This is a genomic window from Streptomyces sp. NPDC021212, from assembly GCF_044332925.1.
Lineage (GTDB): Bacteria > Actinomycetota > Actinomycetes > Streptomycetales > Streptomycetaceae > Streptomyces.
Genome location: NZ_JBIRPZ010000001.1, coordinates 859641 through 974138, shown reverse-complemented (window position 1 = coordinate 974138; position 114498 = coordinate 859641). Strand labels below are relative to the sequence as shown.

At 72.0% G+C, this 114498-nt stretch carries 98 protein-coding genes (2 of these 98 running past the window's edge); 46 read left to right on the top strand and 52 right to left on the bottom strand.

Features of this window, described 5'->3' with window-relative positions; genetic code table 11:
• The 3 genes from ACH4SI_RS03920 to ACH4SI_RS03910 form a co-directional block, all read left to right on the top strand.
• Positions 1 to 1089, top strand: the 3' portion of a protein-coding gene (locus ACH4SI_RS03920) for a hypothetical protein (RefSeq protein WP_398292191.1). It extends 873 nt beyond the left edge of the window; only the last 1089 of its 1962 coding nucleotides appear in the window; its start codon lies off the left edge, out of view; it ends in the stop codon at positions 1087 to 1089.
• The gene (locus tag ACH4SI_RS03915) at positions 1086 to 2174 is read left to right on the top strand and encodes a hypothetical protein (RefSeq protein WP_398292189.1); all 1089 of its coding nucleotides are present in this window, start codon (positions 1086 to 1088) and stop codon (positions 2172 to 2174) included. The genes ACH4SI_RS03920 and ACH4SI_RS03915 overlap by 4 nt, the downstream gene beginning before the upstream one ends.
• Positions 2175 to 2262: 88 nt before the next feature.
• Complete coding sequence (locus ACH4SI_RS03910; protein WP_398292187.1) at positions 2263 to 3753, top strand: AlkA N-terminal domain-containing protein; 1491 nt, start codon at positions 2263 to 2265, stop codon at positions 3751 to 3753.
• A 28-nt stretch (positions 3754 to 3781) separates the two neighbouring features.
• Here the strand turns inward: ACH4SI_RS03910 and ACH4SI_RS03905 are convergent, their stop codons facing one another.
• Positions 3782 to 5716: an FUSC family protein gene (locus tag ACH4SI_RS03905; RefSeq protein ID WP_398292185.1), complete on the bottom strand. Its 1935-nt coding sequence runs from the start codon at positions 5714 to 5716 to the stop codon at positions 3782 to 3784.
• Positions 5717 to 6074: 358 nt separating this feature from the next.
• Here ACH4SI_RS03905 and ACH4SI_RS03900 point away from each other — a divergent pair, with 358 nt between their 5' ends.
• The 5 genes from ACH4SI_RS03900 (at position 6075) to ACH4SI_RS03880 (ending at position 11334) form a co-directional block, all read left to right on the top strand.
• Complete coding sequence (locus ACH4SI_RS03900; RefSeq protein WP_398292183.1) at positions 6075 to 6272, top strand: ferredoxin; 198 nt, start codon at positions 6075 to 6077, stop codon at positions 6270 to 6272.
• Positions 6269 to 7483 carry an NAD(P)/FAD-dependent oxidoreductase gene (locus ACH4SI_RS03895; RefSeq protein ID WP_398292181.1) on the top strand — a complete coding sequence of 405 codons (1215 nt, stop codon included), beginning with the start codon at positions 6269 to 6271 and terminating at the stop codon, positions 7481 to 7483. The genes ACH4SI_RS03900 and ACH4SI_RS03895 overlap by 4 nt, the downstream gene beginning before the upstream one ends.
• 100 nt (positions 7484 to 7583) lie before the next feature.
• Positions 7584 to 9050: a polyprenol phosphomannose-dependent alpha 1,6 mannosyltransferase MptB gene (mptB, locus tag ACH4SI_RS03890; RefSeq protein ID WP_398292179.1), complete on the top strand. Its 1467-nt coding sequence runs from the start codon at positions 7584 to 7586 to the stop codon at positions 9048 to 9050.
• A complete protein-coding gene (locus tag ACH4SI_RS03885) occupies positions 9047 to 10285 on the top strand; it encodes a glycosyltransferase 87 family protein (RefSeq protein ID WP_398292177.1) in 1239 nt (412 codons plus the stop codon). The genes mptB and ACH4SI_RS03885 overlap by 4 nt, the downstream gene beginning before the upstream one ends.
• Positions 10286 to 10368: 83 nt before the next feature.
• Entirely contained in the window at positions 10369 to 11334 is a 966-nt protein-coding gene (locus ACH4SI_RS03880) for a YbhN family protein (protein ID WP_398292175.1), read from the top strand.
• Between the two features lie 21 nt (positions 11335 to 11355).
• Here the strand turns inward: ACH4SI_RS03880 and ACH4SI_RS03875 are convergent, their stop codons facing one another.
• On the bottom strand, positions 11356 to 12474 hold the full coding sequence (locus ACH4SI_RS03875) for a CapA family protein (protein ID WP_398292172.1): 1119 nt from the start codon (positions 12472 to 12474) through the stop codon (positions 11356 to 11358).
• A gap of 157 nt (positions 12475 to 12631) precedes the next feature.
• Between ACH4SI_RS03875 and ACH4SI_RS03870 the strand changes: the two genes are divergently transcribed.
• Positions 12632 to 14683, top strand: coding sequence for a phosphocholine-specific phospholipase C (locus ACH4SI_RS03870; protein WP_398292170.1), 2052 nt, complete (start codon positions 12632 to 12634; stop codon positions 14681 to 14683).
• A 69-nt stretch (positions 14684 to 14752) separates the two neighbouring features.
• Here the strand turns inward: ACH4SI_RS03870 and ACH4SI_RS03865 are convergent, their stop codons facing one another.
• From ACH4SI_RS03865 to ACH4SI_RS03815, 11 genes are all read right to left on the bottom strand, one after another.
• Complete coding sequence (locus ACH4SI_RS03865) at positions 14753 to 15724, bottom strand: antibiotic biosynthesis monooxygenase (protein ID WP_398292168.1); 972 nt, start codon at positions 15722 to 15724, stop codon at positions 14753 to 14755.
• A 4-nt stretch (positions 15725 to 15728) separates the two neighbouring features.
• Positions 15729 to 18443: a molybdopterin-dependent oxidoreductase gene (locus ACH4SI_RS03860; protein ID WP_398292166.1), complete on the bottom strand. Its 2715-nt coding sequence runs from the start codon at positions 18441 to 18443 to the stop codon at positions 15729 to 15731.
• Entirely contained in the window at positions 18440 to 19267 is an 828-nt protein-coding gene (locus ACH4SI_RS03855) for an FAD binding domain-containing protein (protein ID WP_398292164.1), read from the bottom strand. The genes ACH4SI_RS03860 and ACH4SI_RS03855 overlap by 4 nt, the downstream gene beginning before the upstream one ends.
• Positions 19268 to 19388: 121 nt before the next feature.
• Entirely contained in the window at positions 19389 to 20624 is a 1236-nt protein-coding gene (locus tag ACH4SI_RS03850; RefSeq protein ID WP_398292161.1) for a cytochrome P450, read from the bottom strand.
• 52 nt (positions 20625 to 20676) lie between these two features.
• Positions 20677 to 20877, bottom strand: a complete 201-nt coding sequence (locus ACH4SI_RS03845; RefSeq protein ID WP_398292159.1) for a ferredoxin — start codon at positions 20875 to 20877, stop codon at positions 20677 to 20679.
• On the bottom strand, positions 20861 to 21562 hold the full coding sequence (locus ACH4SI_RS03840) for a TetR/AcrR family transcriptional regulator (protein ID WP_398292157.1): 702 nt from the start codon (positions 21560 to 21562) through the stop codon (positions 20861 to 20863). Before ACH4SI_RS03840 ends, ACH4SI_RS03845 begins: the two co-directional genes overlap by 17 nt.
• Positions 21563 to 21721: 159 nt before the next feature.
• The gene (locus tag ACH4SI_RS03835) at positions 21722 to 22735 is read right to left on the bottom strand and encodes a tagatose 1,6-diphosphate aldolase (protein WP_398292155.1); all 1014 of its coding nucleotides are present in this window, start codon (positions 22733 to 22735) and stop codon (positions 21722 to 21724) included.
• On the bottom strand, positions 22732 to 24072 hold the full coding sequence (locus tag ACH4SI_RS03830) for an ADP-dependent glucokinase/phosphofructokinase (protein ID WP_398292153.1): 1341 nt from the start codon (positions 24070 to 24072) through the stop codon (positions 22732 to 22734). The genes ACH4SI_RS03835 and ACH4SI_RS03830 overlap by 4 nt, the downstream gene beginning before the upstream one ends.
• A complete protein-coding gene (locus tag ACH4SI_RS03825) occupies positions 24069 to 24950 on the bottom strand; it encodes a carbohydrate ABC transporter permease (RefSeq protein WP_398292151.1) in 882 nt (293 codons plus the stop codon). The genes ACH4SI_RS03830 and ACH4SI_RS03825 overlap by 4 nt, the downstream gene beginning before the upstream one ends.
• 3 nt (positions 24951 to 24953) lie before the next feature.
• Complete coding sequence (locus ACH4SI_RS03820) at positions 24954 to 25982, bottom strand: carbohydrate ABC transporter permease (protein WP_398292149.1); 1029 nt, start codon at positions 25980 to 25982, stop codon at positions 24954 to 24956.
• Positions 25982 to 27322 (bottom strand): ABC transporter substrate-binding protein, encoded by a 1341-nt coding sequence (locus tag ACH4SI_RS03815; RefSeq protein ID WP_398292147.1) that lies wholly within the window; start codon positions 27320 to 27322, stop codon positions 25982 to 25984. Before ACH4SI_RS03815 ends, ACH4SI_RS03820 begins: the two co-directional genes overlap by 1 nt.
• Before the next feature lie 212 nt (positions 27323 to 27534).
• Between ACH4SI_RS03815 and ACH4SI_RS03810 the strand changes: the two genes are divergently transcribed.
• Both ACH4SI_RS03810 and ACH4SI_RS03805 read left to right on the top strand, forming a co-directional pair.
• Positions 27535 to 28344, top strand: a complete 810-nt coding sequence (locus ACH4SI_RS03810; RefSeq protein ID WP_398292145.1) for a DeoR/GlpR family DNA-binding transcription regulator — start codon at positions 27535 to 27537, stop codon at positions 28342 to 28344.
• A gap of 158 nt (positions 28345 to 28502) precedes the next feature.
• Positions 28503 to 31202 carry a carbohydrate-binding protein gene (locus ACH4SI_RS03805; protein ID WP_398292143.1) on the top strand — a complete coding sequence of 900 codons (2700 nt, stop codon included), beginning with the start codon at positions 28503 to 28505 and terminating at the stop codon, positions 31200 to 31202.
• A 37-nt stretch (positions 31203 to 31239) separates the two neighbouring features.
• Here ACH4SI_RS03805 and ACH4SI_RS03800 read toward each other — a convergent pair whose 3' ends face one another.
• Entirely contained in the window at positions 31240 to 32175 is a 936-nt protein-coding gene (locus ACH4SI_RS03800) for a LysR family transcriptional regulator (protein ID WP_398292141.1), read from the bottom strand.
• Between the two features lie 86 nt (positions 32176 to 32261).
• Here ACH4SI_RS03800 and ACH4SI_RS03795 point away from each other — a divergent pair, with 86 nt between their 5' ends.
• Positions 32262 to 33146: an alpha/beta fold hydrolase gene (locus tag ACH4SI_RS03795; RefSeq protein ID WP_398292139.1), complete on the top strand. Its 885-nt coding sequence runs from the start codon at positions 32262 to 32264 to the stop codon at positions 33144 to 33146.
• A gap of 15 nt (positions 33147 to 33161) precedes the next feature.
• Positions 33162 to 33971 carry a maleylpyruvate isomerase family mycothiol-dependent enzyme gene (locus ACH4SI_RS03790; protein ID WP_398292137.1) on the top strand — a complete coding sequence of 270 codons (810 nt, stop codon included), beginning with the start codon at positions 33162 to 33164 and terminating at the stop codon, positions 33969 to 33971.
• 21 nt (positions 33972 to 33992) lie between these two features.
• Here the strand turns inward: ACH4SI_RS03790 and ACH4SI_RS03785 are convergent, their stop codons facing one another.
• A complete protein-coding gene (locus ACH4SI_RS03785; protein ID WP_398292135.1) occupies positions 33993 to 34760 on the bottom strand; it encodes a hypothetical protein in 768 nt (255 codons plus the stop codon).
• A 137-nt stretch (positions 34761 to 34897) separates the two neighbouring features.
• Here ACH4SI_RS03785 and ACH4SI_RS03780 point away from each other — a divergent pair, with 137 nt between their 5' ends.
• Together ACH4SI_RS03780 and ACH4SI_RS03775 are read left to right on the top strand one after the other, a co-directional pair.
• Complete coding sequence (locus ACH4SI_RS03780) at positions 34898 to 35404, top strand: DUF664 domain-containing protein (RefSeq protein ID WP_398292133.1); 507 nt, start codon at positions 34898 to 34900, stop codon at positions 35402 to 35404.
• Between the two features lie 84 nt (positions 35405 to 35488).
• Positions 35489 to 36250: an ArsR/SmtB family transcription factor gene (locus ACH4SI_RS03775; protein ID WP_398292367.1), complete on the top strand. Its 762-nt coding sequence runs from the start codon at positions 35489 to 35491 to the stop codon at positions 36248 to 36250.
• Between the two features lie 25 nt (positions 36251 to 36275).
• Here the strand turns inward: ACH4SI_RS03775 and ACH4SI_RS03770 are convergent, their stop codons facing one another.
• Positions 36276 to 37529 (bottom strand): MFS transporter, encoded by a 1254-nt coding sequence (locus ACH4SI_RS03770; protein WP_398292365.1) that lies wholly within the window; start codon positions 37527 to 37529, stop codon positions 36276 to 36278.
• Entirely contained in the window at positions 37529 to 38230 is a 702-nt protein-coding gene (locus tag ACH4SI_RS03765; RefSeq protein ID WP_398292131.1) for a pentapeptide repeat-containing protein, read from the bottom strand. Before ACH4SI_RS03765 ends, ACH4SI_RS03770 begins: the two co-directional genes overlap by 1 nt.
• A 202-nt stretch (positions 38231 to 38432) precedes the next feature.
• On the opposite strand from ACH4SI_RS03765, the gene ACH4SI_RS03760 reads away from it, so the two are divergent.
• Genes ACH4SI_RS03760 through ACH4SI_RS03745 form a run of 4 tightly spaced genes read left to right on the top strand, consistent with a single transcriptional unit; the run spans position 38433 to position 42612 of the window.
• Complete coding sequence (locus tag ACH4SI_RS03760) at positions 38433 to 39485, top strand: LacI family DNA-binding transcriptional regulator (protein WP_398292129.1); 1053 nt, start codon at positions 38433 to 38435, stop codon at positions 39483 to 39485.
• 24 nt (positions 39486 to 39509) lie between these two features.
• Entirely contained in the window at positions 39510 to 40790 is a 1281-nt protein-coding gene (locus ACH4SI_RS03755; RefSeq protein ID WP_398292126.1) for an ABC transporter substrate-binding protein, read from the top strand.
• An 11-nt stretch (positions 40791 to 40801) separates the two neighbouring features.
• On the top strand, positions 40802 to 41788 hold the full coding sequence (locus ACH4SI_RS03750; RefSeq protein ID WP_398292124.1) for a carbohydrate ABC transporter permease: 987 nt from the start codon (positions 40802 to 40804) through the stop codon (positions 41786 to 41788).
• A complete protein-coding gene (locus tag ACH4SI_RS03745; RefSeq protein ID WP_398292122.1) occupies positions 41785 to 42612 on the top strand; it encodes a carbohydrate ABC transporter permease in 828 nt (275 codons plus the stop codon). Before ACH4SI_RS03750 ends, ACH4SI_RS03745 begins: the two co-directional genes overlap by 4 nt.
• Before the next feature lie 11 nt (positions 42613 to 42623).
• Here the strand turns inward: ACH4SI_RS03745 and ACH4SI_RS03740 are convergent, their stop codons facing one another.
• Genes ACH4SI_RS03740 through ACH4SI_RS03725 form a run of 4 tightly spaced genes read right to left on the bottom strand, consistent with a single transcriptional unit; the run spans position 42624 to position 48703 of the window.
• Positions 42624 to 45587: a glycoside hydrolase family 2 TIM barrel-domain containing protein gene (locus tag ACH4SI_RS03740; RefSeq protein WP_398292120.1), complete on the bottom strand. Its 2964-nt coding sequence runs from the start codon at positions 45585 to 45587 to the stop codon at positions 42624 to 42626.
• Positions 45587 to 46423 (bottom strand): carbohydrate ABC transporter permease, encoded by an 837-nt coding sequence (locus tag ACH4SI_RS03735; RefSeq protein WP_398292363.1) that lies wholly within the window; start codon positions 46421 to 46423, stop codon positions 45587 to 45589. The genes ACH4SI_RS03740 and ACH4SI_RS03735 overlap by 1 nt, the downstream gene beginning before the upstream one ends.
• 28 nt (positions 46424 to 46451) lie before the next feature.
• The gene (locus ACH4SI_RS03730) at positions 46452 to 47423 is read right to left on the bottom strand and encodes a carbohydrate ABC transporter permease (protein WP_398292118.1); all 972 of its coding nucleotides are present in this window, start codon (positions 47421 to 47423) and stop codon (positions 46452 to 46454) included.
• On the bottom strand, positions 47420 to 48703 hold the full coding sequence (locus ACH4SI_RS03725) for an ABC transporter substrate-binding protein (RefSeq protein WP_398292116.1): 1284 nt from the start codon (positions 48701 to 48703) through the stop codon (positions 47420 to 47422). Before ACH4SI_RS03725 ends, ACH4SI_RS03730 begins: the two co-directional genes overlap by 4 nt.
• Before the next feature lie 127 nt (positions 48704 to 48830).
• Between ACH4SI_RS03725 and ACH4SI_RS03720 the strand changes: the two genes are divergently transcribed.
• Genes ACH4SI_RS03720 through ACH4SI_RS03710 form a run of 3 tightly spaced genes read left to right on the top strand, consistent with a single transcriptional unit; the run spans position 48831 to position 54038 of the window.
• Positions 48831 to 49580, top strand: a complete 750-nt coding sequence (locus ACH4SI_RS03720) for a DeoR/GlpR family DNA-binding transcription regulator (RefSeq protein WP_398292361.1) — start codon at positions 48831 to 48833, stop codon at positions 49578 to 49580.
• Positions 49577 to 50920, top strand: a complete 1344-nt coding sequence (locus ACH4SI_RS03715) for a 6-phospho-beta-glucosidase (RefSeq protein ID WP_398292114.1) — start codon at positions 49577 to 49579, stop codon at positions 50918 to 50920. Before ACH4SI_RS03720 ends, ACH4SI_RS03715 begins: the two co-directional genes overlap by 4 nt.
• A 10-nt stretch (positions 50921 to 50930) precedes the next feature.
• The gene (locus ACH4SI_RS03710) at positions 50931 to 54038 is read left to right on the top strand and encodes an alpha-mannosidase (RefSeq protein ID WP_398292112.1); all 3108 of its coding nucleotides are present in this window, start codon (positions 50931 to 50933) and stop codon (positions 54036 to 54038) included.
• Between the two features lie 43 nt (positions 54039 to 54081).
• Here ACH4SI_RS03710 and ACH4SI_RS03705 read toward each other — a convergent pair whose 3' ends face one another.
• The 6 genes from ACH4SI_RS03705 to ACH4SI_RS03680 form a co-directional block, all read right to left on the bottom strand.
• On the bottom strand, positions 54082 to 55251 hold the full coding sequence (locus tag ACH4SI_RS03705; RefSeq protein WP_398292110.1) for a damage-control phosphatase ARMT1 family protein: 1170 nt from the start codon (positions 55249 to 55251) through the stop codon (positions 54082 to 54084).
• Positions 55252 to 55290: 39 nt separating this feature from the next.
• On the bottom strand, positions 55291 to 56154 hold the full coding sequence (locus tag ACH4SI_RS03700) for a pentapeptide repeat-containing protein (protein WP_398292108.1): 864 nt from the start codon (positions 56152 to 56154) through the stop codon (positions 55291 to 55293).
• Between the two features lie 83 nt (positions 56155 to 56237).
• The gene (locus tag ACH4SI_RS03695) at positions 56238 to 56483 is read right to left on the bottom strand and encodes a hypothetical protein (RefSeq protein WP_398292106.1); all 246 of its coding nucleotides are present in this window, start codon (positions 56481 to 56483) and stop codon (positions 56238 to 56240) included.
• A gap of 34 nt (positions 56484 to 56517) precedes the next feature.
• Complete coding sequence (locus tag ACH4SI_RS03690) at positions 56518 to 57660, bottom strand: anion permease (RefSeq protein WP_398292104.1); 1143 nt, start codon at positions 57658 to 57660, stop codon at positions 56518 to 56520.
• A 142-nt stretch (positions 57661 to 57802) separates the two neighbouring features.
• A complete protein-coding gene (locus ACH4SI_RS03685) occupies positions 57803 to 59002 on the bottom strand; it encodes a flavin-dependent oxidoreductase (protein WP_398292102.1) in 1200 nt (399 codons plus the stop codon).
• A complete protein-coding gene (locus tag ACH4SI_RS03680; protein WP_398292100.1) occupies positions 58999 to 59382 on the bottom strand; it encodes a YybH family protein in 384 nt (127 codons plus the stop codon). The genes ACH4SI_RS03685 and ACH4SI_RS03680 overlap by 4 nt, the downstream gene beginning before the upstream one ends.
• 126 nt (positions 59383 to 59508) lie before the next feature.
• Between ACH4SI_RS03680 and ACH4SI_RS03675 the strand changes: the two genes are divergently transcribed.
• The 3 genes from ACH4SI_RS03675 to ACH4SI_RS03665 all read left to right on the top strand — a co-directional run bounded on the left by ACH4SI_RS03675 (position 59509) and on the right by ACH4SI_RS03665 (position 64744).
• Entirely contained in the window at positions 59509 to 60453 is a 945-nt protein-coding gene (locus ACH4SI_RS03675; protein WP_398292098.1) for a LysR family transcriptional regulator, read from the top strand.
• Positions 60454 to 60827: 374 nt separating this feature from the next.
• Positions 60828 to 61769, top strand: a complete 942-nt coding sequence (locus ACH4SI_RS03670; protein ID WP_398292096.1) for a TauD/TfdA dioxygenase family protein — start codon at positions 60828 to 60830, stop codon at positions 61767 to 61769.
• A 179-nt stretch (positions 61770 to 61948) separates the two neighbouring features.
• A complete protein-coding gene (locus ACH4SI_RS03665; RefSeq protein WP_398292094.1) occupies positions 61949 to 64744 on the top strand; it encodes an AfsR/SARP family transcriptional regulator in 2796 nt (931 codons plus the stop codon).
• 28 nt (positions 64745 to 64772) lie between these two features.
• On the opposite strand, the gene ACH4SI_RS03660 is transcribed toward ACH4SI_RS03665, so the two are convergent.
• The 3 genes from ACH4SI_RS03660 to ACH4SI_RS03650 all read right to left on the bottom strand — a co-directional run bounded on the left by ACH4SI_RS03660 (position 64773) and on the right by ACH4SI_RS03650 (position 67035).
• Positions 64773 to 65609: an SAM-dependent methyltransferase gene (locus ACH4SI_RS03660; RefSeq protein WP_398292092.1), complete on the bottom strand. Its 837-nt coding sequence runs from the start codon at positions 65607 to 65609 to the stop codon at positions 64773 to 64775.
• A gap of 49 nt (positions 65610 to 65658) precedes the next feature.
• On the bottom strand, positions 65659 to 65991 hold the full coding sequence (locus ACH4SI_RS03655) for a hypothetical protein (protein WP_398292089.1): 333 nt from the start codon (positions 65989 to 65991) through the stop codon (positions 65659 to 65661).
• A gap of 162 nt (positions 65992 to 66153) precedes the next feature.
• Complete coding sequence (locus ACH4SI_RS03650; protein ID WP_398292087.1) at positions 66154 to 67035, bottom strand: alpha/beta fold hydrolase; 882 nt, start codon at positions 67033 to 67035, stop codon at positions 66154 to 66156.
• 185 nt (positions 67036 to 67220) lie between these two features.
• On the opposite strand from ACH4SI_RS03650, the gene ACH4SI_RS03645 reads away from it, so the two are divergent.
• On the top strand, positions 67221 to 68171 hold the full coding sequence (locus ACH4SI_RS03645; RefSeq protein ID WP_398292085.1) for an anti-sigma factor RsbA family regulatory protein: 951 nt from the start codon (positions 67221 to 67223) through the stop codon (positions 68169 to 68171).
• A gap of 30 nt (positions 68172 to 68201) precedes the next feature.
• Here ACH4SI_RS03645 and ACH4SI_RS03640 read toward each other — a convergent pair whose 3' ends face one another.
• From ACH4SI_RS03640 to ACH4SI_RS03615, 6 genes are all read right to left on the bottom strand, one after another.
• Entirely contained in the window at positions 68202 to 68588 is a 387-nt protein-coding gene (locus tag ACH4SI_RS03640) for a GtrA family protein (protein WP_398292082.1), read from the bottom strand.
• Positions 68585 to 69535: a glycosyltransferase family 2 protein gene (locus tag ACH4SI_RS03635; RefSeq protein WP_398292079.1), complete on the bottom strand. Its 951-nt coding sequence runs from the start codon at positions 69533 to 69535 to the stop codon at positions 68585 to 68587. Before ACH4SI_RS03635 ends, ACH4SI_RS03640 begins: the two co-directional genes overlap by 4 nt.
• A gap of 63 nt (positions 69536 to 69598) precedes the next feature.
• Entirely contained in the window at positions 69599 to 72205 is a 2607-nt protein-coding gene (locus ACH4SI_RS03630) for a YfhO family protein (protein WP_398292076.1), read from the bottom strand.
• A 158-nt stretch (positions 72206 to 72363) separates the two neighbouring features.
• Positions 72364 to 73113: a polysaccharide deacetylase family protein gene (locus ACH4SI_RS03625; RefSeq protein ID WP_398292074.1), complete on the bottom strand. Its 750-nt coding sequence runs from the start codon at positions 73111 to 73113 to the stop codon at positions 72364 to 72366.
• On the bottom strand, positions 73110 to 74063 hold the full coding sequence (locus ACH4SI_RS03620) for a DMT family transporter (protein ID WP_398292072.1): 954 nt from the start codon (positions 74061 to 74063) through the stop codon (positions 73110 to 73112). Before ACH4SI_RS03620 ends, ACH4SI_RS03625 begins: the two co-directional genes overlap by 4 nt.
• Before the next feature lie 13 nt (positions 74064 to 74076).
• Complete coding sequence (locus ACH4SI_RS03615) at positions 74077 to 74910, bottom strand: SDR family NAD(P)-dependent oxidoreductase (RefSeq protein WP_398292070.1); 834 nt, start codon at positions 74908 to 74910, stop codon at positions 74077 to 74079.
• Positions 74911 to 75045: 135 nt separating this feature from the next.
• Between ACH4SI_RS03615 and ACH4SI_RS03610 the strand changes: the two genes are divergently transcribed.
• The gene (locus ACH4SI_RS03610; RefSeq protein ID WP_398292068.1) at positions 75046 to 76188 is read left to right on the top strand and encodes a galactosyldiacylglycerol synthase; all 1143 of its coding nucleotides are present in this window, start codon (positions 75046 to 75048) and stop codon (positions 76186 to 76188) included.
• A 124-nt stretch (positions 76189 to 76312) separates the two neighbouring features.
• On the opposite strand, the gene ACH4SI_RS03605 is transcribed toward ACH4SI_RS03610, so the two are convergent.
• Complete coding sequence (locus ACH4SI_RS03605) at positions 76313 to 77119, bottom strand: prephenate dehydrogenase (protein ID WP_398292066.1); 807 nt, start codon at positions 77117 to 77119, stop codon at positions 76313 to 76315.
• Positions 77120 to 77391: 272 nt separating this feature from the next.
• Between ACH4SI_RS03605 and ACH4SI_RS03600 the strand changes: the two genes are divergently transcribed.
• On the top strand, positions 77392 to 78237 hold the full coding sequence (locus ACH4SI_RS03600; protein WP_398292064.1) for an alpha/beta fold hydrolase: 846 nt from the start codon (positions 77392 to 77394) through the stop codon (positions 78235 to 78237).
• Here ACH4SI_RS03600 and ACH4SI_RS03595 read toward each other — a convergent pair.
• On the bottom strand, positions 78200 to 79219 hold the full coding sequence (locus tag ACH4SI_RS03595; protein WP_398292062.1) for a ketopantoate reductase family protein: 1020 nt from the start codon (positions 79217 to 79219) through the stop codon (positions 78200 to 78202). The genes ACH4SI_RS03600 and ACH4SI_RS03595 overlap by 38 nt on opposite strands.
• 73 nt (positions 79220 to 79292) lie before the next feature.
• On the opposite strand from ACH4SI_RS03595, the gene ACH4SI_RS03590 reads away from it, so the two are divergent.
• The gene (locus tag ACH4SI_RS03590; RefSeq protein ID WP_398292060.1) at positions 79293 to 80258 is read left to right on the top strand and encodes a D-2-hydroxyacid dehydrogenase family protein; all 966 of its coding nucleotides are present in this window, start codon (positions 79293 to 79295) and stop codon (positions 80256 to 80258) included.
• Here ACH4SI_RS03590 and ACH4SI_RS03585 read toward each other — a convergent pair.
• From ACH4SI_RS03585 to ACH4SI_RS03570, 4 genes are all read right to left on the bottom strand, one after another.
• The gene (locus ACH4SI_RS03585; protein ID WP_398292058.1) at positions 80255 to 81841 is read right to left on the bottom strand and encodes a PucR family transcriptional regulator; all 1587 of its coding nucleotides are present in this window, start codon (positions 81839 to 81841) and stop codon (positions 80255 to 80257) included. The genes ACH4SI_RS03590 and ACH4SI_RS03585 overlap by 4 nt on opposite strands.
• A gap of 132 nt (positions 81842 to 81973) precedes the next feature.
• Complete coding sequence (locus tag ACH4SI_RS03580) at positions 81974 to 83356, bottom strand: NAD(P)/FAD-dependent oxidoreductase (RefSeq protein WP_398292056.1); 1383 nt, start codon at positions 83354 to 83356, stop codon at positions 81974 to 81976.
• Positions 83357 to 83395: 39 nt separating this feature from the next.
• Complete coding sequence (locus ACH4SI_RS03575; RefSeq protein ID WP_398292054.1) at positions 83396 to 84061, bottom strand: HAD-IA family hydrolase; 666 nt, start codon at positions 84059 to 84061, stop codon at positions 83396 to 83398.
• Between the two features lie 44 nt (positions 84062 to 84105).
• Positions 84106 to 85467 carry an MFS transporter gene (locus ACH4SI_RS03570; RefSeq protein ID WP_398292052.1) on the bottom strand — a complete coding sequence of 454 codons (1362 nt, stop codon included), beginning with the start codon at positions 85465 to 85467 and terminating at the stop codon, positions 84106 to 84108.
• Between the two features lie 459 nt (positions 85468 to 85926).
• Here ACH4SI_RS03570 and ACH4SI_RS03565 point away from each other — a divergent pair, with 459 nt between their 5' ends.
• Positions 85927 to 86892, top strand: a complete 966-nt coding sequence (locus ACH4SI_RS03565) for a D-2-hydroxyacid dehydrogenase (RefSeq protein WP_398292050.1) — start codon at positions 85927 to 85929, stop codon at positions 86890 to 86892.
• Between the two features lie 88 nt (positions 86893 to 86980).
• Positions 86981 to 88039 (top strand): hypothetical protein, encoded by a 1059-nt coding sequence (locus ACH4SI_RS03560; protein ID WP_398292048.1) that lies wholly within the window; start codon positions 86981 to 86983, stop codon positions 88037 to 88039.
• A gap of 93 nt (positions 88040 to 88132) precedes the next feature.
• On the opposite strand, the gene ACH4SI_RS03555 is transcribed toward ACH4SI_RS03560, so the two are convergent.
• A complete protein-coding gene (locus ACH4SI_RS03555) occupies positions 88133 to 90148 on the bottom strand; it encodes a spermidine synthase (RefSeq protein WP_398292046.1) in 2016 nt (671 codons plus the stop codon).
• 224 nt (positions 90149 to 90372) lie between these two features.
• On the opposite strand from ACH4SI_RS03555, the gene ACH4SI_RS03550 reads away from it, so the two are divergent.
• The 4 genes from ACH4SI_RS03550 (at position 90373) to ACH4SI_RS03535 (ending at position 93877) form a co-directional block, all read left to right on the top strand.
• Positions 90373 to 90696, top strand: a complete 324-nt coding sequence (locus ACH4SI_RS03550; RefSeq protein ID WP_398292044.1) for a plasmid stabilization protein — start codon at positions 90373 to 90375, stop codon at positions 90694 to 90696.
• 178 nt (positions 90697 to 90874) lie between these two features.
• Positions 90875 to 91873, top strand: a complete 999-nt coding sequence (locus tag ACH4SI_RS03545; protein WP_398292042.1) for a dihydroxyacetone kinase subunit DhaK — start codon at positions 90875 to 90877, stop codon at positions 91871 to 91873.
• Between the two features lie 44 nt (positions 91874 to 91917).
• A complete protein-coding gene (gene dhaL, locus ACH4SI_RS03540; protein WP_398292040.1) occupies positions 91918 to 92628 on the top strand; it encodes a dihydroxyacetone kinase subunit DhaL in 711 nt (236 codons plus the stop codon).
• A 181-nt stretch (positions 92629 to 92809) separates the two neighbouring features.
• Positions 92810 to 93877 (top strand): acyltransferase family protein, encoded by a 1068-nt coding sequence (locus ACH4SI_RS03535; RefSeq protein WP_398292038.1) that lies wholly within the window; start codon positions 92810 to 92812, stop codon positions 93875 to 93877.
• Here the strand turns inward: ACH4SI_RS03535 and ACH4SI_RS03530 are convergent.
• Positions 93874 to 94242 (bottom strand): hypothetical protein, encoded by a 369-nt coding sequence (locus ACH4SI_RS03530; protein ID WP_398292036.1) that lies wholly within the window; start codon positions 94240 to 94242, stop codon positions 93874 to 93876. The genes ACH4SI_RS03535 and ACH4SI_RS03530 overlap by 4 nt on opposite strands.
• Before the next feature lie 17 nt (positions 94243 to 94259).
• Positions 94260 to 94508 carry a hypothetical protein gene (locus ACH4SI_RS03525; protein WP_398292034.1) on the bottom strand — a complete coding sequence of 83 codons (249 nt, stop codon included), beginning with the start codon at positions 94506 to 94508 and terminating at the stop codon, positions 94260 to 94262.
• Between the two features lie 233 nt (positions 94509 to 94741).
• On the opposite strand from ACH4SI_RS03525, the gene ACH4SI_RS03520 reads away from it, so the two are divergent.
• Positions 94742 to 95893: a S1 family peptidase gene (locus ACH4SI_RS03520; RefSeq protein ID WP_398292032.1), complete on the top strand. Its 1152-nt coding sequence runs from the start codon at positions 94742 to 94744 to the stop codon at positions 95891 to 95893.
• Between the two features lie 123 nt (positions 95894 to 96016).
• On the opposite strand, the gene ACH4SI_RS03515 is transcribed toward ACH4SI_RS03520, so the two are convergent.
• Genes ACH4SI_RS03515 through ACH4SI_RS03500 form a run of 4 tightly spaced genes read right to left on the bottom strand, consistent with a single transcriptional unit; the run spans position 96017 to position 100776 of the window.
• A complete protein-coding gene (locus ACH4SI_RS03515; protein ID WP_398292030.1) occupies positions 96017 to 98116 on the bottom strand; it encodes a xanthine dehydrogenase family protein molybdopterin-binding subunit in 2100 nt (699 codons plus the stop codon).
• The gene (locus ACH4SI_RS03510) at positions 98113 to 99108 is read right to left on the bottom strand and encodes an FAD binding domain-containing protein (protein WP_398292028.1); all 996 of its coding nucleotides are present in this window, start codon (positions 99106 to 99108) and stop codon (positions 98113 to 98115) included. The genes ACH4SI_RS03515 and ACH4SI_RS03510 overlap by 4 nt, the downstream gene beginning before the upstream one ends.
• Positions 99105 to 99719, bottom strand: a complete 615-nt coding sequence (locus ACH4SI_RS03505) for a 2Fe-2S iron-sulfur cluster-binding protein (protein ID WP_398292026.1) — start codon at positions 99717 to 99719, stop codon at positions 99105 to 99107. Before ACH4SI_RS03505 ends, ACH4SI_RS03510 begins: the two co-directional genes overlap by 4 nt.
• Positions 99706 to 100776: an NAD(+)/NADH kinase gene (locus tag ACH4SI_RS03500; RefSeq protein ID WP_398292024.1), complete on the bottom strand. Its 1071-nt coding sequence runs from the start codon at positions 100774 to 100776 to the stop codon at positions 99706 to 99708. Before ACH4SI_RS03500 ends, ACH4SI_RS03505 begins: the two co-directional genes overlap by 14 nt.
• Positions 100777 to 100920: 144 nt before the next feature.
• On the opposite strand from ACH4SI_RS03500, the gene ACH4SI_RS03495 reads away from it, so the two are divergent.
• Positions 100921 to 102255, top strand: a complete 1335-nt coding sequence (locus ACH4SI_RS03495; protein ID WP_398292022.1) for a radical SAM protein — start codon at positions 100921 to 100923, stop codon at positions 102253 to 102255.
• Complete coding sequence (locus tag ACH4SI_RS03490) at positions 102252 to 102794, top strand: GNAT family N-acetyltransferase (RefSeq protein WP_398292019.1); 543 nt, start codon at positions 102252 to 102254, stop codon at positions 102792 to 102794. The genes ACH4SI_RS03495 and ACH4SI_RS03490 overlap by 4 nt, the downstream gene beginning before the upstream one ends.
• Positions 102795 to 102810: 16 nt before the next feature.
• Here the strand turns inward: ACH4SI_RS03490 and ACH4SI_RS03485 are convergent, their stop codons facing one another.
• A complete protein-coding gene (locus ACH4SI_RS03485; protein ID WP_398292359.1) occupies positions 102811 to 104703 on the bottom strand; it encodes an amino acid transporter in 1893 nt (630 codons plus the stop codon).
• A gap of 235 nt (positions 104704 to 104938) precedes the next feature.
• Between ACH4SI_RS03485 and ACH4SI_RS03480 the strand changes: the two genes are divergently transcribed.
• The 6 genes from ACH4SI_RS03480 (at position 104939) to ACH4SI_RS03455 (ending at position 111432) form a co-directional block, all read left to right on the top strand.
• Entirely contained in the window at positions 104939 to 105559 is a 621-nt protein-coding gene (locus ACH4SI_RS03480) for a hypothetical protein (protein WP_398292017.1), read from the top strand.
• Positions 105560 to 105710: 151 nt separating this feature from the next.
• Positions 105711 to 106769, top strand: a complete 1059-nt coding sequence (locus tag ACH4SI_RS03475) for a cation diffusion facilitator family transporter (protein WP_398292015.1) — start codon at positions 105711 to 105713, stop codon at positions 106767 to 106769.
• Positions 106770 to 106844: 75 nt separating this feature from the next.
• Entirely contained in the window at positions 106845 to 107090 is a 246-nt protein-coding gene (locus ACH4SI_RS03470) for a hypothetical protein (protein ID WP_398292013.1), read from the top strand.
• Between the two features lie 79 nt (positions 107091 to 107169).
• Positions 107170 to 107835 (top strand): HAD family hydrolase, encoded by a 666-nt coding sequence (locus ACH4SI_RS03465; RefSeq protein ID WP_398292011.1) that lies wholly within the window; start codon positions 107170 to 107172, stop codon positions 107833 to 107835.
• Between the two features lie 24 nt (positions 107836 to 107859).
• On the top strand, positions 107860 to 108204 hold the full coding sequence (locus ACH4SI_RS03460; RefSeq protein ID WP_398292009.1) for an isochorismatase family protein: 345 nt from the start codon (positions 107860 to 107862) through the stop codon (positions 108202 to 108204).
• Positions 108205 to 108303: 99 nt separating this feature from the next.
• Entirely contained in the window at positions 108304 to 111432 is a 3129-nt protein-coding gene (locus ACH4SI_RS03455) for a glycoside hydrolase family 2 TIM barrel-domain containing protein (RefSeq protein ID WP_398292007.1), read from the top strand.
• A gap of 28 nt (positions 111433 to 111460) precedes the next feature.
• Here ACH4SI_RS03455 and ACH4SI_RS03450 read toward each other — a convergent pair whose 3' ends face one another.
• Positions 111461 to 112792, bottom strand: a complete 1332-nt coding sequence (locus ACH4SI_RS03450) for a S1 family peptidase (protein ID WP_398292357.1) — start codon at positions 112790 to 112792, stop codon at positions 111461 to 111463.
• A gap of 158 nt (positions 112793 to 112950) precedes the next feature.
• The gene (locus ACH4SI_RS03445) at positions 112951 to 113517 is read right to left on the bottom strand and encodes a histidine phosphatase family protein (protein ID WP_398292005.1); all 567 of its coding nucleotides are present in this window, start codon (positions 113515 to 113517) and stop codon (positions 112951 to 112953) included.
• Positions 113518 to 113790: 273 nt separating this feature from the next.
• On the opposite strand from ACH4SI_RS03445, the gene ACH4SI_RS03440 reads away from it, so the two are divergent.
• On the top strand, positions 113791 to 114015 hold the full coding sequence (locus ACH4SI_RS03440) for a CbtB-domain containing protein (RefSeq protein ID WP_009720365.1): 225 nt from the start codon (positions 113791 to 113793) through the stop codon (positions 114013 to 114015).
• 51 nt (positions 114016 to 114066) lie between these two features.
• A protein-coding gene (locus ACH4SI_RS03435; protein ID WP_398292002.1) for a CbtA family protein crosses the window boundary here: on the top strand, positions 114067 to 114498 show its 5' portion. 327 nt of this gene lie beyond the right edge of the window; only the first 432 of its 759 coding nucleotides appear in the window; its start codon is at positions 114067 to 114069; its stop codon lies beyond the right edge, outside the window.

The window sequence follows — 114498 nt, the reverse complement described above, 5'->3', positions numbered from 1 at the left end:
ATCCACCAGGCCACCGCGTCCCTGCTGAAGGTCGCGCGATACCCGGAGGACACCCGCCCGCTGCTGGAACGCGCGGACCTCGCGGAGCGGTTCAAGGAGATCGGCGCCGAGACCGACGCCGGGGCCAGGGCCCGTTTCACCGAGCTGGGGTACGACTCGGCGATCCGCGCCCACTTCTGGAACCACATGCCCGAGCTGCGCGGCCCGCTGCGCACCTGGGTGGCGGACACCGTCCTGCTGCCCCAGTTGGGCCGGGACGACCGCGACGGCCTGGTCAGCCGGTTCGCGGAAGAGTGTCTGCGGACGGGGCACACCGATGAACTGCTCTCACTCGTGGCGCAGTGGGCCTCCGCGTCGCGCGGCGATCCACGGCTGCGGTCGGCGGCCCACGCGCTCGAACGCGGCCTGCGCGACCAGGTGCACGGCTGGACCTTCCGGCAGAAGATCTACGGCTGGTCGAGGCAGACCCTGTCCGCGGGTCTCGCCGATGTGCTCGTCGGTGTCTGCGCCGAGGTGATGGCGGTGCGCCACCCGGACGAGGCCATGGTCCGGCTCCACCATCTGGCCAGGCGGGAAGTGCGGAGCACCACGGCCCGTGAGGCGCTGCTGCAGCTCATCCGTGCCGATCACCGGTTGCGGCGCCTGATGCTGTTCCGTCTCGCACGTGATCTGGTGGACCATGACTGGCCGCTGGACGCCGAGCTGTTCCTCAGACTCGCCGAGCCCGGCCCGCTCCTCGATCCCGGTACCCGGTTGCGTCCGCTCCTCGCGGAGACCGGCGTACGGAGCCAGCTCATCACCGGCTGGGGCGCCGTGTTCCGCCGCCGTCCCCATCAGGACTGGGCCGAGCGGGTGCAGGACTGGCTGCTCGCGGCCTGGGAGCACGGGCGGCACCGCGACGCGCTGCTCGATGTCCTGGTCGAGGGCGGCGGTGAGCGCGGGGACGTCCTCGGCCGGCTGTACGTGCTGACCCGGGACTGGGCGCATGCGCCGCCGGAGGGCCCGGATTGCCGGACGCCGCTCGTCGACCTCCTTTTCGACAAGATCAACACTGCTCAAGCCACCCGGAACGGGGAGATCGCACCATGAGTTCTGGCCGCAAGACCGTGACGGCCTTCCTCACCATCATCTGCGGGCTGCTGCTCGTGATCCTGGGCCTGTGCGCCGGCTGGCCACTGTGGGTGTGGCCCGTGGTGCTCGCCGCGCTGGTCGCCGTCCCCCTGCTCCTGGTGAGGCTCGCGGACCGCCGACCGGATCCGCTGCCGCGCGAACTCCTGCTCGAGCCCGATCTGCCCATTCCCCCGCTGGAGCGTCGGGAACACCCCGTCAGCCAGATCGCGCTGCCGAGCGAGGAAGCGGACTACGACTTCCTGTTCTCCGCGACGGTGCGCTGGCATCCCGCCGACACGGCACCGGAGGACGCCCCGGTCATCAACCCCGGCGCCCTGGCCATCGAGGCGGTCCTGGAGCGGGCCCGCCGCATCACCGAGGTCGCCCCGCCCGCCAGAAGCACCCTCGTCCAGCACGAGCTGAACGGCGCCCTGGGCACCATGCGGCCCGACGCGAGCGGTCAGGTGATGGCCATGGCGGAGAACGTCACCCTCACGCTCTCCGACGTCGACCAGGCCCGTCTGGACAAGCTCGCCGCGGTCCGCAAGGACGAGGCGGTGTGGGAGCACGAGCGGAAGTACGAGCAGAACCGGCGCGCGTATCTGGGCACGGACGTGCTGCGGGACACCGGAAGCGCCGTCGTCTGGTGGCTCGCCCGGAACGACGACCAGGTGGAGAGGACGGTGAAGGACCTGGGCCTGCTCGCCCAGCTCACCTCCGCCGCGAACAACAAGGACGTCCCCGACCGGTTCCAGCACCTCGTCCCGTATCCGCTCCCCCAGCCCACGCCCTCCGAGCAGAACGGCCACGCACCCGCGCCCCGGCCGGAGGCCCCCGCATCGGCCGCGGACCACTTCGCGGCTCTGCTGGAAGCCATGGGGCTCGCCGAGGACGACCCCCGACGCGCCCTGTTCGCCCGGCAGATGGCCCACACCGCGGCCTCCTACGCGTCGCCGGAGGCCATGGAGGAGCTGCGCGCCCGCTTCGACGCGCCCGCCCCGACGCCGGACGCCTTCGACGAGGCGCCGGACGAGGCGGCGTGGGAGGCGGAGCGGAGCCCCTGACGCCGCACCACTCGCGCTTACCCGCCGTGAGCGTCATGTCCGTTTTCCGCCAGCACACCGCCCCGGGATGGCGCACAGTAGGGGTGTGATGAGCGAAGACAGCATGTACGAAGCGGTGTGCAGCCGTGATGCGCGCTTCGACGGCGAATTCTTCTTCGCCGTGGCCACCACCGGGATCTACTGCCGGCCGAGCTGCCCGGCGACCACGCCTCACCGCAAGAACGTGCGCTTCTTCCCGACCGCCGCCGCGGCGCAGGGCGGGGGTTTCCGGGCCTGTCGGCGCTGCCGTCCCGACGCGGTGCCCGGCTCCGCCGAGTGGAACGCGCGGGCGGACGCCGTCGGGCGTGCGATGCGGATGATCGGGGACGGGGTGGTCGACCGGGAGGGGGTGGCCGGGCTGGCGGCGCGGCTGGGGTACAGCGCCCGCCAGGTGCAGCGGCAGCTGGGCGCGGAGCTGGGGGCCGGGCCCGTCGCGCTGGCGCGCGCGCAGCGCGCCCACACCGCGCGGATACTGCTTCAGACGACCGCCCTGCAGGCCGCCGAGATCGCGTTCGCGGCGGGGTTCGCCAGTGTGCGGCAGTTCAACGACACCATCCGGGAGATCTACGCCGCCACCCCGACCGAGCTGCGCGCCGCCCGCCCGGGCCGGGACTCACGGTTCGGGCCGGTGGGGCGCCCGGCGGCGGGGGCCGCCTCGGCCGGGGTGCCGCTGCGGCTCGCCTACCGCGGTCCGTACGCCACCGCTGAGGTGTTCGGCTATCTCGCCCGCCGCGCCCTCACCGGCGTGGAGGAGGTGGTGGGCGGCCCGGGCGACCGCACCTATCGCCGTACCCTGCGGCTGCCGCACGGCTGCGGTGTCGTGGAGATCGACGAGCGCCCCGGTGACGGCTGGCTGGAGTGCCGGCTGCACCTGACCGAGCTGCGCGATCTGACCACCGCCACCCAGCGGATCCGCCGTCTGTTCGACCTGGACGCCGATCCGTACGCGGTCGCCGAGCGGCTGGGCACCGACCCCGCGCTGGCCCCCCTCGTGGCGGCGCGGCCCGGGCTGCGTTCGCCGGGCTCGGCCGACGCGCACGAGCTGGCCGTGCGCGCCGTGCTCGGCCAGCAGGTGTCGGTCGCCGCGGGGCAACGGCTGGGCAACGCCCTGGTCGCCGCGTACGGCACGCCCCTCACGGAGCCCAGCGGCGGGCTCACCCATCTCTTCCCGGGCGCCGACGACCTCGCCGACAGCCCGCTCACGGATCTCGGCATGCCGGAGAGCAGGCGCGCGACCCTGCGCACACTGGCCGCCGCGCTCGCCACCGGGGCGGTACGTCTCGACACCGGCGCCGACCGCGACCGGACCGAGAAGGAGCTGCTGGCGCTGCGCGGCATCGGCCCGTGGACGGCCGGTTACATCCGGATGCGGGCGCTGGGCGACCCGGATGTCCTGCTGGAGGGGGACGTCGCGGTGCGGGCCGGGGCGCGCCGTACGGGAGCGTTCCTGGAGGACTCCGAGGGCTGGCGGCCGTGGCGTTCGTACGCCATGCACCACTTCTGGAACGCCCCGAAGGCCGCCCGGCCCGCCCTGGCGTGACCCCTCGGCCGAGGCCGCGTACGGCTGTCTAGTGCGACGCGAGCCGCCGGGCCCTGCGCAGCCCGGCGGTGACGTCCGCGAGGGTCGCGCAGTCCGTGACCGCCGCTCCGGCGGGCAGGACCAGGTCCGTCGGGGGGCGGCGGGTGGCGACGGCGTCGGCCAGGTCGGACAGGCCGGCGCGGAGCCGGGCCGCCTGTTCCGCGTCGGGGTACGGGCGGCCCTGGTCGATGCGGACGCCGCAGGCGGTGGCGGCGTCCACGACTTCCTCCAGCGCCGAGACCACCGGCGCCCAGGCCGCCAGGTCCCGGCCGAACGGCGGGTGTTCGGCGCTCGCCACCTCCACCGCGCGGCGCGCGTCGGCCAGGGTGCGGTAGGCCTCGCGGCGCAGGCGCAGCCGCTCGGCGTAGGGCGCTTCGGCGGTCAGCACCCGGTCCAGGTGGTCGCGGGTGGCGCGGACGCCGAGGGAGAGGCGGACGGACACCTGGGCGCGCGGGCCGCCGAGGCCGGGCAGGGCACCCGCGGCGAGCACGACCGCACAGGCGAGCAGGGTGTCCATGAGCCGGGTGTAGCCGGGGTCGGTGTCGCCGCCGAGGTAGACGAGGGACAGCAGCAGCGGGGTGAGCACCGCCGTCTGGAACGCGAAGTGGCGTACGGAGACGGGGATGAGCGCCGCGCACACCGCCGCCACCGCGACCGGCCACAGCCCGAGCACTCCGGTCGTCGAGCCGAGCAGGGTGGCGAGCACGCCGAAGACGGCCACGCCCAGCGCCGTGCCGAAGGCTCGGGAGAGGGCACGCGAGACCAGCGGGCCCATGTCGGGCTTGACCAGGAAGGTGGCGGTGGCCGGGAGCCAGTACCAGTGGTCGCCGGGCAGCGAACGCGCGAGCACGGTGGACACGCCGACACACAGGGCCACCCGGGCCGCGTACTCCCGTCCTGCCGGGCCGAGCATCCGGCGCAGCCGCTGCCGGGGGCCGGGGCCGACGGCGCCGACCGGGGGCGCGGGTTCGCCGTCGAAGACCCGGGCGGCGAGCAGGACCGCCCGGTGCACGGCGATGCTGCCGGCGGTGCTGGGTACGGGGGCGGGCAGGCGGCCCGGGGGCAGTCCGGTGCGTACCGAGCGGGCGAGTTGGGCTGGGGTACGGGCGACCCGGTCGGGCAGGGGTTCGTTCTCCCACAGCAGGGTCAGCACCGCTTCGCTCAAGCCCCCGGCCACCGCGAGCCGGTCGCGCAGCCGCCGTTCCTCTTCATCGGGGCGCTGCCAGGGGATGCGGTGGGCGTAGAGGGCTTCGTACGCGGTGTCGTACGCGGCGGTCAGCCGGCGTCGCGCGGCCTGGGCGCCCTCGGTGCCGACGACCGTCATCAGGTCGCCGAGCGCGTCGTACACGGCGGCCACCGCGCCGCGCTCGTCGGGCCCGGGGGCGGCCGCCGGGCGGAACCGGTGGACCATGGGCAGCAGGGAGGCCATCACGATGACCCAGATGGCGCCGACGAGCAGCATCGCCGCGCGCATCGGCGGGGGTTCGGGCAGCGGCATTCCGGCCCCAACCACGGCGAGCACCATCAGCTGCACTCCGGCCGACGAGCACACCGGTCCGACGGCGCTGAGGGCGCCGGAGAGGAGCCCGACGGTGGCCAGCGCGAGGGCGATCCACGGGCCGAGCCCGAGCGTGGCGAACGAGGCTCCGGTGAAGAGGCCGACGGCTCCCGCGAGGGCCGGGAGCCCGATGCGTACGGTGCGGGTGCGGCGGGTGGCCGGGCGGTCGTTGATGTGCGCGAACATCGCGCCGAGGCCCGCGGTCACCCCGGCGGGGGTGTTGCCGGTGGCCACTCCGGCCGCCACCACCGGGCCCACGCCGAGCGCTCCGCGCAGCACCGCGGGCCACGGCACGGGGCCACGCAGGGCCCGCACCCCGCGCAGGGGGTGCGTCAGCCAGTCGGGCAGGGCGGGAAGCGCGCGCAAGGATCCTCCGTAGATCCGGGGTGGGGTGGGGTCGGCCTCTTCGACGGTACGTGAGCCGGGCAGAGCTTTCGTAACCTGCGTGTTTCCGCCATGTGAGCGGGGGATGGTTGACAACCGACGAGGCCGGGAGCGCGGCTCCGGCGCTCGCCGATGACCTGCCGATTTTGCATTTTGACCGGGTTTATTCACGACACCGATCTGCCCGTGCACATGCCAGGCTCATATGTGACCCTCATTGGCCATCTTTGAACTCAGCGTGTTGTGCTGTGCACACAAGGCCAACTAGCCTCCGTGTCGCCGCCACCAGAACGGTCGTTTACGCATCGCCCGGCCCGACACCCCAAGCGTGGAGTACTCCGTGCACGTGACGTTAGATCAGGACAGATGCGTGGCCTCCGGCCAATGCGTGCTCGCCGCCCCGGCGGTGTTCGACCAGCGCGACGACGACGGTGTGGCCGTCCTGCTCGACGACCTTCCGTCGAGCGGACTGCACGGCGAGGTGCGCCGGGCCGCCGCCGGCTGCCCCGGCCTGGCGATCGCCCTGGCCGAGTCGTGAGCAGCCCGCGGAACGTGGTCGTCGTGGGTGCCTCGGTGGCGGGGCTCACCACCGCCGTCACCCTGCGCTCGCTGGGCTACGGCGGGCGGCTCACGCTGATCGGCGACGAGCCGCACACCCCCTACAACCGGCCGCCGCTGTCCAAGCAGATCCTGGCGGGCACCTGGGAACACGACCGGATCAAGCTCCGTACGGACGAGGAACTGGACGCGCTCGACGCGGAGCTGCTCTTCGGCAGGTCCGCCACCGGGCTCGACACCCTCGCCGAGCGGGTGCTGCTGGACGGCGGGGACAGCGTCCCGTACGACACCCTGGTCATCGCCACCGGTGTCACCCCGCGCGGCCTGCCCGACGCCCACCACCTGGCCGGGGTGCATCTGCTGCGCACCCTCGACGACGCGCTCGCCCTGCGCGACGATCTCCAGCGCAGGCCGACGGTCGCGGTTGTCGGCGCGGGGTTCCTGGGTGCGGAGGCCGCCGCGGCGGCCCGCCGGATGGGGCTGGACGTCACCATGATCGATCCGCGTCCGGTGCCCATGCGCCGCCAGTTCGGCGACCGGATAGCGGGGCTCGTGGGGCAGCTGCACCGGGACAACGGCGTGTCCATGCGCTGCGGCACCGGGGTGACCCGGTTCCTCTCGGCAGGCGGCCATGTCACCGGGCTCGAACTGACCGACGGGACGGTACTCGACGCCGATCTCGTCGTGGTCGCCATCGGCGCGATCCCGTCGATCGGCTGGCTGACCGGCTCCGGGCTGTGCCTGAGCAACGGCGTGGAGTGCGACGCCGCCTGCCGGGCGGCGCCGGGCATCTACGCGGCCGGTGACGTCGCCTCCTGGTACAACGAACACTTCGGCGCCCGCATGCGGCTGGAGCACCGGCTGAACGCGACCGAGCAGGCCCAGGCCGTCGCCAGTAACCTCCTCGGCGACGACCTGCCGTTCGCCCCCGTACCGTATTTCTGGACCTCCCAGTACGACGCCCACATCCAGGCGTACGGCATCTTTCCGGCCGACGCCGAACTCGCCGTGCTCCACGGCGAGCTGGACAACCGCCACTTCGTTGTCGCCTACGGCCACCGGGGGCGGGTGGTGGGGGTGCTGGGCTGGAACAGCCCGCGTGAAGTGCTCAAACTCCGCCAGCTGGTGGCCGACAAGGCGGCCTGGTCGTCGATCGAGGGCGGCAAGCCCCTGGTGGGAGCGCTCGCCTGAGTCTCCGGCCGGGGCGGGTGACGCGGCCGACACCTCCCGGTCAGCCACCGGTGACCGCGGCGTCACGTTTCGGCCATACGTCGCGGCAAGTGTGGGGCGGGTGCTGGTCCGTCGTGTTCTCGTCCAAGGTGTCGCCATCGCTCCGCACCACTGCCGGCTTCTCGGGTTCGCGGGCTCGGTCGCCCTCGCCGCGGGAGGCGCGACGGCCGGAGCGCTGCCCATGGGGGATGCCCTCACCCCGGACTCCGGAAAAGCCGCCCTCGGCCTGGTCAGCACCTACTTCGGACTGGTGTTGCTGGTGGCGGCCTGGTGGTGGCTGGGGCGCGAGGTGCGCGGCCCACGGCCGCCCGGTGTCCGCAGCCTGCTGGTGACGCTCGCCACCTGGGCCGCCCCGCTGCTGCCCACTCCCCCGCTGTTCAGCCGGGACGTGTACAGCTATCTCGCCCAGGGCGCGATGGTCCACGCGAACATCGACGTCTACACCCACGGCCCGGTACGGCTCGGCGGGCCGATCGCGGCCGAGGTGGCGCCGGTGTGGCAGCACACCCCCACCCCGTACGGCCCGGTCTCGCTGGCCTTCGAGAGCGCGATCGCCCACGCCTCACGCGCCGAACTGCCCCTGGGCGTCTTCGGGTTGCGGCTGATGGCGCTGCTCGGGGTGGCGCTGATGGTGCTCGCCCTGCCCGTACTGGCCCGCCGCTGCGGCACCGACCCGGGCGCCGCGCTGTGGCTGGGCGGGCTCAACCCCCTGTTGCTGCTGCACCTGGTGGGCGGGGCGCACAACGACGCGGTCATGCTGGGGCTGCTCGGCGCCGGGCTGGTGGCCGCGACCGGCCGGTGGCCCGCCTGCGGCGCCGTCCTGGTCACGCTCGCCGCCCTGGTCAAGGCGCCCGCCGCGCTGGGGCTGCTGGCGGTGGCCTCGCTGTGGGCGCGCCGGGCGCCGGACCGGAGACGACAAGTCGGCGCCTTCCTCGCCACGGCCGCGCTGGCGCTCGTCACCACGGGCGTGGCCACGGCCGTCACCGGCACCGGCTACGGCTGGATCGGGGCGCTGTCCACCCCCGCGTCCGCCGGTAACTGGGCGCTGACCAGCTCCCTCGGCCGGGCCACCGGCGCCCTGTTGCAGGCGGTCGGCAGCGGGCTGGCACCGCTGGCCACCCCGGCGTGGCACGCGCTGGGTCTGCTCGCGACCGCGGTCGCGGTGGTGGTCGTCTGGCTGCGGCCACCACGCCGCGGCCCGCTGTACGCCTTGGGGCTGAGCCTCACCGCGGTCGCCGCGCTCGGCCCGGCGATCCGGCCCTGGTACCTGCTGTGGGGGCTGTTCCTGATCGCCGCGGCCGCGCCGAGCGGCGCGGTGCGCCGTGCGGTGGCCGGGGTGAGCGGGGTGCTCGCGCTGGCCGTGCTGCCCAGCGGCTTCGCCCCGGATTCCCGGCAGCTCACCTTCGCGGTGTGCGGTGGCGCGCTGGCGCTGTGCGTGCTGTGGTGCGCCCGGTGGGCACCGGGCTTCGCCGCCGGGCAGGGGCTCTCCACGGCGAAGGGCGCGCACTGGCCGGAGCGTTCGGCATGACGGGGCCCACCACGAACCGCGGGCGGCTGCTGCTGGCGACCGCGATCGCCACGGCCGCCGCGCTCTTCCTGGCCTATGTCCCGCTGCACCGGGACTGGTTCGACCTGGGTGTCTACTACGGGGCCGTCGGCCAGTGGCTGCACGACGGCCACATCTACGACTTCACCACACCGGGCGCGGACGGGGCGGACTACGGCTTCACGTATCCGCCGTTCGCGGCCCTGTGCATGCTGCCGATGACGCTGCTGAGCTGGCCGGCGGCGGTCGGCGTCAGCGTGCTGCTCAACGTGGCCGCCTCGGCGACCGTCCTGGCCTGGCTGATCGGGCCGGTCGTGCGCCGGCAGGGCTGGAACATGTGGTTCGCCCTCACCGTGGCGGGCTGTCTGTTCTCGCTGCTGGAGCCGGTCCGGGACACCTTCAGCTTCGGGCAGGTCAATCTGCTGCTGCTGGTCCTGGTGCTGCTGGACGCCCGGCTGCTGGCCACCGGACACGGCCGCTTCGCCGGGTACGGGACCGGGCTGGCCGCCGCCATCAAGCTCACCCCGGCGATCTTCATCGTGTATCTCGCGGTCACCCGGCGGTGGCGGGCCGCCGCCGTCGCCACGGCCACCGCGGTGGGCGCCACGCTGCTGGCCGTGTGCGCGGCACCCACCGCCTCCCGGGTCTACTGGACCGAGGCGCTGTGGGACACCGACCGCATCGGAGTGCTGTCGTACGTCTCGAACCAGTCGTGGGAGGGCGTACTGGCCCGGCTCGTGGCCCCGGTGGAGCCCAGCGGGGCCGTCTGGGCGGCCGGGGTGCTGGCCCTGCTGGCGGTGTGGGCGTACCGGGTGCGGCAGGCGGCCGCCGCGGGCGACGAACCGGCGGGCTACGCCCTCACCGGGATCGCCGCCTGCCTGGTCAGCCCGATCACCTGGGTGCACCATCTGGTGTGGCTGATCCCGGCGCTCATCGTGCTCGCCGAGTCGGGGCTGCGGCCGGACACGCCACCGCAGCGGCGGCGGACGCTGCTGAGGACCGCCGCGGTGATCTATGTGATCCTGTGCAGCAGTCTGGTGTGGCTGTGGCGGTTCGACGCGACCGGCGTGACCGGCTTCCTCGGCAGCAACGCGTACGTGTGGATCTGCCTCGGGCTGCTGCTGGCGCTGCCCCTGCGGGAGGCGGCACCCGGTGCGGCCCCGGTGCCCGCCCCGGCACCGCGATCGGCCCCGACCGGGCGTCCGGCGACGGGATAGGGATGGCGATGCAGCCGACAGCGCGTATGCGGCCAACAGCACCCCTGGAACAAGGGATGCAAGGGGTGCGGGGGACGCAAGGGATGTCCGTGCGGCAGACGGCGCCCCTCCCCCTGTACCGGCGGCTTCCGCTGCGCCAGGTTCTGTGCCTCCTGCCGCTGGTCGCGGTCGCCGTCTGGGTGGCACGGCACCGGTCGCTGATCGGTTCCGGTGCCCGTCAGATGCTCACCGCCGACCCGTGGTGGCTGCTGACGGCGGTCGCGACGACGGGGCTCGGCTGGGTCGCGGTGTCGTTCGCCCGGCAGGGCACGGTGCTGGAACGGCTTCCGGCCAGGCGGCTGTTCGCCACCCAGTTCGCCGCGGGCGCCGCCAACCATCTGCTGCCGTCGGGGATCGGGGCGAGCGCGGTCAACATCCGCTTCATGACGGGCTGCGGGCTCCCCGCGGCCCGCTCCTCGGCCGCGCTCGCCCTGTACTTCCTGGCGGAGGCCGTCACCCGGATCGTGCTGCTGCTCGTGCTGCTCACCGCCTTTCCGGAGGCGCTGCACGTCGGCCCGCTGCTGCCGGAGCGCACCGCCGGTCTTGTGGTGTGGGGCGCGGTGGCGGGGGCGGTGGCCCTGGTGGCGGGGCTGCTGCTGATCCGCCGGGTGCGCCGGGTGATCCGTGGCTTCCTGCGCACCGCGCTGTCCGACGCCCGCTCCCTGCATCTGCGGCCGTCCCGGGCGCTGGCCCTGTGGGGCGGTTCACTGGCGTTCCCGCTGCTCCAGGCGACCGGTCTGGTGGCGGTGGCCCTCGCGCTGGAGCTGGACGTCTGGCCGCCGCATGTGATGCTCGCCTATCTGGCCGCCTCGGCGGTGGCCGCCGTGATCCCCTCGCCGGGGGGCATCGGCTCGGTCGACGCGGCGCTGGTGATCGCGCTGGTCGCGGCGGGCGCCCCGGTCGAGGCCGCCACCTCCACGGTGCTCGCCTACCGCTTCATCACGCTGTGGCTTCCGCTGGTCCCGGGCGCGCTGGTGCTGGGCGCCCTGGTGCGTTCCAAGATCCTCTGAGCACGTCGGAGGGGCCGCCGCTCAGGGGTGGGCGTGGTGTGCGGTGAGCACGTCGTCGGGGCCGAGGGCGATGCGCGTGCCGAGGGCGGAGCCGGTGCGGCCGAGGGTGCGGGCGAGCCATGCGGCGTCCTCGTGCGGGGCACGGCACAGCCGCATCCGCCGGGCCTGGAAGACCACCATCCGCACGCCCAGGAGCGCACCGGTGTCCGGCCGCAGCGTGGCGAAGTGGAGCAGCCGCAGATCGTCCCGGTACCGCTCGTAGCCACCGATGCCCTCGTAGTCGTCGATGAGGTCGCCGCAGCCGTAGAGGACCAGCTTGTCGCGGTAGATCTCCAGGGGGCGGGGGTGGTGGGAGGAGTGGCCGTGGACGAGGTCCACGCCACCGTCGATCAGTGTGTGGGCGAAGCGGATCTGGTCCTCGGGCACGTCATATCCCCAGTTGCCGCCCCAGTGTATCGAGACCACCGCGATGTCGCCGGGCCGCTTGAGCTGCCGTACGCGGTGGGCGAGCGCGGTGGCGTCACCGTCCGCGTGCTCGGACACCACGTCGACACCGGACCGGTCGCCGCCCGCCGCCCAGCCGGGCGGGATGCCGCTGGAGGCGGTCCCGCAGGCGAAGACCAGGACGCGCCGGTGATCGCCGGCCGGGACGGCCGCGGGACGACGTGCCTCCCTCATGTCCCGGCCCGCGCCCGCCACCTGGATTCCGGCGGCGGCCAGGGAGTCGAGGGTGTCGTCGAGGCCGGGCCGTCCGCGGTCGAGCACATGGTTGTTCGCCAGGACGCAGACATCGGGCCGGGCCACGGCCAGAGCGGGGAGGTTGGCGGGGCTCATCCGGTAGTGGATCTCCTTGCCGGGCGCGAAGGCCCCGCCGCGGGTGATGCTCGTCTCCAGGTTCACCACCCGCACATCCGGAGCCGTCCGGTCCAGCACCGGCAGCGCCTCTCCCCACGGCCAGGAGAAGCCGGCCGGCCGCGGGATCGGGCCGCTCGCCTCCTCCGCCAGCTCGACATAGGCCCGGGAGTCACGGATGTACGGTTCCCGCAGCGCCGGATCGCCGGGGTGGGGCAGGATCTGGTCGACACCGCGGCCGAGCATCACATCGCCGCAGAGGAACAGCGTCACAGCGTCGCCGCGCATACTTCCATAATGCGCTGCCCGTCGTGAATGCCGCGTCCAAGGTTCAACTAGGCTTTTCCGCCGTTTCTTCCACGCGCCCTGGTGTACGTCGGCCGGGCGGAAGACACTTCCCCGGTTCCCCGCTCCACTTCGCCACGCCACAGGAGACCGGATTCTCATGACATCCATGGACCGTCGAAGATTCATGCAACTGGCCGGTGCCACCACCGGCATGTCCCTGCTGTCCTCGAGCATCGCGCGCGCCGCGGAGATACCGGCGAACCGCAGCACCGGCAGCCTGCGGGACGTGGAGCACATCGTCGTCCTGATGCAGGAGAACCGCTCCTTCGACCACTACTTCGGCACGCTGCGCGGGGTGCGGGGATTCGGCGATCCGCGGCCGGTGAGCCTGCCCAGCGGCAAGCCGGTGTGGTATCAGTCCGACGGCACGAAGGACATCCTGCCGTTCCGGCCCGACGCCGACGACCTGGGTCTGCAGTTCCTCCGGGACCTCCCGCACGGCTGGGGCGACACCCACACCGCGGTCAACGGCGGCGCGTACGACAAGTGGGTGCCCGCCAAGTCGGCCACGACGATGGCGTACCTCACCCGTGAGGACATCCCGTTCCACTACGCGCTGGCCGACGCGTTCACCATCTGCGACGCCTACCACTGCTCGTTCATGGGCTCCACCGACCCCAACCGCTACTACATGTGGACCGGGTACACCGGCAACGACGGGGCGGGCGGCGGCCCGGTGCTCGACAACGCGGAGGCCGGGTACGGCTGGACGACGTACCCGGAGCGGCTGGAGAAGGCCGGGGTGTCCTGGAAGATCTACCAGGACATCGGCGACGGCCTGGACGCCAAGGGCGGCTGGGGCTGGATCGATGACGCGTTCCGGGGCAACTACGGCGACAACTCGCTGCTGTACTTCAACCAGTACCGCGACGCGAAGCCCGGCAACCCGCTCTACGACAAGGCCCGCACCGGCACCGACGCCCGGAAGGGCGACGGCTACTTCGACCGCCTGAAGGCGGACGTGAAGGCCGGGACGCTGCCCCAGGTGTCCTGGATCGCGGCGCCCGAGGCGTTCACCGAACACCCCAATTGGCCCGCGAACTACGGCGCCTGGTACCTGGCCCAGGTGCTGGACGCGCTGACCTCGAACCCCGAGGTGTGGAGCAGGACGGCGCTGCTCATCACCTACGACGAGAACGACGGCTTCTTCGACCACCTCGTGCCGCCGTACGCCCCCTCCCCCGGGCGCGGCGCGTCGACGGTGACCACGAACGGCGAGCTGTTCGCGGGCTCCTCCTCGCAGGCGGCCGGGGCGTACGGGCTGGGGCAGCGGGTGCCGATGCTCGTGGTGTCGCCGTGGAGCAAGGGCGGCTACGTGTGCTCGCAGACCCTCGACCACACCTCGATCCTGCGGTTCATCGAGCGGCGGTTCGGCGTCGAGGAGCCCCACATCTCGCCATGGCGGCGCGCGGTGTGCGGCGATCTGACCGCGGCGTTCGACTTCGGGCGCACCGACCCGAGCATGCCGGCCATGCCGGACACCAGCGGCTACCTCCCGAAGGACCACAACCGGCACCCCGACTACGTGCCCACGGTCCCCGCCCAGCCCGCCCTGCCCCGGCAGGAGTCCGGCCGGCGCCCCACCAGGCCGCTGCCGTACGACCTGTCCGCCGATGCCACCGTGGCCGACGGCACGCTGCGTATCGACTTCGCCAGCCACGGCCGGGCGGGCGCCCACTTCCACGTCACCTCCAGGAGCCATCCGGACGGGCCGTGGGGGTATACCGTCGAGGCGGGCAAGCGGCTGTCCGGCGAGTGGAGCGCGGCGCCGGGCAAGGACGGCTACGACGTCGAGGTGCACGGTCCGGACGGCTTCCAGCGGCGGTTCGCCGGTCCGCTCACCGGCGAGAATCCGCAGGTGAGCGCGCGTCACGACGGCAAGACCGGACAGCTGAGGGTGAACTTCAGCAACCCGGGCCGCACCACGGTGCGGCTCACCGTCAAGGACGGCCACCTGGGCGGCCAGTCGGACACCTACCGGCTGCCCCCCGGCGCGCGGGTGACGCACACCGCGGATCTGCGCCGCAGCCACCAGTGGTACGACCTGACGGTGGTGTCCGACCACGACCGCACCTTCGTACGCCGGCTCGCGGGCCATGTCGAGACGGGCCGCGCGGGGCTGAGCGATCCCGCGCTCGCCACCGGCTGAACCCGCCCCGCGCCCCGGGCACCCGGACGTGTGCCCGGGGCGCGGGTGTCCGGGGCGCGGGTCACCGGGTCAGGGCAGCGTCCAGATCCGGACCGTCACGACGTAGAAGACGACCGCCCAGAACACGGTCACCGCGGCGACGATGCCGAGGCCGGCGAGGTTCGTCTTCATCGCCGACACGTCCGGTGCCGGTCGCAGCCACCGCTTGAGCAGGCGGTTCACGTAGTAGGGCATCGTGATGAAGCTCATGATGAAGCTCGACAGCAAGTTGCCCACCAGCAGCCCGAGCCAGAGGGGCAGCTTCAGCGGCGACAGGGCGAGCGTCAGCAGCACGACCGTCGGGTACAGGCCGACCCAGACCGCGATGGCGGTCTTGGTCTCGGAGGGCGGCGGCGCTTCTTTGCCGTTCCCCGCGAAGGCGAACCAACTGCCGAACGAGTTGTCGACCGTGCGCAGCTTGAAGTCATGGAACTTCTGGCCCTCGGCAAGGACTTTCTGCCGCTCGGCCGAGGTCAGCCAGGCATCGAGATGCTCGGCATTGTCGAACCGGTACAGCGTGGTCCACTCCTCCTGAAGTCCCTCGATCGGGCGGAACAGCTCGGTCCCGCGAAAGCCCTCGAATTTGCTCTCCTCCCGATTCAGGCGGCGCTGCCACTCGAGAAAGGCGTCGACGTGGTCCGGGTCGACACGATGGGTGACCACCACGGTCACCAGCGGATCAGCCGGCTGTGTGCCGCCGCTGATGACCTGCTGGGTCGCGGGGCCGTCGAAGTATTTGCTGCCGCTGTCGAGAAAGCGCTGCCGGGTCGCGCCGTTCATCCACGCCTGCAGGTGGGCTATCGAATCGAATCGGTAGACGACGACCCAGTCGGGCTGCACGGCCGTCGGCGGGGAGATCTCGTCACCGAGGTAGCCGGGGTAGCCGGCGGCGGCCGTGTTGAGGTCCCGCTGCCACGTCTCGTACTCCCGCTCCAGCCCCGGCAGAACCTTCTGACCGAGGATGACCGTGGCCGCGGAGTCGTCGGGGTTCTCGGTGTTCATCGTCTCACTCCCTCGGCACCGACTGGTCTTCGCCCGGCCGACGGTAGATCCGTTCCGGAGTCAGGGGCAGGGCGCGGTGGCGCACGCCCGTGGCGTCATGGAGCGCGTTCGCCAGCGCGGGGGCCACCGGGTTGATACAGCATTCCGCCATCCCCTTCGACCGCAGGGGCCCGAAGGAATCGGCTGAGTCCACCAGGAGCACGTCGGTGCGGGGGATGTCGGCGTAGGTGGGGATGCGATAGTTCCGGAGGTTCGGATTGGCCATGACACCGTTCGCGTCGATGTGGTGATGCTCGGTCAACGCGAAACCGATCCCCTGGGCGACTCCGCCCTCCACCTGCCCCCGCACTTGCGCGGGGTTGATGACGACGGCGGCGTCGGTCGCCTGGACGCTGCGCAGGATGCGGATCTCGCCGGTCACCGGATGGACCGCGATCCGGAACCCGTGTGCGTTGGAGGTGACACTGCGCGGTGAGCCGTACGCCTTACGGGCCGCGGTGAACCGGATTCCACGCGCCCGGGCGGACGCGACGAGTTCTTCCAGCGGCACGTACTGGTCGCCGCAGACGACACCCCCGTCGTCCATCGAGCACATCGCGAGGTCGGCGCCCGTGTGCGCGGCGGCGAATCGCAGGATGCGGTCGCGCACGGCATCGGCCGCGCGAAGGACCGCGTTGCCCGACACGAAAAGACCCGCGCTCGCGAAAGCGCCGGTGTCGAATCCTGTGCGGTCGGTGTCGGATTGCACCAGGCGAATACGGGACGGTGTCGTGCCCAGCCGGCCGGCCGCGATCTGGACATGCGCGGTCGACGTACCCTCGCCGAATTCGACGGTTCCGACGGCCAATTCGTACATGAGGTCGTCGCCCAGCGTGACCCAGGCCTCCGAGATGTGCTCGGTCGGGGGCGCGGTCTCGTGCAGGGAACTCGCGATGCCGGTCCCGACGAGCCATCCGGGGCCGGGCGGATCGTCGACGGTACGGGCCATGACGTCATCCACCAGATCGAGGCACTTGACGATTCCGTCCTCGGTGAACAGCACGTCGTCGGGGCCCTCATCCATGGCGACGAGCAGATCGCCCGGCCGCACGACGTTGCGCCGTCGCAGTTCGACCGGATCGATGTCCAGGGCGCGGGCCAGTTCGTCCATCGCCGATTCCACGGCGAACGCCGGTTGCGTCATCCCGTAGCCGCGCAGCGCCCCGCTCGGAATGGTATTCGTATAGACCGAGAACGCGTCGTACTTCTTGTTGGGGCAGCGGTAGATCATGACAGCGGCGCCGCCCGCGAACAGCGTTTCGCCGCCGTGATTGCCATAAGCGCCCGTGTTCGCCACATTGCGGACCTGGAGCGCCGTGAGCGTTCCGTCCGCCTTCGCGCCGAGGGTGACCGTCAACGCCATCGGATGCCGTGTCGAAGCGGTGGTGAACTCTTCTTCCCGGGTGTACTCGAGACAGACCGGCCGTCCGGTGTCCAGGGTGGCGAGTGCGACCAGATCCTCCGAGATCACTTCCTGTTTTCCGCCGAAACCGCCGCCGACACGCTTGCAGAAGACCCGGAGCTGGTCCGGGCGCAGCGCGAAGAGATAGGCGAGCTTGGTTTTGGCGATCGACGGCGACTGCGAACTGGTGCGGACGTTGAGACGGTCGTTCTCCATCCAGGCGATCGAGCCGTGGGTTTCGAGATGGGCGTGCTGCACCCGCGGCGAAAAGTACGTGCCTTCGTGGATCACATCGGCTTCGGCGAGCCCCGCGTCGATGTCGCCGATGTGCGAATGGATCTCGAGCAGGATGTTGCGGACGAGATCGCGGGCAAAGGGATCATCGCTGTCGTGGAGTTGTGGAGCGCCATCGGCCATCGCCCTTTCGGGGTCGAATACCGCGGGCAGCACCTCGTATTCGACGGCGACCTTCCGGCAGCCCTCTTCCGCCGCCCCGACCGTGTCGGCCAGCACCGCGACGACACGCTGGCCGACGAAGCGCACCGTGCTGTCGAGGATGTAGGTGTCGTCCGGATCGACGAGATGGTCGGTGTGGATCGCCGTGGTGAATCGCTTCCGCGGCACGTCCTCCCAGCTGTAGACCCGGTGCACGCCGGGAACCGCGAGCGCGGCGGTCTTGTCGATCGAGACGATCCGGGCGTGCGCGTGCGGTGAGTGCAGCACCTTGAGGTGCAGCATGCCGTCGATGTGGGTGTCCATCGTGAACTCGGCGCGACCGGTCACCACCTCGTCGGCCGCCGGTGCGCCGACGCTTCGGCCGACGGCCTGTCCCGGCGCGGCGCTCTCCACTCCGGCGACGCCCTTCACGGCATCCTCGATTCCCCGATAGCCGGTGCAGCGGCAGAGGTTGCCCTTCAGCGCCCGCGGCAGGTCCTCCTTCTGCGACGCTGTGAGCGCCGCCGACGTCATGATCATGCCTGCGGTGCAGAATCCGCACTGGAAGCCCGGAGCGTCGCGGAACTGCCGCTGCATCGGATGCAGATCGCCGGGTGTCCCGAGCCCCTCGATCGTCGTCACCTCACAGCCGTCCGCGCGGAACGCGGGGGTGATGCAGCTGTGGACCGGCTCACCGTCCAGCCACACCGTGCACGCGCCGCAATCGCCCGCGTCGCAGCCCTTTTTGACGCCATGGTGTCCGAGCGAGCGGAGGAAGGTGCGCAGGCACTGGCCGGGTTCCGGCTCGTCGTCGAATTTCTTGCCGTTCACGATGTACATCACGCCGGGCCCCCAGCCATGAATTCGCGGCGAATTTCTTCGGCGAAGTGCCGTGTCAGATGGTGACGGTGATCGGGGGTCCCGTTGGGGTCGGCGAACCAGAGGCCGGCGGGGATCTCATCGATGCTCCGGCGCAGATTCCGGGCATCGGGCATGGTGTCGAACGCGATGCGCACCGGCCGAGTGGTGCCTGCTGTGACGGTGAGCAACAGGTCGCTCGTTCCCGGCGTTTGCGTACCGATGAGGAATACCGTCGAACGGCCGAGGCGGGTCAGCGTGAAGCGGCGGTGCGCTGCGCGCTTTCTCAGGGCGCGTGCCGGAATGCGGACGCGCCGCAGGATTTCCCCGGGAGCGAGGATGTTCCGATTGTCCCCGGTCACGAAGTCGAGGGCATCGACGGTTCGTGCCGACCCGTCAGGAGCCCACAGCTCGTACTGCGCCTCGAGAGCGACCGTCAGCGTGATCATCGGACCGGCGGGAAGCGACAAGCATATGTTGCCGCCGACGGTCGCCGCATTCCAGACTTTGAACGAGGACAAGAAAGCCTCGCAGCTTTTCGCGAGGAGGCTCCCCGCGATCCAATCGTCCGGCGAGGCAAAGGCATACAGATCGCGGATGGTGCACATGGCACCCATATCGAGCCCCGCGTCACTCGACACAAGGGCATTCCAGCGCAATTCTGTCAAGTCGATCAGGCGACGCAGGCCCGGTTGTTCCACGGAATACAGCCACGTACCGCCCGCGAGCCAAGCGTCGCCTTCTTGCCACTCCACACCTGGCCTGGAGGGCGGTCGCCGTATCACTTCGGTGATGGTGTTCAGGTCCATGGGAAGCGAGCTCCCTTACGGCGGACGCAGAATTACCGTCAAGTATATCGGCGAGGGGTCGACCCGGCAGGGTGAGCGTTTCGGGTGGGCCGCCGCCGCGGACAGCGGCGGCCGGAAGCGGCTACCAGGTGACGGGAAGCTCGTGGACCCCGTAGATCACCGCGTCATACTTGAACGGCACCCGCTCCAGGTCCGTCGCCAGGCGCAGCGTGGGGATGCGGCGCAGCAGGGTCGGGTAGACCACCTGGAGTTCCATGCGGGCCAGCGGCTGGCCGAGGCAGTGGTGGGTGCCCACGCCGAAGGCCTGGTGGCCGCGGGCGTCGCGGGCGATGTCCAGCCGGTCCGGGTCGGGGAAGACGGACGGGTCCCGGTTGGCGAGTTCGCCGAGCAGGATCACCCCCTCACCGGCCCGGATGGTGCGGCCGGCGATCTCGATGTCCTCCAGCGCCGTACGGCGGCGTCCGAGGTGGACGACGCTGAGGTAGCGCAGAAGTTCCTCCACCGCGGAGGCGATCACCTTGGGGTCGTCGGTGTCGCGGACCCGGGCGAGCTGATCGGGGTGTTCGAGCAGCAGCAGAGTCCCCATGGTGATCATGTTGGCGGTGGTCTCGTGTCCGCCGAGGAGCAACAGCACGCCCATCGCGACCGCCTGGCTGCGGGTCAGCTCACCGGCGTTGATCTGCTTGCCGAGGCTGGAGAGCAGATCGTCACCGGGCTCGGTGAGCTTCGCGTCCACGAGCTGCTCCAGGTACGCGCCCAGATTGCCGTGCGCGGCCTGCCGCTCCTGGGGCGTGGCCACGGCGGAGACGAGGACCTTGCTGTTGGTCTGGAAGAACTCGTGCTCCTCGTACGGGACACCGAGCAGCTCGGAGATCACCAGGGACGGGACCGGCAGCGCGAGGGCCTGGACGAGGTCGGCGGGTTTCGGGCCGGCCAGCATGCGCGTGAGGAAGTCGTCCACCATCTCCTGCACGACCGGGCGCATCGCCTCGACCCGCTTGATGGTGAAGGCGCCGCTGACCATGCGGCGCAGCCGGGCGTGCTCCGGATCGTCCATACCGACGAAGCTCAGGTCGGTGGCCCCGTGTTCGCCGCCCGAGTGGTCGACGGGGCTCGGGAATTTGGGGTGGGAGAAGTCCGCGCTCAGCCGGGGGTCGGAGAGCAGCGCCTTCTGCTCGGCGTGGCTGGTCACCACCCACGGGGTGGTGTCGCCCCAGGACCGGACCCGGGTCAGCGGGCCCCACCGGGCCAGGCCGCGCAGCTCCGGGGACGGGTCGAAGGGGCAGACGGAGGCCCGCGGCGGGGGGAACCGGGGGATCTCGGCCGACGCGTCGTCGGCCACTGGTGCGGTGGTCATGGACTTCCTCCGGTGGGCGTTCAGGGGTGGCCGGTCACGCGCCGACGGCGGTTCATGGGGTCTCGCTCAGGTGTATCGCGAGGGTCGGGCAGATGCTCGCGGCCTCACGGACCGCGGCTTGGCTGCCCTCGGCGGGCTCGGCGTCGAGCAGGACCACGATGCCGTCCTCGTCGCGCTGGTCGAACACCTCGGGCGCGAGCAGCACGCACTGGCCCGCGGCGCAGCACTTCGCCTCATCAACGGTGATCTTCATGGGCGGTTCTCCTCGGGGCGGTACGGGGTGGAACGGGGGTGACGGGGGCGAGGAGCAGCCCGGTGATGGCGTCCGTCAACGCGGCGGCGGTGTCCTCCCAGGACGGCTGTCGCGTGCTGGTCCCGTCGGCGAGGGCGCGCTCACGTTCGGCGCAGGTGTGGGTGATCAACTGGCGGGCCATGTCGCCGCGTTGGGCCCGCGTCCCGTCGGAGAGGAAGCCGAGACAGCCGCCCAGCCCCTGGAGGATTTCCCGCAGGGGCTGCCGGGCGAGGGCCTCTTCGGTGACGATCGCACGCAGGACGGGGTCGGTCATCACCTGCACGGCGAACCGGGCGTGCCAGGAGGGGACACCCAGGGTGGCCAGGTGCTCGGTGGCGGGCCGCACCAGGCAGGCGACCCAGTCCCGGACCTCCCGGCTGCCGCGGGTCTCGTCCAGCATCCGCTGCCGGATGGCGTCGATGGCCGCGGAGTGCTTGCCCATGATGGCGCGCACCAGGTCGGCCCGGGTGCCGAAGTGGTAGCCGACGGCGGCGACGTTCCCCTGCCCGGCCGCCTCGCCGATCTGCCGGTTGGACACCGCGACCAGCCCGTGTTCGGCGTAGAGCCGCTCCGCCGCGGCCATGATGGCCTCGCGGGTCCCGGCGGCGCGACCCGTGTGTGCGGTTCTGCCCTGGGCGCCGGCCATGGTGGCCTCCTCACTCGATGGTGCCGAGCCGTGGGGACCACGTTAAATCACATGAATTAATTAAAGCAATTGGTTGAAGGATTTTCCCCAACCCCGCAACCGCGGGGCGGAGAGCGGCGGGCGGGTCAGGGGCGCCCGCCGCTCCCCGGTCAGGAGGTGTCAGACGGCGGGGTGCCAGTCGTGGAACCAGCCCTCGGGCAGGCGGTCCAGCGCCTGGTCGAGGGAGCGGCCCGGCAGGAACGGACGGCCGTGCTCGCGGATGACCGCGTTCAGCTCGTCCAGCCGCCCCCGGGCCTGCTCGATGCCCTTGGCGCGCTCGGCCGGGTCATGGGTGGAGACGGCGTCGCGCCAGATGGACCGGCCCGCCAGATAGCCGCACGCCCCGGCCTGCGCGGAGATCCGCACCTGGGTACGGAAGTCCTCGTAGCCGACGCCCGCGGACAGGATCACCCAGGGGACGCGCACCGAGGAGTCCAGCTCCTTGCAGGCCGCGGCGGCCGCCTCGCGGCCCCGCTCGGTGTCGACGTAGCCGGGGAACTCGACCTTGAGCATGTCGACGCCGAGCCGGTCGGCGTCCACGGCCGACTGGACGATGCCCGCGACCCGGCGCTCCTTCCACTCCTGCGAGGACGGGTCCTCGCCGGGCAGCGGGTACCAGATGGGCTCGACGACCAGCGGCAGGCTCAGCTCCGCGCACTCGTCCACCAGGTCGCGTACCACCTGGCGCTGGTGTTCGGCGGTGGCCGGGTCGCCGTCGGGGCGGTACCACCACAGCAGCTTGGCCACATCGGTGCCGGCCAGCTTGATCTGCCGGGTGGACCAGCCCTCGCGGTGGCGGGTGCGGCGCGGCCCGTCGGGAATGCTGTAGTCCTCGTCCTCGATGCTGGCCATCAGGCCGACGTCGCGCGGCAGTGCGCCGCTCGCGGTGAGGTGGCCGACGCCGTAGTGGGCGTCGAGGAGCACGGCGGTGACGCTGGGCGCGACCGCCCGGATGACGGCGTCCTTCGCCCGGACCACGTCCGCGAAGCCCACCGTGGAGGGATCCGGGGCGAGGAGTTCGGCGAAGTCCGAGAGATGGTCGAGGGCGCAGATCAGGAAGAAGCCGTCCTCGCTGGTCACACGGGTGAGTCCGCGGAGCTTGCCCGGGTCGGTGGTCAGGTCAGGCGTGGTCATCGGGGTCCTTTCGGATACTGGCTGTTGCGGTCGGCGCTGTCGTGGAGCGCGCGGGCGAGCAGCAGCCCGCCCACGAACGTGTCACCGAGGCCGATGGTGGCCACGGGGTGGCTGAGGTGGGGCGCGGGGACACAGTCCGCGCGCAGCCCGTCCCCCAGCGGCCCGTCGGCCGGGCGGTCCTCGGTGTAGTCGGCCGCCGGTGGCGGCTCCGGGTCGGCGGCGGGGGCGCCGCGCGCGGCCCGCGCGGCGGCGAGCAGGCTGCCCGTCATCAGCGCGGTCCGCTGTTCGGTGGGGTCGCCGCGGTGGACGGCGAGCACCCAGCCGTCCGCGTGCACACACACCCGGTCCAGGTCGTACGCGGTGGCGAACCGGGCCGCGGCGGAGACGGGCGAGGTGCGGGCCGAGGGGCCGGCGAGCGCGGCGAGTTCGGACAGGCTCATGCCGACGGAGTCGGCCAGCGGTACGTACGCGTCGCATCCCGCGCGCAGGGCGCGGTCGCCGGCGAACTCGGCGAGTTCGAGGTGGAGCAGCGGCAGCCCGCCGTCCCGCCAGGTGCACACGACGTCGGTGAGCCAGGCCCGGTCGGCGGGCCCGGTGCCGTCCTCGGGCAGCCCGTTCATGCCGGACAGCAGGCCCGCCGCGGCGGTGCGGGCCAGTTCGCCGGAGCGGGCGGCGAACCACTCGTCGCGCTCGATCCCGTCGTCCATGAACCGCAGGATGATCCGGGAGGAGCGGGGCAGGCCGTCCGGCAGGCCGGGCGCGGGGGTGCCCGCCGCGAACTCCAGGATGCTGTGCGGCTGTTTGGGCACCCCCGGGCCGCCGGAGGGCGCGTCGGCGCCGGTCAGCCGTCCGGCGGGGGCGGTGCCCTCGGCCGTGCACAGGATCACATCGGGGTGCAGCACGGCGAGTTGCTCAGGCCTGCGGTCGGCCAGCGGCACGACGCTGGGCGCGCCGAGCACGGCGAGCGCCCAGGCGGCCTGCGGTCCGGTGCCGCCGAGCTGTACCCGGTCGGGCGTGCCGAGCAGCGTCCCCACCCAGTCGGTGCCGCCGGGCCACGGTACGGCGATCTCGCCGCCGTGGCCGTGGCGGATACGGCCGAAGACCTCGGCGGCGACCTCACCGGCGCGTCCGGGCTCGGTGGCCCGGGCGGCCAGGGCGGCGATCCGGTCCGGGTCCATCCGGTGGATGTGGTCGACGCAGGCGCTGAAGCCGGCCAGTACGGGCGCGGCATGACGGGCCCGGGTGCGGACCCGGTCGGCCAGCGCGCGGTACCGCTCGGCCCACAGCTCGTCGCCGGTGACGACGCGCGGGATCGAGAGGCCGGTGCGGGAGGTCACTCCTTCACCGCCCCGGAGGTGATGCCGGCGACGATGCGGCGCTGGAAGAGCATGACGATCAGCACCAGCGGCAGGGTGACCACGACGGACGCGGCGGCCATGTCGCCCCAGGGGACGAAGTACTGGGACTGGAAGCCCGCGATGCCGACCGGCACGGTCTGGTGCTCGGGCGAGGAGGTGAAGGCCAGCGCGAGCATGAACTCGTTCCAGTTGGTGATGAAGCCGAGCATTCCGGCGGCCGCGATCCCGGGCAGCGCGAGCGGCAGGATCACGCTGCGCAGGGTGCGCAGCAGTCCCGCGCCGTCGATGGCCGCGGCCTCGTCCAGCTGGGTGGGCAGGGAGCGGAAGTGCGCGTACAGCACGAAGATCATCAGGGGCAGGGCGAGCCCCACGTACGACCCGGAAAGACCCGTATAGGTGTCGAGCAGCCCGAGGCTGCCCAGCACCAGGTAGAGCGGGACGACGATCGAGATCTGCGGGAACATCGACAGGCCGAGGACGACCGCGAGCACCACGGCCTTGCCGGGCACCGGCAGCCGGGCGAGCGCGTACGTGGCCAGGGCCGCCAGCAGCAGCCCGATCGCGGTCGCGGTGACGGTGACGATGACGCTGTTGACCAGGTACTTGCCGAACTCGTAGTCGGTGAAGACGGCCCGGTAGTGCTCCAGCGTGCCCGGGATGGGCAGCCAGTGCGGGGTCACCGAGGACAGGTCGCGGTCCCGCTGGAACGAGGTGCTCAGCTGCCACAGGAACGGTGCGACGGACCACAGCACGACGGCGGCGACGGCGGCCCGGAACAGCACCCGGTGGGTCAGGGCCCGGCGGCGGGCCCGGATGGCGGCGGGCGCGGCGGGGACGGGCGCGGGGACGGCGGTCATGGCTCAGCCCTCCAGTGCGCGGTAGCGCCGGCTCAGGTAGTAGGCGAAGCCCGCGGCGATGAACACTTCGGTGACGAAGGCGGCGGTGGCGATCATCGAGCCGTAGCCCAGTTCGAGGCCGGAGAAGAGGGTCTTGTAGCCGAAGGTGGACAGCGTCTCGGTGGAGTCCGCCGGTCCGCCCCCGGTGAGGACGTACGGCAGGTCGAAGACCCGAAAGGCGTCGAGGACCCGGATGAGGGCGGCGATCAGCAGGGCGGGCGCGATCACCGGCAGGGTGACGGAGCGGAAGGTGCACCAGGGCGAGGCGCCGTCGATCTTCGCGGACTCACCCAGTTCCTTCGGCACGGTCTGCAGCGCGGCGAGCACCAGCAGCGCCATGAACGGGGTGGTCTTCCAGATGTCGGCGAGCCCGATGGTGGCCAGGGCGGTGTGCGGATCGCCGAGGAAGTTGATGTAGCCGTCGGTCAGATGGAGCCGGGTCAGCAGGTAGTTGGCGACACCCGACTGGCCGTCGAAGATCCAGCCGAACATCCGCGAGGTGACGACGGTGGGGATGGCCCACGGGATGAGGACGGCGGCGCGGGCCCAGCCGCGGCCGCGGAAGGACTGGTGCAGCACGAGGGCGAAGCCGATGCCGAGTGCGGTCTCCACCAGCGTGGTGCCGAAGGCGAAGGCCACCGTGCGCCACCAGGCGTTCCAGAACAGGTCGTCGCCGAGCAGCCGGGACAGGTTGGCGGTGCCGGTGAAGTGCGACCCGGTCGAGAAGCCCGCGTCGTGCAGGGACAGCCACAGGGTGCGCAGCACCGGGTAGAGGGAGACGGCGAGGACGGCGGCGAGTGCGGGCGCCAGCAGCACGATGCCCATCAGACGCGGGCCCGCGGAGGAGGACTCGCGCAGCGGGACGCGGCGGCGCGGGGCGTCGGAACCTTCGGGGCCGGGCGCGAGCTGCGGCTGCTCCAGGGAGGGTGCGCGGTGCTTGCCGCGCAGCGAGGTGTGTCCGGGCGTTCTGTGGAAGAAGGCGAGGTGCCCCATCAGACGATCGCCTCCAGGTCGCGCCGGGCGGAGCGGAGGGTGCCGCGCACATCGCCGTGGACCAGGGCTCGGGAGACCGCGGACTGGAGGGCGAGGCTCACACGGGAGTAGTGGGGGGTGACCGGGCGGGGCACGCCGTTGCCGAACGCCTCCTTCAGCTTGACCATCGCGGGCTGGCCCTTGGCCAGCTTCTTCTCGTCGTAGACCGAGACGCGGGAGGGGGCGTTGCCGAAGTCGAGCGCGAAGGCGAGCTGTGCTTCGGTTCCGGCGAGCCAGTGCAGGAAGTCCATGGCACCTTCCTTGTTGCGGGATCCCGCCGCGACGCCGAGCTGGTAGCCGCCGAGGCAGGAGGAGGACGTGCCGCCGGGGAAGCTGGGCAGCGGGGCTACGTCGACCTTGCCGACGACCTTGGACTGGTCCGGATTCTGGGAGACGCCGTAGACATAGCTCCAGTGCCGCATCATCCCGACCCGGCCCGCGGTGAACGGGCGGCGGCTGGGCTCCTCGTCCCACGAGAACACCTCGGACGGGCTGACCTTGTAGCGATACACCAGGTCGCGCATGAACTGGACGGCCTCGACGCACGCGGGGCTGTCCACGCGGACCGCGCCCGAGGGGTCGATGATGCGGCCGCGGTTGGAGGCGATGAACTCGACCAGGTCGCAGAGGAGGATCTCGGCCTGCTTGGCCTGCCACAGATAGCCCATGGGCACCCGGCGGTGCTGCATCTCGGCCGCGATGTCGGCCAGTTCGTGCCAGTCGGTGGGCGGCTTGCGGCCGAGTGCGCTCATCAGGTCGGTGCGGTAGTAGAGGCCGCCCGCGTCCACGTACCAGGGCAGCGCGACCAGACGGCCCTGGTAGGTGCACGCCTCGACCACACCGGGGAAGAAGGAGCGCTTGAGCGCCGCGGAGACGTCCTGGTCCAGGGGGTGCACCCAGCCCGCGGCGGCCAGTTCGGCGATCCACACCACGTCCTGGGCGAAGACGTCGACCGTGCCGTCCTTGCGGGCCAGCAGCTGGGTGAGCTGCTGATGGCATTCGGTGCTGGAGCTGGGCGGCGGCAGATTGCGGACGGTTACCCGGTAGCGGCTCTGGGCGGCGTTGTAGCGGTCGGCGAACGACTGCATACCGGCCGCGCCGCCGGTGAACGCCGCGCAGGCGAAGGTCAGTTCGGTCCGCTTGCCGCCCCCGCCGCCCACCCGCCGGGCCGGTTCGTCACCACCCCCGCACGCGGCGAGCAGGGGCGTGGCGGCGAGCGCGCCGAGGGCTGCGGCGCCGGCAGAGAGCGTCCGGCGGCGGGTCCACGGTGGCTCGGGTGGGGTGGGTGGGTGCGGCTCCACGGCGACTCCATTGACGCGGCACAAAGCTATGCGGGAGGGGTACGCAGAAAGACGTACAAAGAAGCGCTGGTTTATGCGGCTCTTTGCTGCAAGCTACGGCGGCAGCACCCCTCGGTCAAGGGCCGTGCTGCGGCTTCTTGCGGTAAGGTGCGAGAATCTGCGGTGTTACGCAGCGTCGGACAAGGCGCGGTGTCGAGAAGAGGGGCCACACGATGACGTCAGCAGAGGGGACCCGGGCGGCGAACCTGCCCGCGCGCCGCCGGGCCGACCTCACCGCCTTCATCCAGCAGCGCGGCCAGGCCACCATCGGGGAGCTGGCGAAGGAGTTCGCCGTCTCGGTCGACACCGTACGGCGCGATCTGGACCACCTGGCGGCACGCGGGCTGGTGGCGCGCACCCACGGCGGGGCGGTGCCGGGCGGCGAGCTGGCCACGGCGGACAGCCCGGTGGCGGACCGGATGAACGAGCGCCGGGAGGCCAAGGAGGCCATCGGGGCCGCCGCCGCCCGCCTGGTGCGGGACAACGAGACGCTGCTCGTCAACGGCGGCACCACGGTGCTCTCGGCGGTGGCCGCGCTCGGCGGCCACCGGGGGCTGACGCTCGTCACCAACAATCTGCGGGTCCCGGGCATGGTCCCGGTTCAGGCCCTGCGTGATCTGTTCGTCCTCGGCGGCGGCTGCCGGACGACCGCGCTGGTCACCATCGGCCCGATCCGCTTCCCCGACACCGCCGGGGTGAGCGCGGACACCGCCCTCATCGCGGTGGGCGGGGTCAGCGCCGCGGGGCTCTCCGTGTCCAACATCCCGGAGGCCCAGATGATCCAGGAGATGATGGACTCCGCGTCGCGGATCGTGGTGCTGGCGGACTCGGCCAAGTTCGAGCGCCGGGCCCTGGCCCTGATCTGCCCGCTCAGCCGCATCGACGTGCTGGTGAGCGAGCGGCCGCCGGGCGATGAGCTGGCCCACGCCCTGGAGCGGGCCGACGTCACGCTCGCCGGCCCGTACCTCCCCGAGGACGGCTGACCCCGCCGGGCGCACCGCGCGGCGGGGTGTCCACCGGGACAGACATCGGATCTGTCACAGGAATTTCCGCGATCCTGGCCCCGACATCGCCTCCATCCGTTGACCTCATCCGATGTTTCTCCTAGGTTGCGGTCGACCCTGAACACTGGAGGCGGTAGATGAGATCCACGCTCAGGCGCATATCCATGGCCGCCGTCGCGGCCATGGCCGTCCTCACCGCGGCACTGCCGGGCACCGCGACGGCGCAGGGAGGGCAGGGGCAGCAGGGGCGTACGTACCACGTCGCCACCTCGGGCTCCGACCGGGACAGCGGCAGCGCGCGCCATCCCTTACGGACCATCGGCCACTGCACCGATCTGGTCCGGCCCGGGGACACCTGTCTCATCCACCGCGGGACCTACCGCGAGCGGGTCGCCCCGCCCTCGGGGCGCGCGGGCGCGCCGATCACCCTCGCGGCGTACGGGGACGGGCCGGTCACCGTCGACGGGACGCGGACCGTGACCGGCTGGAAGGACGCGGGCGGCGGTCTGGTGGCCGCCGATGTCGCCCTTCCGCTCGCCCGCGACGAGAACGCGCTGTTCCTCGACGGCGGCCGCGCCGTGGAGGGCCGCTGGCCCAACTCCGGCTCCGATCCGCTCAATCCGTCCTGGGCGGTCGCCGAGCGCACCTCCACCGACCAGCACATCGACGACCCCGATCTGCCGAGCGGTGACCTCACCGGCGCCACCGTCCATCTGTGGGCCGGATCCAACCCGTGGAGCCAGCAGACCGGCACCGTGACCGCCACCTCGGACGGTGCCCTCGACTTCAAGGGCGGCAATTACCGTTGCACGCCGCTGTGCATGGGCGACCAGAACTACCGCAACTATTACCTGGTGGGCGCGAAGGCCACCCTCGACCAGCCCGGTGAGTGGTATTACGACACGGGCGAAAAACGGCTCTACCTGGTCCCGCCCAAGGGCGGGATTGCGGGCCACACAGTGACCGCGAAATACGAGAAATGGGGCCTGGACCTTGTCGGCAGCTCCCATGTCACCGTCCGGGGGCTCGGCCTGTGGGGCACCTCGCTGCGCACCGGGCCCGACAGCACCGGTGTGCTGGTCGAGGGGCTGAAGGCCCGCTACATCTCCGAGTTCTCCACCCTGCCCATGCCGCGCGACGACGAGCTGGCCGTTCCGCCGGGCGAGGGCCACATCGTCGCCTCCCGGGTGCTCGACTCCGGAGTCCAGATCCTCGGCACCGGCAATACGCTGCGGGACAGCGACATCGGCTACTCCGCGGGGACCGGTGTGCTGCTGCGCGGCAGTGGCAACACCATCACCAACAACTACATCCACGACGTCGGGTGGATGGGCAGCTACACCCCCGGCGTCGAGATCAACGGCAACGAGCAGACCGTCACCCACAACACCGTCCGGCGCACCGGCCGGGCGAGCATCGACACCGCCTGGCAGCTGAACGGCGTGCCGTTCCACGACAACCGCATCGCCTACAACGACCTGTCCGAGGCGATGCGCACCTCCCGCGACGGCAGCCCCTTCTACGTCTGCTGCAACCTGGACGCGACCGGTACGAGCGTCGACCACAACACCGTCCATGACGCGGACGGCCAGGTCGGCTACTACATCGACAACTCCTCCAGCAAGTTCCTGCTGCACCACAACGTGGCGTACAACACCGGTACCCGCGGCACCTTCTTCAACGGCCACAGCGGGGTCAGCCTCGGCAACCGCGACCACCACTCGACGTACGGGGCGGGGGTTTCCACCGCCGTGCGGCTGAGCGGTGCGACAGACGCCACCGGTACGTATGTCAGCAACGACGTGGCGCTCGCCCCGATGGAGATCTCCGGACCGGGCGATCCGGCCCCCGTCGTCCGCAGCAATCTGGTGCCACCGGCCGATCCCCGCTACACCGACGCCCGCAACGGCGAACTGTGGCCCCGGGACGGCTCTCCCGCCATCGACGCGGGCGAGACGGTCGACGGGGTGACCACCGGGGTGCGGGGCGACGGGCCCGACCAGGGCGCGTACGAGTACGGGGCGCCGATCTGGTCGGCCGGATGCGACCTGGCCGGGTGCGAGTCCCGGGTGCGCAACGATGGGTGGAAGGCCACGTTCTCCGGGGGCGGCGACGCGTCGGCCACCGTCGACGGTGTGCAGACCACCCGGTGGAAGGCGGACGCTGCGCAGGCCGCCGGGCAGTCCCTGACCCTCGACCTGGGCGCGGCGAAGACCTTCTCCCGGCTGGCGCTGGACGCCGGCATGGACGCCACGGGCCACCCCTACGGCTTCACGGTGTCCGTCAGCCGCGACGGCCACGACTGGGGCGCCCCCGTCGCCCGGGTCGCGGGCCGCTCCTTCACCCAGGACGCGGCCTTCGCGCAGCGCACGGCGCGCTACGTGCGGATCGAGCTGTCCGCGGCCGGTGACGTCCCGTGGGCCGTCAACGAGATCCGGCTGTACGCGGACGGGCCGGACGCGGCCGGTACGTTGCAAGCCGAACGGGCTCAGGTGGTGCGCGGTGGCGGGCGCGGCGACGCGGCGACCGGCGTACTGGGCTCCGGCGGTCTGGTCGGCTTCCGGCAGGTCTCGTTCGGCGCGGACACCCCCGACCGGCTGACGGTGCGGATGGCGTCGGCGGGCTGTGGCAGCGGCTGCGCGCTGCAACTGCGGCTGGACGACCCGAAGGGCCGTGTGGTGGCGACGCTGCCGGTGCGGGACACGGGTGGCGCGGACCAGTGGCAGGAGCGGTCGGTGCGGCCGGCGCGCGCGGTGACGGGCACGCATGACGTGTACCTCGTCGCGACGGGCGCGCGGAAGGTGGCCGCGGTGGACTGGCTGACGCTGCGCGGCTGACACCGGAGCTTCGTCACAGCTGGAGCGCCTCGGCCGTTCAACGGCGGCCGAGGCGCTCCAGCCGCTCGTTGACCCCGGGACACATCTCCCGGGCCGTGTCCAGGAAGGCCGCCAGGACGGGAGAGCGGTCCTGGGCGCGGAAGGACATCACCAGATCCGGCAGTTCCACGCGCGGACGCACCTCGCACACCCAGGTGCCAGGCCGCGCCGCCACTCGCATGCCCGCCGGGCCGAGCCCCACCCCGACCCCGCACGCGGCCAGCCCGATGATGGTGTGCACATCGCGGGCGTCGGTGACCCCGCCACCCGGCACGGCCGCCCCGGCAGCGTCGCCCAGCAGCGCGTCGAGCCACCCGGCGACCACCGGTTCCTCGTCCGCGGGCGCCACGATCAGATGCTGCCCTCTCAGCTGTTCGACGCCCACCTTGGGCTGCCCGGCGAGGGGATGGGCGGATCCGACGACCGCGACCAGGTGGTCCCGGCCGACCGTGACCGACACCAGATCCTCGGCACCGGCGCCCCGGGGCGCGCCACGCCCGATACTGATGTCCAGCTCGCCGTCGAGGAGGGCCGTCGCCGACCGGCAGGTCGACATCTCGTGCAGCCCCAAGCGCACCTCGGGGCGTTCCCGGATGAACCGGCCGAGGAGGGACGGCAGCAGTTCCAGCAGCGCCGAGCCGATGAAGCCGAGGCGCAGCCTGCCGGTCTCGCCCCGGGCGGCCCGGCCCGCGTCGGACGCGGCGGCCGTCATCTCGGCCAGCGCCCGGCGCGCCCTGGCCAGGAACGCCTCGCCCGCGGCCGTCGGGAACACCCCGCGCGCCGTGCGGTCGAACAGCCGCGCGTCCAGCTCCCGTTCCAGCGCGGCGATCTGCTGGGACAGCGGGGGCTGGGCGATCCCGAGGGAGGCGGCCGCCCGCCCGAAGTGCTGGTGATCGGCCAGGGCCAGGGCATATCGCATGTGTCGTGCTTCCACGCAGCGATGATATCGAGGAAGTATCGGCGACCCGGCCCCGAGATATGGCCGTGGATAGCGCCCTGGCGCCGAGGTGGACTGTGGTCATGATTCTCGACCATCACGGAAATCCCGTCCGCACGAACCGTGCCACCGTCAACGGAACGAGCCTGCACTATCGGACCGGCGGATCCGGTCCGGCGGTGGTGCTGCTGCACGGCGTGCCCAAGACGGGCTACCACTGGCGCCACCTCGTCCCGAAGCTGACGCCGCGGCACACCGTCGTCGTCCCCGACCTGCGCGGCCTCGGCGACTCCGCCCGGCCCGCGGGCGGCTACGACTCCGCGACGATGGCCGACGACATCGCCGCACTCATGGCACACCTCGGCCACGAGTCCTACAGCGTGATGGGCGAGGACTGGGGAGCGGTGATCGGCTATCAGCTCTCCGCTCGGCACCGTGAGCACGTCAACGCCCTGGTGTTCGCCGAAGCGCTGTTCCCCGGATTCGGCTTCGAGGACCACACCGCACTCACCGAGGAGAACGTCTCCGGCGGGATGCACCTGTGGCATCTGGGTTTCTACTTCCAGCCGGACGTACCCGAGATGCTGATCGCCGGACACGAACGCGAACTGATCACCTACATGATCAAGAACGAGCGCAGCCGACCCGACACCGCCACCCCCGACGCGCTCGAGGAATACGTGCGCTGCTACTCCATGCCCGGTGGCATCCGCGCGATGCTCTCCGTCTACCGCGCCATGCTCGTCGACGCCGAACAGAACCGGCAGGCGGCGCGGAAGAAGCTGGACATCCCGGTGCTGGCGCTCGGCGGTTCGGCGTTCATCGGCGCCCGGAACGAGACCCAGATGCGGCTCATGGCCCACGACGTCACCGGCCATGTCTTCGACGCCGGACACGACCTCGCCGAGGAGGTACCGGAGGACGTGGCCGCGGTGGTGCTGCCCTTCCTGGCGGGCCTGCCACGCTGATGGCACAGTGCCCGCATGGACTTCGCCACCGCCTTCCACCGCGAGATTCTGGCGTTCGAGGCCGCCGCCCGCCGGGCCGCCGACGGGGGCACGTCGCCCCTCGTGCCGTCGTGTCCCGGCTGGTCGACGGCCGATCTGGTGCTGCATCTGGGTGGTGTGCACCGCTTCGTCACCCGGATCATCGAGGACGGGCTGACGGAGCCGCCGGACGTCACGGACGTGGCGGTATTCGGTCTCCCCGAAGAGCGCGCGGGCTGGCCCGCGCCGGAGGGCGGGCCCCACCGGGGAGCGGTGCCACCGGGCCTGGTCGAGTGGTTCGCCGACGGGGCTCGGGCGCTGGAGGCGCACTTCCGTCACGGCGATCCGGACCAGCGGGTGTGGACCTGGTCGCGGGAGCAGACCGCCGGATTCTGGTGGCGGATGCAGACCATCGAGGCGGCGCTGCACCGCTGGGACGCCGAGAGCGCGATCGGGGCGCCCGGGCCCGTCGAGGCCGCACTCGCGGCGGACGCCATCGTCCAGACGTTCCAGATCATGGCCCCGGCCCGGCGCGCCTGGAAGGAGGCGCCACCGGGCGCGGGCGAACGGTTCCGGCTGCGGCGGACGGACGGCCCGGGCGTCTGGACGGTGTCCTTCGAGGGCGATGAAGTACGGCTCGACGGGGACGCGGACGCGAGCAACGGGGCGCCGGACCTCGAACTGACCGGAACGGCCTCGGACCTGATGCTCTTCCTCTGGCAGCGGATCCCCGTCGACCGGCTGGACGGGGTGCGGGGCGACCCGGCGATGGCCGACCGCTACTTCACCCTCGTCCCGCCGGTGTGACGGCCCGCGTGACCACCCGGGTCACTCCGGCCGCTGGTCGTACTCCTGGGAGATGACCTCGGTCCGCCGGGTCGCGGGATCGACGCGCACGGTGTCGAGCCCCAGGGATTCGAGCTGCCTGATCGCGTCCGCCTCCGCCACCGGATCCAGCACGCGCAGGGCGATGGCCGGTTCCTCGCCTCGCATCGCCGGCTGGTTCCCGAGCAGCGCCTTCATCAGCCGGTCCGCGATGCCCTCGGGCGCCTGTGAACCGACGGCCATGTGCAGCATCAGCTGCTCCACACCGGTCTCGTGCCACCGGGCGTGCGCGATCCACACCGCGTGGACCTCGGGGAAGTCCAGCAGCCGGTCGCGCAGGGCGTCGCGCAGGGCCACCGCACGCGGATGGGTGGACCGGCCGAGGGTGAGCGTACGGTCCTCGGGGAGCCGTTGGCCGCGCTGCTGGAGGACCTGGTGCAGCAGCGACAGGGGAATCCCGGCGTAGCCTCCGGGCGAGAACACCGCCAGGGTCGCCACCTTGGTCTGCTGCTCGATGTCCAGCAGCCGCGCCACGTCACAGTGCACCGCCCCGGCGGCCTGCGGAAGCCGCTCCCGGCAGCACTGTTCGCTGGTGTATCCGGGCAGGCTCGGGCCGCTTCCCTCCATGCCGACGAACATCACCGACCCGTTCGCGTCCACGGGTACGTACACCCCGAAGTCGGCGATTGCGTTGAGCAGTTGTTCCCCTTCGGTCCGGGCGGCCTGTCGGTCGAGTATGTCGGCGAGTGCCTGGTTCCCTGTTGATGTCACACACCCGAGCATAGGAGTCGGTCCATCCAGGTGACGACCGCCGGGTTCCCGGGCGCCGCCGCCGGGTCGCGTCCCGGTCCGGGCGGGGTGCGGATGCCACGATGAGCGGGCGGGGACGATGAGCGAGGGAGCGGCGCATGAAGAGCGCAGATCTGCTGGCCGACGCCTTCGGCCGGGTGCGGGAGGCCGTGCACGAGGCGGTCGAGGGGCTTGACCCGGACGACTTGGCCGTGCGTCTCGACAGCGGCGCGAATTCCATCGCCTGGCTGGTGTGGCATCTGACCCGCGTCCAGGACGACCACGTCTCCGACGCCGCCGAAACCGACCAGACCTGGACCACCGACGGCTGGTACGAGCGGTTCGGGCTGCCCTTCTCCCCGGCGGCCACCGGCTACGGCCACCGCGGCCGGGACGTGGCCGAGGTCCGGGCATCGGCCGACCTGCTCCTCGGCTACCACGACGCCGTGCATGAGCGGACGGTCGATTACGTACGGGAGCTGCGCAACGCCGATCTGGACCGGATCGTGGACGAGGCGTGGACCCCGCCGGTGACCCTCGGGGTGCGGCTGGTCAGCGTCATCGAGGACGACATGCAGCACGTGGGGCAGGCGGCGTATCTCCGGGGCGCGATCCGCAGGCGCTGAGCGGTTCGGCGAACCATGCGGCCGGATTCGGCGCGCATTGACATGCAGGCGTTTGCCTGCATAACGTGAAGCGTGAGTTCGGAGATGGACAAGGTCTTCAAGGCACTGGCCGACCAGACCCGGCGGTATCTGCTGGACCGCCTGCACGATCGGGGCGGTCAGACGCTCGGAGAGCTGTGCGAGCACCTGGCGATGACACGGCAGTCCGCGACGCAGCACCTGGCCGTCCTGGAGGCCGCCAACCTGGTCGCCGTCGTGCGCCGGGGGCGGGAAAAACTGCATTACCTCAATCCTGTTCCCCTCCATGAGGTGCAGGAACGGTGGATCGACAAGTTCGAGCGCCCCCGCCTGAGAGCGCTCGGCGCGGTGAAACGACAAGCGGAGGACGCCATGGCCGAGAGGCCGACGTACAGCTACGTCATCTACATCGAAAGCACCCCGGAGAAGGTCTGGCACGCGCTGACCGACGCCGACCTCACGGCCGCCTACTGGGGCCACAGCAATGTGTCCGACTGGCGGCCCGGCTCGGCGTGGGAGCACCGGCGTACGGACGGCAGCGGCATCGCCGACGTCGTCGGCACCGTCGTGGAGAGCGTGCCACCGAAGCGCCTGGTGACCACCTGGGCGGCCCCCGGCCAGGAGCCCGCCGGCGGCCCGTCCCGGGTCACCTTCGAGATCGAGCCGTACCAGGAGATCGTCCGGCTCACCGTGACCCATGAGAACCTGGCCGACGAGGCCGAGCGCAAGGATGTGGCCGGTGGCTGGGCGGCGGTGCTGTCCAACCTCAAGTCCCTGCTGGAGACCGGCAGCCCGCTGCCGCGCGAGCCCTGGCTGGTCGGGCGCTGAACGGTCGACGCCCCGGGGGCGGACGTCACCCGGTGACCGTCCCCGGCGCGCGCTGCCGGATCGGGGTGCACGCCCCGACCGCCACGATGAGCAGGAACAGGGCGGCGGACCCGAGCAGCGGTGCGCGCACCCCGAACCGCGCCACCAGCGCGGTGAGTCCGGCGGCGCCGAGCGGGGCGAGCGCGTTGTGCAGCGTCCAGAAGGCGGAGGTGACCCGGCCGAGGAGATGGTCGGGGGTCACCGCCTGGCGCAGGGACATCGAGGAGATTCCCGCGAGCGCCATGCCGAACTGGTAGCACAGCACGGCCACCGTCGTACCCCAAACGGTGGTGGACCGGGAGAGCATGCCCAGCGCCAGCCCGCACAGCGTGTACGAGCCCAGCCAGCACACGCCGAACCCCCAGGTCCGCCGCAGCACCGGGAGGAGTACGGCGGCCAGTACGGTGCCGGCGCCCGCCACGCCCATCACGACGCCGACCGTCCGGTCGCCCGCGTCAAGGCCCTCCCGTATCTGGTAGATGAAGACGTCGGTCATGCCCAGGCCGAGCAGCGAGACCCCGGTGAGCAGCACGGTGAGCCAGCGCAGCACCGGCGACCGCCACAGGAAGACGAAGCCGGCCAGGAACTCCCGCTTCGCCCCTCCCCACCCGGTGGCCTCGGCTGACGGCGTGGCGTCCCGCGCCGCCACCCGGAACCTGATCAACGAGAGCGCGAGGGCCGAGGCGGCGAAGCCGGCCGCGTCGACCGCGATGGCGGCCGTCGGCCCGAGCAGCCCGGACAGTCCGCCCGCCAGCATCGGCCCCACGATGAAGGCGATCGCGTTCGTCGTCTGCAGCCGCCCGTTGGCCTCGATGATCCGCTCGGGGTCCACGAGATTGGGCACGGCGGCGACGTAGGTGACCTTGAAGACCATGTCGAAGACCGCGGCGGCCGCCATCACCACGTAGAGCAGCCAGACCTGCGGCCCGGCCACGGCCCAGCTGACCGGGATGAGGGCGAAGAGCACCACCCGCACCACATCGCACACGATCATCAGCTGCCGCCGGGGCAGCCGGTCGACCAGGATGCCCGCGAACAGCCCGGTGACGATCGAGGCGGCGCCCGCGACGGCCGTCAGCAGCCCCATCCGGGCGACCGACCCGGTGGCGTCCAGGACCAGCAGCGGCAGCGCCACCAGGGCGAAAGCGTTGCCGAGTTCGGACAGGGTCTGCCCGCACCAGAAGACGGTGAAATCACGGTCGGCCCATAACGGAACCGGCTTCGCGGCCGCGCCCTCCATCACGCCCCCCGGCGTCGTCGCTTGGCGGCGCGGGGCGTCAGGGCGGCCCCGCTCTCCTGCACCGTGACGCCGAGAGCCTGGGCGAACTGCGGTGCCAGTTCGAGGAGTTGGCTACCGGTGATGGCCGCCCCGCGCAGCGCGTCGATCCCTTCGGCGATACCCAGCCCGGTGGCGTCGCGCAGATCGACCCGGGTCATGCGCGCGCCGCCGCAGCGCACACCGTCCAGCGTCGACCCGGGGAACGCGACGTCCGTCAGCTTCGCTCCGCCGAGGTCGGTGTCCCGCAGGAGGCAGTCCGCGAAGGTGACCTCCCGCAGCTCGGCGGTGCGCAGATTGACCGATTCGAACTTGCAGCGGTGGAAGGCCACGCGGTGCAACACCGTGCCGAACATCTCCAGCCCGGCGAGTACGCAGCCGATCAGCTCGCCGTCCAGCCAGTCGCCGTCGGCCAGGTCGGAGCCGACCCAGCGCACTCCGTCCAGCCAGACGTCGTTGAAGCGGGCCCCGCGATAGCGGCCTCCGGTGAAGGTCACCGCGGAGAACGCGGATTCGAGAAAGCGGGCCTGTCCGGCGTCGGCCCCCTCGTAGTCCCCGCCGTCGAAGTGGACGGTGTCGTAGTCCCCGTCCACGGTCAAGGTGCCGTCGAACGGGCGCAGATGGCTCGCGTACGGCAGGTCGGCGAGCTGACGCGGGGATGACATGGCGATTCCTCACTTCCGGGGCACTTCCGGGGCGCCACCGGCCCGGGCGCGCGGTGGGCGAGATCGATGGTGCCATTCAACTTCCGCGTTCCCGACCGTTGACATGTGGTGTGGGCCACTCCTACGTTCGGGCAAGCCGGTTCGGGTCTCCGGCAATCCTTCGATATGTCGAACGCGCGGATCTCCCGAGAGGTATGCGTCAGTGGTGTCGAACCGGTTCGACCAGCAACCCCCGCCCGTCAACATCGGCGAGATCGCCCGCATCGCAGGGGTGTCGCGCAGCACGGTCAGTTACGCCCTCAGCGGCAAGCGGCCGATCTCCGACCGCACCCGGCAGCGCATCCAGCAGGTCATCGAGGACCGGGGCTTCCAGCCGAACGCCAGCGCCCGCGCGCTGGCCCACGGCCGCACCCGCACCCTCGGGCTGGTCTTTCCGACCGTCAGCCGCCGCTACACCGATATGCAGCTGGACTTCATCAACAGCGTGGTCGACGCCGCCGCCGCGCACGACCACGACATCCTGCTCTCGCGCAGCGACGGCGACGGCGACGACTCCTTCCGCCGGCTGGCCGGCGAGCGGCGGGTCGACGGCGCGCTGCTGATGGAGATCAGGGCTCCGGACTCGCGGTTGGAGCCGCTGGTGCGCTCGGGCTTCCCGTTCGTGTCCATGGGGCACACCGAGGACACGGCCACGCTGTCCTGGGTCGATCTGGACTTCGCGGAGCTGACCGCCGCCTGTGTGCGCCATCTCGGGCAGCTCGGCCATCGCCACCTCGCGCTGGTGGGCCGCCCCCGGGAGCTGTTCGACGCCGGGTACGTGCCCGCGCGCCAGGGGCGGACCGGCTTTCTGCGGGCCGTACGCGAACTCGGGCTCACCGGCGAGGTCCACCACTGCGGTGACGACGCCGCCTCGGGCCAGGCCGTGGTGGCGCGGCTCCTCGACCGGGACCCGCGCACCACCGCGGTCGTGACGCTCAACGAGGCGGCGCTGGTGGGCCTGTACCGCGGGCTCGGCCTCGCGGGGCGTTCCGTACCCGGCGACATCTCGGTGACCGGAGTGGCGGCGGCCCGCTGGGCGGAGGCCGTCACCCCGATGATGACCGGCGCCGACGTGCCCTCCGATCTGATGGGCCGGCTCGCCGTGGAGCTGCTGCTGGAGCGGCTGGACGCCCCGGCCGCGGCGCCCCGGCAGCATCTGCTCATCCCTCCGCTCACCCCGCGCGCCAGCACGGGACCGGCACCGCATCGCAACTGACCGACTCACCCCTCGGAGACGCACATGGCCAACCGAGCCAACAGGCCCCCGGCCACCGCCGGAAGAACTCCCCTCGGCCGCCGCTCCTTCCTGCGGTTATCGGGCTCCGGGCTGCTCGCCGCGGGGCTGGCCGGCCCCCTGACCGCCTGCGGCGGCGGGGACGGCGGATCGTCGGGCAAGAACCTCGTCTGGTGGGACTACCTCGTCGAGGACGCCCGCCAGCCGGGCATCAAGGCCCTGATCGCCGACATCGAGAAGAGCGTCCCCGGGGTGAAGATCACCCGCCGTACCTTTCCGTACGCCGAGCTGGAGCCCGCGATCATCAAAGGGGCGGCCTCCGGTGATCTGCCGGACCTGGCGATCATCGACAACACCTCGATGAACTCTCTCGCCCCGCAGGGGCTGCTCACCGACCTCACCGACCGGGTGAAGGAGTGGGGGCAGGCCGACGCGTACTACAAGGGCCCGTGGAGCAGCGGGGTCGTCGACGGCAAGACCTACTCGGTCCCCAACAACGCCAACTGCCTGGCGCTCTACTACAACACCGAGCTGCTGGAGAAGGCGGGCGTCGAGCCGCCGAAGACCTGGGACGAGCTGTCGGCGGCGGCCCGCAAGCTGACCCGGGGCAGCACCTTCGGGCTGGCGATGAGCGCGATCAAGACCGAGGAGGGGGTCTTCCAGCTCCTGCCCTTTCTGTGGTCGGCGGGCGGCGATCTGGACACCTTCGCCACCGGCGGCGCCACCGCGCTCGCCTATCTGGGGGACCTGGTGAAGGCGGGCGCGCTGTCCAAGCAGTGCGTGGGCTGGACCCAGCAGGACGTCAACAACCAATTCACCTCCGGCCGCGCGGCCATGCAGATCAACGGGCCGTGGCAACTGCCCGGCCTCAAGCAGCAGTCCAAGGTGAAGTGGGGTGTGGTGCCCATCCCGGTGGACAAGGAGCCCGCGAGCTGCCTGGGCGGGGAGAACTGGGTGATCCTCAAGACCAGCGGCAAGACCGACCAGGCGTGGCGGGCCATCGAGTACAGCCAGCGGAAGAAGCCACTGGCCGCCTACCTGGGGTCGGTGGGGCTGCTGCCCGCGCGCAGCGACATGGCGGACAGCGGCGACTGGGCCACCGACCCCACCCTGAAGGTGTTCGTGCGGGAGTTCGGCAATGCCCGGCCGCGTGCGTACGGCGAGCACTATCCGCAAATGTCCAAGGCCATGGCCGAGGCGTTACAGGCCACCCTGACCGGCAGCTCCTCCCCCGGGGCCGCCGCGAAGAAGGCGGCGGACGCCATCACGCCCAACCTGGCGAAGTAGCGGGGATCGCGATGACGACCCACAGCACGCACAGCACACAGGTGAAGGCCCGGGAGCCGGTGGTGTTCACACGCCCGGCCGCGGGCGGCGGCCGGCGCCGTGGCGGCTCCCTCGCCACGCGTCGCACCCGGGCCGGATACGGGATGTCGGCGCCCGCCCTGCTCTTCCTCGGCGCGACCATGCTGTTCCCGCTCGTCTACAACCTCTGGACCTCGGTCCACCAGGTCGAGATCGGCGATCTGGTCACCGGCGACTGGGCGTTCAACGGCACCGACAACTATGACGCGGTGGTCTCCGAGGGCGCCTTCTGGCACGCCGCCCGGATCTCCCTGCTGTTCACGGCCGGTTCGCTGGTCTTCCAGTTCACCATCGGCTTCGCCCTGGCGCTGCTGTTCGTACGGCGGTTCCCGCTGGCCGGGCTGTTCCGGGGGCTGATGCTGGTGGCGTGGCTGCTGCCGCCCATCGTCAGCGGCACCCTGTTCCGCTGGATGCTGGACGCCGACTCGGGCGCGTACAACGAACTGCTGCGCACCGTCGGGCTGGACGCGCTGGCGCACAACTGGCTCACCGACCCGAACACCGCCCTGCCCGGTGTCATCGCGGCCAATGTGTGGGTGGGCGTGCCCTTCAACATGCTGCTGCTCCTGGTCGGGCTCCAGTCCATCGACCCCACGCTCTACGAGGCGGCGGCCATCGACGGCGCCGGTCCCTGGCAGCGGCTGTGCCATGTCACCCTGCCGCTGATGCGGCCGGTGGCGGCGGCGGTGCTGCTCCTCGGCCTGGTGTACACCTTCAAGGTCTTCGATCTGGTCTTCGTACTGACCGGTGGTGGTCCCGTCGACTCCACGACCGTACTCCCCCTCTACGTCTACCAGTCGGCGTTCAAGCTCTTCCAGCTCGGCCGGGGCGCGGCGGCGGGCACCCTGCTGCTGCTCGTACCGCTGCTGGTGGCCGTGGCGTACGTACGCCGGCTGCGCAAGGAAGGAGCCGCCGCATGACCCGCCCCCGCCGCCCCTGGCTGCTCACCCTGGTCGCGGGCGTCATCACCGCCTTCTTCCTGCTGCCGTTGTACTGGATGATCGCCACCTCGCTGAAGCGTCCCGACGAGGTGCTCAGCTCGCCGCCGCAGTGGTTTCCGTCCCCGCCGAGCGGCGAGAGCTACGCACGGGCGCTGGACAAGCCGATGCTCGGGCAGGCGCTGCTCAACAGCGTGGCCATCTCGCTGGGCGTGGTGGCGCTGACCCTGGTGCTCGCGGTGCCGCTCACCTACGCCGTGGCGCGCATCCGGATGCGCGGCTCGGCGGCCATGGTGCTGTCATTGCTGGTGGCGCAGCTGCTGCCGAGCATCGTGCTGGCCGCCCCGCTGTTCATCGTGCTCCGGGACGCCGGGTTGAACAACACGCTGCTGGGGCTGGTGATCGCGGACACCACGCTCACCCTGCCCTTCGCGGTGATCGTGCTGCGGCCGCTGGTGCGCGCCATGCCCGCCGAGATCGAGGAGGCGGCGCTGGTGGACGGCTGCGGGCTGCCCGGGGTGCTGTGGCGGATCGTGCTGCCGGTGATGCGGCCGGGGCTGATCGCGGTCGGTGCCTTCTCCTTCCTGCTCGGCTGGGGCGAGTTCGTGTTCGGCATCACCGTGAACAGCGACCCCGAGGTCCAGCCGGTCACGGTGCTGCTCAACACCTTCGTCGGCCAGACCGGCACCGCGTGGGGGCCGCTGATGGCGGCCGCCACGATCGTCAGCGTGCCGGTGGTGTGTGTCTTCGCGATGCTCCAGCGGTTCATCGTGGGCGGGCTCACGGCCGGAAGCGTCAAGTCCTGAGGGCCCCCGCGTCACCGCCGGTGGAGGGTCCATGACCAGCGGTACGTGCCTGCCCCCAGCCGGTAGCGGGGCAGGGTGTCCGGACCGCAGGACGCCGTGCCCAGGCCGCGGTGCGCGGCGTCGAGGTGCACCACACAGCGCGGCCGGGGCACCAGCTCGTCGTGGTGGGTGGCGGCGGCCAGGTCGGCCGCCCGATAGCGGGTGACCGACACCTGCCGCGGTGCGTCCAGCCGTACCGTCAGGCCGCCGCCCGCGTCCGCCGACAGCAGCGAGAAGCCGCGCACCCCGTGCCGTCCCCCGCTCTCCTGCGGCCGGAGGTATGGGGTGAACAGCCGGTCCACCCGGGCGCTGTGGTGGCCGACCGGCCCGCCCGCGCACCGGTCCGGATACGTCTCCCAGGGGCCCTGGCCGTACCACTCCATGTGGTCGAGGCCGCACACCGTCTCGAAGACCGTGCCCACGCGCGCGGCGTCGGTCAGTCCCTCGGGGAGGTCGGCCGTCTCCTCCACCAGCAGGCCGCCACCGGGCAGCGGGGTGAAGACCTGGAGATGGCCGACGGTGCCGGCGGCGGTCGGGTATGCGCTGCGCACCAGGGTCCGCGCGCCGTCGTGGTCGACCGAGCACGGTTCCCGGGCGAGTCGGTCGAGTCCCAGCGTGTGCCAGTGGTCGGCGGCGCCGCCCAGCAGGTCGTTGTCGGTGGGCGCGCGCCACAGGCTGAGCACCGGCGGGGAGATCAGCAGCGGATGGCGCAGCAGCCCTTCGGAGTCGACCGGGACGGCCGGGCCGGAGGCGGCCACGGCGTTGAGCGCGGGCCGTTCCCGGAGCCGGATCTGCGGGGTGCACACTTCGGTGCCGCGCGGTGCCCAGGGTTCGTCGCCCCGGGTGGTGACCCGCAGCGTCAGCCATGCCTCGCCGCCGTCCGCGGGCAGCCGCTCCACCAGCTCGGGCGGCAGGGCCAGGCGCGCCGACGCCCCGGGCGGGAGCGCGGAGGGCAGCGTGGCCGGGGCGGTGCGGGTGCCCGCGTCCTCCAGGGACAGCCGCCACTCGGCGGTCAGCCAGGACAGGTCGCGGAAGTGCTGGGCGTTGGTGAGGTGCGCCGAGCCGTCCGGGCGGCGCGACAGCCGTACGGGTGCGGCGAGTTCGCGGTGTTCGTACAGGGCGGGTTTCGGGGTGCGGTCGGGGAAGACCACGCCGTCCGCGCAGAACGCGCCGTCGTTCGGGGTGTCGCCGAAGTCGCCGCCGTACGCCCAGCGGTGGCCCTCGGCGGCCACGCCATGTGCGTACGCGCCCTCGCCGCCGCGCCCGGCCGGGCGGCCCGCGGTCCGCCCGGTGGTGCGCTGGAGCAGTCCGTGGTCCCAGAACTCCCAGATGAAGCCGCCCTGGAGCCCGGGGGTGGACTCGATGGCGGCCCAGTGGTCGGCGAGGGTGCCGTTGCTGTTGCCCATGGCGTGCGAGTACTCGCACAGGATGAGCGGTTTGGTCTGCTCGCCGGAGGTTGCGTGCGCGGTGATCTCGTCCAGTGAGGCGTACATCGGGCAGAGGATGTCGCTCGCGACCCCCGGCGAGGCCCAGCCGGTCTTGGCCGCGCCCTCGTACTGGAGGGGACGGTCCGGGTCGTAGCGGCGCAGCCAGCCGGCGGCCGCGTCGTGGTTGGCGCCGTAGTCGCTCTCGTTCCCCAGCGACCAGATGATGACGCTCGGGTGGTTCTTGTCCCGCAGCACCATGCGCGCGACCCGGTCGGTGAAGGCGGCCAGGTAGCGCGGATCGTCGGCGATCTCGTGGGCGTGGTCGTGGCTCTCGATGTTCGCCTCGGCCACCAGGTAGAGGCCGAGTTCATCGGCGAGGTCGAGGAGCGCGGGGTCGTTGGGGTAGTGCGAGGTGCGGACGGCGTTGAAGCCGAAGCGCTTGATGGTCTCCAGGTCGGCGCGCATCTCGGCGGGTGTGACCGTGCGCCCGGTGAGCGGGTGGAAGTCATGCCGGTTGACGCCGCGGATGAACACCCGCTCGCCGTTGACCAGCAGGTCCCGGCCCACGACGGCGACGGTGCGGAACCCCACGCGGTGGTGCGAGGTGTCGGCGGTCGTCCCGTCGGGGCGGTGCAGCGTCACGGTGAGCCCGTACAGCTCGGGCGTCTCGGCGGACCAGGTGCGGACCTCGGGCACGGCCGCCCGCAGCCGCACCTCGCCGAGGAAGTCCGAGACCCGCGCCTCCTCGGCGCAGTGGGCGGCGTACTCCTCGTCCACGGCCAGCTCCCCGACGCCGTCGAGGTGGGCCGAGACCCGCCATCCGGCGGGCAGCGCGCCGTCCGCCGAGCGCACCTGGACGTCGACGCGCAGCGAGCCGTCCGCCGGGGCGGCGATCTTCACGTCGGCCAGATGCAGCGGGTCGGTGGCGTAGAGGAGGACCGGCCGGGTGATGCCGCCGTGCCACCACTGGTCCTGGTCCTCGATGTGCGAGGCGTCGGACCACTTCACCACGGTCAGCCGTACGGTGTCGGTCGCCCCGGGGCGTACCGCGTGGCTGATGTCGAACTCGCTCGCGAGGTGGGAGTCCTTGCCGATGCCCACCGGACGGCCGCCCACCTCGGCGAGCAGCACGCTCTCCGCGGCGCCGACCTGGAGGACGATGCGGCGGCCCGCCCATTCGGCCGGGATGTGGAACTCCCGCTCGTGCACGCCGGTGGGGTTGTCGGCGGGCGTGAGCGGCGGGTACTCCGGCCATGGCATCCGCCAGTTGGTGTAGCGCGGGATGTCGCCGGTGTCCTGGGTGGTCCAGGGGCCGGGGACCTCCAGCCGGGTCCAGGTGCCGGTGGGCTCGGTGGTGGGGGCGGGCAGCAGCTGGAAGCGCCAGGGGCCGTCCAGGGAGAGGCTGCCGGGCCTGCGGTCGACCGCGTGCATCGGCAGCCGTCGCCAGGACGTCAGCTCGGGGGACTCCCATGGCCGCAGCTCTCCCCAGAGGGAGGGGGGTACGGACATCAGCGGATGGCCCCCTTGCCGAGGTCCGCCAGGATCTGCCGGGCGCCGATGAAGAACACCACGAGCAGCGGGATCAGCGCGAGCAGCGCACCGGCCATCACCATGCCGTAGTCGGTGGTGCCATGGACGCTGTTGAGCTGGGACAGCGCGACCTGGAGCGTCACATGGTCCGGGTTGATCAGCGCGATCAGCGGCCAGGCGTAGTCGTTCCACTGGCCCATGAAGGTGAAGATGCCGAGGAAGGCGAGGCCAGGACGGACCACAGGGATCGCCACGTGCCAGTACTGCCGCAGGAAGCCGCAGCCGTCGAGCCGGGAGGAGTCCATCAGCTCGTCGTGGATGGCGCCCTTCATGTACTGGCGCATCCAGAAGATGCCGAAGGCGTTGGCGGCGGCCGGTACGACCAGGGAGGTGAGGGAGCCGATCCAGCCCAGCTTCGCCATGATGACGAACTGCGGGATGGCCTGGAGCTGGGCGGGCACCATGAAGATGCCCATCATGAGGACGAACAGCAGTCGGCGGCCGGGGAATTCGTACTTGGCGAAGACGAAGGCCGCGAGCGAGTCGAAGAAGAGCACCAGGAAGGTCACGGAGGCCGCGACGATCAGGGTGTTGGCCATCGAGCCGAAGAAGTCGATGTTCTGGAAGAGGTGCCGGACGTTCTCCAGGAAGTGGGTGCCCGGCAGCAGCTTCGGCGGGAACTGGAAGATCTCGGTCGACGTGCGGGTCGACATGACGATGGTCCAGTAGAAGGGGAAGAGCGAGACCAGCACCCCGGCGAAGAGCGAGATATGGAGGGTCAGCCCTCGGGCGCGTGTGCCCTTCATTCCCTTCATGCCTTTCATACTCTGCATGACGGTCTCCCTACGCCTTGTCCTTGCGCTGCACCAGGCGCCAGTTGATGATCGAGAAGAGCGCGACGACGAGGAAGATGCCCCAGGCGATCGCGGCGCCGTAGCCGAAGTCGTTGTTGTCGAAGCTCTGCTGGAAGAAGTAGAGAACCATCGTCTGGCCGGAGTTTCCGGGGCCGCCCGCGAAGGTCGAGGTGTTGTTGGTGTTGGCCAGCAGCACCTGGGGTTCGGTGAAGCTCTGCAGTCCGGTGACGGTCGAGACGATGAGGGCGAAGAGGATGATCGGCCGCATCATCGGCACGGTGATCCGGAAGAAGGTCTGGATCGGTCCCGCGCCGTCCACCCGGGCGGCCTCGTACAGCTCGCCGGGGATGGTCTGCAGCCCGGCGAGGAAGATCAGCGCGTTGTAGCCGGTCCACTGCCAGGTCATCAGCACGGCGATGGCGATCTTGATGCCCCAGGCGGAGTTCAGCCAGGCCACCTGGTCCAGTCCGAGCCCCTCCAGCACGGCGTTGGCGAGGCCGAAGTTGGTGGAGAAGACCGAGGAGAAGATGATCGCGACGGCGACGACGGAGGTGACGTTCGGCAGGAAGTAGGCGAAGCGGTAGAACTGCTTGAAGCGCACCGCTGAGTTGAGCATCACGGCGGTCACCAGCGCGAGGAAGAGCATCGGCAGGGTGGCCATGGACCAGATGATCAGGGTGTTGGTGAGGGAGTGCCAGAACTGGGCGTCCCCGAGCAGATAGCGGTACTGCGACAGCCCCGCGTACTCCATCGGTCCCAGCCCGTCCCAGCGGTGGAACGAGAGGTAGAGGGAGTACCCCACCGGGATCAGGCCGAAGCCGAGGAAGAGCAGATAGAACGGGGAGATCGCGAGGTAGAGCCGCCAGTAGCCGAGGACGGAGCGGGGCTTGTGGCGCGCGTGTGCGGCCCTCGTGGCGCTGCGGGCGGCGGGCGGGGCACCGAGCCCGGGCACGGCGGTCATACCAGCACCCCCATGTGCTCCGCTATGCGTCGGCACTTGCTCATGGCGTCCTTCCATGCCCGGGCGGGGTTCTTGTCGAGCGCGTTCACATTGCGCAGTTCGTCGGAGACCACCTGGTCGAGGGCGTAGTCGTACGGGCTGTGGTAGGCGACCGGGATCTTCTCGGCCGCCGGGCCGAAGACGTCGATGGTGGCCTGGCCACCGAAGAACGGGTCCGGTGCGCGCATCGCCTTCCGCCGGTACGAGGCGGGGGTGGAGGGGAAGAGGGTGGCGTCCGTGAAACCGCGGGCCTGGTTGGCGGGGTTCAGCAGCCAGGTGATGATCTGATAGGCCTGCTCGGGTTCCCGGCAGGTCTTGGTGATGGCGAGGAAGGAGCCGCCGTTGTTGGCGGCGCCGCCGGGCATCGCCGCCACCCGCCACTTGCCGCTGGTCTTCGGCACGGTCGTCTTGAGGTCCCCGGCCGCCCAGGAGGCCCCGAGCTGGCTGGGCAGCAGGCCCTTCTCGATCGCCGCGTTGGAGTCCGGCGTGCCGGACTGGTACTTCGAGCACAGACCGCGCCGGTACGCCTCGATCGCCTTGCCCCAGGCGTGGCGCACATGCTCGTGGTCGCCGATGAAGTGCCGTTCCTTGTCGACGTACCGCAGGGTGCTCTGCGCGAGCATGTACTGGTAGACGGTGAGCGCGTCGATGAGCAGATACGCGCCGCGGATCTTCCGCTTCAGCCGCTCGCCGGCCGCGAAGTACGCGTCCCAGGTGTTCATCTCCCGGGCGACGTCGGCGGGGTCCGTGGGCAGTCCGGCCCGGTCGAACACGGCGGGCATGTAGTAGTGGGCGACCGGGCCGGTGTCGATGGGGAAGCCGACCATGCGTCCGTCGGGGGTGCAGCCCTCCGCCCACTTCCAGGGCAGGTACTGGCTCTTGAGCCGGTCCGCGCCGAGGGTGCGCAGATCGATGAACTGTCCGGCGTTCGGCAGGTACGAGGCCATGTCCTCGCCCTTGAGGCCGGTGATGTCGGGGACGTACGACCGGCCGGCCATCGTCGTCAGCAGCTTGGACTTGAAGTAGCCGCCGATCTGGGCCGGCTTCAGTGAGACGCCCGTGAAGCGCGTCCTGGCGTCGGCGACGACCTTGTCGCTGAGCCCGCCGGTCCAGTACCAGAGGGTCATGTCGCGGCCCGTGGAACCGCTCGGTACCGAGCAGCCCGCCGTGGTGCCGCCGAGCGTCGCAACCGCCGTGGTGGCCAGCCCCGCGCGCAGCAGCCCTCTCCGGGAGAGGTGCACCGCTCCCACCGCCCTTCAAAAGTGTGCAAGGTGTGGCACAGGATCGTGCGCCCATCGATCAGGAAGCGCAATAGTCGAACAGAAGCAAGCATGGAAATGATTGAGAATGACGAGTACTGTGCACGGCGTGCTGGCTGAACGACGACATCAGATGATCTTGCGAGCGCTGCGTTCCGGCGGACCGGCCGCTGTGGCGGACCTCTCCGCCCAGCTGAACGTGAGCGCCGCCACCATCCGCCGCGATCTGCTGAAGCTGGAGGAGGAGGGGCTGCTCACCCGGGTGCACGGCGGCGCCGTCGTGGAGGAGGGCGACCAGCCCTTCGCCGAGGTCGCCGAGGTGCGGGTGGCGGAGAAGGACGCCATCGCGGCCCGGGCCGCCGAGCTGGTCGAGGACGGGCAGACCGTACTGCTGGACATCGGCACCACCGCCTACCGCCTCGCCCGGCAGCTGCACGGCCGCAGACTGACCGTGATCACCAGCAATCTGGTGGTCTACGAGGAGCTGGCCGACGACACCGCCATCGAGCTGGTGCTGCTCGGCGGGGTGCTCCGGCGCGAGTACCGCTCGCTGGTCGGCTTCCTCACCGAGGACAATCTGCGCCAGCTGCACGCCGACTGGCTCTTCCTGGGCACCAGCGGCGTCCGCCCCGGCGGTCAGGTCATGGACACCACGGTCGTCGAGGTACCGGTCAAGCGGGCCATGATCGCGGCCTGTGACCGGGTGGTGCTCCTCGCCGACGCGGCCAAGTTCCCCGGCACCGGGATGGCCAAGGTGTGCGACCCCGGCGACCTCGACGCCGTCGTGACCAACGCCCCCTCGGCCCTGCCGGCCTGCGCCGCGTTCGAGGAGGCCGGAGTGGACGTGGTGCGGATATGAAACTCGCGATCCTCGGCGGCGGCGGATTCCGGGTGCCGCTGGTGTACGGGGCGCTGCTCGGCGATCACGCGGAGGGCCGCGTCACCGAGGTCACCCTCCACGACCTGGATTCCGCCCGGCTCGCGGCCGTCGCCCGGGTGCTCGGCGAGCAGGCCGACGGCATACCGGACGCCCCCGCCGTGACGGTCACCACCGACGTCGACGAGGCACTGCGCGGCGCCGCCTTCGTCTTCTCCGCGATCCGCGTCGGCGAGCTGGAGGGCCGGGCGATCGATGAGCGGATCGCCCTGGACGAGGGCGTGCTCGGTCAGGAGACGGTCGGCGCCGGGGGCATCGCGTACGGGCTGCGCACCGTGCCCGTCGCCACGGAGATCGCGCGGCGCGTCGCCCGGCTCGCGCCCGACGCCTGGGTCATCAACTTCACCAACCCGGCGGGACTCGTCACCGAGGCCATGTCCCGCCACCTCGGCGACCGGGTCATGGGCATCTGCGACACCCCGGTGGGTCTCGGCCGGCGCGTCGCCCGCGTCCTCGGCGCCGATCCGGACCGGGTGTGGATCGACTACGTCGGGCTCAACCACCTCGGCTGGCTGCGGGGCCTGCGGATCGACGGGCGCGACGAGCTGCCGCGGCTGCTCGCCGACGACACCGCCCTCGACTCGTTCGAGGAGGGCAGGCTGTTCGGCCGTGAGTGGCTGCGCGCCCTCGGCGCGATCCCCAACGAATATCTGCACTACTACTACTTCAACCGCGAGGCGGTGCGCGCCTACCGGGAAGCCGAGCAGACCCGCGGCGCGTTCCTCCGCGACCAGCAGGCGATGTTCTACGAGGCGATGCGCGACCCCGCCGCCCCTCCCCTCGCCACCTGGGACCGCACCCGCGCCGAGCGCGAGGCCACCTACATGGCCGAGAACCGCGAGGCGGCGGGCGCCGGTGAGCGTGACACCGATCCGGAGTCCGGCGGCTACGAGCAGGTGGCGCTCGCCCTGATGCGCGCCATCGCCCGCGATGAGCGCGCCACCCTGATCCTCAACGTGCGGGGCGGCGCCACCCTGGACGTCCTGGACGCGGACGCGGTGATCGAGGTGCCCTGCCTGGTCGACGCGAACGGTGCCCGCCCCCTCTCCGTCGCTCCCCTTCCCCATCACGCCACCGGCCTGGTGTGCGCCGTCAAGGCCGTCGAACGCGAGGTCATGGCCGCCGCCGAGAGCGGTTCGCGCGCCACCGCGGCCAAGGCGTTCGCCCTCCATCCGCTCGTGGACTCGGTAACCGTCGCCCGCCGTCTCGTCGACGGCTACGCGAGCGGGCACCCCGGCCTCGCGTATCTGAACCGGAAGTAGGCCCCCCGTCATGCACGATGAACGCCGCCGTATCGAGGAGCGCGTCGAGCGCGTCCTGAAGCAGCGCATCCAGCCGGCCGTCCACGCCGCGTCCGTGCCCCTCACCCTCGAGGCGTGGCAGGCGCCGGACGAGCCGGTGCCGTTCCCGGAGGCCGCGGCCGCCCCGTACGAGCCGTTCGCCCTCGGCACCCCGTGGGGGCCGCCGTGGGGCACCACCTGGTTCCGGGTCCGGGGCGAAGTGCCGGCCGCGTGGGCGGGGCGGCGGGTCGAGGCCGTCTTCGACCTGGGGTTCGTCGGCGACTGGCCGGGCAACCAGGCCGAGGCGCTGGTCCACACCCTGGACGGCAGCCCGCTGAAGGCCGTCAATCCGCAGAACCAGTACGTGCCCGTGGCCGATCCGGCCGAGGGCGGCGAACGGATCGCGTACCTCATCGAGGCCGCCTCGAACCCCGACATCCTCGCAGGCGACTTCGCCGCCCCGACCCCGTTGGGCGACAAGCTCACCGCGGGCCGCGCCCCGCTGTACACCTTCGCCCGCGCCGACCTCGCGGTGCTGGACGAGAACGTGTGGCATCTGGCCCTGGACCTCGCGGTCTTGCGCGAACTGATGCTGGAGCTGGACGAACACCAGCCGCGCCGCCACGAGATCGCGCACGCCATCGACCGCGCGCTCGGCCGGCTCGACCTGGAGGACGTGTCCGGCACCGCCACCGCCGTGCGCGACGCGCTGCGCGGTGTCCTGGAGCGCCCCGCCCACGCCTCCGCCCACACCATGTCGGCCGTCGGCCACGCCCACATCGACTCCGCGTGGCTGTGGCCGATCCGCGAGACCAAGCGCAAGACCTCGCGCACCTTCTCCAACGTCACGGCGCTGGCCGCCGAGTACCCCGAGTTCATCTTCGCCTGCTCGCAGGCGCAGCAGTACGCCTGGGTCAAGGAGGGCTATCCACAGGTCTGGGAGCGGATCCACCAGGCGGTACGGGCCGGGCAGTGGGCGCCGGTCGGCGGCATGTGGGTCGAGGCGGACGGCAACCTGCCCGGCGGCGAGGCCATGGCCCGCCAGCTCGTGCACGGCAAGCGCTTCTTCCTGGACGAGTTCGGCATCGAGACCAAGGGGGTGTGGCTGCCGGACTCCTTCGGCTACAACGCCTGCTTCCCGCAGCTGGCGCGGCTAGCCGGAAACGAGTGGTTCCTGACCCAGAAGCTCTCCTGGAACCAGACCAACAAGCTCCCCCACCACACCTTCTGGTGGGAGGGGATCGACGGCTCCCGGATCTTCACCCACTTCCCGCCGGTGGACACCTACAACGCCGAGTTCTCCGGCCAGGAGATGGCGCACGCGGTCCGCAACTACGCCGACAAGGGGCGCGGTACGCGCTCGCTGGCGCCGTTCGGGCACGGCGACGGGGGCGGCGGGCCCACCCGCGAGATGCTGGAGCGGGCGCGCCGGCTGGCCGATCTGGAGGGCTCGGCGAAGGTCGTCATCGAGCACCCGGACGACTTCTTCACCGCCGCCCGCGCCGAGTACCCGGACGCCCCCGTGTGGTCCGGGGAGCTGTATCTGGAGCTGCACCGCGCCACGTACACCTCCCAGGCCCGCACCAAGCAGGGAAACCGGCGCAGCGAGCATCTGCTGCGCGAGGCGGAGCTGTGGGCGACGGCGGCGGCGCTGCGCGCTCCCGGTTACGCGTACCCGTACGAGCGTCTGGACCGGCTGTGGAAGACGGTGCTGCTGCACCAGTTCCACGACATCCTGCCGGGCTCGTCCATCGCCTGGGTGCACCGGGAGGCGGAGGCGGAGTACGCGCGGGTGGCGGCGGAGCTGACGGAGATCACCTCCTCGGCCCTGCTGGCAATGGGTGGCGGAGAAGAGCCCGCCCGGCCACATGTCCACAACACCAGTCCGCGCCCCCGCGCCGAGGTCATCGCCGTGCCCGCGGGCACCGCCGACGGGCAGCCGCTCGCCGACGGCCGGGTGGCCGTCCTCGCCGAGGCCCCCGCGTCCGGCAGCGCTCCGCTCGCCACCACGGACGTGGACCCGGGGCATGTCGTCGTCGGCGAGCGCGTGCTCGACAACGGCCTGGTCCGCCTCGAACTGGCCGAGAACGGCACCCTCGCCTCCCTTCGCGACCTCACCGCCGACCGCGAGGTCCTCGCCCCCGGCTCCCCCGGCAATCTGCTCCGGCTCCACACCGACCTCCCCAACTGCTGGGACGCCTGGGACGTCGACAAGCACTACCAGCAGCGCTACACCGATCTACTCGACGCCGAGTCGGTCACCGTCGTGGAAAAGGGCCCGCTGCTCGGTGCGCTGCGCGTCGAGCGCGCCTTCGGCAAGGGCTCGCGGATCGTCCAGACGATCACGGTCCGGGCGGGCAGCCGCCGTATCGACGTCGACACCGACATCGACTGGCACGAGTCCGAGAAGCTCCTCAAGGCGGCCTTCCCGTTCGACATCCACGCCGACCGCTCCACCGCCGAGATCCAGTTCGGCCACGTCCACCGCCCCACGCACACCAACACCAGCTGGGAGGCGGCCCGGTTCGAGGTGTACGGCCACCGGTGGGTGCATGTGGGCGAGCCCGGCTACGGGGTCGCGGTGCTGAACGACGCGACGTACGGGCACGACGTGTCCCGCACCACCCGCGAGGACGGCGGCACGACGACCACGGTGCGGCTCAGCCTGGTGCGCGCCCCGCGCGTCCCCGACCCCGAGGCGGACCAGGGCCGGCACCGCTTCACCTACGCCCTGCTCCCGGGTGCCACCGTCCAGGACGCGATCGCCGAGGGGTACGCGCTCAACCTGCCCCTGCGGGTGGCCGACGCCCGGAGCGCCGCCGCCCCGCTGGTCACCACGGACGGTCCGGCCGCCGCCGTCGAGGCGGTCAAACCGGCCGACGACCGCTCGGGCGATGTCATCGTGCGGCTCTACGAATCGCTCGGTGGCCGCGCCCGCACCACCCTCCGCCCGGGCTTCGCGCACTCCGGTGCCACGGTCGTGGACCTTCTGGAGCGGCCGCTCGCCGACGCCCAGCCGGTCACGGTGCACGAGGACGGCAGCGTCACGGTGTCCTTGCGCCCCTTCCAGATCCTCACCCTCCGGTTCGCGAGGGGCTGACCACGTGGCCGTGCTCGCCGTGCAGCTCGACGGCGAGCCGGAGTCAGGGCCGCACCTGGATCAGCGCGTGGGTGCCACTGGTACGCCAGTGGCGCTCCCGCGCGTCCAGCGCGGCCTCGGTGTCCGCGTCGAGCCCGGTGATGACATCCGACTTCAGGGTGCGCAGGGCGGCCACCGGCCCGGGGAAGTACGCGGTACGGTCGGCGAACGGGGTGGTCGGGGGCCACATCCGGTCGCCGACGAGGCGGCGGTAGTTCAGATCGCCCTTCAGCACGGTGAGGGTGGCGTCCGCGAACTCCCGCCGCAGATCGTCCGGCATTTCCGCGTACGGCAGCGGCGCCCGGAAGAAGTCGTGCGCCCGGACGGTGAGCCGACCGTGGGCCATGGCCGTCCACAGCCGCGCCCCGGCCTCGCCCGCGGCGCCCTCGGCGCGCGCCAGATGGCGCAGGCAGTCGACGACGTCGGAGGTGGTGGCGTCGGACACGTAGTACGGATACGGCTTCACCTGGAGGACGACCCGCTCGGCGCGCCGGTGGCGGAGCAGATGGTCGATCAGGACGAGATCGGGGAGGAGTTCGCGGCCCGCGTTGTCGGCGACCAGGCACAGCGTGGCCGGGGCCCCGGCGGGCAGGAGCCGCCACAGGGCGTCCGACTCGTCGGCCACCAGCGGTGCCGCGGCGGACGATGTGGCGCCGCCGGAGGAGATGCGGAAGCCGAGGTCCGCGCGGTTGCCCCAGAGCGAGCCGTGCAGCAGCGCGTCCGCGGCCTCGTCGGCGGGCCGGTTCAGGATGTCGTCGAGAGCGGTCAGTTCCCGGGCGGCCTCGGGGGTGTCCAGCTCGGCCTGTTTGAAGGGCCGGAACGGGTCGATGCCCTGCCAGGGGCCGGGGGCGAAATAGCCCACGGCTTCCAGGAGGCGGCGGTAGAAGTAGCTCTCGATCCAGAGGAAGGGCACCGCGAACCACGAGCGGCCGAAGTACTCCCGCCCCCAGGTCTGCCATCGGTCGTGGTCGTGTGCGCCCGGGGCGAGCGGGGTGATGACGCCCTCGGCGTGGTCGTGGCGCAGCGCGTCGAGCGCCCGGTGCTGGTCGGGGCCGTACGGGAAGGCGTCCCGTACCTTCTCGATGAGCGCCGGATGCCGCTCGGTCAGCACGCTGCGGGCGAACGATCCGGGCTCATCGCCGAGGATCACGGACGCGTCGGCGGGTTCGGACATGGCAGCCAGGGTTTCACACCGGGCCGGGGACGTTCGCCGTTACCAGTGCGCGGGGCGGGTGAGGGCGGAGGGGAGCCGGGTGGCGGTGTCGCCCCGGGCGGCGTTCAGCTGGGCCTGGGTGAGGAAGATGGCGCCGGTCAGATCGGCGCCGCTGAGGTCGGCGTCGCGGAGGTCGGCGTCGCGGAGGTCGGCCCCGATGAGATCGGCGGCGCTCAGGTCGGCGCCGGTGAGGTCGGCCGCGATGAGGCAGGCCCCGCGGAGGCTGGCGCCGCGCAGATCGGCGCCCCGGAGGCGGGCCCCCATGAGATCGGCTCCCCGGTGGTTCTTCCTCTTGCCCCGGCCCTTGGGCCGGACCCCGGCCCGCGCCAGTTCGCTCGTGCGCAGCAGCAGCGCGTTGACCCCGTCCCGGTGGGCGGCGACGTCCAGCGCGAGGAGTTCGTCGGCGCTGCCCCGGGTCAGCTCCTCGGTGGTACGGAGCGCCCGGCGCAGCTCGTCGTGGACGGGGCGGGCCGCGGGGAGGGTGAGGGCCTCGGTGAGGTACCAGAGGAGTTCGTGGAGCTGCCGCATCACGGGGAAGACGGAGAACATGCGGGACGCGGTCCGTGGGTGCGCCCGCCAGTCGCGGCCCTCGAAGGTGGTGTGGGAGACCTTCTGCCCGGCGCCGAAGCAGTCGTAGACGGTGCAGCCCGCGAAGCCCTTCTCGCGCAGCCGGGAGTGGATGCCGCAGCGGAAGTCGGCCTCCAGGTTGCGGCAAGGCTCCCCGGCTGCCTTGTCGACGGCGAAGTCGGCCGAGGCCCCGAAGGGCAGGGCGACGCAGCACAGCCCGAAACAGCTGCCGCAGTCGGCCCGCAGATCGGGGCGGGCCGCATCGGATATGGGGGCCTCGGATCCGGCTGACACCATGTGTTCTCCCTGGGAACGGGCGCCGCCCTGGTCCCGGCGGCGCTCTCGCAACATCCCATGATCCCAGAGCCGCGGCGGCGCCGTCAGCCCGGGACGATCAGGTCGATGCCGTACGCGGCGACCGCCAGGCAGGCGGCGAAGCACACCACCGCGACGGCCAGGGCCGGCCTCCCCCGGTCCCGGCCTCGCCGCGGGGCCCTCCCTGGGTGGGTCCCGAGCCCGGCGCGGTCCCAGGCGGCGATGCCGAGCGAGAACATCACGACCACCACGATGGTGATCCCCAGGCTGACTCCGAAGACCCCTCCGAGGATGCCCCACTCGACGTCCATCGCGCCCACCTCTCTCACCGGTCCGGTTCCGGGGTCAGGCCGCCGAGCGCACAGTGTGCTCCGGGCTCTCGGCGGCGGGCAGCTCGTTGACGTTGCCCGAGTTCACCGGGCGGCGCCGGGAGAGCGCGTAGAAGCCCGCGGCCGCCACCACCGCGACGCTCGCCACCAGGGCCACGCCCGCGTCGCCCCGGTCGGCGACCCAGGCCGCGACGCCTCCCACGGCGGCCGCGGCGGGCAGGGTGAGCAGCCAGGACACCGCGATCCGCCCGGCGATCCCCCAGCGCACCTGGGCCAGCTTGCGGCCGAGCCCGGCGCCCAGGATGCTGCCGGTGCAGACCTGGGTGGTGGACAGCGCGAAGCCCATGTGGGACGAGGCCAGGATGACCGCGGTGGCGCTGGTCTCGGCCGCGAACCCCTGCGGGGTCCGGATGTCGGTCAGCCCGCGGCCCATGGTCCGGATGATCCGCCACCCCCCGGCGTACGTCCCCAGTGAGATGGCCATCCCCGCGCTCAGCACCACCCACCACGGCGGTCCGGTGCCATGGCCGAGCACCCCGGCGGAGATCAGGGACAGCGTGATGACACCCATCGTCTTCTGCGCGTCATTGGTGCCGTGGGCCAGCGCCACCAGGGAGGCCGAGCCGACCTGGCCCGCACGGAACCCCTTGCGGACCGCCCCGCTCGCCGTGCGGCGGGTGATCACATAGGCCAGATACGTGGCGAACGTGGCCACCACGCAGGCCACGACCGGGGAGGCGACCGCCGGAATCACGATCTTTTCGAGGATCTCGGCGAACCGCACCGCGGATCCCCCGGCCCCCACCCACACCGCCCCGATCAGCCCGCCGAAGAGGGCGTGCGACGAACTGGAGGGCACCCCGACGAGCCAGGTGACCAGATTCCACAGGATCGCGCCCACCAGCCCCGCGAAGATCATCGCCAACGAGACCCGGCCGTCGTCCACGATGCCGTTGGAGATCGTCTTGGCCACTTCGGTGGACAGGAACGCACCGGCCAGGTTCAGCACTCCGGCGACGATGACGGCGACCTTCGGAGACAGCGCCCCGGTGGCGATCGAGGTGGCCATGGAGTTGGCCGTGTCATGGAAACCGTTGGTGAAGTCGAAGGCCAGCGCCGTGATGATCACTACGACGAGCAGGAAGGAAACGGACCCCATCCGGGACCTCCCGCGTCGGGGTTCCGCGCCATCGCACCGAACCGTCCGCGAATTCGCTGCCTTTCCCACGCTAAGGGTGAGTTCACCCACCCGCCAACGCACGCCCCCGCAGTGCGGCCCGGCGATCACCGGCGGGTCCGGTTCAGCGGCGGGTGAGGGACGGGCGGGCGTTCAGGGCCGCCACCTCGCTTCCGGTGGCGCGCCGGTAGGTGTCGGTTATCCGGGCCAGCTCCCGCAGGCCGCGGCCACCGTCCCGGTGCATGGCCCGGTTCGCCCGTACGACGGCCGCCGTCGCCTCGCGGCGCGCGGCCTCGTAGCGGGCCGGCCCGGTCCGCAGCCCGTCATGGGCGGACAGCTCATACGCCAGGACCCGGGCGTCGACGATGGCCTGGGACGCGCCGTTGGCGCCCACCGGGTACATCGGATGCGCGGCGTCGCCGAGGAGGGTGACGCGGCCGCTCCCCCATGACGGCAGCGGGTCCCGGTCGACCATCGGGTATTCCAGGATCTCGTCGCCGCCGACCAGCAGGGCGGGCACATCGAGCCAGCCGAGCGCCCAGTGCGCGTAGTACGGCAGCACATCGGCCAGCCGCCCGGCGCGGTTCCAGCCCGCGTCCCCGGTGAGCGGGCCCGGTTCGGCCACCCTCACCAGGCACACCCAGTTGATCCGATCGCGGCCGATCGGGTACGCGACCATCTCCGCGTCCCCGTCGCTCACGATGGCCATCGAGCGGCCGGTGAGGAACGGCGCGGCCTTGGCCGTACCGCGCCACATCCGGATGCCCGACCACAGCAACGGGCCTTCATTCGGGTGGAGTTGGGCGCGAATCGCCGAATGCAGCCCGTCGGCGCCGACGAGCACCTCGGCGTCCTGTTCCCCGACCGTGCCGGTGGCGCGGTCGAGCACCCGCACCCGGACGCCGTCCCTCTCCCCCTCCTCGGGGTCGTGTGCGAAGCCCGTCACGCGGGCTCCGGTGCGGACCGCGCCGGGGCCCAGCCGCTCGCGGACCGCCGCGAGGAGCAGCAGTTGCAGCTCCCCGCGGTGGATCGAGTACTGCGGCCAGCGGTAGCCCTGTGCCATGCCTCGCGGCTCGCTGAAGACCCGGCGGCCGTGCCGGTCGGCGTAGACGTTCTCGGCGGTGGCCACGCCGAGGTCGGCGAGGCCGTCGCCGAGGCCGAGTTCGGTCAGCTCCCGCACGGCGTGGGGCAGCAGGTTGATGCCGACGCCGAGCGGGCGGATCTCCCGGGCACTCTCGACGACGGTGGCCTCGATGCCCGCCGCGTGCAGGCTGAGCGCGGCGGTCAGCCCGCCGATGCCCGCACCGGCGATGAGGACGGTCACTTTTCGGCCCGGGCCGCGGGGTGGATCTCGGGGCGGTCGATGACGCGCAGCCAGGTGCCGTCCGGCTCACGGCGGACGACCTGCACCCGGCCGCCGGTGTTGTCGCCGGACGGGGTCGAGGTGAGGGCGAGGTCGCCGTAGCGGACGGTGGGCAGCGGCTCCTCCGGCCGGAAGGGCTCCGTCGTGTGGTCGAGCAGCGCCTGGCACACGGCGCGAATGGCCTCCCGGCCGACGGTCACGGATCCCGGCGGGTACGCGAGTACCGCGTCGGGTGCGTACAGCTCGGCCATGCCCTCGGCGTCGCCGGCGTTGGCGCGCTCGACGAACAGCCGGGTGAGGTCCTCGGGGGTGGTGGCGCGTTCGCCCGTCGTCCCTGTCATGGCGGGTCCTCCTGTTTTTCAGTCTCTGTTCTCCGGTGTCCTGCCTCCACTCTCCGGCTGTCGCGATCAGAAGTCCAAGAGATGATAAGTCTGGCCATCAGAAGCTGTGGTTATAGAATCCGGCTCATGGAACTGCGTCAGCTCGCCTACTTCGTGGCGGTGGCCGAGGAGCGGAACTTCACCCGGGCCGCCGAGCGGGAGCACGTGGCCCAGCCCGGGGTGAGCGCCCAGATCCGGCGGCTGGAGCGGGAGCTGGGCCAGGAGCTGCTGGACCGCTCGGGACGCTCGGTGCGGCTGACCGAGGCGGGCGAGGCCGTCCTGCCGTACGCGCGGGCGGCGCTCGCCGCGGTGCAGGGTGCGCGGCAGGCCGTGGACGAACTGACCGGGCTGCTCCGGGGGCAGGTGGCCGTGGGGACGGTGACCTCGCACACCGTCGATCTGCCGGACCTGCTGGCGGAGTTCCACGACGCCCATCCGGCGGTGGAGATCACCTTGTCCGAGGACAACTCGGACCAGCTCCTGGAGGGCTTGCGAACGGGCCGGCTCGACGCCGCGATCGTCAGCGTCGGCAGTCGGACGCCGCCCGGGATCGAGATGCAGGTGCTCACCGACCAGCCGATCGTCGCGGCGGTCGGTCACGACCACGAGCTGGCCGTCCACTCCGCCATCTCGCTGGACACCCTGCGCGGGCGGGCCCTGATCAGCCTGCCGCCCGGTACGGGGCTGCGCACCCGGCTCGACGAGGCGTGCGCGGCCGCCGGGTTCGCGCCGCACATCGCCTTCGAGGCGAGCGATCCGGAGGTGCTCGCCCAGCTCGCCGAGCGGGGACTGGGCGCGGCGATCCTGCCCGGTTCGTTCGCCGAGGCGCGGGCGGACCGGCTGCGGACGGTCCGGATCACCCGCCCGGCCATGCGCGGGCGGCTGGTGTTCGCCTGGCGGGCGGGCGGCCCGAGCGGTCCGGCCGGACGCGCCCTGGTGGCGCGCGCCTGCCCCGCCCTGATCGAGCGCGCCCGCCACACGCTGGGGGACGCGGCCATGCCGGCCGTCTCCAGGCGTGAGACAGGCCATTGACAGCGGTCAACGGCGGATCCCAGAATTGGCGCCATGATCAGGAATCGGTTCGACACGACGGGACACCTTCGCGCCCCGGACCGGACCGGCTGTGAGCGCTCGGGCCGCTAGTCGGCCTGCCCCGGCCCTCGCGACAATCCCGCGCCGCCAGGCACGCGCCCGGTCCGCCTCCTGATTCTCCGGATTCTCCGGCATTCCCCCGGTTCGCTCCCGGACCCGGCCGGACGCCACGGACGCCTGCGGACGCCACCGAGCGCACGTCCGCGATGATCCGCACCGCATCCCGCCGGGTCTCCCCGTGCGCGGCGCGAGGGCTTCTCTGCCATCCGTCCCAGCGGCTCCGCCGCCGTCGCGTCACGCATGAGGAGAACACCATGACCGTCATCGACACCCCGCCGAACCCCCCGGTGCTGCGCGACGCGCGCATTCCGGCGGGCGGCCTGTACGAGGGGCCGCGTACGCTGCGCCGGTTGCCGGAAGGATGGCAGGAGCGTCCGTACGAGCGCTTCGAGCTGGTGCCCCAGGGGCGCACCATCGGGGCCGAGATCCGCGGGGCGGACCTCTCCCGGCCGCTGGAGCCGGGGCTGCGGGAGGAGCTGAACCGCGCCCTGCTGGAGTGGAAGGTGCTCTTCTTCCGCGGTGCGCACCTCACCTCCGCCCAGCAGCGCGACCTCGCCCGGCACTGGGGGGAGCTGGAGACGAACCCCCTGCTCGCCAGCGGATCGAGCGAGGACGTCGTCCGCTTCGACAAGGGCGAGGGCGCCACCCCCACCTTCGAGAACGTGTGGCACGCCGACGTCACGTTCTGGGAGCGGCCCGCGCTCGGCGCCGTGCTCCAGCTGCGCGAGGTGCCGCCCATCGGCGGGGACACCATGTGGGCGGACATGGCCGCCGCGTACGACAACCTGCCCCAGGAGGTACGGGACCGCATCGACGGCGCCACGGCCGTGCACGACTTCATCCCCGGTTTCTCCCGCTTCTACGGCCCCGAGCGGCTCGCCCCGTTCCAGGACGTGTTCCCGCCCGTCGAGCACCCGGTGGTGCGGACCCACCCGGAGACCGGGCGGCGGACGCTCTTCGTGAACACCTCCTTCACCACCCGGATCACCGGCATGGAGCGGGAGGAGAGCGACCGGCTGCTGGCCTATCTGTGCCGTCAGGCGCAGGTCCCGGAGTACCAGGTGCGCTTCCGGTGGCAGCCGGGCGATGTGGCGTTCTGGGACAACCGAGCGACCCAGCACTACGCGGTGAACGACTACGCGCCGCACCCGCGGGTGGCCGAGCGGGTGGCCATCGAGGGGGACCGCCCGTTCTGACGCGGCCGGTCCGGTCCGGCTGACGCGGTCCGGCTGCTCGGGACTGATCAGGATGCGGGGATAGTGACGCGGCCTTGGCCAAAGCTGGGGTATACCGTTACCGGGGCAACGAGTTGACGGCCTCGCGCGGGCCACGACAGACAGAGGCCGGGCTGTGGCAGGGGCCTCGGAGGTAACGGGTGCGATACCGGGTCCTTGGTGCGCTCGAGCTGCGGGACGGTGACCAATGGACGTCCCTCGGCCCGGCGAAGTGGCGGATGCTGCTCGCGGTGCTGCTGTGCCACGCCAACCGGACCGTCCCGGCCGAACGGCTCCTGGACGAACTGTGGGGCGAGGGCCAGGCTCCGCAGAGCGCGGCCAAGTTGCTGCAGACGTATGTCTCCCGTCTCCGGCAGAGCCTGGGTGACGCGTCCGGCGGGGCCCTGATCACCGACAAGCAGGGCTACAGGGCGCACGGCTACCGGCTGGTGGTGGAGGCGGCCGACTTCGACGCCCACCGGTTCGAGCAGCTGGTCGAGGAGGGGCGGCGCGGTCTCGACCGGGACGCCGACTCCCCCGAGGACGCCGCCGAGCGGCTGCGCGAGGCGCTGGTGTTGTGGCGGGGCACGCCGTTCGCGGACGTGCCCCCTACCCCGTCAGTGGAGACGGAGACCACCCGGCTCGGCGAACTCCGGCTGCAGGCCGTGGATGCCCGTATCGACGCCGATCTGCGGTGCGGCCGGCACGCCGACGTCCTGGGCGAGCTGGAGGCGCTGACCGCCGAGCATCCGTACCGCGAGGGGCTGCGCGGCCGGCTGATGCTGGCCCTCTACCGCTCCGGCCGGCAGGCCGACGCCCTGGCCGCCTACCGCGCTCTGCACCGGCTGCTGGCCGAGGACCTGGGGGTCGAGCCGATCCCTCCGCTGCAGCGGCTCCAGCAGCGGATCCTCACCGCCGACGCCTCCCTGCTGGCGCCGCCGGCGCCCCGCAAGGGGGAGCGGCCCGCCGCTCCGGCCGCACGCCCGGCCGCCCGGGGCCCGCGCCAGCTGCCGCCCGCCAGCCAGGCGTTCACCGGGCGCCACGGTGAAGTGGCGGTGATCCAGGCACTCCTGGAACAAAGCGACCAGAACGAGGGAAGCGACTCGGGCGACGGCGACGGACCGGGGCGCCCCGTGGTGATCGCGGCCATCGACGGCACCGGCGGCGTGGGCAAGTCCACGCTGGCCATCCACGCCGCGCATCAGCTCGCCGAGCGGTTCCCGGACGGCCAGCTCTACGTCGATCTGCACGGCACCACCGCCGGGCTCTCGCCCCTCGAACCCGCCGAAGTGCTCGGGCGGTTCCTGCGCGCCCTGGGCGTGGACGGATCGAGCGTGCCGGGCGCCACCGACGAGGCGTCGGCCCAGTTCCGCTCGCTGGTGGCGGGGCGGCGGCTGCTGGTCATCCTGGACAACGCCGCCTCCGTGGACCAGGTCCGTCCGCTGCTGCCCGCCGGGCCCGACTGCGCCGCGCTGGTCACCAGCCGCGAGATGCTGACCACCCTGGAGGGCGCCACCCATCTGCATCTGGGCGTCCTCCCCCACGACCAGGCCGTGGCGCTGCTGGAGCGGATCGTCGGGGTGGAGCGGGTACGGGCCGAGCGCGCGGAGGCCGAGGAGATCACCCGGCTGTGCGGCCGGCTGCCGCTGGCGCTGCGGATCGCGGGCGCCCGGCTGGCCGCCCGCCCGGCGTGGCCGCTGCGCACCCTGGTGTCCAAGCTGACCGACGCCCGCGGCCGGCTGGACGAGCTGCGCTTCGGCAACCTGGCCGTGCGGACCAGCTTCGAGGTGAGCTACGACGCCTTCCGGCTCGGCGGGCGCTCCGACGACGCGGACGCGGTACGCGCCTTCCGGCTGCTCAGCGCGGCGCCCGGGCAGGACGTGAGCCTGCCGGTGGCGTCCGTGCTGCTGGACCATCCGGCCGACCGCACGGAGAACGCGCTGGAGCGGCTGGTCGACGCGCAGCTGCTGGAGAGCCCGGACTCCGTCCGGTACCACATGCACGATCTGCTCCGGCTGTTCGCCTCGGAGCGGGCCGAGCAGGAGGAGTCCGAAGCCGAAACCGGCGCCGCGCTGGAACGGATGATGTCGGCCTACGTGGCCACCGCCCAGCGGGCGGTCACCCTGCTCGACCCGCACCGGCCCTGGCCCCGCCATCCGGTCGAGGGCACCGTGATCCCGCTGCGGGACCGTACCGAGGCGGCGGCGTGGCTGAAGGCCGAGGCGGGCAACCTGCTGGCCGCCGTCGCCCACGCCGTCACCCAGTCCGACGCGCTCGCCCGGCTCGGGATCCGGCTGGCCCAGGCCCTCCAGTGGTTCCTCTATCCGCGGGCGCACGCCCAGGATCTGCAGACGGTCAACGAGCTGGCCATCGGGGCCGCCCGGCGGCTGGGCGACCTGGAGAGCCAGGCGTGGGCGCTGGATCATCTCGCGGGTGCGCACTGGCTCCAGCACAGCTACGAGGAGATGCGGGCCACCCTGGAGTCGGCGCTGGAGATCTGGCGCGCCATCGGCCATCAGCGGGGCGAGCAGCGGTCGCTGTGCAACCTGGCGGACGCGCTGTCCGAACTGGGCCTGTTCGAGGAGGCCATCGAGGTGCAGCGGCGTCAGCTCGCCCTGGCCCGGGACACCGGGGACCTGGCCGCCGAGGTGGTCGGCCTGGGCAACCTGGGCCGCGCCCACCGCGGTCTGGGCCGCGCCGAGGACGCCGTGACCTGCTTCAAGGAGAGCCTGGAGCACGCCCGGCGGACCGGCGACGTCCATCATCAGGGCTTCGCGATGTACGAGATCGGCATCACGTACATGGAGCAGGGGAAATTCCCCGAGGGCCGGGCGCACCTGGACGAGGCGCTGCCGGTGTGGCAGCGGCCGGGTACGTACGAGAGCTGGCGCGGGCACACCTGGAGCGGACTCTTCCCCGCCTGTATGACACTCCAGATCGGCCCCGGCCCGCACTGAGACGGAGCCGGTGCCCGGCCCTGTGTGGTTACGGCTTGCGCGCCACCCCGCCATACGCCCACACGCGGCTCGGGTCATGCTTGGCGCCGATGCCCGGGCGCCAGCAGGCCAGCTGCACCAAGCCCGGTTCGAGCACGTCCAGGCCGCGGAAGAAGCGCATGATTCCGGCGTAGTCGCGCGGGCCGGAGGTCACCGGGCTGAGGCTGAGCGGAGCCCAGTCCCGGTCGTCGGGCGAATCGTCGGTGAAGTCGCCGGTCACATGGGACACGATCAGACAGCTGCCGGGGGCCGCCCACTCCATGAGCCGGGTGACGACGCCGTACGGATCGTCCTTGTCGTCGAGGTAGTCGAGGATGAAGGTGAGCACGATCCCCACCGGCTGCCCGGGGTCGAGCAGCCGGCCCACCTCGTCATGGGCCAGGATCTTGTCGGGCTCGCGCAGATCGCCGCTGATCATCGTGGTGCCGGGGACCGCCAGCCGGGCCTGTCCGTGACTGGCCACGATGGGGTCGTTGTCGACGTAGACCACGCGGGCCCGGGGGTTCACCGCCTGCGCGATCTCGTGCACGTTCGGGGTCGTGGGCAGCCCCGAGCCGATGTCCAGGAACTGGCTGATGCCCTCGTCCGCCAGCTCGGCCATCGCCCGCTGCAGGAACCGGCGGTTGGCCAGGGCGGTGTCACGGATCTCCGGCGCGATGGACAGGAACCGCTGGGCCTGCTCGTAGTCGGCCAGGTAGTTGTCCTTGCCGCCGACGAGATAGTTGTAGACCCGCGCCGGGTTCGCCTGATGGCCGGGATGGCGGCCGTGGTCGACCGACTGCCAGTCCACCGTGGTGAGCCCGATGCCGGTCCCGCTGCTGTTCATCCGAGATACCCCTGCCCTTGAACCTGCGTCGCCTACCGCTGCCGGACCGTCACCGCGGACGCGGTGCCGGGCCGGGACGCCAGGTGACCGTGTCACTGGGTCCCGGTTCCGCCCAGGCGACCGGGGCCCGTGACCAGAGGTGGAACGGCAGATCGACGTCCGCGGACACCCGGCTGAGCTGCCCCCAGGAATACGCGTGGGAGTGGATCACCGCGGCGTGGAGCGCCGCTTCGAGGCAGGCGCGCGCGGTCCGCTCCGCACGACAGGTACCGCTCGGACCGGACCCCTCCACCCCGCCGGAGACCTGATAGGTGCTCCAGGCGTAGAGGGGTTCGCCGGTGTGCTGTTGGGGTTGCGGTTGCTGCTGCTGGTCGACGTTCACGGGCCCTCTCCAGACGCATCTACCGGCGGGGCTTGGCGATGCGTCCAGTATCGGGGAGGGCGGGTTACCGGCGGTATAGCGGCGGTAAAGCGGTATGCGACGGCGCTATACCTGCCGGGGCGTGCGGGGTGGTCAGGGGCGTGCGGGCGTTACGGAGGCCGGCTACTCGGCGAGCCAGGCCAGCACCTCGCGGTTGATCCGCTCGGGCTGTTCCAGGTGCAGGAAGTGGCCGGCGCCGTCGACCAGTTCGGCCCGGGACCCCGCCGGGAGGTGGTCCTTGGCGCTGTGGACCACGTCGGCGCCGATGCAGCCGTCGTCGGTGCCGTGCAGGAAGAGGATCGGCCGCTCGCCGGTCGCGGTGATCGCCTCCTGCTCCGCCGCGTACGCCGGAACGTGGCGGGTCGGGTCGAACAGGGCCTTGTAGTAGCCGATCGCGGCGGCGAGGTGGGCCGGGTCCTTCAGGCTCTCCTTGACGTACGCGATGTCCTGCGCGGAGTCGTGGTAGCCGGGCGACCAGTCGCGCCACAGACCGTCGATGAGCGCCATGTCGTGGGCCGCGGCGCCCGCTTCGGCCAGCGGGGTCTGGAACAGGAAGATGTAGAAGGAGCGCTTGAACTGGCCGTAGTCGAAATTGAAGAAGTCGGCCAGCACGCCGCCCAGCGGGGGCACGGACATCGTCACGGCCCGCCGCCAGCGCTCGGGGGCGCGGGCGGTGGCGCCGTAGGCGGCGATGGCGCCCCAGTCGTGGCCGATGAGCACCGCGTCACCGCCGGCGCCGAAGGCCTCGTGCAGGGCGTTGGCGTCGGAGGCGATGGCGCCGGCCTGGTAGGCGCCGTCGGCGGGGATTCCGGTGGGTGCGTATCCCCGCATGAAGGGGGCGACGGCGTGGTAGCCCGCGTCCGCGAGGGCGGGGAGCAGGTGGCGCCAGGAGTGTGCGGTGTCCGGGAAGCCATGCAGGCAGAGCGCCAGCGGGGCGTCCGCCGGGCCCGCTTCGAGATAGCCGAACTCGAGTCCATTTGCGGTGATGCTCTTGACCTGTGTCACGCTCAGCGATGCTAATTCACCGTCAGGAACACGTCCACGCGTGGCTTCGGGGGATTTTCCCACCGCCCGATGATCCGGCTGCGCGGTGGCCGCGAGGAGTGGCAGACTGCGCGCTGTACCGCCCGGATCCACATGACCGGTGACGGGCACCCGCGTGACGCCCTGCCCGGCCGAGGGAGGCCCCCATGACCAGCCCGAGCAGCTCCGTAGCGGACCACCATGAGGCCATGGAGCACCGCGGCTTCCTCTACCGCGACGAGGGGGAAGTGGTCGACGTCTGCGTCCCCTTCCTGCGCGAGGGCCTGGAGGCGGACGACGCGGTGGCCGTGGTGGCGGCCAAGTCGAACATCGCGGCGCTGCGGGACGCCCTCGGCCAGGACGCCCCCGCGGTGCAGTTCGAGGACGCGCTCAGCTGGTACCAGCACCCGGTGAAGACCATCGCCGCGTACGACTCGTTCGTGAAGGCCGAGTCGCCGCGCCGGGTGCGGGTGATAGCCGAACCGGTGTGGCAGGGCCGCACTCCGCTGGAGGTCGTGGAGTGGGCGCGCTACGAGTCCATCGTGAACGCGGCGTTCGCCCACTCCGGTGCCCGCGCCATCTGCTGTTACGACCGCCGTGCGCTGCACCCCGAGATCCTGACGTACGCGCGCCGGACCCACCCCGAGATCATCGACGGCCAGGGGCCGGAGCAGAGCCTGGAGTACACCGCCCCCGGCCCGTTCAGCGCCACCTGCGACCGCCGGACGCTGACGCCCGCTCCGGCGACGGCCGAGCGGCTGCCGGCCGACACGGCCGACCTCGACGCCGTGCGCGTCTTCCTCGCCGAGCGGGCCGGCCGGCACGGCATGGGCCAGGAGGCCTTCCGCAACATGGTCGCCGCCGTCGCCGAGGTGGCGAGCACCGCCCTCCGCCACGGCAGCGCCCCGGCGGAGCTGCGGGTGTGGACCGAGGACGGCGATCTGGTCTGCGAGATCGCCGGACCGGGCCACTGGTACCCGGACGCCCTGTGGGGTTTCACCCCGCCGGAGGGGGCGGACACCGGGTTCGGGCTGTGGGGCGTCCGCATGCTGTGCGACGTCGTCCAGATGCAGGCGGACGCGGACGGCACCCTGATCCGGCTGCGCGTCGGGCTGTGACCCGCACGGCCTCGTCGCCAACGGGCCGTCCTACGGAGTGCGCGGCCTCAGCATGATCCTCCGCGAGACGGCGAAGGTGACCGGTACGGCCGCCGCGGCGGCGATCAGCGGGGCCGTGCGGTCCCCGAGGTGCGCGAGGCCGACGAGGACGTACATCCCTCCCGTCGTGACCGCGAAGTTGGCGGCCGTGGACAGCGGGAAGAGGAAGAAGGCGCGCCACGTCGGCCGGACCCGGTAGGTGAACCGGCAGGACAGGAAGAACGAGCCGAGCGTGCTCAGGGCGAACGCGGCGATGTGGGCGGCCAGATAGGGCAGCAGGCTCAGCAGGCACAGATACAGGACGTAGTACGTACCGGTGTTGGCCACGCCCACCAGGCCGAAGCGGACCAGCTGCCCGACGAGGGGGCCGCGCCTCACCGGACCAGTTCCTCCACCCGGTCCGCCGGGACCGCGTTGGTGGACTGCACCAGGAAGTGCGGGCGCCGTTTTACCTCGTAGTAGATGCGGCCGATGTACTCGCCGATGACGCCGACCATCACCATCTGCACCCCGGCCAGCGCCGTGATGATCACGATGAGGGTGACATAGCCGGGGGTGTCGACCCCGTTGACGGCCGCGGTCCCCACGATCCAGGCGGCGTACAGCGAGGCCACCGCGAGCAGCAGCAGCCCGAGGTAGACGGCGGCCCGCAGCGGCTTGTTGTTGAAGGAGATCAGGCCGTCGGCCCCGTAGTTGAGGAGCTTGCCGAAGGTCCACTTGCTGCGGCCCTCCTCGCGTACGGCGTTCTCGTACTCGAAGGTGACGCTCGGGAAGCCCACCCAGGCGAAGAGCCCCTTGGAGAAGCGGTTGTACTCGGCGAGGCTCAGCACGGCGTCCACCGCGCGCCGGGACAGCAGCCGGAAGTCGCCCACACCGTCCACGAGTTCCACGTCGACCAGGCGGTTGATGAGGCGGTAGTAGGCGCGTGCGGTGAGGACGCGGGTGACCCGGTCGCCGTCCCGGGTGCGCTTGGCGATCACCTGGTCATGCCCCTGGGCGTGGAGTTCCACCATGCGGCCGATGAGTTCCGGCGGATGCTGGAGATCCGCGTCCATGATGACGACGGCGTCCCCCGAGGCGTAGCGCATTCCGGCGAGCATGGCCGCTTCCTTGCCGAAGTTGCGGCTGAACGAGACGTAGCGGACCCGGGGGTCGGTGGTGGCCAGCTCTTTCAGGAGGTAAAGGGTACGGTCGGCGCTGCCGTCGTCCACATAGACGAATTCGCATTCATGACCCAGTAACGCCGCCTCTTTTACGACGTGGTCATGAAAGCGAGCGATGACGGCTTCTTCGTTGTAGCAGGGAACGACGATGGAAATCAGCATGAATTCCCCCGGGGTGAAGGTGCGTGCGTCGGTAAGGTGCTGGTGTCGGTGAAGGTGCGTGCGTCAGGGGTGGACATGGCGGCCCTCCCGGCGGGCGCGCAGCGCCCGGAGCGTGGCGAACGCGGTGAGTGCCAGCAGTGCGGCGGCTCCCACGGCACCTCCGATACGCAGGCCGGGCGGGCGGAAGGTGCAGCTGACCGAGGTGGCGCCGCGGTCGAGGGGCACCGCGATGAGGCCGAGGTACGTGGCGGCGGGCCGGTCGCGGCCGTCGCCCGCCGCACACCGCCAGCCCGCGATGCGCGGGGCGGCGATCACGGCCAGGCCCCGGGAGCCGGGCGGGAGTTCGGCGCTCAGGGAGCTGCCGGAGACCCGTACGGCGGTGGCGCCGCGGGCCGTCAGCCGGTCGACGGCGGCGCGCAGCCGTGCGGTGTCCAGGCAGCCGAGGGCGTCGCGCGGGATCACCCCGTCCTTGCGGGCGGTCAGCGACACCTCCACCCGGCCGGAGCGCGGCGCCGTGCCCAGCGGCTGCATGGCCGCGAGCTTGGTGACCGGCCAGTCGCCGCGGAACCCGGACGGAGGCCGCTCGGGCCCGCGCATGAGGGCGTTGCCCCAGTAGTGCGGGGCCCACAGGAACACCTCGCTGCCGCCCGGGCAGGTGGCGGTGAGCCGGGCCGCGTCAGGGGAAGCGGGCAGCCGGTAGCCGCGGGCGGGGCTGCGCTCGGCGGGACGGCCCTCCGCACCGCGCACCGCGAGGCCGCGCGGCAGCGTGTACACCCGGGCGCCGAGCAGGAGTTCCTGGTTGCGGAAGGGCGAGGCGCCGTACCGGGGCGCGGGCCCGGCGCCGGGGCGCACGGTGACCAGGGGCGGGGCCTGCTGCCGGTCGACGGCGACCGTGGGGTGCTCGGCCGCGTACCGGTCCTGGTGCGGGTCGGCCGAGGAGCGCACCCGGGCACCGACCGAGAAGATCGCGTCGGTGACCGGGTTGTCCAGGCTCTGCACCGCGCGGCCGCGTGAGGTGGTGCCGCCGCCGAGGGCGGTGAGGGTGCGGCTGAGCACATCGGAGGTGAGGCTGCTGTAGTACCCCGCGCCCTGGCCGCCGACCATCAGCGGGTCGTTGTCGACGGTCTGCTCGCGGCCCGGATCGGTGCGGTAGCGGGGCCAGCCGTCCGCCTCGGCGATCACCTTCCGCTGCCGCTCCTGGCGCTCGCCCCACGGCGCGTAGTCGTCGAAGTGGCGCAGCCGGAGCCGGTCGGTGACGGCCATGGTGGCGGCGGACTGGCCCACTTGGGCGCCGATAAGCACGACGACGGCGAGCACGGCCGGCAGCGGCCGGCCGAGCCGGACGGCGAGACGGTGCAGCACCAGCGCGGCCGCCACGGCGGCGACCCCGGCGAGCAGCAGCGGATACGTCCACCAGTGGATCTGCGCGCCGGAGCGCGCCGCCACCGCGATCAGCGCCAGCAGCCCGCCCGCGGGCAGCACGGCCCGCAGGGTCGGCACGCCGTCGGCGCAGGAGAGCCAGGCGGCGATCACCAGCAGCCCGCACAGCACGAAACCCTGCCGGTACTGGCTGCCGTTGGGCACGGCGAAGGCGTGCCAGGCCAGTTGGGTGGGCGCCCAGCGCATGGACAGGACCATCGCCGCGACCAGCAGGGCCCAGCCCGCGCGCAGCCTACGGGGCACGGCCGGGTTGAACGGCAGGGTCAGGGCGAGCAGCAGCGCCACGGTGTCGACGTAACCGGCCGGGCTGCTGAAGTCGTACGTGCCGGGCAGCATCCGGGCGAGGACGTCCGTCCAGGGCTTGGGCGTGAACTCCACCTCGTGGCCCGGGTAGGCGTGCCGGGTGCCGAAGTAGACGACGGAGACCAGCGGCGCGGCGAGCCCGACGCCGAGCCCGCAGGCCGCCGTCAGCCGGGCCAGGGGGCGGATCCCCAGCGGTATGCGGCTGATCAGGGCCCGGGTGAGCAGGATCAGCGCGGCGCCGAGGGTGGCCATGTACGCGGTGTAGAAGTTGGCGATCCAGACGACGGCGACCACCAGCGTGGCCGTGACGAACCGCCGCCCGGCCAGGACCTGTTCCCCGATCAGGCACAGCAGGGGCAGCGCGATGAGGCCGTCCAGCCACATGGGGTTGTACGAGCCCTCCGCCACGGACCAGCCGCACAGCGCGTACGAGGCGCCCAGCGCCCCCGCGGCCCACCAGCGGCCCGGCTGGAGCCGCGGCAGCAGCACGGCCATGACCGCGCCCGCCGTGGCCGTCTTCAGCAGGGTGATGACGTACACCGCCAGGTCGATCCCGTCGCGCGGGAACACGGCGACGATCAGCGCGAACGGGCTGCTGACGTAGGTGCCGAGGTCGGGCAGGAAGGAGGCGCCGAAGCCGGAGTGCCAGTTGAGGAACGGCCCGCCGTCGCCGTGGCCGTACAGCAGGTCGCGCAGCCGGGCGTGGAACGGGACGAACTGATTCCCCAGGTCGTTGACGGCCCGGGTGCGGGGCCCGAACGGATAGCCGCCCGCGACGGCGTCGCCGAGGCAGAGCGCCGCCAGGGTGAGGAGGGACGCGAGGGCGGCGGCCCGGGTACGGACGCGCGGGGGCCGCGGACCGACAAGGGGCCGAGGTGGTGCGAATGGCTCCCGGAGGGCCGTGCCGATATCGAGTTTCTGCGTCATGTCATTTACTTGTCCGGGAAATTGGGCGGGCGTGGTCGGTGTGTGCGGCGCTGCGATCGGTTTGACGGGCTAAATACACGAGAGGTTGTGTCGACCTATGGAAAAGCATGAATTTACTGGGCATGGCCTTCGGAATTAATGCTTCGTATTTCCGGAGTTCACTTGGGCGCTGCCGGGAGTTGGGGCACTCCGTGGTCGGCCAGCGGGCCCACCTCGAGTCCCGCGGTGCGGCACGCGGTCACCAGGTGCGGCAGCGCGGCCAGGGTGACGCGCCAGCAGCCGGGGGACGACGCCCGGTCGGAGTCGTGCAGCAGGACCGTGGCGCCGCCCTGGAGTCCGCCGCGGAGGGTGGCGAGCACCGAGGCCGGGGTGGCGTTCGGGGACCAGTCGCGCCCCCAGGCCGACCAGAGGACGGGCCGCAGCCCGGCGCGTACGGCCGCGAGCCAGCGGCCGCCGGTCAGCACGCCGTACGGGGGCCGGTACCACAGCGGTTCGGCACCTGTGGCCAGCCGCACCGCCCGGGTCGCGCCTCTGACCTCGGAGACGTCCCGCACCGGCCGCGGTAGCCAGGGGCGGCTGTGGGTCCAGCCGTGGACGGCGAGTTCATGGCCGCGGAACGCGATCTCGCGGGTGGTGCGGGGATAGCGCAGCACGCTCTCGCCCAGGACGAAGAACGTGGCGGTCACCGCCAGCTCGTCCAGGGCGTCCAGGAAGCGCGGGGTGGAGTGGGGGTCGGGTCCGTCGTCGAAGGTGAGGGCGATGTGGTCGGACCGGCCCCGCCCGGCCAGGGCGGGGAAGAGGAGCTGCCTGGGGCCCGGCAGCCAGGTGCCGGCCGGGACCAGGTGCGCGGCCGCGGCCAGCACCGCCGCGTTCCGGGCCAGCACACCGGTCCGCCGCCCGGCGGTCATGGCGGGCTCCCGCCGCCCGGGACGCGTCGTGCCGCCGGCCGTACCGCCGCGCCGGTGGCGTCCGCGTCCCAGCCCTCGGCCATGGCGGGCGACCGGGTGAGGCCGACGATCCCGGCCGCCATCAGGGCGATGCCGACCGCCTCGGGCAGCAGACGCAGGCCCAGTTCGACGCGTTCGCCGAACAGCACCCAGCCCAGCGCGATGCTCACCAGCGCGTCCCCGAGGGTCAGCGCGGGCTGGGAGGCGGCCAGGGTGCCCGCGCGCAGGGTGCTCTGGAGGAGCAGGAAGCTGAGCAGCCCGACGAGGCACACCGCGTACAGCGGCCAGCCGGTGAACACCGCGGCCACTCCCCCGCCGAAGCGCCCGGTGAACTCCTTGATGAGGGCCGCCGTGCACGCGAAGCCGACGGCGGTCGCGCATCCGAGCGCCGCCGCCCGCGCCGCGCCCCGCAGCGCCCGCGCCACCAGGACCAGCGCCCCCACGACGAGTGCCAGCACCACCCCGGCGGGCAGCCAGAGCCCGTTCCGGGCCGTGGCGTGGCCGTGCGAGGGAGCGGCCGCGACGAGGAAGAGCGCGAGCCCGGCGGCGAGCATCACGAACGCCAGCCAGGTCCGGCCGCCGGGCCGCCGGTGGAACACCAGACTCCCCACCACCAGGGTGAACAGCAGCTCGCTGACCAGCAGCGGCTGGACGACGGAGAGCCGCCCGACCGCCAGCGCCCCCACCTGGGCCACCGCCGAGACCACCATCGCCGCGCCCCCGGCCAGCCAGTACGGGCGCCGCAGCAGCCGCAGCAGACGCCGCAGCGCCAGTCCCGCCCCGCCCCCGGCCCCGTCTCCGGCCCCGGGAAGCTCCCGCTCCTGGTCCATCGCGGCACGCCGCTGCAGTACGGACGCGGCGCCGTTGCCCAGGGCGGACAGCAGCGCGAGGAGGACGGTCAGGGCGCCCATGTCACCCCCAGCCTCACCCGAAGCGGGCGGCCAGCCGGTGGTACAGCCAAGGGGCCGCGCCGCGCACGAGCACGGGCAGCCGCAGCCAGGCCGGTACGTAGACCTCGTCCCGGCCCCGCGCGACGGCGTCCCACACGGCGTCCGCGACGCGCTCGGGCGGCAGCGGGCGCGGCAGCCGGCGGGTGTACGGAACGCCTCGGCGGGCGAAGAACGGGGTGTCCACCACGCCGGGGACCACATGGGTGACGCGTACGCCACCCCGGCGCAACTCGTCGCGCAGGGCGTCGGCGAAGACGCCGAGCGCCGCCTTGGCCGCGGAGTACACCGCCTCGCCCCGCACTCCGACGCTGCCCGCGACCGATCCGATGAGCACGATGTGGCCGCGCCCCTCGGCCAGCATGTGCGGCAGGACCAGCCGCACCAGCCGCATGGTGGCGAGCAGATCGACGCCCACCACCCGGTCGATCGCGCCGGGCGGCATCGCGCTGAAGGGACCCGCCCAGCCGATGCCCGCCCCCGCGACGAGCAGATCCACCCGCCCGGCGGTACGGAAGGCATCCTCGACCAGGCCACGGCCGCCCTCGGGAGTGGCCAGATCGGCAGGCAGGGCCACGGCCGAGGTGCGCGCGGCCACCCGGTCGAGACGTTCCCGGTGGCGGCCGCTCACCAGCAGCCGCCATCCGCCGCCCGCCGCGAACCGTTGCGCGACGGCGGCGCCGATGCCCGAGGACGCGCCGGTCACCAGCGCCACGCCGCAGTCGGTGGGGGCGCCCCCGGTGGCGGCGGGACCGGCCGAGGCGCGCGCGGCGCCGGCGTGCGGCTGTGCGTCCGGCAGAGGGCGGGCCATGGCACCTTCCTGTCTCGCTGCTGCACCGGTGGCGTCGGCACACCACCGGCCGTCGAGCGCGCGGTTTGACGGCACGCGGAGCGGATACCTCCAGTGAGCCATGAGCGGCCGCGCCTCGCACCATCGGAGGTGACCATGCGCCTGCCGTCGCAGCGTTTTCTCGTGGTGAGCGCGAGCATGGGGGCCGGCCATGACGCGGTGGCCGGCGAGCTGGTGCGCAGGCTGGAGCGCGCGGGTCACCGGGCGGACCGGGTGGATGTGCTGGAGCTGCTGCCCGCCGGGGTCGGCCCGGGGCTGCGCGCGTTCTACCGGACGGCGGTCCGCCGGGCCCCGGTCGTCTACGCGGGCATCTACCGGGCGTTCTTCCGGCCCGGCCCCGGCAGCGGTCCACGGCCCGGCACGGCCCCGCTGGCGGCGCTCGCCGAGGACCGGCTGCTGGCGCTGGCCGGGCGGCTGCGGCCGGCCGCGGTGGTGCCCGTCTTCCACCTCGCCGCGCAGCTCACCGGCCGGTTGCGGGCCCGCGGGGCGCTGACGGTGCCGAGCGCGGTGGTGGTCACCGATTTCGCGGTGCACCGCCAGTGGCTCCACCAGGGCAACGATCTGCACCTGTGTGTCACGGAGGAGGCCGCCGAACGGGTGCGGCAGGCCCTCGGCAGACCCGCGGTGGCCACGGGCCCGCTGGTGGCCGAGCGTTTCCTCGGCCCGGCGCCCGGGGCGGCGGTCTGGCGGCGCCGCTTCGCAGCGCACGCCCCCGGCAGACCACCGGTGGTCCTGTCCGCCGGGGCCTGGGGCGCCGGTACGCGCCTGGTGGCCACCGCACGGCTGCTGTCCGCCGCGGGCTATCTGCCGGTGGCGCTGTGCGGCCGGGACGAACGGCTGCGGCACCGGCTGTCCCGGTGGCCGCGAGTGGCCGCCCTCGGCTGGGAAACGGACCTGCCCGGACTGCTGGCCGCCACGCGGGCGCTGGTGGACAACGCGGCCGGACAGACCGCGCTGGAAGCACTGGCCACCGGAGTCCCGGTGGTGGGCTACCGCCCCATCCCGGGCCATGGGCGCGAGGGGGTCCGCCGGATGGCCGCCCTCGGCCTGACGGACCACGCGGCGGACTCATGGGATCTGCTGCGCCTGCTCGACGCGCTCACCGCGCCCTCGGACCTGCGGACACGCCGTATCGCCGCGGGCCGACGGCTGTTCGCCACCGACCCCGCCGACGTCGCCGCCCGGCTGGCCGAGGTGGTGGCCGACGGCGGTCCCGGCGTCATGACACCTTTCTCGTGAGGGAGTGGGTGGACCGCTGCTTCGGCACGTGCACAGCCGCCGAGACTCCGGGCCCACCCTCCCCGAACGCCACTTCCGCCCCCGCTGCCGCTGAGGTGGCGGCGCATCGGCGGGAGAGCGGCGGTCAGCTGGTGGCCGCGGCCTCGTACAGGCCACGCCCCGAGCGCTTGGCCCGGTCCGTCGTGCGCAGTCGCTCCAGCGTGTTGCGCACCGAGTTCACGTTGGTGCGCGTCTCGTCGCGCCCCAGCGCCTCGTTGACCTCGGACGCGCGCATCGGACGGCCCGCCTTCTTCAGGGCGCCGAGCACCGACTCGGAGAGCCCGGTGGAGCGCTCGGAGGAGGTGCCCGCAGCCTTGGCCGACTTCTCGGCGGGCTTGGCGGTCGCCTTGGCGGTGGCCTTGGTGGCGGCCTTCTCGCTCGTCTGGGCGCTCTTCTCAGTGGCCTTGGCCGCCTTGGTGGTGGCCTTGGTGGTGGGCTTGGCGGTGTCCTTGGCCGCCGCCTTCTTGGCGGGCTTCTTCGCGGCGGTCTTCTTGGCCGCGGCCTTGGTGGCGGTCTTCGCGGCCCGGCCACCGGCGGTGGACTTGGCCTTGCTGCGCTGCCGGCCGATGGCGGCCTTGCGCGTGGCGGCGGGCGTCCGGGTCGCCGCGGCCGCGTCGGCGGCCGGCATCGCCTCGGTCCCGGTGGCCGCGTCCGTGGCGGTGGCCGCCGGCTTCGCCTCCGCGATGTCGCCGTTGGCGGCCTGCGGGAGCGTGGTGGCTCCCGAGAGGGCCTGAAGGCTGGTCAGAGCGGTGCTGACCACCTCCAGCCGCTGGGTCACGGCGTCCAAATCACCCTTGAGGGCCTCCTGTTGCTTCTCCAGTTCCGGAAGCTCCGCCTTCAGTGCCTCGATCGTCGAGCCCACACTGTTGTCGGCACTCAGCGCGTTCACCATCACTTCGTCCCCTTTCTGGGCGTCTGCGCCCATCGTTGCTGCGATTATGCCTGCTGTTAGGTGTGTGCGGTGCCCTGTGTGCCACCACGCAAAACAACTCGGACCGCCTTGAAGGCTACGGAGCAGCCAACTTTCCGTGAAGTCACGTGGCACGAACCCCCTTGTCAGACCGCTCGTGTCATCCGCAGGAGTGGTGGCGCGCGTCGTGATGACGACGCATCAGGCGCGAAAAACACCGCGCGCGCCCCATGCCATCTGGATACCGTCCCACCATGACCGAACCGAAGACCGGCGCCCTGAAGGTGCCCGGCGCCACGCTGCATTACGAGGTGCGCGGCAGCGGCCCGGTGCTGCTGCTGATCCCGGGCGGGGCCGGTGACGCCGCCTCCTACGACCACGCGGCGCCGGCCCTCGCCGACCGGTACACCGTGGTGTCCTACGATCCGCGCGGCATGTCCCGCAGCCCGCTCGACGGCCCGCGCGCGGACCAGCGGGTGGAGGTGCACGGCGAGGACGCGTTTCTGCTGCTCGACGCGGTGGCGCCGGACGGCGGACCGGCGTACGTGTTCGGGTGCAGCTCGGGCGCCATCGCCGCGGTGGATCTGCTGGCGCGTCACCCGGAGCGGGTGCGGCTGGCCATCGCACACGAGCCGCCCCTGGTGGAACTTTTGCCCGATGCCGAGAAGCAGCGGGCCTTCTTCGCCGAGGTGCGCGAGGCGTACCGCCGCGAGGGGATCGGGGCGGCGGTGGCAGTGATGTCCGCGGGCACCGGTCCGGCGGAGGGGACGGCCACGCAGCGGGACGGCACGGTGCAGCCCCCGCCGCGTCCGCCCGAGGCCATCGACCGGATGATGGCCAACTTCCCGTACTTCCTGGAGCACATCCTGTGCCCGTTCACCAGCCATCTCCCGGACCTGGAGGCGCTGGCGGCCGTATCGGAGCGGCTGGTCCCGGCGGGGGGCCGGGACTCGCACGGGCTGCTGCTGTACCGCCCGGCGGTGGCGCTCGCCGAGCGGCTGGGTACCGATGTCGTGGACTTCCCCGGCGGTCACACCGGGCTCAGTGAACACCCGGCGGAGTTCACCGAGGTGTTGAGGAGGACGCTGCCGCGTCGATGAGGGCGGTGAGTGCTCCGGGGGTCATGCTGCCCGGCGCGCGGCGTTCCCGGGCGCAGATGCCCGCGACCCGTCCCAGCGTCTCGTTGACCGGTGCCGGGATGCCGTGTTCGCGTCCGAGCAGCACGATCTCCCCGTTGAGATAGTCCGCCTCGATCGTGCCGGTCCCCCGGGTCAGGCTCTGCCACGAGGAGCTGCCGCCGCGCTCCACGCCGTCGGCCGGCCGTATCTCCACCTTTCCCGAGCGGAGTGCGGCCTGTTCGTCGGCGTCGGTGTGGGCGATGCCCGCGGCGTCGAGGACCGCGACGCCCTCCGCCTTCGCCCGGTCGCCGAGGGCCTGGGCCTCGCCCGAGGTGAGCGGCCCGCAGATCGCCTCGACGGCGTTGGCGAGGTTGTTGATGAGCTTGGCGTACTTCCAGCGCATCACGTCCGGTACGACCGGCGCGAGGAACACGGACTCCTCCAGGTCCGCGGCCACCCGCCGGATGGTGTCGTCCTCCCCCGACGGATAGCGGCCGACGCTGAGGATCCCGGTGTACGGGGCGCACGGCGCGGCGACCAGCCCCGGCTCCAGGTGGGTCGCGGGCATCCAGACGCAGACGCCGTAGACCCGGCGGAAGTGCCGCAGCGCCAACCGCTCGTTCTCCACTCCGTTCTGGGCGCAGAGCAGCGGCAGCCGCTCCCCCGCGGTGCCGCCGCCGGTGACCGGGCGCGGCGCCCAGGCGTCCAGCGCGGCCGCGCTGTCCTGGGTCTTCACGGCGAGGACGAGCACATCGTCGGGGCCCAGTTCGACGTCGTCGGGCCCCGTGACGGCGGGCGCCGGGATCTCGTGGGTGGACTCGGGTGACGTGAAACGCAGTCCGCGGTCGCGCAGCGCCTCGTAGTGGGTGCCGCGCGCCACCAGGACGACGTCATGACCGGCGAGATGGAGCCGGGCGCCGATCGTGCCGCCGACCGCGCCCGCTCCGATGATGATGTATCGCACCAGGACCCTTTCCCCGTGGGTGGTAGAAACAACGTACCTGCACGGACCTGTTGGAAGAGCCCGAGGTGGAACGATGAAACTGCGCTGTGCCGTGCTCGACGACTTCCAGGACGTGGCCCTGTCCTCGGCCGACTGGTCGGGGGTCCGGGACGCGGTGGACGTGGTGTCGCACCGGCGTCACTTCACCGACCGGGACGCGCTGGTCGAGGCGATCGGGGACTGCGAGATCGTGGTCATCATGCGGGAGCGCACCCCGTTCCCCGCGGAGCTGTTCGCCCGGCTGCCCCGGCTCCGGCTGCTCATCACCACCGGGATGCGCAACGCCTCCGTCGATCTGGAGGCGGCCGCCCGGCACGGGGTCACCGTGTGCGGCACGGCCAGCTCCGCCGAGCCGCCCGTCGAGCTGACCTGGGCACTGATCCTCGGTCTGGCCCGCCACCTCGTGCGGGAGAGCACGGCGCTGCGGGACGGCGGGCCGTGGCAGAGCACGGTCGGCATGGATCTGCACGGCCGCCGGCTCGGCCTGCTGGGCCTGGGCAAGATCGGCACCAAGGTGGCGCGGATCGGCCAGGCGTTCGGCATGGACGTGGCCGCCTGGAGCCACAACCTCACCCCGGAGCGGGCTACGGCGGAGGGCGTCGGGTTCGTCTCCTCCCTGGATGAGTTGCTGGAGACCAGCGATGTGGTCTCGGTGCATCTGGTGCTCGGCGACCGCACCCGGGGGCTGCTCGGCGCGCCGGAGCTGCGGCGGATGCGCCCCACGGCGTACCTGGTGAACACCTCCCGCGCGGCCATCGTGGACCAGGCGGCCCTCGCGGACGCCCTGCGGGGCGGCTGGATCGCGGGCGCGGGGGTCGATGTGTTCGACGAGGAGCCGCTGGGTCCGGAGCACCCGTTCCGTACGCTGCCGAATATGCTCGGCACCCCGCATCTGGGCTATGTGACCCGGCGCAACTACGAGGGCTACTACCGCGATGCGGTCGAGGACATCCGCGGCTACCTCGCGGGGGAGCCGGTCCGCGTCCTCGCCGCTCCCTAGGGCTCGCTCAGGGTGTCCAGGGCCATGACGGCGACATGGAGCCGCGAGCGCTGGGCGCCGGACTCCAGGCTGCCGCCGACCAGTCGCTCGATGGTGTGCAGGCGCTGGTAGAAGGCTTGCCGTGACAGTCCGGCCTGTTTGGCGGCGACCGACTTGTTGCCCGCGGCGTCGAGGTACTGGCGCAGGATGGCCAGCAGGTCGCCGCCGTGCCGCTCGTCGTACTGCATCAGCCGGCCGAGCTGCCGCTCCACGTAGTTCTGGACCCGGACGTCGTCGCGCAGTGTGTACAGCAGCTCCGGCAGCCCGAGATCCGCGGACACGTGGAACGGCCGTCGTGGCATCCCGGGGCCGATGGCGTCCGCGACCTCCTCGGCCTGGCGGAAGGACCGCGCCACCTGGTCGAGCGCGGTCACTCCGGGGCCGACCGCGAGGACGGCCTCCTCGCCGAGTGTCTCTTCGGTGACCCGTCCGATGCGCTCCACGACGGGCTCCCACGCGGCGGCGAGCGGCAGGGTGAGCAGGACGCCGGTGCGGTCCGGGGAGAGCCTGCCGACCAGGGCGTGGAGGCCGGCGCCGCGCAGGTCCTCGCCGACCCGGCTGTCCAGGTCGGCGCGGTCGGCGGCATCGGGCCGGTGGCGAAGAGCGAGGGCGATGAAGAGGTGGCCGACGGTCGGCAGGCCGAGGGCCTCGACCCGGATGCGGGACTCGGTGCGGCTGAGGGTCTTTCCGTGCCGCAGCTCCAGCAGGGCCGACGCGCGGGCCTCCCGGTCCCACTGGGTGTGTCCGGTCATCCGGGCCAGGGTGAGGGCGGTGGCGGCACGGCGGAGGATCAGGGTGTGCTCGGGCCCGGCGGCGGGCCCTGTCTGGTCGGGCAGCGCCACCAGCCGGCCCCAGCGCTGCCCGTCGTGTTCGACGGGGGCCACCAGCCAGCCCTCCGGCCCGCTGGGCGCCGCGTGGTCGGGGGTGGGCGTGGCGCGGGAGCGGCGCTGCCACGCCTGCAGTATCTGGCCGCCGGGGCGGCCCGCCGTACGGACGATCGTGGCGTGGTGCACCAGGTTCTCCAGCACCACCGACCGTCCCATCAGGTCGGCGGCGACCTGAACCAGCTCTTCGGGCCGGGCGCCGCGCAGGGTCAGGTCGGTGAAGAGTTCGTGGACCTGGTGGGAGCGGCGCAGCAGTTCGCCCTGTGCGTCCAGGATCAGCGCGTGGACGGTCTGGGTGACCTCGATGAACCGGATGCCGTGGGAGAGCACGATCAGCGGGAGGTCGCGGGCCCGGCAGGCGGCCACCAGGTCCGGGGGCACCTGCTGGTAGCGGCGGCCCAGCTCCACGACCAGCCCGGCCGCGCCGACGTCGGCGAGCTGGTCGGCGTAGCCGCGCAGCCGGGTGGGGTCGTTGGGCTGGGGCATGCCGGTGGTGAGCACCAGCTCGCCGCCCTCCAGGAACGACGCCGGGTCCAGGAGTTCGGTGACGTGGACCCAGCGGACGGGGCGGTTCAGCCGGTCCTCGCCGGCCATCACCCGGGGCAGTCCCGCGGCGATCACGGGCAGCCGCAGAACGTCGGCGACGGTGAGCAATGCCATCCGGCCCGCTCCCTCCCTGCGCTGTGCCCGCCGTGGCGGGCGGATCCCTGGAGTCCCGGCGGCGTCCGGGGAGGCGGGGGCGCCGGGACTCCAGGATCTCAGGGATTCCACGTGCTCAGGGACGTCGGGGTCTCAGGGCCGGCGGGCGATGAGGTCGGCGACGGTGGCGATGGGTGACGTACGGGTGCGCCCGCCCGCCTCGTGCCGGTCCGCGAGCCGGTAGGCGACGTACAGTCCGCGCACCCCGAGCCAGCGGAACGGCTCCGGCTCCCAGCTGCCCGGGCGGTGTCCGGTCCAGGGCAGCCGGGTCAGCCGGGTGTCCCGCTTCAGGACCAGGTCGGTCAGGGTGCGGGCGGCCAGGTTGGTGGAGGTGACGCCGTGGCCGACGTAGCCGCCGGCCCAGCCGACACCGGTGTCCGGGTCGAGGCCGACGGTGGCCGACCAGTCGCGGGGGACGGCGAGGACCCCGCACCAGGCGTGGTCGACGCGGACGCCGGTGGTCTGCGGCAGCATGCGCTGGAGGGTCTGGGTGAGCTGGTCGATCGTACGGTCGCTGACCCGGCCCGAGTCGTCGGTGCGGGAGCCGAAGCGGTACGGGACGCCGCGCCCGCCGATCGCGATCCGGTCGTCCGGGGTGCGCTGGGCGTACATGTGGCCGTGTGCGGTGTCGCCGAGGGTTTCCCGGCCCTCCCAGCCGATCTCCTTCCAGATCTCCTCGGGAAGTGGCTCGGTGACGATCATCGAGCTGTTCATCGGGAGCCAGGCCCGCCGCAGCCCCTTGAGGGAGGCGGTGAACCCCTCGGTCGCGCGGAGCACCACGGGGGCGCGGACCGTGCCGTGTGCGGTGCGGGCGCGGCCCGGCTCGATAGCGGTGACGGGTGACTTCTCGTAGATCGTGACGCCGAGCCGTTCCACCGTCTCGGCGAGCCCCCGGACCAGGGCGGCGGGCTGCAGCCGGGCGCAGTGGGGGGTGTACGCCCCTGCCGTCACCCCGTCGATGGCGATGTGCCGGGCGGACTCCGCGGGGGTGAGCAGGACGGACTCCGGTACCCCCCACTCGTGGTCCTGCTCGACCTTGTGCCGCAGGCGGGTGGCCTGGGCGGGGGTGCGGGCGACGCGCAGGGTGCCGCCCTTGACGATGTCGGCGTCGATGTCCTCGCGCGCGGCGACGGCGATGACCTCGTCCACGGCCTCGTTCATGGCCCGCTGCCAGTCGAGGACGGCGTCGCGGCCGTAAGCGCGGGCCAGCCGGTCGCGGGCGCCGGGGATCAGTCCGGAGGCCCAGCCGCCGTTGCGTCCGGAGGCTCCGAAGCCCGCGAACTCGGCTTCCAGGACGGTGATGCGCAGGGACGGGTCGGCCTGTTTGAGGTAGTAGGCGGTCCACAGTCCGGTCATTCCGGCGCCCACGACGCACACGTCGGCGTCGCGGTCGCCGGGCAGCGCCGGGCGGGGGGCGGGCAGTTCGGCGAACCAGTGGGCGACGCGCCCGTTGACCGGTGCCGTGGTGGCGGACATGGGGTCCTCTCGCGGTGTGGGGGTGGCCGGGGAACCGGGTCAGACGCCGAGCAGACCGGGCAGCTCGGACAGGTCCTTGATCTCCTCGTACGGCTGGAAGGCGGCCGAACCGGGGAAGCCGTACCGGTTGACCCAGATCCGCCGCATGCCCTCGTACCGCTTGGTCGGCATGATGTCGTACTCCCAGCCCTGGGCGGTGTGGATGATGTTCTCCGGGCCGCGGCCGGTGGCCTTCATCAGGTATTCGAAGGCCTGCGGCAGCGGCTTGAACGCCCCCGCCTGCTCGGCCGTGAGGACGTAGTCCCACTCCACGCCCAGCTCGTCGACGGCGTAGGAGATCAGGTCGTCCTCGCTGTTGGAGAGGATGGCGATGTCGTACTCGCCCTTGAGGCGGCGCAGCGCGTCGGGGACCTCGCGGAACGGCTTGAACTTCTTGATGGCCTCGATGAGGGCCTCGCCGTCCTCGTCGCGGTACTCCAGGCCGTGCAGCAGCATGACGTTGTGCAGGGTGCGGCGGACGGTCTCCCGGTACGGGCGGTAGTGGTCCACGACGCCCTGGAAGCGCATCACGTACGCGTCATGGTGGAACTGGTCGGGGTCGACGCCGAGCTCGGCGAGACGGTCCTTGACGATCTCGTGGGTGGCGGTGCGGGTGTCGAAGTTGATGAGGGTGCGATAGCAGTCGAAGGAGACGACCTTGCGCATGGAAGCGGTCCTTGTCCGGGAGGGGCGGGTCGGGGGTAAATCGGTCAGGCGCGGCGGCTGGCTTCCGCCAGGCCCAGATCCTTGGTTTCGGGGGCGAGGACGAGGGAGGCCACGAGGCCGATGATGGTGATGCCCACGCCCATGGCGAGGGTGCCGCGGACGCCGAAGTCGGCGGTGAGCATGGGCAGCAGGAAGGTGCTGGAGGCGGAGCCGACCCGGCTCATGGCGGTGGCCACGCCGACGCCGGTGGCGCGCAGGTCGGTGGGGAACAGCTCGCTCGGATACACGAACTGCAGCCCGCTGCCCGCGGCCTCGAAGAACTGGAACCCGGCGAAGAGGGCGACCACCAGGAACGCGTAGTGCAGCGGCAGCACGATCAGGGCGATGAGGCAGATGTTGATGCAGGCGAAGCTGCCGACGAGCAGGGGCCGCCGGCCGACCCGGTTGACCACGAGCAGCCCGACCGCCGTACCCGCCACCGCGATCGTGGTGATGAGCGCGCTGGCGCCGAAGGTGCTGCCCACCCCGAACGACTCCAGCATCTGCGGCTGGAAGGACCGTACGGCGAAGGCGGGCGCCACCTGGCAGATCCAGAACACCGAACAGAACAGGGCGGGGATCCCGTAGCCGCGGCGGAAGATCTCCGCGATGTTGCCCATGCCCGAGCCGCCGCGCTTCGATCCGCTCTCGGCGAGGAGTTCCTCCGTACTGACCTCCTGGCGGAGGTGGCGGCGTACGACCTCCTTGGCCTCCTCCACCCGGCCGCGGGAGGCCAGCCAGCGGGGCGACTCGGGAACTCCGGCCCGGAAGAAGATGAAGACCACTGCGGGGACCGCGCCGGAGGCCAGCATCCAGCGCCAGGCGTCGTCTCCGGTGCCCATCAGCAGCCAGCCGGCCCAGAAGCTGACGCCGTAGCCGGCCCACCAGGCGAGGACCAGGCCGGACAGGGCCGGGCCGCGTATCTTGCGCGGCACCAGCTCGGTGGTCAGGGCCGACGCGATCGGGTAGTCGGCGCCGATCGCGATGCCGATCAGCAGCCTCAGCACGAGCAGCTGCCACGCCTCGGTGACGAAGAACTGCAGGGCCGAGAAGACCACGAAGGTGATCAGGTTGAGCACATACATCAGATGGCGGCCGACACGGTCGGTGATCGGTCCGAAGACAGCGCCTCCGATGAAGACGCCGACCAGGACGGAGGCGGCGATCAGCCCCTCCCACATGGTGTTCAGGCTGAGCGCCGGAGTGATCAGGCTGAGGGCGACGCCCATGATGCCCAGCAGATAGCCGTCGCAGAACGGCCCTCCCATGGCGACGGCGACCATTCTGCGGTGGAAGCCGGTGACGGGGGCGTCGTCGAGGCTGTGGACTCTTGCGGTGGCGTCTTGCGACGCGTTGGACAAAGACATGCTTGAGACTCCTGGGGACGAGGAGGAGGCGCTGAGGCGCTGGGCGATGCGACACCGGCGGTGTGGCATCGGGCGTCAAGCATTCGTGCGGGGCGCGGCGGGGGTCGCGGGGTGTGCTGCAGGGGAAGGGCAGGTGACGGGGGACGGATGGCCATCACCATGGTTCAGCGGTCCGGCACCGTCAACGGCCATCTTGTTCCATCGCCGGGCGGCTGGTGGACACTGTGTATGCCCGGCCCTCGACGGGCTGTGCGCAACTTTGGTCCCGGGCCGGGGCCGGGCTGCGGACACAGCGTCCACAACGGCCCGCCGGAGCGGACACTGTGCCCGTTGCCCCGCCGCGAGGGGGCGGTCAGGGTGTGGGAATCCGTTTCCGCATCCATCCTGACCTGGGGAGAACCGTCATGACACTCCGGTGTGAGCCCCCGGGCGGCATGAGCGACCCGCCGGGGGGCGGCCGTGGGTGACCGGCTCGTCATCCTGTACAACGGCCACCTGCCGTACAACCGGGAGCGGATCGAGTCCCTGGCGCGGACCGTGTACGCGACGGAGGAGGAACTGCCCGCGCTCCTCCCCGGTGCGGACGCCCTCCTCGCGTGGTGGCCGCTGAGCCCGGCCGTCGCCGCCTCGTGGCCCGACGACCCGGCGAAGGCGCCCCGCTGGGTGCATGTGGCCGCCGCGGGAGTGGATCCGTATCTGTTTCCGGCGCTGACCGGCAACCCGGATGTGGTGCTCACCAACTCGCGCGGCGTGTACGACCAGCCCATCGCCGAGTACGTCCTCGGGCTGATCCTGTCGCTCGCCAAGGACTTCCCCGGCATGTGGGACCACCAGCGCGGCCGTCAGTGGCGGCCGCGCGACAGCGAGCGCGTCGGCGGCCGCACCGTGCTGGTCTGGGGCACCGGGTCCATCGGCCGGGCGGTCGCCCGGCTGCTGCGCGCGGTCGGCATGCGGGTGAGCGGCGCGAGCCGCACCCCGCGCGCCGACGACCCCGACTTCGGCACCGTGCACGGCCCGGCGTCCCTGCGCACCGGGCTGGGCGAGGCCGACTACGTGGTGCTGGCCGCCCCGCTCACCCCGGCCACCCGCGGCATGGTGGACGCCTCGGTGCTGGCCGCCATGAAGCCCGGCGCCCGGCTGGTGAACGTGGGGCGCGGTCAGCTGGTGGACGAGCCGGCGCTCGTCGACGCCCTGTCCGGCGGCAGGCTGGCCGGTGCCGCGCTGGACGTGTTCGCCGAGGAGCCGCTGCCCGCCGCCTCCCCGTTGTGGGAGCTGCCGGGGGTCATCGTCTCCCCGCACACCGCGGGGGAGGTGGTCCACTGGCGCAACGACCTGGCCGAGCTGTTCCTGGACAACCTGCTCCGCAGGGCCGAGGGCCGTCCGCTGCGCAACGTGGTCGACAAGGAGCTGGGTTACGTCAGGTAAGTGATGGCCACCGCTCCGTTTCACCGTAGCCCCGTACGGAAAGCCGCAAGGGACGGGGAAAAACCATTCGCCCGCGGACGGAGGGAACGTGGCGGACACCACACCAGGTCAGGGCAACGGCGCCGAGCGGATCCGGGAGAACACCAGAGTGCAGGACACCCCGCGGACCCGACGGGGGCTGCTCTCGGTGACGGCGGCGGCCGGTCTCGGTCTGCTCACCGGATGCGGCGAGCAGAACACCGACTGGGCCAAACCCGCCAGGAGCCCCACGCCCTCCAAGGGCCGCGAGACCTCCGCCGCGGGGTCGGACAACAGGGCCTCGCCGTCGCCGAAGCCGACTCCGACCAAGCGGCGGCCCGAACTCCCCCGCGGCGGCCGGGATCTGTCCCGGTACCGCCTGGTGGGGTACTGCGGGCTGCCCGGCGCCGCCGCACTCGGCCGGCTCGGTACCGGTGATCTGAACCAGCGGGTCAAGGAGATCGAGAAGACCGCGCGCGACTACGCCGCGGACCGGGAGCCGCTGCCGGTCCTCGAACTGCTCGCGACCGTGACCAACAGCTCCGCGGGGTCGGACGGCACCTATCGCACCCGGGTCCCGGACGACACCATCCGCCGCTTCCACAAGGCGGCCCGAAGCCATGACGCGATGCTGCTGCTCAACATCCAGCCCGGCCGGGCAGCGGCGCTGGACGAGGTCAAGGCGCTGCGCAAGTGGCTCGTCGAGCCCGATGTGGGCGTAGCGCTGGACCCCGAATGGGACATGGGCCCGGGAGAGGTGCCGGGCGACACCTACGGCCACACCAGCGGGCAGGAGCTGACCGACGTGGCGCGCTACCTGTCCGGGATCGTGGCGGAACACGATCTGCCGGAGAAGCCGCTCGTCTTCCACCAGGTGGCGGTGTCGGTGGTCCGCGACCAGTCCGCGCTGCGCCAGCAGCCCGGCGTCGTCATGATCAAGAGCGCGGACGGCATCGGCTCGCCGGGCATGAAGCGGGACACCTGGCGGCAGCTGGTCAAGGACCAACCGGAGGGGTTGCGCACCGGGTTCAAGCTCTTCTACGAGGAGGACGCCGAGGTCAGCCGGATGATGACCCCGAAGGAGGTGCTGGCCCTGCGGCCGCGGCCGGAGTACGTCATGTTCGAGTGACACGCAAAGCGACAGTGGCAGGCATGAGGCCGCCCCCGGTCCGTGAATCCGACGGGACCGGGGGCGGCCTCATGACACCTGACAGCGGCGGTATCAGGTCCGTGGCGCGGTGGCGACGGTGACCGGCTGGTGGTCGGCGCGATCGTCCGCACCGGGCCGGGTGAAGCGCATCAGGATGCAGGCGCCCGCGTACAGCACCGCCACTACGAGCAGCAGGGCCTGGTAGCCGGTGACCAGCGCGAGATATTCGAGGGTGCCGCCGACCAGCGAGCCGAGCAGGTTGGCGCCGAAGGCCGCCGTGGGGTCGGAGGCCACGGCCAGCCGGTCGGAGAAGATGAGGTTGGCGCAGAAGATGGGCGCGAAGGCCAGCGCGATCGCGGCGGCGAGGCGCCCCGCGAAGGGCAGTCCGAGCACCAGATGGGCGGGGATCAGCCAGGAGACGGCCAGCGAGGCGAACAGCAGGAGCTGCAGCACCACCTGGTTGAGCCTGCGGATCCGCCGCCGTACCTCGACCGCACACAGGACGGCCAGCAGCACACCGGCGAAGACCATGGCGTTGACCAGCCAGGTGGTGCCGAAGTACAGCGCGAAGCCGATCACGTTCTTGGTTTCGAGCAGCATGAAGGCGGCACCGAGCAGGAACATGTCGGCGTAAACGAAGGTCCGCCGCAGCCGTACGCCCGTCAGCCGCACCGACGCCAGGGTCACCAGCAGGATCGCGCCCAGCACACCGAGGTAGAGGGTGGGAATGGTGCGGTGCAGCAGATACGGGAACGGGTGGTCGTCGCTCGCGGCCTTCGGCACCGGTCCTGACGCCTTCCACGTGGCACCGCAGGACTGGGCGGCCGGGGTGGTGCCCGCGACGAGGACCGCGGCCTTCTTGTTGCCGTAGTGGGTGATGCAGGGGGCGTGTCCGAAGACGGAGGTGAGGGTGCCGGCGAAGCGGTCGATGAGCCAGTTCTGCCGGTAGTAGTTGTACATGGCGAACGCTCCGCCGGGGGCCAGATGGCGATGGGCCGCCTCGAACGCCTGCCGGGTGAAGAGATAGCTCTCCAGGCGCAGGTTGCTGGCCCCGGACACCAGGGTCAGGGAGTCCGGCAGCGCGAGGACGATCAGGTCGTAGCGGGCGTCGGTCTGCTCCAGGAAGGCCCGCCCGTCGTTGATGTGGACGTGCACCCGGGGGTTGTCGTACGGCCGGGCCGGGTGGAGGGAGGCGCCGATCTCCTGAAGCCTCGGGTCGATCTCCACGGCGTCCACGCGCCGGGCCTTGTGGGCGAGGGCGAGGGCGACGTCGTTGCCGTTGCCCGCGCCGATGACCAGCACCCGGCGGTGGGAGTTGCGCGGGGTCTCCCGGTAGGGCCGCTCGTACGGTGAACCGGGCTTCGTCAGCGCCTTCAGCGGGGCGATGGACTGATGGGGAACACCGTTGGCGGCGATGTTCCAGTCGCGGGCGGCCGAAGCGGACTTCTTGACCTCGATCTTGTAGTACGGCGACCAGGAGATGCCGTTCGCCGCCGACTCCAGGGCCAGCACCGCCACCATCATGGCCAGCGGAATCGTGTACCGGATGGTGTTGCGCCGCCCGCCCAGCACCAGCATCGCCAGCGCCGCGAGCACACCCCACACCACCGACGGGGCGCGCAGCCAGGACAGCAGCGCGAAGGACACCGAGCCGGTGAGGGAGCCGAGCAGGTCGAAGCGGTACGCCTCCAGCGACGGCAGCCGCCGGAACTGGTCGGCAGTGATCTTGCCGATCGCCGCCATGATGAGCGCGGTCAGCCCGAAGAGCACGGGCAGGGTGACCCACTGCGGCAGGCCGGTGGTCTTCACGGCGGTGAAATAGATGACCTCGCCGCTGGTCTGCCGCACCTGGACGGGAAACTCCCGGACCAGGACGACGAGGATGGCCAGCGGGACGGGCGCCCAGCGGGCGAGCCACTGCCCGCGACCTGCGGGAAGGAGGAATCCGAGGCCGATTCCGAGGAACGAGCCCAGGAGGATGAAGTTCGAGAAATAGCTCAGATGGACGATATTGGCGCCGGTCCACCGGATCAGCGCCAGCTCGACGAAGAGCATGGTGGCGCTGGCCAGCAGCAGCCTCGCGCGCACGTTTTGCGGTCCAGGGCTGTGCTCCATGTCGGCCCACGCTGTCATCCGAGGCGGGACAGGTCGAGCACCAGCAGGGCGGTCCGACCGCCCCCGGAGCACATCTCACCTGATGGGCCCAATCGCTCGGGGAGGGCAGCGGCAGCGCTGTTGCGGGCCCGGTGTCGGGAGCGAAAATGGTGGTGCTTGTCCCTGTTGTGCTTGTCTCCGGAGAGAAGGTGCACATCATGCCCAGGGGATCGAGCCCGAAGCGGGAGAGACAGTACGAACACATCAAGGAGAGCGCGGAGCAGCGCGGCGCGAGCGGGCGCCGGGCCGAGGAGATTGCCGCGCGGACGGTGAACAAGGAGCGCGCCCGCTCCGGGGAGGCCCGCACCGCGAGCCGCGTCTCCACCGAGGACATGTCGCCCTCGCGGCGCGGTGGCAAGCGGTCGCACACCGGGGCGCAGGGCCCCACGCGGGACCAGCTCTACGCCGAGGCCAAGCGCCGCAAGATCGAGGGGCGCTCCCATATGAACAAGTCCCAGCTGAAGAAGGCCCTGGGGAAGTAGGCCAGGACCACGGGAACACTGACCCCCGCGTCCCGCGGGGGTCAGTGCCCTACCCCCTCACACGACCGGCCCATGCGTGTACGCCGTTGGAGTCGGTCGACGCGCCCGGCCCGCGGATCGCGGCGGACCATCGAAGCCAGTGCCCCTGTCCGCCCCACTCCTCCAGGGAGCCACGACCATGCCGCTGTACTTCGCCGACTCGTCCGAATCACTGGTCCCCGACGGGCACGCCGGTTTCGCCACCGCCCACGCCGCCCTCGTCGAGCACCACCCCGGCCACGGGTACTTCCGCGCCCGTGGCACCTCGCCCGGCCGCCGGGTCGGGCTGGTCTCCGGTGGCGGCTCCGGCCATGAACCGCTGCACGCCGGATTCGTCGGCGCCGGGATGCTGGACGCCGCCTGCCCCGGCCGGATCTTCGCCTCGCCGCACAACCGGCAGATCTTCGAGGCCAGTCGCGCCGTCGCCGGGGACGACGGCGTACTGCACCTGGTCAAGAACTACACCGGCGACCGCATCAACTTCGGCATCGCCGCCGAACGCCTCCACCACGAGGGCATCCGCTGCGAGCGGGTACTGATCGACGACGACCTCGCCACCGACTCCGACGAGATCGCCGTCGGCCGGCGCGGCACCGGCGCCACCCTGATCGTGGAGAAGATCCTCGGCGCCGCCGCCGACGAGGGACGCGGACTGGACGAGCTGGTGGCGCTCGGCGTCGATCTGACCCGCCGTTCCCGCAGCCTCGCCGTCGCGTCCGCCGCGCACACCACCCCCGCCTCCGGGGCCCCGGCCTTCGACCTGCCCGAGGACGTGCTGGAGTTCGGCGTCGGCATCCACGGTGAGCGCGCCGACAAGACCGTGCCGCACGCGCCGCTCAGCAAGTTGGTCGAGACCATGGCGGACCGGCTGCTGGCCGCCCTCCCCCATGGCCCGCGGCTCCGGGTACTCGCGCTGGTCAACGGCCTGGGGTCGGTCACGTCCCTGGAGCTGTACGGGATCCACCACATCCTCGCCAAGGCCCTCGACGCCCGGGGCACCGCCCTCGACCGGTCCCTGACCGGCACCTTCGTCAGCGCCCTCGACATGCGTGGCTTCTCGCTGTCCCTGCTGGCCACCGACGACGAGGTACTGCGGCTGTGGGACGCTCCCGCCCGCACCGCGGCCTGGCCCCTGTGACCCCCGACCGCCGGCCCCTCAAAGCCCCAAGGAGCCCCGCGCCCATGACCGTGAACCCCGCCCCGCGCTCCCTCACCCGCGCCACCGTCACCGCCTGGCTGATGCGCTTCGCCGCCACCGTACGGGCCGTGGAACCCGAGCTGACCGCCCTCGACCAGCAGGCGGGCGACGGTGACTTCGGCGCCAATCTCGCCACCGGCATGGACGGGGTGCGCCGCGCCCTGGACAGTCTGTCCGCCACGCCGACGGTCGGCGAGGACACCGCGGAGGCGCCACTCGCCGCCGCCGCGGGGGTCTTCCTCGACGACGTCGGCGGCACCAGCGGCCCGCTGTTCGGGCTGCTCTTCCAGGAGCTGGCCGACGCGGTCGCCGCGGCCGCCCCCACCCCGCCCGGCACCGGCGAACTGGCCGCCGGGATCGCCGCCGGGACCGCCGCGATCCAGCGGGTGGGCGAGGCCGAGGTCGGCGACAAGACCATGGTCGACGCCCTTCTCCCCGCCGCGAAGGCACTCGCCGACTGCCCGCCGACCGCCGACCCGGCCCGCTCGCTGCGGCTCGCGGCGGTGGCCGCCCACCGTGGCGCGCGGGCCACCGCCTATCTGCGCGCCCGGCGCGGACGGGCCAGCTACACCGGGGAGCACGCGGTCGGCGTCCCCGACCCGGGTGCCCTGGCCGTGGCGCTGCTGTTCGCCTCCGCCGATGGCGAGCTGACCACCGTTAGCAGACTTCCGGAGCACCGGGGTGCCGAATACTGAGCTTTTAGAGATCTTCATCGAACTTCATCGAATGCGGACAGTTCCGCGAATGTGGGGTGTCATTCGCCACTAGCGTGAACGGTCATGAGCGGGGTCACGTCGGGCAGGCGAACAGGGAAACCTCGCTGGCCTCGACCAAAGGTGACCGGGAGAAGCAGTGCACCAGGACACCCCCACCCGTGTGACAACGCCGCAGTCCACAGCGGAACGACCACCACGGGGTGAGGGCGCGGCCCAGGGAAAGGCCCGCGACGCATACTTCGACAACGCGAAGTACCTCACCATCGTGCTGGTGGCCTGCGGCCACGCATGGGAGCCACTCACGTACGGCAGCCGGGCCTCCACGGCCATCTACCTCCTGGTGTACGCGTTCCACATGCCCGCTTTCGCGCTGATATCGGGCTACTTCTCCCGCACCTTCGACATGGCGCCCAGGCGGTTGCAGCGGCTGGTCACCGGGGTGGTCGTGCCCTACGTCGTGTTCGAGGTCGCGTACACCCTCTTCTCCCGCTGGGCCCAGGACAACCCGGACGAGCCGTTCAGTCTGCTCGACCCGTGGTACGTGATGTGGTTCCTGGTCGCGCTGTTCATCTGGCGGATCACCACCCCGCTGTGGCTGGCGCTGCGCCATCCGGTGCCGGTCGCGCTGGCCGTGGCCGCGCTGGGCACGCTCTCCCCCGAGACCGGCGGCGATCTCTCCCTGCAGCGCACCCTGGCGTTCCTGCCGTTCTTCGTGCTCGGGCTCACCCTCCGCCAGGAGCATTTCGCCCGGCTGCGCACCTGGCGGGCGCGGTGGATAGCGTTGCCGGTCGGGATCGTGGCGCTGATCACGGCATACATGGTGGCGCCGTGGTTCAACTCGGAGTGGTTCTACCACCGCAAGAGCGTCGCGGCCCTGGGCGGCGGCGTACCGGAGTGGGCCGGGCTGGTCTCCACGCCCCTCCTGTTCGTGGGGGCGGTGGTGCTGACGGCCTGCTTCCTGGCCTGGGTGCCGGGGCGGCGCACCTGGTTCACGGCGCTCGGTGCGGGGACGATGTACGGCTATCTGCTGCACGGCTTCATCATCAAGTCGGCCCGCTTCGGCGGGTGGTACGACCATCCGTGGCTGCACACCCCGCTCGGTGAGCTGGCGGTGACCGCCGCGGCCGTCGCCATGATCACGGTACTGTGCACGGCGCCGGTGCGGCGGGCCTTGCGCGGGGTGGTGGAGCCGCGCATGGCGTGGGCGTTCCGGCGCACCGGGAATTAGCGGCTCTCCAGCCGCAGGTGCAGTTCGCGCTCCTGGTCACCGGCCATCCGGCCCTCGTCCCGTACGACGAAGGCGCGGGCCAGGACGTCACGCAGCTGTTCCACCTCGCGGGGGCCGCCCTGCAGGTCGGCGGTGAGGGGCGCCGCCAGAGGAGCGGGGGCGGGCTCCTGCCGTGGACCGGCCACGTCGAAGGTCGCGCTCCACACCGTGGGGTGCCCCTCGGCTTCCTCGCGCGGCGAGGCGGCGGATGCCGGGTCGGCGGGGTAGCAGGCGCCGAGGACGCCGAACACGGCGTCGGCGTCCTGCTTGGAGTGTCCGCTGAGGGTCACCACGACCTGCGTGGCGACTTCTTCCGGACTGGCCATCGTGAACACCTTCCTCTTCATCCGGACGGCTCGTCGGGGACCGGCGCTTCTGGGTGCACACCTCCGCTGTGCGGCTTTCCACGGCGACGGGTACCGGGTTCGTCCAGGTCGGGGACGTCTTCCGGGTGGTGGGGCGGAGCCGTGTGGGGTGTTTCGCCGGTGATGTCCAGAGGGTCCTCGCCACCCTGCGCCTGCTGATCGGGCAGATCCCTGGGGATGGCCGGGCCGTTCTCTCCGGGGGCTTCCGGTTGCCGGTCGTCACTCACGATGCGCTCCTCTCTCGTAGGCGGATCCCGTGGGTGGAAAGGGCCACAGGACGCCCGGTACCCCGCACACGGACACCAATGCAGACATTGCCGCTCCGCGTTCCAGCTGTGAGGCCCATCACCGCTGAGGTCGCGGGATTGGTCTGAACACAACCAGCGGCCCATCCGTATCAACTGCCGTAGCGAACCCGTCCCCTGCGTACGACCCCGTGCGCCCCACAGGAGGTCAGAAGTTGAGCCGGAGTCACAAGCGCGCCCCCAAGACAAAGATCATCATTGGGGCCGCCGCGGCCGCCGCCGTCGTGGGTGCCGCCATTGTTCTGCCCAACGCCAATGCCTCGCAGGACAAGAAGTCCGAGGCCCTCGACGCCAAGCCCAAGGCGTTCAACTCCTCGTCCGCCTCGGACGCGATCGCGCAGCTCGCGTCGAGTCTGGGCGAGGCGTTCGGCGGTGCCTGGTACGACAAGGACCAGCAGCAGGTCATCGTCAATGTCATCGGCGACAACAACAACGTCGATGTCGCCGCGGTCAAGAGCGCCGGGGCCGTCGCGAAGAGCGCCAAGAACAGCATGAAGTCGCTGAAGGCGGCCGAGTCGACGCTCAAGAAGAAGGCCACGATGGCGGGCACCGCCTGGGCCATCAACCCCAAGACCAACAAGCTCCAGGTCACGGCGGACAGCACCGTCAAGGGTGCGAAGTGGGACACCCTCACGTCCACCGTGAAGTCCCTGGGTGCGGGCATGGCCGACGTCAAGCGGTCCGCGGGCACGTTCAAGACCTTCGCCGAGGGCGGTGACGCCATCTTCGGCGGCGGTTCGCGCTGCTCCCTCGGCTTCAACGTCACCACCGACAGTGGCGACCCCGGCTTCCTGACCGCCGGCCACTGCGGTGTCGCGGCCAAGGAGTGGTCGGAGACCCAGGACGGCGCCCCGGTCGCCACGGTCAAGGACGCCACCTTCCCGGGCACCGGTGACTTCGCGCTCGCCACGTACGACGACACCGCCACCAAGGCCCCGAGCACCGTCAACACCGGCGGCGGCAAGACGGTGAACATCACCGAGGCGGCCGAGGCGTCGGTGGGCCAGGAGGTGCAGCGCATGGGCAGCACCACCGGGCTGAACGGCGGTTCGGTCACCGGCCTGAACGCGACCGTCAACTACGCGGAGGGCTCGGTCAGCGGGCTCATCCAGACCGACGTCTGCGCCGAGCCCGGCGACAGCGGCGGCTCCCTCTTCACCGACGACGGCAAGGCCATCGGTCTGACCTCCGGCGGCAGTGGCGACTGCACCGCGGGCGGTGAGACGTTCTTCCAGCCGGTGACCACCGCGCTGGAGGCGGTCGGCGCCAAGATCGGTGATGCCGCCGGTGGCGGTGCGGCCCAGTAAAACCATGCCGTCGGGCAGCTGCCCCTCAACGCCCGGGTGTCCCGCGCCGTTACCGCGGGACACCCGGGCGGGGGCGTTTGCAGCCCCGTCACAGTGTGTCAGGTCGCTCCAGATTATGGCAGGTCAGCGCGGCAGGGCCGGGCGCACCCGCTCCAGGGTGATCGGCAGGTCCCGCACCCGCACCCCCGTCGCGTGATGGACGGCGTTGGCGATGGCCGCGGCCGTCCCGACGATGCCCACTTCCCCGATCCCCTTGGCGCCGATCGGGCTGAGCTGGTCGTCCTCCTCCTCGATCCAGTGCGCCTCGACATCGCGTACATCGGCGTGCGCGGCCACGTGGTAGGTGGCGAGGTCATGGTTGGCGAAGTCGCCGAAGTTCGGGTCGAGTTCGAGGTTTTCGTACAGCGCCGTCGACAGCCCCATGCACATGCCGCCGCGCAGCTGCGAACGGGCCGTACGGGCGTTGATGATGCGCCCGGCGGCAAACATCCCCAGCAGCCGGTCGACCCGCACCTGCCCGGTGTCCGCGTCCACCCGCACCTCGGCGAACTGGGCGCCGAAGGCGTGGCGCGCGAGGTCCTTCCGGGCCCGGACGTCCTCGGTGGTGTCCGCGTGGGCCTCCAGCCCGCCGGGCGGTACCTGGCCCGCCGCCTCGTCGAGCCGCTTGGCCAGCACCCGGCACACCTTGCTCACCGCCCACCCCCATGAGCTGGTGCCCATGGAGCCGCCCGCGAAGGGGGCCGAGCCGTAGACGCTGCGGCCGATCTCCAGGGTGACCCGGTCCAGCGCCACGCCCAGTTCGTCCGCGGCCACCTGGGTCAGCGCGGTACGGGCCCCGGTGCCGATGTCGACGGCGGCGATCGTCACGGTGAAGCGCCCGTCGGGCTCCGCGCGGGCGGTCGCGGAGGCCGGCCAGGTGATGGCGGGAAAAGTGGCCGACGCCACGCCGGTGCCCACCAGCCAGCGCCCCTCGCGGCGGCGGCCGGGGCGGGGGTCGCGCCCCGCCCAGCCGAACCGGGCCGCTCCCTCGCGCAGGCAGGCGACCAGATTGCGGCTGCTGAAGGGGTTCCCCGACTCGGGGTCCACGGACGGTTCGTTGACGATCCTCAGCTCGATGGGGTCCATGTCGAGCGCGTACGCCAGCTCGTCCATCGCGCTCTCCAGCGCGAACATCCCCGGGGCCTCGCCCGGCGCCCGCATCCACGACGGCGTGGGCACATCGAGCTGCGCCAGGCGGTGGATGGTGCGGCGGTGGGGCGCCGCGTACATCATCCGGGTGGGGACGACGGTCTGCTCGCAGTACGGGCTGAGCCGGGAGCTCTGCTGGAGGGCGTTGTGCGAGATCGCGGTGAGCCGGCCGTCGCGCTCGGCCCCCAGCCGGATCCGCTGCACGGTGGGGGTCCGGTACGAGACCATGGTGAACATCTGCTGCCGGGTCGCCGCCACCTTCACCGGGCGGCCGACGGCGCGCGCGGCCAGCGCGGCGAGCACCGTGGGCGGGCGGGGCAGGGCCTTGGAGCCGAAGCCGCCGCCCACATGGTCCGCCACGATCCGTACGGCGTCCTCGGGGAGCCCGAACAGGGCGGCGAGGGCGGCTGCCGACATCCAGGGCCCCTGGTCGCCGTTGTAGAGGGTCAGCGTGTCGCCCTCCCAGACCGCGAGGGCGGCGTGCGGCTCCATCGAGCAGGTGTGCTCGGGCGGTGTGGTGTACGTGGCGTCGATGGTGACCGGCGCCGTGGCCAGGGCGGTGTCCACGTCGCCGGTCTCCATCCGGCCCGGGTAGCCGGCGTTGACCGTCTCGGGGACGAAGATGTGCGGATCGCCGTCGCGCAGCTCTACGTCGTACGGCTCCTCCTGGTAGACGACGCGCACCGCGGCCGCGGCCTGCCGCGCCGTCTCGTAGGTGTCCGCGACCACGGCCGCCACGATCTGCCCGCGGTAGGCGACCTCGGCGGACTGCAGGACCAACAGCTCCGGGTCGTCGGCCGGGCGCAGCCGCGGCACACTGCCGCTGTCCAGGACGGCCACGACCCCGGGGAGGGCCAGTGCGGCGCCCGCGTCGACGGAGCGCACCCGGCCGCGGGCGATGGTGGACTGCACGGCCACGCCGTACAGGGCGTCCGGTACCGGGTATTCGTACGCGTAGAGCGCGGTGCCGGTGACCTTGTCGCGCCCTTCGACACGGGTCACCGCCGCGCCCACGCTCCGTTCGAGTGTGGTCATCGCCCCTCCCCTGCCACGAGTTCGCGCACCGTTGCCGTGATGAGGTCCACGGCGAGGCCGACCTTGAAGGCGTTGTCCGGCAGCGGGCGGGCCGAGGCCAATTCGGCCAGGGCCGCGGTCCGCAGCGCGTCCTCGGTCGGCCGCTGCCCGGTCAGCAGCTGCTCGGCCTTCCGCGCGCGCCACGGCTTGGGCGCCACCCCGCCGAGCGCGAGCCGGATCTCCTTCAGCGCTCCCCCGCCGTCGGTGACGGCCACGGCGGCCAGGGACACCACGGCGAACGCGTACGACCAGCGGTCGCGCACCTTGCGGTAGATCATGGCGCCGGGCGGGGGCGGTGGCAGCTCGACGCCGGTGATGAGGTCGCCGGGCTGGAGCACCGTCTCCCGGTGCGGGGTGTCGCCGGGCAGCAGGTAGAAGTCGGCGAGCGGCACGGTGCGGGGGCTGCCGTCGACGCGCCGCAGATGGACGACGGCGTCGAGCGCGGCCAGGGCCACCGCCATGTCGGAGGGGTTGGTGGCCACGCAGGCGTCGGAGGTGCCGATCACGGCGAGGTCGCGGTGGCTGCCGTGGATGGCCGAACACCCCGTGCCCGGGGCTCGCTTGTTGCAGGGCTTGGTGACGTCCTGGAAGTACACGCAGCGGGTGCGCTGCAGCAGGTTGCCGCCGGTGGTCGCGCGGGTCCGCAGCTGTCCGGAGGCCCCCGCGAGCAGCGCCTGCGCGAGGGCGGGGAAGCGTGTCCGGATGCCACGGTCGCCGGAGAGTTCGCTGCCCGGCACCAGGGCCCCGATGAGCACCCCGCCGTCGGCGCGGTGCTCGATGCGGTCGTATGGCAGTCCGGTGATGTCGACGACCATGGCGGGCTCGGTGACGCCGAGCTTCATCAGGTCGACCAGGTTGGTTCCCCCGGCCAGGTACACCGCCTCGGTGGAGTCCGCGACGAGGGAGGCGGCGGCCTCGGGGCGGGTGGCGCGTTCGTACGCGAAGGGTTTCATCGCACACCGCCCCGGACCGGCGCGCGCCGGCCGTCCGCCCCGGCGGCCTCGCGGATGGCGTCCACGATGCCCCGGTAGGCCCCGCAGCGGCACAGGTTGCCGCTCATCCGCTCCCGGATCTCGTCGTCGTCCAGGGCGTCGGGCGCGCGGACGCCTGCGGCCATGTCCTCGGTGGCGTGGCTGGGCCAGCCGCGGGCCGCCTCGCCGAGCGCGCCGATGGCCGAGCAGATCTGGCCCGGGGTGCAGTAGCCGCACTGGAAGCCGTCGTGTTCCAGGAACGCCCGCTGGAGCGGGTGCAGATCGTCCGTGGGGTCGAGGTCCGCGACGCCCTCGATGGTGGTGATGTCATGGCCGGCCGCGGTCACGGCGAACACCAGGCAGCTGTTCACCCGTTCGCCGTCGATCAGGACGGTGCAGGTGCCGCACTGGCCGTGGTCGCAGCCCTTCTTGGTGCCGGTCAGCGCGAGGTGTTCGCGCAGGGCGTCCAGGAGGGTCACCCGGTTGTCGAGGGTGAGGGGCCGGTCGGCGCCGTTGACACGCAGCGTGAGATCGGTGTGAAACCTCTGAGCTGTCACAACCCTCACCATGGCACCGGGTTCAGGGCCCCGCATCTTCACCGGGGGGCGCGGGCGGGGGCAGCCGCAGATGGGCGAGGTCGTCGGGGACCGGGCTGCGGGGCCGGTAGAACGGCGGGGCCTCATCGGCGGCGGGCGAGTCGGCGAGCCGGAAGCGGTCGCGCAGCCGGTGGTAGAACTCGGTGGGCCGCAGCCGGACCAGCCGCAGCCGGGCCGGGGCCCGGTACGCCGCCACCCAGTCGCCCGGCTCCAGCACCCCCCGCAGCTGCCCGTCGATGGAGACGGCCACCCGCCCGGAGTGCGGCAGCACCCGGATCGCGACGGCCTCGTCCACCGCGGCCACCACGGTGCGGTCGAAGGCGATGTGCGGGGCGACGGGGGTGAAGACGACGGCGTCCATGTGCGGGGAGACGACCGGGCCGCCCGCGGCGAAGCTGTAGGCGGTGGAGCCGGTGGGGGTGGCCACGATGATGGCGTCGGCCGAGTACGAGGCGAGCAACTGCCCGGCCACATAGACCGCCAGTCCGGCCTGGCGGTCGCGGGCCAGCTTCTCGAACACGACGTCGTTGAGGGCGGTGACGTCCAGGGCGACGCCCCAGCCGACCTCCTCGGGGCTGCCGGGCCGGATCTTCGGCGCGGGCAGCACCGGCCCGCGTCCGTACCGCAGCAGCGCGTCCATCCCGGCGGGCATGTCCAGCGGCCGCGACGCCCGCAGCGTGAGCATCATGCGCTCCTCGACCGTGGCACGGCCCGCCTGCACGGCGTCCAGGGCACGACGTACGTCGTCGGGGCTGATCTCGGTGAGGAAGCCGACCCGGCCCACGTTCACCCCCAGCGCGGCGGCACCGTCCCTGGCGGCGATCCGGGCCCCGCGCAGGAACGTGCCGTCACCGCCGAAGGTGACGATCAGGTCGGGATACCCGGCCGCCGCGCACTCCTCCTGCGCGCTGCGCCGCGGATGCTCCCCGCGCCATACGTCGATCTCGGTGCAGGAGATGTCCCGCGCGGCGGCCCAGGAGTGCGCGGCACGGGCCGCCGCGACGGCGGCGGGGCGGGCCTGGTGGACGACCAGACCGAGCCGGTTGACAGGCATCCTCCTCCCCACGGTAGAGCGCCCCGGCGCACCGCGCCCGGCCACGGGCGGATCACGGGGCTGATCGCGGCTGATCTAGGCTGGCGGGACGACGGACCTGCGGGGGAGCCGGCGAGTCTCATCGATTCAGGGAGGACGCAAGCGATGACGAGTCCGAACCGTACCGCGCTGGTCGAGGAGCTGATGGGGCGCTTCCCGCAGGTGCCGCCGGAGGCGGTGATCAAGGAGGACCTGCTGCGCGGCGGCATGGCCTTCGACGACTCCGCGCTCAGCGGCGGCGACGACGGGGACGTCAAGCCGAAGTCGTACTTCATCTTCTCCTTCGACCACCGCACCCTTCCCGAGCTGGGCGCGGCCGCGCTCAACCGGCCACCGGAGGAGATCGTGCTCACCGGCGGGCCGTACGGGCTGCGGCGCACCGTGGTGTCGGTGCGCGTCAACCCGGACTCGCCGTACGTGGTGCGGGCCGGGGAGGACGGGGCGCTGGCGCTGTATCTGGACGGGGCGCGGATCGCGGATGTCGGGCTGCCGCCGATGCCGGACTACTACCGGCACACGCTGTCGAACGGCAAGTCGGTGATGGAGGTCGCCCCGACCATCCAGTGGGGCTACCTGGTGTATCTGACGGTGTTCCGGGTGTGCCAGTACTTCGGCGCCAAGGAGGAGTGCGGGTACTGCGACATCAACCACAACTGGCGCCAGCACAAGGCGGCGGGCCGCCCGTACACCGGGGTCAAGCCGGTCGAGGAGGTGCTGGAGGCGCTGGAGATCATCGACCGGCACGACACCGCCGGCGCCTCGAAGGCGTACACCCTCACCGGCGGCTCGATCACCTCGCACGTCGGCGGCCGTGACGAGGCCGACTTCTACGGCCACTACGCGAAGGCCATCGAGGAGCGCTTCCCGGGCCGCTGGATCGGCAAGGTGGTGGCGCAGGCGCTGCCGCGCGACGACGTCCAGCGCTTCCACGACTACGGCATCAGCATCTACCACCCCAACTTCGAGGTGTGGGACCGGCGGCTGTTCGAGCTGTACTGCCCGGGCAAGGAGCGCTACGTCGGCCGGGACGAGTGGCACCGGCGGATCCTGGACTCGACCGAGGTGTTCGGCGCGCGCAATGTGATCCCCAACTTCGTGGCGGGCGTGGAGATGGCCGAGCCGTTCGGTTTCACCAGCGTGGACGAGGCCATCGACTCGACCGCCGAGGGACTGCGGTTCTTCATGTCGAACGGCGTCGTCCCCCGGTTCACCACGTGGTGTCCGGAACCGACCACACCGCTCGGCAAGGCCAATCCGCAGGGCGCGCCGCTGGAATACCACATCCGGCTGCTCCAGACCTATCGGGCGACGCTGGAGGAGTACGGGCTGACCTCACCCCCGGGGTACGGCCCGGCCGGGCCCGGGCGGGCGGTGTTCTCGGTCAGCTCGTTCATGGACAGCCTGTCGGCCGACGAGCCCGTGGCCGCGGCGGCGGAGTGAGCCACCGCGTCCGCGCGGCGGTCATCCCCGCCGCGCGGCTGGAGCTGCGGCCGCTGCTGCCCGAACACGCGCCGGAGATGGCCGAGGTGCTGTCCGACCCGGCCCTGCACACCTTCACCGGCGGCGCCCCCTTGGCGCCCGCGGCCCTGCGCGCCCGCTACGAGCGCCTGCACGCGGGATCGCCGGACCCGGAGGTGGTCTGGTGCAACTGGGTGCTCCACGCGTCTGCCGAGCGGTGCCTGGTGGGTACGGTCCAGGCCACGCTCGGCGGCCCCGCGGCCGACCGCACCGCCGAGGTCGCCTGGGTGGTGGGCACGCCGTGGCAGGGCCGGGGTTACGCCACGGAGGCGGCCCGGGCCCTGGTGGGGTGGCTCGCGGCCCGTTCCGTAAGCCAGGTCATCGCGCACATCCACCCCCGTCACCGGGCCTCGGCGGCCGTCGCCCGAGCCGCCGGGCTCGCGCCCACCGGCCACTGGCAGGACGGCGAGGTCCGGTGGCGGGCGGTCGTGGCGGGCGGTGGGCCGTCTCACGAGCCGTGAGGAATCCGCGCGGTGCTCAGCCGACGTGGATGTGGGGGCGGCGGGTGCGGTCGGGTTCCGCCTCGCGGAGGACCTCGCGGGTGACGGGGGCCACCTCGCCCTGACCGAAGAGGAAGAAGCGGAGGAAGTGGGCGAGGGGGTTGCCCTCGGTCCACTCGAAGTGGATGTGCGGCCGCTGACCGGCCTCGTCGCGCACCGCCAGCAGCATGGCGGCGAGCGCGTTGGCGACGGTGGCGCTCTCCATGGTGAGCACCCGGTAGCGGTCGTGCATCACCTTTCCGCACACCCGCAGGTCGCTTTCGAACTCGGACGGGTCGGCGACGGTGACCTCGACGAAGATGATGTCGTCCTCGGGGGGGATGTCGTTGTCGGCCCGGACCTCCTGCTCCTTGTCGCGGTATTCGGCCAGGTCACAGCTCTGGGGTTTGTTCGCGATGAAGCGGATCTTGCGGTGGGCGGTGTCGCGGATGAAGCGCCGGGCCATGTCGTCGAAGGTGACCGTACTGACCCGCAGCTCGAAGGCGCGGGCGGCCCGGGACAGCAGGGACACGGCCATGATGCCGCCGATGAAGCAGGCGCCGATCTTGACGCCGTCGGGCCGTTCGACGACGTTGGCGGCCGTGGTGTAGAGGAAGACGACCGCGATGGCCCCGAAGCCGAGGGTCCAGCCGCGCTGCCGGGCGCGCCGTGCGGCGATGGTGACGGCGATGGTGGCGGAGGTGATGAGGACGAGGACACCCGTGGCGTACGCCCCGCCCTGGGCGTCCACGTTGGCCTTGAACAGCCACGTCACCAGGAACGCGATGAGGGTGAACACGAGCACCATCGGACGCACCGCGCGCGCCCAGTGGGGCGCCATGCCGTAGCGCGGGAGGTAGCGGGGCATCAGGTTGAGCAGCCCGGCCATGGCGGAGGCGCCCGCGAACCAGAGGATGGCGATGGTGACGGCGTCGTAGACGCTGCCGAAGGCGGATCCCAGGTACTGGTGGGCGAGGTAGGCCAGGGCGCGCCCGTTGGCCGCACCGCCCGGCTGGAACGCGTGCTGCGGGATCAGCAGGGTGGTGATCAGGCTGGAGGTGATGAGGAAGACACTCATGATCACCGCGGCGGTGGTGAGCAGCTTCCGGGCGCCGTGGATTCGGCCGGTGGGGCGCTCCTCGGTGTCGCCGGGTTTGCCCTCGATGTGCGGCATGACGGCGACGCCGGTCTCGAATCCGGACAGTCCGAGCGCCAGCTTGGGAAAGATCACCAGGGATACGGCGACCATGACCAGCGGGTTGCCGCGCTGGGCGATGAGCGCGGTGGTCCAGTCGGTGATCACATGCGGTGCGGTGAAGACGTGCCACAGCCCCACGGCCACCACGACGGCGCTGAGCAGCAGATAGGCGCCGACCAGGACGACGGCCAGTCCGATGGCCTCGGTGAAGCCCTTGAGGAAGACCGCGCCGAGGAGTCCGACGAGGACGAGGGTGACGGCCACCTCGTGGCCGCGCAGCACGTCGGCGACGTGTGGGTTCTCCACCAGGTGGGCGGTGGCGTCGGCGGCCGAGAGGGTGATGGTGATCAGGAAGTCGGTGGCGGCGAAGCCGAGCAGGGTGAGGACGAAGAGCTTGCCCTTCCAGAAGGTCAGCAGCCGCTCCAGCATCGCGACCGAGCCCTGGCCGTGCGGGCTCTCGGCGGCCACCCGCCGGTAGACGGGCAGCGCGCCCACGAGGGTCACCACCACCAGCACGACCGTGGCCAGCGGGGACAGCAGCCCGGCGGCGAGGGCGGCGATGCCGGGCTGGTAGCCGAGGGTCGAGAAGTAGTCGAGGCCGGTCAGGCACATGACCCGCCACCACGGTCGGCCCCGGTCCGCGCTCTCCGGTTCGGCGTGCGGCCCGGGCTGCCGCTTGGCGATGTCGGTCATGCCCTCCAGCAGCCATGCGCGCAGCCGGTGCCGCGGTCCGCCCTGCCGGGCGGAGAGGTGGCGGGGAGGGCCGGTCACGATGTGCTCCTGTCGGTGTGGCGAAGAGTTTCGGCCATCGTGAGACTGCCTGGCCAGCGTATGCGCAGCGGCCCGCTCGCACCGGTCGGCGGCACCCGGCCGGATGCCGGGGCTCATTCTCAGCGGACTCTCATTTTCGGCACCTACGGTCCGCCCCATGGACACCACCAAGACGGACCAACCGACCGACCGCACAGCGCAGCCCGCAGAAGCCGAAGAAGCAACGGCGGAGGGTGTCCGAAACGCTGTTTCCGACTCCCAGGAATCGCCCACCGAGGCTCCCGCCGAGGAGTCCGCCACGAACCCCGCCGCGGACGCTCTCGACCGGCCCGCGAACGCTCCGGCCACCGCCCCGGCGGCCTCTTCCGGGGTGTTCTCCGGCGCCGCCGCGGTGGTCTCCGCGGGTCTGGGCCTCGCGTCGCTCACCGGCACCTGGCTGGGCACCATGCTGCAGGAGCGTGGGCAGCTGACCGGGCAGATCAAGGCCCAGTCCGGCGGCGCCGCCAACCAGATCGAGGCGGTCTACGGCACGCCGTGGCACACCACGGCCTTCTTCAACGGGCTGTTCGGGCTCGCTGCCGTGGTGATCGCCGCCGTGGTGCTGCTGCGGCAGCGCAGCGCGGCATCGGCCTCGGGCGCCAACTGGGTCACGGCCGTGGCCTGGGGCGCGGTGGCGCTCGGCGTCATCGGCCTGCTGATCGCGGCCGTGATGGGGCTGGACGTGTTCACCCCGATGCCCAAGGTCCCGGCCGGCCCCGGTGGCGCCCCCACCGGCTGATTCGCGCCGACCGCCGAACGGACGACCCGGCACGCCCCGAGGGAGTGGCTCTCCCCGGGGCGTGCCGCGTTCCGGGCGGGTGTCACGGTTAAGGCCGCCGCATCGGGACACCAGAGTGGGGCACCGACGAGTCGACGTACGGAGGCCCACGATGAGCGAATCCGCGGCACGCACCCCCGGCCCCCGGCCCGGCGAGGACACCAGAACCGCGGTCACCGTGCTCGTCGCGCTCGCCGCCAACCTCGTCATCGCCCTCGCCAAGGCGGTCGGCGGGGTCTTCACGGGCTCCCCCGCACTGCTCTCCGAGGCCGCCCACTCGGTCGCGGACAGCCTCAACGAGGTGTTCCTGCTCGCCTCCCTCAAACGCAGTAAACGCGCCCCGGACGCCCAGCACCCCTTCGGCTACGGCAAGGAGCGCTACTTCTGGGCCCTGCTCGCCGCCGTCGGCATCTTCGTCATGGGTGGCTGCTTCTCGTTCTTCCAGGGTGCCGAGGCGCTGCAGTCGAGCGGTTCGGAGGACCACACCGGCTATCTGGTCGGCCTCGCCGTGCTGGTGGTGGCCCTCGTCGCGGAGGGCTCCTCGCTGGTCCGCGCCCTGATCCAGGTCCGCGGCAACGCCCGGAAGGCCGGTCACGGCATGCTCGCCGAGGTCCGCGCGGGGCAGGACCCCACGCTGCGCACCGTACTGGCCGAGGACTCCACCGCCTGCCTGGGCGTGGTGTTCGCCCTGCTCGGCATGTGGCTCCACATGCTCACCGGCGACGGGGTGTACGAGGCGGTGGCGTCGTTCCTGATCGGGGCGCTGCTCGTCTACGTGGCCTACCGGCTCGCCAAGGAGTCGCGGGGCCGGCTGATCGGCGAGGCGATCGATCCGGCACAGCGGCGGGAGATACGGCGTTTCCTCGACGAGCAGCCGGAGATCGACACGGTGACCACGCTGCTGACGATGCGTCTGGGCACCGAATCGACGCTGATCGCGGCCCGGATCGACCTCGTCGCCGGGCTCGACAGCGAAGAGGTCGAGGAGGTCCTGATGCGGGTCAAGGCCAAGATGACGGAGGTCTGGCCGCACGCCGACCAGATCTTCCTGGACGTCACGGACGCGTCCGCCCAGGACCGCGCCCGGGCCCGCCGGGACCTCCGGACCCTCGATGAGGCGGTGGCCGCGAAGGGCGACACCGACGCCGGTGCCGAGGGCCGCAGCTCGTGAGATTGGAGGTGCCCTTGAGGGGTACTCGGGTGCGGACCGACCCGGAAAGCTAACTCATGTTCGGAGGCAATACTCATGGGCTTGGGCGGTTGCATCCTCATGGTCGCGATCGGAGGCATCCTCACCTTCGCGACGGACTGGGACGCCAATGGATTCAATGTGCATTTGGTGGGCCTGATCCTCATGGCGGTCGGCTTCATCGGCATGGCCGCGTACGTCAGTGTCTACAAGCGCCGGCGGATGATCCCGCCGACCGCCGCGACGCCCCCGGTGGTCGAGGATCCCGACCCGCACCATCACCGGCACCACTACGAGATCTGAGGCCGGAAACCCCCCGCCACAGGAGGTGGCCCCCGCCACGGGTGGGGGCCACCTTCTCTTCCACCCCCGGGAGGAGACGATGACCGCCGTACGCAGGGCCGCGCTGTTCGACGTGGACGGCACGCTCGTGGACACCAACTACCTTCACACCGTGGCCTGGTGGGAGGCGTTCCGGCAGGCGGGCCACACGGTGCCGATGCGGCAGATCCACCTCGCCATCGGCAGGAGCTCCGACCGGCTCCTCGACCATCTGCTGGGCGAGGACCGGGACCGGTCGCGGGACGGGACCATCAGTTCCGCGCACAAGACGCTGTACGCCACCTACTTCACCCGGCTGCCCGCTTTCGAGGACGCCGGGGCACTGCTGCGCGCGGTGGCGGGCCGCGGGCGTCACGTGGTCCTGGCCAGCTCCGCCGGCCAGGACGAACTGGCGGCCATGCGGGCGGCGATCGGCGCCGACGACCTGACCGGCGACGCGCTCAGCTCGGACGACGTCGAAGAGGGCAAGCCCGCGCCGGACCTGGTCGAACGGGCCCTGGAGCGCGCCGGCGTGCCACGCGGGGACGCGGTCTTCGTCGGTGACAGCGTCTGGGACGTGGAGGCCTGCCGAGCGGCCGGGGTGCCCTGTGTGGCGCTGCTGTCCGGTGGCGTCCCCCGTGAGGCGCTGGCGGACGCCGGAGCCGACGAGATCCGGGAGAGTCCGGCGGATCTGCTGGCCCGTCTCGACGAAAGCCTGCTGGCCTGATCGCCGCACCACTGGGGCACTGGCATGCACGACACCGCGCTCATCGTCATCGACATGATCAACACGTATGACCACGAGGACGCCGAGCTGCTGCTCCCCTCCGTCCGCGACGTGCTGCCCGCGGTGCGGGGGCTGGTGACCAGGGCCCGGGAGGCGGGGATCGAGGTCATCTACGTCAATGACAACTTCGGCCGCTGGCGCTCCCATCACGATGAACTCCATATCCGCCATCTGACGGTGGCGGTCCCCCACGGCGCGGTGGCGCACATCCACGGGGACCTGGCGGACGCCGCGCTGCGGATGATGGAGCGGAACATGAGCGTTGAGATCTGCTCGGCGGACGAGGTGCGGCTGACGCACGGGCCTTGACATGGAGCTGTTCGAAACCGTCAGAATCTGTTCAGCCAAGGGGGTTGAAGCCCTTCGGCACGCCCAAGAAGCAACATAATCGAAGAGAAGGGGATCGCCATGGCGGTCACTCGTAGATCGTTGCTGATCGCCGGCAGCGCCGCGCCCATGGCGGGGACGCTCGCCACCGGCATCCCCGCCCAGGCGGCCGCACCGGCCGCCGGCACATCCCGCGCGACCGGCGGGCGGAGCATCCCGCTCGCCGACGGCTGGCGGTTCGCGCTCGTCACCCCGGACGGAAACGCCGAGCCGGACGACGAGGCCGACGAAGACTACAAGGACGCGCGGAAGCCCGGCTACGACGATTCGGCGTGGCGTACGGTCGCGGTGCCGCACGACTGGAGCATCGAGCTGACCCCGACCACCGAGCACGGCACCACGGGCGGCACCGGCTTCCTGCCCGGTGGCATCGGCTGGTACCGCAGGTCCTTCACGCTGCCGTCCTCGCTCTCGGGCAAGCGGATCTCCGTCGAGTTCGACGGGGTCTACATGGATGCGTACGTGTACTGCAACGGCAAACTCGTCGGCAACCACCCCTACGGGTACACCGGGTTCGCCCTCGACCTCACCGATGTGGCGCACACCGACGGCACCACCCCCAACGTCCTCGCCGTCCAGGTCCGCAATCAGCTGCCCAGCAGCCGCTGGTACTCCGGCAGCGGCATCTACCGCCACGCCCGGCTCGTCATCACCGACCCCGTCCACGTGGCCCGCTGGGGCACCTACGTCACCACACCCGACGTGAGCCAAAGCCACGCCATCGTGCGGGCACGGACCACCGTCGTCAACGCATCCGGCGACGAGAAGCCCGTCACCGTCGTCTCCACCCTCAAGGACCCCGACGGGAAGACGGTCGCCCACACGCGGTCCACCCTCACGGTCGGCGCGGACACCACCCGCGACGCCACCCAGGAAGTCACCGTCGAGAAGCCACGACGGTGGTCCTTCGAGACACCCCGGCTGTACACCCTGGAGACCGAGCTACGGGTCGGCGACGAGACCACCGACCGCTACCGCACCCCCTTCGGCATCCGCCACGTCACCATCGACCCCGACCAGGGCCTGACACTCAACGGCGAGTACACCAAGCTGCGGGGCGTCGACCTCCACCATGACCTCGGAGCGCTCGGCGCCGCCTTCAACGCCGACGCCGCGCTGCGTCAGATGACCATCATGAAGAGCATGGGCGTCAACGCCCTGCGCACCTCCCACAATCCGCCCGCACCGGAGATGATCGAGATCTGCGAGCGGCTCGGCATCGTCATGCTGGTCGAGGCGTTCGACTGCTGGCGCACCGGCAAGAACCCGTACGACTACGGGCGTTTCTTCGACGAGCACAGCGAGGCGGACATCACCGAGATGGTGCGGGCCGCCCGCAACTCCCCCGCCGTCATCATGTGGTCCATCGGCAACGAGATCCCGGACTCCACCAGCACCGCCGGGCTCGGCATGGCCGAGCGGCTCATCGACGCCGTGAGGAAGGCCGACAACACCCGGCCGGTCGTGATCGGCTCCGACAAGTACCGCAGCCTGCCCGCGCCCGGCTCCGCCGCCGACCTGATGCTCGCCAAGCTGGACGGACTGGGCCTCAACTACAACACCGCGGCTTCGGTGGACGCCCTGCACGCCCGCTATCCGCATCTGTTCCTGTTCGAGTCCGAGTCGTCCTCCGAGACCTCCTCGCGCGGCGCCTATCAGGAGCCCGAACACCTCAACACCGGGGAGAACCACACCCCCGGCAAGCGCGAGCCCTCCAGCTACGACAACAACCTCGCCTCCTGGACCATGAGCGGCGAGTACGGGCTGAAGAAGGACCGCGACCGGAAGTTCTTCACCGGTCAGTTCCTGTGGTCGGGCATCGACTACATCGGGGAGCCCACCCCGTACGACGTGTTCCCGGTGAAGGCGTCCTTCTTCGGCGCCGTGGACACCGCCGGATTCCCCAAGGACATGTATCACCTGTTCAAGAGCCAGTGGACGAGCGAGCCGATGGTCCATCTGGTGCCGATGAACTGGACCGACCACCGCCCCGGCGAGACCGTCGAGGTCTGGGCCTACGCCAACGTGGACACCGTCGAACTCTTCCTCAACGGCCACTCCCTCGGCACCCGCCGCTTCGACACCAAGAAAACCACCGACGGCCGCAGCTACCTGGAAACCACCGAAGCCACCGACGACGACAAAACCGTCACCACCGGCCCCTACCCCGGCAGCTACACCAGCCCCAAGGCAAGCGCCGGCAAACTCCACCTCACCTGGAAAGTCCCCTTCACCCCCGGCGAACTCAAAGCCGTAGCCCGCCACAACGGCCACATCGTCGCCACCGACGTCCTGCGCACCGCCGGACAACCCCACGCCATCCGCCTCACCCCCGACCGCAAGACCCTCCACGCCGACGGCCGCTCACTGTGCTTCATCACCGCCGAAATCATCGACGCACACGGCGTGACCGTCCCCGACGCCGACCACCCGATCTCCTTCCAGGTGTCCGGAGGTTCGCTGGCGGGCGTCGACAACGGCCGCCAGGAAAGCGCCGAGCGCTACCAGGCCAGCACCCGCACCACCTACCACGGCAAAGCCCTGGCCATCATCCGCTCCGCCACCAAGCCCGGACACCTCACCCTCACCGCCCGCTCCACAGGGCTGCGTAGCGCCACCACCACTCTCCGCGCCACCGGAGGGACGTCGGACCGGGTCACCCCCACCCCGCCCTTCGCCCCCGACCCCGGACCGGCCGCGCCCGTCTACCCACTGGCCGACGCCGGCTACTCCGGCTCGCCCGAGACGCTGCCCGCGGCCATGCTGGACGGCGCCCCCGCCACCGGCTGGTCGAATGCCTTCCACAAGCCCGCCACCGCGCTGCTCCCCGCCTTCGACGGGGCGAGGGAGAGCGACTGGGTCTCGGTCACCTGGGCCAGGAAACGCCGAGTGCGCCGCGTCGAGGTGTCCTTCACCCTCGACACGACGCACACCCTCCCCGCCTCCATCACGGTCTCCGCCTGGGACGGACGCCGCTTCACCCCGGTGCGCGGGGCGGAGGTCACCTGGGCCGACGCGTCCGGCAAGCCGACCGTCGTCACCTTCACCCCGGTGCGCACCGCCCGTCTCCGCCTGGACCTGGTCAGCCGATTCCCCGGCGAGGCCAGGGGCGCCCAGCGGATCGTCCTGCTGGACGTCCCGGAGGCCTGACCCCGCACGGCCTTCCAGGGGCCGTGGCTCACCAGCCCGGGGAGTAGTAGTTGTTGTACCGCCGCTTCCGCGGGCGCAGGCTGATGGCGAAGCCGACCACGCCACCGGCGATGATCCACAGCCCGGGGCCGAACGCCCGCAGCCGGTCCATGATGCCGTCGAACGATGTCGCATCGTCCTGAGCGGCCTGCGTGCCCGAGGCGGTGGCGGAGTTGTCGGCCGAGCCGCCCGCGTCACCGATCCTGGTGCCCGGGATGGTCACGCCGAGCGCCGTCATCGCCTTGGTCACGGGCTGGAAGAAGGTCACCCCGCCCTTGGTGCAGTCGCCGCTGCCGCCCGAGGTCACGCCGAGCGCCGTGTTCCCGACGAAGAGCGGACCACCGCTGTCGCCGGGCTCGGCGCACACGGTGGTCTGGATCAGCCCGCTGACGGTGCCCTCCGGGTAGTTCACCGTCGCGTTCAGCCCCGTCACCTTGCCGGAGCGCAGTCCGGAGGTGGCGCCGCTGCGGAAGACCTCCTGGCCCACGGTCGGGTCGGCGGCGTTCGTGATCTTCACCTGCTGGCTGTTGCCCACGTCCAGGACGCTGTTCCGGGAGAGCTTGGTGTTGTCGTAGCGCACCAGGGAGAAGTCGTTGCCGGGGAAGTTGGTCTGCACGGTGGTGCCGATGCTCGTCCTGCCCGAGGTGTCCTGGAACCAGGGCGTACCGGGCGGGCCGCAGTGCCCGGCCGTCAGGATGAAGCCGGTCTGGCCGTTGGTGACGTTGAAACCGGCCGAGCAGCGGCTGCCGTTGGTGAAGATCGGGGCGGCGCCGTTGGTCTTGGTGGTGAACGTCCCCGTGGTGCGCTGCATGCTCACCTCCTCGCCCATCGGCTCGGCCATGTCCTTCATCTTTGACCAGTCGGAGGTGGAGACGGAACTGTCGCCCAGCACCATCACCTTGTTGGACTTCGGGTCGACCATCCAGGCCGTGCCGGCCACCTTGGGCGCCGAGCGCAGCGTCTCGGTGGCGGATTTCAGCTGGTCCATGCTGAACCGCACCCGCTTGGGCCGTGCCCCGGCCCGGCTGACCTCATCGGCCGCGTCCGCGTCGGTCACCGCGACCACCGGCTTCCCGTCCGCGGCTATCCAGTTCCCCGCCGTACGGGACGCGCCCAGCTCGGACGCCAGACGGCTCCCGAGGTCGGTTCTCGCGCCGCCCTCGGCGTTCTCCCCGTCCAGGACCTGCGAGGAGCCGCCGCTCTCCGCCCCGTGCGCCGATCCGCCCGGTGAGGTCTCTGCGACCAGCAGTCCGCCACAGACCATGCAACCGACGGCCGCGTACCGTACTGCATGGCGCACGCCTCGCCGCGTGTGCTTCACCACCACGTCTCCTTACGTCGATCCAGCGCGTCCGCCGACAACCCGAGCCCGGGGCTCGGCCGGCAGTGGCCCTCCCTTCTCATACGGGCGGAACCGGCGTCGCGCTCACCGTGGAGCGCGGCTGTTGTGACGCGGCGGGGATTCGAGGCGCGGCGCGCCTACTCGGGGGCCGTCAGGGGCTGCCCGCAGCGCAGGTTCCACCGGCCGGACCGGCCGCTCAGCGTGGTCGCGGTGAGCGGGGCGACGTCCAGCCGCCAGAAGGTCCCCGGGGGCAGGCCCAGCGCGTGGACCAGGGCGGCGCGGATCACGGCGGGTTCGGCGACGGCGAGCACCCGCATCTCCTGTCCGGCCCTCGACTCCAGCCAGGCGCCGGTCCGTTCGATCAGGTCCAGCAGCGACTCGCCGCCGTGCGGTGCCGCCGCCGGATCGGCCAGCCAGGTGGCGACCTCCCCGGGCGCCTCCCGCCCCACCTCGTCCAGCGACCGGCCGCGCCAGCGGCCCACGTCGAGGTCGCGCAGTTCGGGCGCCGCCGCCGCGTCCAGGGCGAGGGCCTCCGCGGTGCCACGGCAGCGCGCGGAGGGTGCGGTGAACGTCACATCGTGGTGCGGCAGGCCGCCCGCGGCGCCCCGGGCCCGCCGCACGGCGGCCGCGTCCGGCGGGGCGTCGTCGAAACGCACCTGCCGCAGGGCCGCGTTGACCGCGGGCGCCAGCAGGGTGATGTGCACTGCCTTGTCCCCCTTTTCCGTACCATCCGGCCCCTCCCGCTACGGCGCGGCCGCCGATTGCGGCGGCCGCGCCGTAGCGGGGGCCGGGTGTCGCGCGCTACGGTCTCATGGAAAACGACGGCGTGACGGAAGTCCGGTGAGAACCCGGCACGGTCGCGCCACTGTGTGTCCGGCGGAAGCGTCCCGTAAACGAGGGCCTTTCCGGCGGCGAGTCAGACCCGACGCCGTCGTACGAGTACCAACAACCGGGACGCGTGTTCCCAGGAGGTCGCCATGGCTCAGTCCGCCGTTCCCGCACCCAGCTCGCAGCCGGTGCCGGAGATCACCCCCATCTCGCTGAAGGCGATCGCCCCGTGGGCGCTGTTCTTCGGCGTCCTCATGCTGATCCTGCTGTACTTCGTCGGCGCCGAGCAGGGCGCCACGGCGGTCGTCTCCGGTGAGAACGTGCACGAGTGGGTGCACGACGGCCGGCATCTGCTCGGATTCCCCTGCCACTGACCGCGCTCACCGCATCGGCTTCAGCTCCACACCAGGGGAATCGACACAGTCATGAACTCCATATCCGTCCGGGCGCTGCTCGTCCGGGGCATGCTCGCGGGTCTCGCCGCCGGGCTGCTCGCGCTCGTCGTGGCGTATCTGCTGGGCGAGCCGCGCGTGGACGCGGCCATCGGGTACGAGGAATCGCACAGCCATGAACACGGCGGCGTCGAACTCGTCAGCCGCACCCTGCAGTCCACCGCCGGTCTCGCCACCGGCGTGCTGATCTACGGCGTCGCCCTCGGCGGCATCGCGGCCCTCGCCGTCTGCTTCGCCCTCGGGCGCGTCGGCCGGTTCGGGCCGCGGGCCACGGCCGCGCTGGTGTCGCTCGGGGCGCTGGTGGCCGTGTATGTGGTGCCGTTCCTCAAGTACCCGGCCAACCCGCCGGCCGTGGGCGATCCGGCGACCCTCGACCAGCGCACCACGCTGTACTTCCTGATGGTG

Bases quoted from the DNA above. Each gene is read 5' to 3' on its own strand.
- ACH4SI_RS03645 (WP_398292085.1), top strand. From the start codon at position 67,221: ATGACCAGCCCGAGCAGCTCCGTAGCGGACCACCATGAGGCCATGGAG.
- ACH4SI_RS03615 (WP_398292070.1), bottom strand. From the start codon at position 74,910: ATGGCCCGCCCTCTGCCGGACGCACAGCCGCACGCCGGCGCCGCGCGC.
- ACH4SI_RS03755 (WP_398292126.1), top strand. From the start codon at position 39,510: ATGGCCAACCGAGCCAACAGGCCCCCGGCCACCGCCGGAAGAACTCCC.
- ACH4SI_RS03865 (WP_398292168.1), bottom strand. From the start codon at position 15,724: ATGAACACCGAGAACCCCGACGACTCCGCGGCCACGGTCATCCTCGGT.
- ACH4SI_RS03850 (WP_398292161.1), bottom strand. From the start codon at position 20,624: ATGACCACCGCACCAGTGGCCGACGACGCGTCGGCCGAGATCCCCCGG.
- ACH4SI_RS03780 (WP_398292133.1), top strand. From the start codon at position 34,898: ATGAAGAGCGCAGATCTGCTGGCCGACGCCTTCGGCCGGGTGCGGGAG.
- ACH4SI_RS03875 (WP_398292172.1), bottom strand. From the start codon at position 12,474: ATGCGCGGCGACGCTGTGACGCTGTTCCTCTGCGGCGATGTGATGCTC.
- ACH4SI_RS03825 (WP_398292151.1), bottom strand. From the start codon at position 24,950: ATGACCGCCGTCCCCGCGCCCGTCCCCGCCGCGCCCGCCGCCATCCGG.
- ACH4SI_RS03530 (WP_398292036.1), bottom strand. From the start codon at position 94,242: ATGGCCAGTCCGGAAGAAGTCGCCACGCAGGTCGTGGTGACCCTCAGC.
- ACH4SI_RS03470 (WP_398292013.1), top strand. From the start codon at position 106,845: ATGGGCTTGGGCGGTTGCATCCTCATGGTCGCGATCGGAGGCATCCTC.
- ACH4SI_RS03635 (WP_398292079.1), bottom strand. From the start codon at position 69,535: ATGCTGATTTCCATCGTCGTTCCCTGCTACAACGAAGAAGCCGTCATC.
- ACH4SI_RS03590 (WP_398292060.1), top strand. From the start codon at position 79,293: ATGAAACTGCGCTGTGCCGTGCTCGACGACTTCCAGGACGTGGCCCTG.
- ACH4SI_RS03670 (WP_398292096.1), top strand. From the start codon at position 60,828: ATGACCGTCATCGACACCCCGCCGAACCCCCCGGTGCTGCGCGACGCG.
- ACH4SI_RS03455 (WP_398292007.1), top strand. From the start codon at position 108,304: ATGGCGGTCACTCGTAGATCGTTGCTGATCGCCGGCAGCGCCGCGCCC.
- ACH4SI_RS03910 (WP_398292187.1), top strand. From the start codon at position 2,263: ATGAGCGAAGACAGCATGTACGAAGCGGTGTGCAGCCGTGATGCGCGC.
- ACH4SI_RS03620 (WP_398292072.1), bottom strand. From the start codon at position 74,063: ATGGGCGCCCTGACCGTCCTCCTCGCGCTGCTGTCCGCCCTGGGCAAC.
- ACH4SI_RS03750 (WP_398292124.1), top strand. From the start codon at position 40,802: ATGACGACCCACAGCACGCACAGCACACAGGTGAAGGCCCGGGAGCCG.
- ACH4SI_RS03835 (WP_398292155.1), bottom strand. From the start codon at position 22,735: ATGACCACGCCTGACCTGACCACCGACCCGGGCAAGCTCCGCGGACTC.
- ACH4SI_RS03485 (WP_398292359.1), bottom strand. From the start codon at position 104,703: ATGACCGACATCGCCAAGCGGCAGCCCGGGCCGCACGCCGAACCGGAG.
- ACH4SI_RS03575 (WP_398292054.1), bottom strand. From the start codon at position 84,061: ATGCGCAAGGTCGTCTCCTTCGACTGCTATCGCACCCTCATCAACTTC.
- ACH4SI_RS03765 (WP_398292131.1), bottom strand. From the start codon at position 38,230: ATGTCATCCCCGCGTCAGCTCGCCGACCTGCCGTACGCGAGCCATCTG.
- ACH4SI_RS03460 (WP_398292009.1), top strand. From the start codon at position 107,860: ATGCACGACACCGCGCTCATCGTCATCGACATGATCAACACGTATGAC.
- ACH4SI_RS03880 (WP_398292175.1), top strand. From the start codon at position 10,369: ATGTCCGTGCGGCAGACGGCGCCCCTCCCCCTGTACCGGCGGCTTCCG.
- ACH4SI_RS03585 (WP_398292058.1), bottom strand. From the start codon at position 81,841: ATGGCATTGCTCACCGTCGCCGACGTTCTGCGGCTGCCCGTGATCGCC.
- ACH4SI_RS03705 (WP_398292110.1), bottom strand. From the start codon at position 55,251: ATGTCCGAACCCGCCGACGCGTCCGTGATCCTCGGCGATGAGCCCGGA.
- ACH4SI_RS03740 (WP_398292120.1), bottom strand. From the start codon at position 45,587: ATGTCCGTACCCCCCTCCCTCTGGGGAGAGCTGCGGCCATGGGAGTCC.
- ACH4SI_RS03680 (WP_398292100.1), bottom strand. From the start codon at position 59,382: ATGACAGGGACGACGGGCGAACGCGCCACCACCCCCGAGGACCTCACC.
- ACH4SI_RS03660 (WP_398292092.1), bottom strand. From the start codon at position 65,609: ATGAACAGCAGCGGGACCGGCATCGGGCTCACCACGGTGGACTGGCAG.
- ACH4SI_RS03735 (WP_398292363.1), bottom strand. From the start codon at position 46,423: ATGAAGGGAATGAAGGGCACACGCGCCCGAGGGCTGACCCTCCATATC.
- ACH4SI_RS03855 (WP_398292164.1), bottom strand. From the start codon at position 19,267: ATGGACCTGAACACCATCACCGAAGTGATACGGCGACCGCCCTCCAGG.
- ACH4SI_RS03630 (WP_398292076.1), bottom strand. From the start codon at position 72,205: ATGACGCAGAAACTCGATATCGGCACGGCCCTCCGGGAGCCATTCGCA.
- ACH4SI_RS03625 (WP_398292074.1), bottom strand. From the start codon at position 73,113: ATGACCGCCGGGCGGCGGACCGGTGTGCTGGCCCGGAACGCGGCGGTG.
- ACH4SI_RS03885 (WP_398292177.1), top strand. From the start codon at position 9,047: ATGACGGGGCCCACCACGAACCGCGGGCGGCTGCTGCTGGCGACCGCG.
- ACH4SI_RS03915 (WP_398292189.1), top strand. From the start codon at position 1,086: ATGAGTTCTGGCCGCAAGACCGTGACGGCCTTCCTCACCATCATCTGC.
- ACH4SI_RS03820 (WP_398292149.1), bottom strand. From the start codon at position 25,982: ATGGGGCACCTCGCCTTCTTCCACAGAACGCCCGGACACACCTCGCTG.
- ACH4SI_RS03690 (WP_398292104.1), bottom strand. From the start codon at position 57,660: ATGGGGTCCGTTTCCTTCCTGCTCGTCGTAGTGATCATCACGGCGCTG.
- ACH4SI_RS03745 (WP_398292122.1), top strand. From the start codon at position 41,785: ATGACCCGCCCCCGCCGCCCCTGGCTGCTCACCCTGGTCGCGGGCGTC.
- ACH4SI_RS03710 (WP_398292112.1), top strand. From the start codon at position 50,931: ATGCACGATGAACGCCGCCGTATCGAGGAGCGCGTCGAGCGCGTCCTG.
- ACH4SI_RS03770 (WP_398292365.1), bottom strand. From the start codon at position 37,529: ATGGAGGGCGCGGCCGCGAAGCCGGTTCCGTTATGGGCCGACCGTGAT.
- ACH4SI_RS03790 (WP_398292137.1), top strand. From the start codon at position 33,162: ATGGACTTCGCCACCGCCTTCCACCGCGAGATTCTGGCGTTCGAGGCC.
- ACH4SI_RS03795 (WP_398292139.1), top strand. From the start codon at position 32,262: ATGATTCTCGACCATCACGGAAATCCCGTCCGCACGAACCGTGCCACC.
- ACH4SI_RS03495 (WP_398292022.1), top strand. From the start codon at position 100,921: ATGACGAGTCCGAACCGTACCGCGCTGGTCGAGGAGCTGATGGGGCGC.
- ACH4SI_RS03570 (WP_398292052.1), bottom strand. From the start codon at position 85,467: ATGTCTTTGTCCAACGCGTCGCAAGACGCCACCGCAAGAGTCCACAGC.
- ACH4SI_RS03505 (WP_398292026.1), bottom strand. From the start codon at position 99,719: ATGCGGGGCCCTGAACCCGGTGCCATGGTGAGGGTTGTGACAGCTCAG.
- ACH4SI_RS03870 (WP_398292170.1), top strand. From the start codon at position 12,632: ATGACATCCATGGACCGTCGAAGATTCATGCAACTGGCCGGTGCCACC.
- ACH4SI_RS03600 (WP_398292064.1), top strand. From the start codon at position 77,392: ATGACCGAACCGAAGACCGGCGCCCTGAAGGTGCCCGGCGCCACGCTG.
- ACH4SI_RS03845 (WP_398292159.1), bottom strand. From the start codon at position 20,877: ATGAAGATCACCGTTGATGAGGCGAAGTGCTGCGCCGCGGGCCAGTGC.
- ACH4SI_RS03675 (WP_398292098.1), top strand. From the start codon at position 59,509: ATGGAACTGCGTCAGCTCGCCTACTTCGTGGCGGTGGCCGAGGAGCGG.
- ACH4SI_RS03610 (WP_398292068.1), top strand. From the start codon at position 75,046: ATGCGCCTGCCGTCGCAGCGTTTTCTCGTGGTGAGCGCGAGCATGGGG.
- ACH4SI_RS03550 (WP_398292044.1), top strand. From the start codon at position 90,373: ATGCCCAGGGGATCGAGCCCGAAGCGGGAGAGACAGTACGAACACATC.
- ACH4SI_RS03840 (WP_398292157.1), bottom strand. From the start codon at position 21,562: ATGGCCGGCGCCCAGGGCAGAACCGCACACACGGGTCGCGCCGCCGGG.
- ACH4SI_RS03805 (WP_398292143.1), top strand. From the start codon at position 28,503: ATGAGATCCACGCTCAGGCGCATATCCATGGCCGCCGTCGCGGCCATG.
- ACH4SI_RS03500 (WP_398292024.1), bottom strand. From the start codon at position 100,776: ATGCCTGTCAACCGGCTCGGTCTGGTCGTCCACCAGGCCCGCCCCGCC.
- ACH4SI_RS03465 (WP_398292011.1), top strand. From the start codon at position 107,170: ATGACCGCCGTACGCAGGGCCGCGCTGTTCGACGTGGACGGCACGCTC.
- ACH4SI_RS03605 (WP_398292066.1), bottom strand. From the start codon at position 77,119: ATGGTGAACGCGCTGAGTGCCGACAACAGTGTGGGCTCGACGATCGAG.
- ACH4SI_RS03775 (WP_398292367.1), top strand. From the start codon at position 35,489: ATGGACAAGGTCTTCAAGGCACTGGCCGACCAGACCCGGCGGTATCTG.
- ACH4SI_RS03480 (WP_398292017.1), top strand. From the start codon at position 104,939: ATGGACACCACCAAGACGGACCAACCGACCGACCGCACAGCGCAGCCC.
- ACH4SI_RS03440 (WP_009720365.1), top strand. From the start codon at position 113,791: ATGGCTCAGTCCGCCGTTCCCGCACCCAGCTCGCAGCCGGTGCCGGAG.
- ACH4SI_RS03715 (WP_398292114.1), top strand. From the start codon at position 49,577: ATGAAACTCGCGATCCTCGGCGGCGGCGGATTCCGGGTGCCGCTGGTG.
- ACH4SI_RS03695 (WP_398292106.1), bottom strand. From the start codon at position 56,483: ATGGACGTCGAGTGGGGCATCCTCGGAGGGGTCTTCGGAGTCAGCCTG.
- ACH4SI_RS03545 (WP_398292042.1), top strand. From the start codon at position 90,875: ATGCCGCTGTACTTCGCCGACTCGTCCGAATCACTGGTCCCCGACGGG.
- ACH4SI_RS03700 (WP_398292108.1), bottom strand. From the start codon at position 56,154: ATGGTGTCAGCCGGATCCGAGGCCCCCATATCCGATGCGGCCCGCCCC.
- ACH4SI_RS03810 (WP_398292145.1), top strand. From the start codon at position 27,535: ATGACGTCAGCAGAGGGGACCCGGGCGGCGAACCTGCCCGCGCGCCGC.
- ACH4SI_RS03510 (WP_398292028.1), bottom strand. From the start codon at position 99,108: ATGAAACCCTTCGCGTACGAACGCGCCACCCGCCCCGAGGCCGCCGCC.
- ACH4SI_RS03475 (WP_398292015.1), top strand. From the start codon at position 105,711: ATGAGCGAATCCGCGGCACGCACCCCCGGCCCCCGGCCCGGCGAGGAC.
- ACH4SI_RS03730 (WP_398292118.1), bottom strand. From the start codon at position 47,423: ATGACCGCCGTGCCCGGGCTCGGTGCCCCGCCCGCCGCCCGCAGCGCC.
- dhaL (WP_398292040.1), top strand. From the start codon at position 91,918: ATGACCGTGAACCCCGCCCCGCGCTCCCTCACCCGCGCCACCGTCACC.
- ACH4SI_RS03580 (WP_398292056.1), bottom strand. From the start codon at position 83,356: ATGTCCGCCACCACGGCACCGGTCAACGGGCGCGTCGCCCACTGGTTC.
- ACH4SI_RS03515 (WP_398292030.1), bottom strand. From the start codon at position 98,116: ATGACCACACTCGAACGGAGCGTGGGCGCGGCGGTGACCCGTGTCGAA.